Genomic DNA, 112,132 nt, shown 5'->3' with positions numbered 1-112,132 from the left:
CCGCCGCGGTGACGGGCACCGGCTGGGCAGCCGCTGCCGCAGCCGAGCCGGCAAGCATGGCCATGGCGCTGGCCGTCAGCAGAAGTCGGGATGCGCGCATCACGCGATCGTCCTTGCAGGGTAGAGGAACAGGTCGCCCCGCGCATGGCGGCCGTGCATTCGTTTGCCGAGGTCGCGGTGGGTCGGGACCCGATGGCCCCGCCGCGCGATTCTATGATGCTTTGCCCGCGCCGGCACGCGTTGTTACCGGCGTCCGATGCGGCCGCGCGAAGGGCATGGCGGCCTGATGACCGCAAGCCGGACCGGTCGTCAGCGCGACGACCGATCCGCGCTCAAGCGTCGCACGCTTCCCACGCGTCATCCGTCATGGCTCGCTCCGCGAGCGCGACGTAATCGCCGGCCGCCGTCCGTTCGACCCGGGCGTCGACGCGATACGCGCGCCGCAGGTGCGGCGGTGTCAGGACGTCGGCGGGTGTGCCGTCGGCGACGAGGCCGTCGGTGCCGAGCAGCACGAGCCGGTCGCAGAATCGCGACGCGAGATTCAGGTCGTGCATCGCGACCAGTACGACCGCACCGTGTCGGCGTGCCGCATCTCCGACCGCCTCCAGCGCGAGCAACTGCCAGCGCAGGTCGAGCGCGCTCGTCGGTTCGTCGAGCAGCAGCAGCGGCGTGTCGCGCACGAGTACCTGCGCGAGTCCGACCATCTGCCGCTGCCCGCCGGACAGCCGGTCGAGCGGAGACATCGCAAGCGCTTGCAACCGCAATCGCTCGAACACGTTCTGCAGGCGCAGGTCGCGCGCCGCGTCGGACAAACCAGGGCAGGTCGCGCGCAATGCGCTGCGTACGGCTTCGTACACGAGCAGCGACGACGGTTGCGGCAGCGTCTGCGGCAGGTAGCCAACCTGTCGCGTGTGTTCCCGGCGCGCGCCGCGCAGCAGGTCGAATCCGCCGAACGCCGCGTTGCCGCGTGCAGCCGCGAGCCGGGCGAGTGCGCGCAGCAGCGTCGATTTGCCGACGCCGTTCGGTCCGAGTAGTCCGATCATCGTGCCCGGCGCCACGGGCGCGAGCGACAACCGGTCGAGCACGACCTTCGCGCCATAACGCACGACGAGGTCGTCGACGCACAGCGTGCGCTTATCCATCGAGCCTCCTGCGCCGGCTGACGAGGATCATGAACAGCGGCACGCCGACCAGCGCGGTGATGATGCCGATCGGCAGCGTCACGCCGGGGATCAGCGCCTTGCTGAGCACGGACGCGCCGGCCAACATGATCGCACCGGCAAGGGCGGCGCCGGGCAGGTAGTAGCGATGCTCGTCGCCGACGAGCAGTCGTGCGACGTGCGGCCCGACGAGACCGACGAACCCGATCGTGCCGACGAACGATAGCGCGGTGGCCGACAGCAGGCTGATGCGGATCAGCGCGACGAGTCGCAGCCGCTCGACCGCGATGCCCATGCTGCGTGCCTGTTCGTCGCCGGCGCGCAGCGCCGTCAGCGACGCGACGTCGAAGCTCGCCCACAACGCGCACCCGGCGAGCATGCACGACAGCAGCGCGATCTTGCCCCACGTCGCGCGCGAGAGGCTGCCCATGCTCCAGAAGACGATCTGCTGAAGTGCGTTCGCGTCCGCGAGAAACTGCAGCAGCCACAGCAGCGCCTCGAAACTGAACATCAGGCCGATGCCGAACAGCACCACGGTTTCGATCGTCGCGCCGTGGCGCCACGCGAGCCAGACGATCAGCAGCGTCGCGAGGCTCGCGCAGCAGAACGCGCCGAGCGACAGCGCGATGTTCTCGTTCCAGAGCACGACGTGCCAGCCGGAGATCACGACGAGCGACGCACCGACGCTCGCGGCGGCCGACATGCCGAGCGTGAACGGGCTCGCGAGCGGATTGTTCAGCACGGTCTGCATTTCCGCGCCGGCAAGGCCGAGCGACGCACCGACGAGCACGGCCATCAGCGCATAAGGCAGGCGCACGTCCCAGAGGATCACGCGCTGCTCGAGCGGCAGCGCGTCCGGCCGGAACAGCCCCGCGACCAGATCCGCGATCGGGAACGGCGACGGGCCGGTGCCGATGTCGACGACGAGCAGGGTGCCGAGCACGCAGGCGAGGAACATCAGCGCGCCGACCCGCCGCGCGGCGACTGCGCGGTAACGCAGCTTCAGCGAAGCGGACGAGCGGGACGAAGGCGACGATGCGGGCGACGCGGCGCTCATGCGGCCGCTCCCGCGACGGCTTCGGCCGCGATGCGCGCCGCCAGCATCGCGCTGGGCACCACGACGCCGCCATGATCCTCTCCGTCGATCAGGCGGAACGTCGCGTCGAGGCCCGGGCGGGCGCCGACGCGACTGACGAAGTCGCGCGCGGAGCTGACCTGCTTGCGCGCCTGCTGCCGGCGCATGCGTTCGGCGTCCGGATTCGGCGTGCCTTCTTCGAGACTGCCCGCGGTCACGAGCAGCCGCAGCGCGGGTGCGAGCGGCGCCGATTGCTCGGCGAAACGATCCGCATAGGGCAGCAGCGCGCGATCGCCCCACCAGATCGACGGGCTGGCCGCGACATACCGCGCGAACAGGTGCGGGCGCGTCAGCATCGCGTACAGCGTCAGCAGGCCGCCGTACGAATGACCGAACAGCGTCTGGCGTGCCGGGTCGACGGCCACCTGTTGCGCGAGCCAGGGCTGCACGTCGTGCTCGATGAAATCGAGCAGGCGGTCGGCGACGACACCGCGGCCGTCCGGCAGCGGCGCGAGCGTGTAGTCGTCCGCGCGGGCCGTCATGTCGTAGGCGGCGTCAGTCGGATAACCGATGCCGATCACGACGGGTTCCGGATCGGCCGGGGCGTCAGGGCGTGCGCGCCGGTTGCGCACGAGTTGCGCGGCGAGCGGGAAGAGCGCGTTGCCGTCGAGGACGGTCAGTACCGGATGGGATCCCGTCACGGCCCGCTCGGCGGGCAGCGCGACGAACAGGCGGCGGGGCTTGCCGCCGACCGTGACGTCGAACTGGCGGCTGTTCGGCACCTGCACGGCGGGCGCGGCGTCGAGCGCGGGCCAGTCCGGTGCGCGCGCGGCGAGCGCGGGGGTGAGGTGGGCGCCGAGCGGGCCCGCGAGGCCCGCGACGAGCAGCGAGCGACGCATCGTGGAAGCGGGGCGCGGCATGTCAGGACCCTTCCTGCACCCAGTATTCGCCCTGCAGCGGAACCGGCTGGAAGCGTTGCACCATCGTGTCGAGCGTGCGGCGCGGATCGATGTCGGCGAACAACGCCGGATGCAGCCATTTGGCCATGGCCTGCACCGCGACGACGTTGAACGGCGAGTTGTAGAAGTGATGCCAGATCGCATAGGCCCGGCGCTCGCGCACCGCGCGCAGCGGCGCAATCTGCGGGCGCTGCAGCGCCCGGTCGAACGAACGGGTAGCGGTGTCGCGCGACACGCCGGCGCCGAGCGCGATGCGCAGCGGCGCACTTTGCAGTGTCTGCGTCGAGCCGATCCCCGTGCCGATGTAGAAATCGGGCTGGCGGCTGAGCAGGTATTCCGGATTCAGCGTGCCGTGCTCGCCGGGCACGCGGTCTTTCGCGATGTTGTTGCCGCCGGCGGCATCGAGCAGGCGCCCCATCATGCCCGTCATCGTGTCGCAGCAGTCGCTCGACAGGCCGACGCGGCTTTCGAGGAACACGCTCGGCGCGACCGCGTGCGCGTTCGCGAGCCGCGTACGGACGAGATCGAACTGCGCCTGCCAGTACGCGTTGAAATCCGCCGCGCGCTGCGGCGCGCCGAAGACCTGGCCGAGCAGCGCGATGCTGCGCGTCGTATTGACGAGCGGATCGTGCCGGAAATCGACGAAGACGATCGCAACGCCGGCGGCTTCGAGCCGCGCCAGCGTCTCGCGGTCGCGCTCGCCGGGGCCGTGGCCGCCGCCGAGGCCGAAGATCGCGACCTGCGGGCGCAGCGCGAGCGCGCGTTCGTCGCTGAAGCTGCCGGCCTGCGAGCGGCCGATGCGCGGTACGTCCTTCAGGCGCGGAAACCGCTCGAGCCATTGCCCGTAGCTGGCCGGATCGAGCTGTTCGAAATCGCCCATCATGCCGACGAGGCGACGGGTGGGATCGGCGTCGACGACCGCCAGCGCGGGCAGCAGGCGCCCTTCGCCGAGCAGCACGCGTTCGACGCGCGCAGGAATCCGGACCTGCCGACCGGCGAGGTCGGTCACGGTGGTGTCCGCGCATGCCGCCTGCGCGACGAACCCGCTGCACAGCCATGCGACCAGCATGGCCCACATTCCACTTGTCTTTCTCACGCGACTCCCGATACGATGTAAATGAGAACAATTCGCATTTAATTGTAACCGAGCAGTCGGACATCGCGGGATGTCGGCTGTTTGTTCCAACGACGAAATAGTTTGTGCGGGCCCATGGCGCCCGACACACGCAACGGGGTATCAAGACATGACAGCGCAGACGGCAGCTGCTTTCCAATCCGACGGCCACCGCCACGACGCGCACGTCGCGCGAATCCGCGAGGTGCGACCGGGCCTGCGCATCCACGCGGACGACGCGACCGACGAATTCGATGCGGTGATGTCGGGGCAGTGCACGCCGGGCCTGCATCTCGTGCTGCTGCTCGAAGGTGCGCTCGACGTGTCGTACGGCGACCGGCGCGTGGTGCTGACGACGGATGCGCACCGCGCGAGCCGGGCCCCGGTGCCGCGGCCCGCGGTGCGGATGCAGTCGTTCCTGCTCAACGCGGTGCAGCCGGATACGTTCCGCCGACGGCTCAGCAAGGGCGGCTATGCACGGCGCCTCAGTCTCGCGATGTCGGGCGAGTGGCTCGGGCATCTGCAGGCTGCGAGCCGCGGCATGCTGCCGGAGCGGCTGGACGCGATGCTGTCCGCACACCTGGCGATCCGCTTCTGGCAGCCGACGCCGCGTGCGACGGCACTGGCCGAGCAGATCGTGAGGCCGCCGACCTACCAGCCGATGCTGCAGGCAATCTATCTCGAAAGTCGCGTGCTGGAATTGCTGGCCGAGGCGTTTGCGCCGCTCGAGGCGGAGGCGGTGGATGCCGCACCGGCGCAGGATGCGGCGCTCGGATCGCGCGACTACCGCCGGATGGCGGAATTGCGCGCGTTTCTGGCGAGCGATGCGGCGCAGGACTTGTCGCTCGACGATATCGCGCGCCATGCCGGCATGAGCACGAATGCGATGCAGCGCCAGTTCCGGGCCGCCTACGGCACGACGGTATTCGACTTCATCCGCGAACATCACCTGCAGCGCGCGCGGCTTGCGCTCGAGCGTGACGCGGTGAGCGTCAAGCAGGCTGCGGCGCTGGCCGGCTATACGAGCGCCGCGAATTTCGCGACCGCCTACAAGCGCCGCTTCGGCGTCACGCCGACGCTCGCGCGCCGCAGCGACCATCGCTGACGAGGCCGCCGCCGCGGCTCAAACGAGTTTGTAGCTTACGCAAAGATTTCGGCACATTACATGTTTCATAATGCAAATGAGAATCAATCACATCATGAAACATCGAAAGCGCCACCATGTCGAGTCAAGCTGCACACTTTGCATTGAAGCCGGTCGTCGTTGCCGGCCTGTACCTGATGGGCGTGTCGAGCGCGTGGGCGCAGACGCCTGATCAATCGGCCGAGCCGACTGCCGCGTCCGCTGTCGCGGCATCGCCGGCTGCCGGCGATCCGCCGGATCCGACCACGTTGAAGGCGGTCGTCGTGACGGCCAGCCGTCGCGAGCAGGCGATCCGCGAAGCGCCCGCGAGCATCTCCGTGATCACCCGCGACGACATCGAGGCGAAGCCTTACACGTCGGTTACCGAGATCGTCAACAACGTCGAGGGCGTGAGCGTCGTCGGCGCCTCGCCGAACGACCAGGACATTTCGATCCGCGGGATGCCCGGCGAATACACGCTGCTGCTGGTCGACGGCCGTCGCCAGAACACACGTGAAACGATGAACCGCGGCAGCTCGGGCGTGCAGTCGAACCTGATGCCGCCACTGTCCGCGATCGAGCGGATCGAGGTCGTGCGCGGGCCGATGTCGTCGCTGTACGGTGCCGATGCGATGGGCGGCGTGATCAACGTGATCACGCGCAAGGTGCCGAAGCGCTGGGGCGGCACGATCACGGCCGGCAGCGTGTGGCAGCTCGAATCGAACCAGGGCGATACGCAGAGCGTCGACTTCTGGCTCGGCGGCCCGCTGAAATCCGACGTGCTCGGGCTGCAGGCGTCCGGCCGGCTCCTGCATCGCGGCGAGGACGACATCTTCTACGCAAAAAGCGGCACGGGCGGCGCGAACGGGCAGCGGATCGGCAGCTTCGACGTGAAGCTGGCGGCGAAGCCCACGCGCAACCAGGACGTGAGCGTGAACATCGGGCGCGAGCAGCTCACCTACCTGAGCACGCCGGGCAAGAGCGCGGCGCCGCTCACGCCACGCACCGCCGCGACGGCGCTGACCGAGACGCGTCACGTGCGCGACTACTGGGGCATCACGCACGACGGTCGCTGGGGTTTCGGCAACACGACGCTGTCGCTCTATGGTGAGCGCGGCGTGCAGGACCAGTGGACGCCCACCGGCCGCGAGGCGATCCGGCCCGCGCTGACCGACACGATCCTCGAAGGCAAGGCCGAGGTGCCGTGGTGGGGCGAGCGCAACATCCTGACGGTCGGCGGCCAGCATATCTGGTCGACGCTGTCGGGCGTGGCGCGTCAGGATGCGGTGCCGCAGGGCCATGCGGCGAACTCTGACCGGATCCGGCGCAATGCGTGGGCGCTGTTCGGCGAGAACGACTACTTCTTCAACGACCGGTTCACGCTGACGACCGGCGTGCGGCTCGATCACGACGATCGCTACGGCAGCCACGTGAGCCCGCGTATCTACGGCGTCTACCAGCTCAGCCAGGCGTGGACGGTGCGTGGCGGCGTGTCGACGGGCTTCCGGCCGCCGTCGTTGCGCCAGAGCACGGGCGGCTACTGCATGACGTCGGGCGGCGCGGCGGGGGCGATGCCCGGCACGCTGTGCGGCAATCCGGATCTCAAGCCCGAGACGAGCCTGACCGAGGAGCTCGGCGTGCGCTACGACCTTGGCGACACGTATGCGGGGCTGACGCTCTTCAACAACCTGTTCAAGAACAAGGTAGCAAGCTACGACACGGGCAAGGCCGATCCGCGCTCGCCGGGCCGCAACATTTACGTGTACGACAACATCGACCGGGTCAAGCTGTACGGCCTCGAACTTGGCGCGGGCACACGCGTGATGCGCACGCTGAAGGTGTCGGGCACCTACACGCTGACGCAGTCGCGTCGCGAAGGCAGCGGCGAGAAGGCGTTCAACGGCAGCTCGCTCGACGGCTATCCGCTCGACAAGACGCCCAAGCACAAATTCAACGTGCAGGTCGACTGGACGCCGACCGCCAAGCTCGACCTGTACGCGACGGCGAACTACATCGGCAGCGAGTCCTGGGCGGCGTTCCGCAACGGCGCGCAGGGTGTCCGCGAACGGCCGTCGACGACGACCTTCGATCTCGGCGGCCGCTACCGGATCGACAAGCGTTTCTCCGTCAACTTCGCGGTGCTGAACCTGACCAACAAGATGGTTCCGATCGACGATCGCACGCGCACGACCGGCCTGAACGGCAACTGGCTGGTCGATCAGGGGCGCCGCGTCGCGGTGAGCCTCACCGCCGAAATGTGACGACACGGCCGGTGCGACGCCGCGCCGGCCCTTCAATCTGGAGATGAATGCGATGAATGCAATATCCCGTCCTGCCGATCTATTAGCACCCCAAAACATGTGGGATCTGTATCGTGCCGATGCGCCGCTGTTCCTCGCCACGCCGGTCCATACGCTGCTCGCGGCCGATCCGGCGGAAGCGATTCCGCATGCGGATACGCCGCTGGCCGCGCGCGTGACGGAGGCGCTGAGCCGTGCGCAGGCGCAAGGGCATGCGGGCGCAGCGGTGGTCGGCGCCGTGCCGTTCGACGCCGATGCGCCGGCCGCGCTGCGGGTGGCGCTCACGATGCTGCGTGCGGCACCGCGCGGCGTGCCGCGGGCGCCGGAACCGTCCGGACTGCGCTATGCGACGCGCGAGGTGCCGGCGGCCGATGCCTATGCCGACGCGGTGGCACACGCGGTCGCGCGCATTCGCGCGGGCGAGCTCGACAAGGTCGTGCTGGCGCGCACGCTGGAAGTCGACGGCGAGCAGCCGGTCGAGGTCGCGCCGCTCGTCGCGCGTCTCGCGGCCCGCAACCCGCACGGCTATACGTTTTCGGTCGATCTCGGCGAGGGGCACACGCTGCTCGGCGCGAGCCCGGAACTGCTCGTGAACCGCTTCGGCGGCATCGTGCGCGCGAATCCGCTGGCCGGCTCCGCGCCGCGCAGCCGCGACCCCGTCGAGGACCGCCGTCGCGCGGAGGCGCTGCTGGATTCGGCCAAGGATCTCGACGAGCACCGGGTCGTCGTCGAGGCGGTGCGCGACAGCCTCGCGCCGTACTGCCGGCATCTCGACGTGCCGGCGCGCCCGTCGCTGATGCACACCGAAACGATGTGGCACCTGTCCACCGAAGTGCGTGGCGAAACGGAAGCCGACGCGTTGACGCTCGCGCTTGCGCTGCATCCGACGCCGGCGGTCTGCGGTGCGCCGCGTGATGCGGCCCGCGCGTGCATTCGCGCGGCCGAGCCGTTCGACCGCGGGTTCTACGCGGGGATGCTCGGCTGGGTCGATGCGCGCGGCGATGGCGAATGGATCGTGACGATCCGTTGCGCACAGGCGTTCGATCGCACGCTGCGGCTCTATGCCGGAGCGGGTGTCGTCGCCGAGTCGACGCCCGACGGCGAGCGGGCCGAAACGGCGGCCAAGTTCAGGACGATGCTGGATGCGCTGGGGATTCGCCACGACGCCGCATCGGGCGGCACCCGGGAGGCGGCATGACGATCGCGCATGGCACGCCGTGGCCGGCCGCGCTGGCCGACACGTACCGGAAAAAGGGCTATTGGCGCGGCGAGTCGTTCGCCCGGTGGTTCGATGCGCGCGTCGCGCAATTCGGCGACCGGACGGCGCTCGTGCAGGGCGACCTGCGCTGGTCGTACCGGACCCTTGCGCGAGAGGCGCAACGCATTGCGCGCGCACTGAGCGCGGCGGGCATCGCGCCAGGCGATCGCGTGGTATTGCAATTGCCGAACTGCACGGCCTTCTTCGCGACGACGTTCGCGCTGTTCCGCATCGGTGCGTTGCCGGTCTTTGCATTGCCCGCGCACCGGCGTCGCGAGATCGGTTTCTTCTGCCAGCACACGGGCGCGGTCGCGTACATCGCGGCGCAATCTCACGATGGTTTCGACTACCGGTCGCTCGCGCGCGACGTGCAGGCCGACGCGCCGACGCTGAAGCACGTGTTGTTCACGACACCGGGCAACGCCGGACTCGATCTGCCCGATGCGCCGGACGTCGCATTGCCGCCCGGGCCGCTCGCGCACGAGGTGGCGTTCCTGCAGTTGTCGGGCGGCAGCACGGGCACGCCGAAGCTGATCCCGCGCACGCACGACGATTATCTGTACAGCGTGCGGGAGAGCGCGCGCATCTGCGGGCTGAGCGAACGCACCGTCTATCTCGCCGCGCTGCCGGCCGCGCACAACTACGCGCTCAGTTCGCCGGGCTCATTCGGCGTCTTCGACGCGGGCGGCACGGTCGTGCTGTGCGACAGCGCCAGCCCCGACGTTGCATTCGACGTGATCGAACGTGAACGCGTGACTGTGGTCGCGCTCGTGCCGCCGCTCGTGCTCGTGTGGCTGACGGCCGCTGCGCGGCGCGGCGGCGCGCCGGCGAGTCTCGAACTCGTGCAGGTCGGCGGGGCGCGCTTCGATCCGGCACTGGCCGCGCGCGCGGCGGACGGCTTCGGCACGCAGCTCCAGCAGGTGTTCGGGATGGCGGAAGGGCTCGTCAACTACACGCGGCTGGGCGATCCGCGCGACGTCGTGATCGCCACCCAGGGGCGGCCGATCTCGCCGGACGACGAGATTCTCGTGGTCGACGACGACGATCGTCCGGTCGTACCGGGCGAGGTCGGTCACCTGCTGGCGCGTGGCCCGTACACGATCCGTGGCTACTACGACGCGCCGGCGCACAACGCGCGTGCGTTCACCGCGGACGGCTTCTATCGCACCGGCGATCGCGTGCGGATCACCGACGGCGGCTATCTCGTCGTCGAGGGGCGCGCGAAGGACCAGATCAATCGGGGCGGCGAAAAGATTCCCGCGGAGGAGATCGAGCACCTGCTGCTGGCGCATCCGGGGGTTGCCGACGCGGCACTCGTGCCGATGCCGGATCCGTATCTCGGCGAGCGCAGTTGCGCGTACGTGATTCGCGGTGCGACGGCACCGAGCGCGGCGGATCTCGTGCGGTTCGTGCGCGAGCAGGGCGTCGCGACCTACAAGGTGCCGGACCGGATCGAGTTCGTCGACGCGTTCCCGAAGACCCCGGTGGGCAAGATCGACAAGCGGGCGCTGCGGCAACGCATCGCCGATTGCCTGGCCGACCTGCCTGCCTGACGTCCGGTACCGAGGCAATTCCCGATCCATTCATTGTTACGACGCTTCACGACGCATTCCAACATGGCCATTCCGAAAATCGCTTCCTATCCGATGCCGGCAGACCTGCCGGCCAACCGCGTGACCTGGCAATTCGAGCCGCGCCGCGCGGCGCTGCTCGTGCACGACATGCAGGACTATTTCCTCGACTTCTACGATCGCGGCGCGGCGCCGGTGCCGTCGTTGCTGACCGGCGTGCGGCGCCTGATCGATTTCGCGCATGCGACGGGGATGCCCGTTTATTACACCGCGCAGCCGGCGACCCAGGCGCCGGCGGATCGCGCGCTCCTGACCGACATGTGGGGCCCGGGACTGACCGCGCAGCCGGCACGCGCGGCGATCAGCGAGATCGTCGCACCGGTGCCCGGCGACACGGTGCTCGACAAATGGCGCTACAGCGCATTCCGGCGCTCGGATCTCGATACCCGGCTGCGCGCACAGGGGCGCGACCAGCTTGCGATCTGCGGGATCTACGCGCACATCGGCTGCCTGATGACTGCGTGCGACGCCTTCATGCGCGACATCAAGCCGTTTTTCGTCGGCGATGCGCTCGCGGATTTCTCGGAGCGCGAGCACTGGATGGCGCTCGAGTATGTCGCGGGACGCTGCGGCAGCGTCGTGTCGGTCGACACGCTCGTCAGTGCTACCCGCGACGATCTCGCGACGCCGACCCTCGACGACGTCGCGCGGCGGGTTGCCGAAAGCCTGCGCATTCCGGCCGCGACGCTGAGCGCGGACGCCAACCTCGTCGATTGCGGCGTCGATTCGATTCGCATGATGACGTTCGTCGAGCAGTGGCGGGCCGACGGGCACGACGTCACGTTCGTGCAACTCGCCGAACAGCCGACGCTGGAAGCGTGGACGCGCCTGCTGCAACGCACCGCGCAGGTGCCCGCATGACCGGGCACGACATGCCCGGCATCCGTCCGGCGCCGTTCGCCAGCACGGCGGAAGTCACGCTGGCGCAGGCCGACCGCGTGCTGTTCAAGCTGTGCAAGCACTACGCGATCAAGGTGCCCGTCGTGTTCGACGCGCACCGTGCGACCGTTGACTTCCCGTACGGCACCTGCCGGATGCAGCGGACCGACGATCGGTTGCGGATGCGCTGCGAAGCCGATACGGCCGACAAGCTCGCGCAGATCCAGTACGTGATGGACGAGCACCTGGTGCTGATGTCCCGCAATCGCGAACTCGTGATTGCGTGGCAGCAGGCCGACTGACGACGTGCATTTCCGGTTCAACGCTTATTCGCGATATCTCCATTCATGCAACTCGAAGAACGACCGATGGAACGGCCGATACGCGCGACATCCGCGCAATACGGAATCTGGGTCGCGCAACAGGTCGATCCCGACGATCCGGGCTACCTGACAGCCGAAACCATCGAACTTGACGGCGCGCTCGACGTCGATGCGCTTACCGGAAGCGTCGAGGCGGTGCTCGATCATGCCGATGCGCTGCACATGCGTTTCGCGTGGGCCGACGATACGCTCTGGCAGTATCGCCGCGCGCCGGCCACGCGGCTGCCGCTCGTGGACCTGTCGATGCAGGCGGATCCCGGGCAGGCGGCGCGGGACTGGATGAGGGCCTCGCTGTCGGTGTGCTGCGATGTCACGTCCGATCCGCTGTATCGCACGGCGCTGTTGCGGCTCTCGCCGACGCGGCACTGGTGGTACCTGCAGGTTCATCACATCGTGCTGGACGGCTTCGGCTACGGGCTCCTGCAGCAAGCCGTCGCGGCACGCTACAACGCGCGTGTCGGCAAGGCGCCCGTGCCGACGTTGCCCGACTGGCGTGTGGATCGCGTGGTCGAAGCCGAAGCGAGTTATCGCGCGAACGGCGGCTTCGAAGCCGATCGCGTGTTCTGGCGCGGATACCTGCGCGACCTGCCCGCGCCGCTCGAGCTCACGCCGAAGCAGGACGTGGCGCCTGATGCGTCGCGGGCTACGCGCGTGGTCGACGGCGCCCGGCTGGCGCGGCTCAGGGATGCCGCGGCGCACGCGGGCGTCGACTGGAACGCGTGGTTGCTGTGCGCGACCGGGATCTGGCTGGCAAGACAGGGCGGGCAGCGCGACCTGACGCTCGGGTTGCCGGTGATGAACCGGCTCGGCACGCCGGCGCTCGGCGTGCCATGCATGGCGATGAATATCGTGCCGTTTCGCGTGCATGTCGACGCAGGCCATTCGCCGCGCGATCTCGCGCGTGCCTGTTCGGATCAGCTGCGCGCGATCCGGCCGCACCTGTATTACCGGTACGGCTGGATTCGCGGCGATCTGGGCCTGCTCGAGCGCAACGTGTTCCTGTTCAACCAGGCCGTCAACGTGATGCCGTTCGAGCGGCAGGTCGCGTTTCGCGGGCTGGCGAGCGATACGCGCGCGGTAAGCGGTGGGCCGGTGAAGGACCTGAACGTGACGCTCGCCGTGCGCGGCGGCGCGTGGCATCTGACGCTCGAGGCCAATCCGAATGCGTACGACGCCGACACGCTGGCGGCGTACGTGCAAAGCTTCGTGGACTGGCTCGACACGTTCGCCGCGTGCGCGGCCGACGAACCGGTCGCGCGCCTGCTCGACGACATGCCGCCGCCGTCGATCGTGCGTGGCGCGCCGCTCCCCGGGCCGCACGACGACGTGATCGCGCTGATCGAACGCGTGGCACGCGACGCGCCTGCGCACACGGCGATCGAAGCCGGGGAGCGTCGTGTCGACTATCGCACGTTGCTCGCCGACACCGCGGCGCTGGCGGACGCGCTCGCCCGGCGTGGCGTGACGCAGCAGACGCGCGTCGCGATCGCGGCGCCGCGTGCGCCGGACGTGATCGCTGCAATGCTGGCCGTGCTGAAGCTGGGCGCCGTCATCGTGCCGCTCGACCCGGACGGGCCGCCGCAACGCACGGCTGCGATGCTCGCGGACGCGTCGCCGGCGATCGTCATCACGCGCGGCGCACACCGTGCATGTGCGGGCGCGTGCCCGGTGTTCGATCTCGACGCGGCGTGCGCGCCGGCGACGCGGCATGCGCCGGCCGGCGACGCACCGGTGCCGGATTCGCTGCCCGCGTATCTGCTGTACACGTCGGGATCGACCGGCCGCCCGAACGGCGTGCTGACCGGACGCGGCGCGCTCGGCCAGTTCGTCGCGAGCACGCGCGACCTGTATTGCATCGGGCCGGGCGATCGCGTGCTGCAGTTCGCACCGCTGCATTTCGACGCGAGCTTCGAGGAAGTCTTCGCCACGCTGTGCCATGGCGCGACGCTCGTGCTGCGGGACGATGCGATGCTCGATTCGGTCGACACGTTCACGGCGGAAGTCGAGCGGCGCGGCATCACCGTGCTCGACCTGCCGACCGCCTACTGGCACGTGCTCGCGCATGCGCTCGACGCACGCCATGCGCAGCGCCTCGACCGTGTGCGCCTGACGATCATCGGCGGCGAGGCCGCGTTGCCGGAGCGGATCCGGCGCTGGCGCGCGCACCTGCCGGACCGGGTGCTGCTCAATACCTACGGACCGACCGAGGCGACGATCATCGCGACCGCGGCATGCGTCGGCGGCCCGCAGGCAGTCTGGCAGGAGGGCGAACCGGTGCCGATCGGCACGCCGCGCGCGGGCGTCGACGCGTGCATCGTCGACGCCCGCGCGTACCCGGTCGCCGCGGGGTGCACTGGCGAACTGGTGCTGTGCGGCGACGGGCTGGCGCTCGCGTATGCGGGCAATCCCGCGCTGACAGCGGAACGCTTCGTCACGTTGCCGCGCGGCGGGCAGCGCGCGTACCGCACCGGCGATCTCGCGACGCTGCGCGACGGCCGGCTGTATTTCGACGGCCGGATCGACTACGAAGTGAAGATCAGCGGCGTGCGCATCGACCCGCGCGAGATCGAGGACGCGCTGCTGCGCGAACCGGACGTGCGCGAGGCGGCGGTCGTCGCCTCCCGCAGCGGTGCCGGCACGGTGACGCTCGCGGCGTTCGTCGCCGGGTCGGCCGAGCCTGCCGCGTTGCGCATGCAACTGGCGCGGCGGTTGCCGGCGGCCGCGATTCCGGACCGCTGGCACGTGCTCGAACGGCTGCCGCGCAACGCGAACGGCAAGATCGATCGCAACGCGCTGCAGCGTGCCGATGCGCGGCGTGACGAGGCGGCCGACGATCCGCGCGCCGGTGCGCTCGAGCGGCAGGTGATGGCCGTGTGGCGGAACGTGCTCGGCGATGTCGCGCTGACGCCGGGCAGCAATTTCTTCGACATCGGCGGCAAGTCGCTGCAGGCGATGCAGGCGAGCGCGAGGCTCGCGGCGGAACTCGGGCGCGACGTGCCCGTCTCGATGCTGTTCCGGCATCCGACGATCGCGATGCTGACAGCCGCATTGCGCACGCCGCTGGCGTACCGGCCGCGCACCGAGCGCAACGCATTTGCGCCGCACCTGGCGATCCAGTCGGGCTCGGGTGCCGCGCCGCGGCTCATCTGCATCCATCCGGCCGATGGCCTCGCGTGGAGTTACCTGCGGCTGGCCGCCTATCTGCCCGACGCGACGATCGACGGGTTGCAGCTTTCGGTCGACGACACGCGCGATGCAGCCGATTTCGACGCACTGGTGCAAACCTATGTGCGGCGCGTACGGGCATTGCAGCCCGACGGGCCGTATCACTTGCTGGGCTGGTCGCTCGGCGGCGCGCTGGCGTATGGCGTCGCGGCGGCGCTGGCGTGCGACGGCGACGCGGTCGGTACGCTCGCGCTGATGGACAGCTATCCGTCGTCGGCATGGACGGCGCAGCCGATGCCGGCCTGCGGCGACGCGCTGCGGATCCTGCTGACCGTCAATGGCGACTTCGATACGGCCGACCTGTCCGACACCGTGCTGCGACAACGCCTGCTGCGCGCGAACAGCCCGTTTGCGGCGCTCGGCGGTGCCGGCCTCGATGCGTTCGTCGCGGCGACGCTGGGGCAGATGCGCCTGTTTCGCGCGGCATCGACGCCGCGCTACGACGGCGAACTGCTGCTCTTCAACGCGACCCGCAAGCGGCAGGGCATGCCGACGCCCGAGCGCTGGCATGCGCATCGGCCTTCGGGGACGCTGACCTGCCATGCGCTCGACTGCTCGCACGACGGCATGTCGGACCCCGAATCGATGGCGGCGATCGGCGCCATCCTCACCGAACGGCTCGCCGCAACGGCGGGCCCGGATCTTCAATCACGGAATTCGAATCGATGAACAGCAATCCGAACCTGACTTTCCCGGCAGGTATCGCCGTCGTGACCGGTGCGGCGCGCGGCATCGGCGCCGCGGTCGTGCGCGCGCTTGCCACACACGGCGTGGACGTGGCCGCCTTCGACATGGATGGCGACGCGCTGGCGCGCACGATCGCCGACCGCCCGTCGGCGCCAGGGCGCGTGCACGCGTTTTCGGTCGACGTCGCCGACGCGCGTGCGGTGCAGGTCGCCGTCGAACGGGTGGAATCATCTGTCGGCCCGATCGGCATGCTCGCCAACGTTGCCGGCGTGCTGCGGCTCTCGAGCGCGGCGTCGCTGACGGACGACGACTGGGCGCATTGCTTCGCGGTCAATGCCGACGGCGTGTTTCATCTGTCGCGCGCGGTCGCGCCGCTGATGGTCGCGCGCCGGGCGGGCGCCATCGTGACCGTCGGATCGAATGCGGCGCTCGTGCCGCGCACGCAGATGGCGGCGTACGCGGCATCGAAGGCGGCAGCCCATCAGTTCACCCGTTGCCTCGGCCTCGAACTGGCCGGACACGGCATTCGCTGCAACATCGTCGCGCCGGGATCGACCGACACGCCGATGCAGCGTCAGCTCTGGCATGGCCCGGAAGGCCCGGCGGGCGTCATCGCGGGGGCGCTCGACACCTACCGGAACGGTATTCCGCTCGGTCGCATCGCGATTCCCGACGATATCGCCGAAGCCGTGCTGTTCCTGCTGTCCGACGCGTCGCGTCACGTGACGCTGCACACGCTGTGCGTGGACGGCGGCGCGACGCTCGGCGCATGACGCGCGAACGGTTTCCGGAGCCCTCGTCATGAAACACTTCACTGCCACTACCGAACAGGGCGCGGCGGGCGCATTCGTGCAGCCGCGTCATGACGAGCGGCTGCGCGTCGGCGTGCCGCTGCCGTCACCCGACGCACTGCGCCGCGACGTGCCGGCCTCGTTCGCCGCGCGGGCGACCGTCGACGCGGGGCGCGCGCAGTTGCGGGCGATCCTCGAGCGGCGCGATGCGCGCCGGATCGTCGTCGTCGGCCCGTGCTCGATCCACGATCCCGACGCCGCGCTCGACTACGCACGCCGGCTTGCCGCGCTCGCGCATGCGGTGCGGGACACGTTCTGCGTCGTCATGCGCGTCTACTTCGAGAAGCCGCGCACGACGGTCGGATGGAAAGGGCTGATCAACGATCCGGGGCTCGACGGCAGCCATCGCATCGAGGACGGCCTGCGCACCGCGCGGCAGCTGCTCGCCGACATCAATGCGATCGGATTGCCGGCTGCGACCGAAGCGCTCGACGTGATGACGCCGCATTATCTGGGCGATCTGGTGAGCTGGGTGGCCGTCGGCGCCCGCACGACCGAGTCGCAGATCCATCGCGAGATGGCTTCGGGTTTGCCGATGCCGGTCGGTTTCAAGAACGGGACGGACGGCCAGATCGACGTCGCGGCTCACGCGATGCTGGCCAGCATGCGGCCGCACACGTTCATCGGGATCGACGGGGCTGGCCGTCCCGCGCTGCTGCACAGCGCCGGTAATCCGCATGCGCATCTCGTGCTGCGCGGCGGCCGCCACGGACCCAACTACGACACGGCGTCGGTCGCGGCCGCGGCAGACGCGTTGCGGGCCAGCCGCTTGCCGGCGAACGTGCTGATCGATTGTTCGCATGCGAACTGCGGCAAGCAGGCGATGCGGCAACTCGCCGTGCTCGACGACGTCGTCGAGCAGATGCGCGCGGGCGACGACGCGATTCGCGGCGTGATGCTCGAAAGCTTCATCGAGACGGGCGCGCAGCCGCTCGGCGGCGCGCTGCGCTACGGCTGCTCGGTGACCGATCCGTGCATCGGCTGGGACGCGACCGCGGATGCGTTGCTGCATGCACGCAACCGCCTGCTCGCGCGAGCGGGCTGACCGTGGCCGGCACCGGCCGGCCTCCTTCATTTCTCCAACACGACTCCAACACGAACGAATCATGTCGACCCCTTCCGCTGACACCCTGAACCCGCCGGCCGAAGCCGGCGCGTCTTTTTTGCCGCTGCTGCTCGCGAACTTCGCGATGGTGGCGGGAACCTATGCGTTCGTCACGATCGCAGGCCCGATGGCGCGGCGCATGCATCTCGAACCGCTGCACGTCGGTGCGATCATCGGCATCGTCGGGCTCGTGTGGATGCTGGTCGCGCCGCGCTGGGCGCGGGTCGCGGATCTGCGCGGACGGCTGCCGGCCATGCGCGCGGCGATCGGCGGCTTCATCGCGAGCTCGCTGCTGTTGACGGGGTACGTCGGCTGGGCGCTGCGCGACGGCGGCACGGCCGTGCCGGCCGTCTGGGTCGGCTTCGTCGCGCTGCTCGTCACGCGTGCGGCAATGGGCGGTTGCTACGCGGGCTTGCCGGTCGCCGCGACCGCGTGGATCGCGGACCGCACGGCCGTGGCGGGGCGCGCGGCGGCGATCGCCCGGTTCGGTGCCGCGGGCGCCGTCGGGATGGTGATCGCGCCGCCGCTCGCGGGCTGGATCGCCGGGTACGACATGACGCTTGCGCTGGCCGTGTTCGCGGTGTTGCCGCTCGCCGGGCTGGCCGGGTTGCGCGGCCGGCGCGACGGCCACGACGGCGCGGTGCGGCAGGCACCGCCTCGCCTGAAACCGACCGAGCCGCGCCTGCGGCTGCCCTGGTTCAGCGCGCTGGCGCTTTACAGCGCCGTCATGATCGCGAACAGCGCACTCGGGTTCTACGTGATCGACCGCCTGGGCGTGAGCGCGCAGGCCGCGCCGCTCACGACCGGGTATGCGCTCGGCAGCGCGGGCCTCGGGCTGATCGTGACGCAGGCGCTGGTCGGGCGCTTCCGGTCGGTTGCGCCCGTACAGTGGCTGCGCTGGGGCGCGCTCGCGGGCGGCGCCGGATTCGCGTCGGTGCTGATGGCCGAGGCCACGCAGCCGCTCGCGCTGTGTGCGAGCTATCTCGTCGCGGCGTGCGGGATGGGCGCGGCGTTTCCGGCCGTGGCGGCACTGGCGAGCGCGCGGGTGGCGCCGCACGAGCAGGCTGCGTGCGCGGGCGCGATGTCGATGGCCCAGGGGCTCAGCATGGTGATCGGGCCGCTGGCCGGCGCGATGCTGTACGAGCTGCATCCGGCCATGCCGTTCGCGTGGATCGGCGTGATGCTGGCACTCGTTTCCGTTGCCGCTTCATGGCCGGGATCGCGTGCGGCGGATGCATAGCGGCGCATATGCGCGCGCCGGGCGACTCGCCGCGATACGTGCGGCGCGAACGAGGGGCCGGCGAGCCGACGCGTGACGTCAAGCTTTGTCAAATTGTGGCGATATCACGATGCCTGACGTTTCAGGCCGCGTCCGACGGCTGTCATGCACCGGTTGATTGAGTATCCTTGAATTCGATTCGCGGTACTCATGCAATCACAACCGGGAGGCTTCACATGAATGCACGTCTATACCGCGCGACCCTTGCCGGCGCGCTGATCGGATTGCTCGCACCGTTTTCGGTGGCGCATGCACAGCTTGGCGACGTCCTGAAGCAGGTCGGCGGCGGCGGCGATTCAGGCAGCAGCGCAGGCGGTGCGCTCGGCAACCTCGGCGGCCTCGGCGGCGCATTGACGGGCGGTGGCGGTTCGTCGCTGCTGCCGGGCAGCACCGGCAACGTCGCGGGCCTGCTGCAGTTCTGCATCCAGAACAACTATCTCGGCGGGGCGTCCGGCGGCGCGTCGTCGGTGAAGGACGCGCTGATGGGCAAGCTCGGCGGCAACGCGTCGTCCGACAGCGGCTATACCAGCGGCGCGAGCGGCGTCCTCGACGCCGGCAACGGCAGCAAGCTCGACCTGAGCGGCGGCGGCCTGAAGCAGCAGGTGACCAAGCAGATCTGCGACAAGGTACTGACGCAGGCGAAGTCGCTGCTGTAAGTTTTCCGGCGCGTGGCGGTGCGGGGTGCGCGACGTACCTGCTCGGGTCGTGCCGGCAGCCACGCGTACATCATCGACGCAAAGACGGGCGGCCGCGCGACGCCGCGGCCCGCGCGCATGGACTCAATCGGCCAGCCGCTTGTCGGCGAGCGCCTTGCAGCAGTCTTCGTAGACCCATTGCACGAGTTTCGCCCGATAGTCGAGATCGTCGGTATCGACGATTTCCTCGACCGCGTCGCGCGCCCACGACGCATCGACGAACCCGGCATGCCGCTTCGCGATGTCCTGCGCGAGCGCGGCGAGCCTGGCGATCACGAGCCAGTCGGCCTGACGGTGATGGCGGTCGAGCCAGCGGTGCGCGGCCTGGACCTGGAACGTGGCGTCCGGCCACGATTCGTTGAGGTAAAACGCGCCGAGGTTGCCGCAGGTGAGCCAGCAAAGCAGCTCGAGGCGGTCTTGCGAGCCGAGGATATGGGGTGCGTCGGACATGGCAGCGCTCACGAAATACGTCGATTCCGGGCGGCGCCGGTTGCAATGAGCCGGTGCCGATAATAAAAACATAGCACGATGCGGGCCCGGCCGCGCACCCGGGCGGATGCTGACATGGCGGTGGCGAAACGGACGCTGCGCGGGCGTGGATGGCCGACGGCGAAGCGAAGGGGCAGCGGGAACGGAAAGTGCGGGAGCGCGTGACGAACCACGCGCCAGGATGCGGCCGGGGAACGGCCGCTTGCGCCGCGAAGCGGGCCCGTTGCCGGGCTCGCCGCAGCCCGGCACGCGGGCTGCGGATGAGGAGGTTCAGGTCGTCGTGTGCGTGGCGCGCGCGATCGAGCGGATGCTGCGCTCGACGCGGATCAGGATGATCAGCACCGCGAGCGACACGAACGAGTACAGCGCGACGAGTGCGGCGACGCCGGCGTAGCGCGCGGTCTGGCCGTTCTCGGCCGCCGTTTCTTCCGCGGCCTTCTTCTCGTTGTCGATCGCGGTGCGGCGTGCGTCGTAGCGCTCGGAGAAGTCGCGCATGACCGCCGACACGACGTCGGTGTACGCCTGCTCGCGCGCATATTCGTCGCCGTGCCCGGTGACCTTCTTCTTGACGCTGGCCGCGACGTCCGCGCGCGACAGCACCTTGTCGAGATACGCGATCTGCTGCTCGTAGTACGCGACGTCAGGATGGTCGTCGTCGCCGAGCACGCGCTGGAACGACGGCTCGTACGCGTCGCGATCGACCGCGTAGTCCGACGACAGGGCCGCGCGGCCGTGCTTCTGCACGATGCCGGACAGTTGCGTCGACAGGCGCAGCGCGGGCGACGCGTTGCCGTCCTTGGCTGCCGCGCCGTCGGCGGCCGGCGTGGCCTTGGCGGGTGCGTCGTTCTCCCACGCGAACGATGCTGGATCGACCTGGATGGCCGAATCGACCTTCGGCGGTTTCGACAGGCGCGCATCGAGTGCGACCGCGCCGAATATGACCCCGCCGATCAGGACCGCGGTCGCGAACAACAGCACGATCACGCGCAGTACCTGAAGATAGCCGCCCTCGATTTTGGTCAGGATGCTCAAGGCATTCTCCTTTCTTATGATGAATGAGGCGCCGAGGCTAAAGACCTTTCGAATGGCTGTCAATCGTCACACCGGCCGGCCGAAACGCTCGCTAGAATGTCGGCTTTCCTGGAGGCGGAAAACGATGAAAATCTACGACCAGTTCTATATCGACGGCGCGTGGCGCAAACCGGCCGGCACCGGCACGATCGACGTGATCGACTCGGGCACCGAAGCCGTGATCGGCCGGATTCCGGAAGGCGTCGCATCCGACGCACAGGATGCGATCCGCGCGGCGCGCGCAGCCTTCGACGCATGGGCGGCCACGCCGCCCGCGACGCGCGCGGGCTACCTGCGCAAGATCGTCGAGCATCTGCAGGCGCGCAGCGAGGAACTCGCGCAGTCGATCACCGGCGAAGTCGGGATGCCGATCAAGCTGTCGCGCGCGATCCAGGTCGGCGGCCCGATCTACAACTGGAAGGCGTACGCGAAGCTCGCCGAGTCGTTCGAATTCGAGGCACAGGTCGGCAACTCGCTCGTCGTGCGCGAGCCGGTCGGCGTCGTCGCGGCGATCACGCCGTGGAACTACCCGCTCAACCAGGTGACGCTGAAGGTCGCGCCGGCGCTCGCGGCCGGCTGCACGGTCGTCCTGAAGCCGTCCGAGGTCGCGCCGCTCAACGCGTTCATGCTCGCCGAGGCGATTCACGAAGCCGGACTGCCGGCCGGCGTGTTCAACCTCGTGTGCGGCTACGGCCCGGTGGTCGGCGAGGTGCTGGCCACCGATCCGGACGTCGACATGGTGTCGTTCACGGGTTCGACGCGCGCCGGCAAGCGCGTGGCCGAACTGGCGGCCGCGGGCGTCAAGCGCGTCGCGCTCGAGCTGGGCGGCAAGTCGGCCTCGGTGATCCTCGACGATGCCGATTTCGCGACGGCGGTGAAGGGCACGGTCAACGCGTGCTACCTGAACGCGGGGCAGACCTGCTCGGCGCACACGCGCATGCTGGTGCCGGAAGCACGCTACGACGAGGCGCGCGCGATCGCGAAGGCGGCGGCCGAAACCTACGTCGCCGGCGATCCGCGGCAGGACGCGACGCGTCTCGGCGCGCTGGCATCGGCCGTGCAGCAGCAGCGTGTGCAGGACTACATCCAGCGCGGGATCGACGAAGGCGCGGAGCTCGTGACGGGCGGCACCGGTTTGCCGGAAGGGCTCGCGAAGGGCTTCTTCGTGAAGCCGACGGTGTTCGGCCGCGTCGATCCGAAATCGACGATCGCGCAGGAAGAGATCTTCGGGCCGGTGCTGTCGATCATCACGTATCGCGATGAAGACGAGGCCGTGCGAATCGCGAACGATTCGCCGTACGGACTCGGCGGCGCGGTGTGGGCCGGCAGCGACGAACGCGCGATGGGTATCGCGCGCCGCATCCGCACCGGGCAGGTCGACATCAACGGCGGCACGTGGAACATGGCCGCGCCGTTCGGCGGCTACAAGCAGTCGGGTCACGGCCGCGAAAACGGCGTGTACGGGCTCGAAGAATATCTCGAGTACAAGTCGATGCAGCTCAAGCCCGCGAAGCCGGCCTGAGCGTTTTTCACGGCCTTGATCACGGCCTGAACCGGAAACGGCACGCTCGCGTGCCGTTTTTTTATTGACGGCCGTCAAGGTGCGCGTCGGTGGATCGTCGATCATCGCGGTTCCGATGTTCCGATGAGGTAACCGATGACCGTACGCACTTCCTTTCCGCCGCTGACGATTCGCGGCCGCACCTTGCTGCCTGTCGTGCAGGGCGGCATGGGCGTCGGCATTTCCGCGCACCGGCTCGCGGGCAGCGTCGCGCGCGAAGGCGCGGTCGGCACGATCGCGAGCATCGACCTGCGCCACCATCATGCGGACCTGCTCGCGCGTTGCCGCGCACAACCCGATCGCGCGACGCTCGAGGCAGCGAACCTCGAGGCGCTCGCCCGCGAGATCCGCCTCGCGAAGACCTACGGCGAAGGGCGCGGGATGATCGCGGTCAACGTGATGAAGGCGGTGAGCGCGCATGCGGATTACGTGCGGGTCGCGTGCGACGAGGGGGCGGACGCGATCGTGATGGGCGCGGGCCTGCCGCTCGACCTGCCCGATCTCACGCAAGGACATGACATCGCGCTGATTCCGATCCTGTCGGACAGCCGCGGGATCGCGCTCGTGCTGAAGAAGTGGATGAAGAAGGGGCGCCTGCCCGACGCGATCGTGATCGAGCATCCGGCACATGCAGGCGGCCATCTCGGCGTCACGCAGATCGACGACATGCACGACGGCCGGTTCGATTTCGCGCGCGTGCTCGACGAGACCGCGCAGGTGATGGCGTCGCTCGGGCTCGCGCGCGAAACGATCCCGCTGATCGTTGCGGGCGGGATCAACAGTCATGACACGGTGCGCGCGGCGTTCGAGGCCGGCGCGAACGGCGTGCAGGTGGGGACACCGTTCGCGGTGACGGAAGAGGGCGATGCGCATCCGCACTTCAAGCGCGTGCTGGCCGACGCGACACCCGACGACATCGTCGAATTCGTCAGCGTGACGGGGCTGCCTGCACGCGCGGTGAAAACGCCGTGGCTCGATCGTTACCTGCGCAACGAGACGCGCATCCGCACCAAGCTCGGCGCGCTGAAGCAACGCTGCCCGACCGCGCTCGAATGCCTGAGCGTATGCGGCTTGCGCGACGGCATCGAGAAGTTTGGCCATTTCTGCATCGACACGCGGCTGGCGGCCGCGCTGCGCGGCGACGTCGCGAACGGGCTGTTCTTCCGCGGCCGCGAAGCGTTGCCGTTCGGCCGTGCGATCCGCAGCGTGCGCGATCTGCTCGACCTGCTGCTGACGGGCGGTGCGGCCGAGCCTGCGGCAAACCGTCCCACGTTTACGCTGGCTTGACGGATATCAACATGCCGAAAAGACCCTACAGGGAGAATGGAAACCATTCTTTGGGGGTCCGTACCATGCATAAAACGATTCGAACTTGTGTCACCGCTGCGGCCGTCGCAGCCGCTTTCGCCGCGATGCCTTCGTTGTCGCACGCGGCCTCGCCGGGCGACGGCATCAATCAGGGCGATGTCCTGGTTCGACTGCGCGCGATCAGCATCCAGCCGAACGAACGCGCAAGCGACACGCTGGGTGCGCTCAACGTCGGCGTGAACAACGCGATCGTGCCCGAGCTCGATTTCACGTACATGATCCGCGACTACCTCGGTGTCGAGCTGATCCTCGGCACGTCGCGGCACCAGATGACGTCGAGCGTCGGCAATCTCGGCGGCGTGGGCGTACTGCCGCCGACGCTGCTGCTGCAGTACCACTTCAATCATGCCGGCAAGGTGCGTCCGTACGTCGGCGCGGGCGTGAACTACACGTACTTCTACAACAACGGGCTCAACGTCGGCGGGCAGGGCGTGTCGATCAACAAGAGCAGCTTCGGCCCCGCGCTGCAGTTCGGCGTGGACGTGCAGGTGACGAAGAAGGTCTTCGTGAACGTCGACGTGAAGAAGATCTGGATGAGCACCGATGCGACGCTCGGCGACAAGGGCATCGGCACGCTGCACATCGATCCGCTGATCGTCGGCGTGGGCGTCGGGATGAAGTTCTAGACGCGGCGGGAAAAGAACAGAGTTGGGGTTGGCGGCATGGCGGTCGGCATGCCGCTCTTTTTTTGCGCGGCGGATTTACAGCTTGTCGTACTGGAAGCGCATCGCGGTGCCTTCGCGCGAGATGCGCTCCCAGATCGCGCGCTTTTCGTCGTCGCTCAGGAACACCCAGTTCGACACTTCGGCGGCCGTGCGGCCGCAGCCCTTGCAGACTTCGTCGAAGAGGGTCGAGCACACGCCGATGCAGGGGCTGTCGGGCAGGTCGTGGAGATTGGAGGCCATCGGAAGGGTTCACGCAGTTGAATCGTCAGCCGCCATTTTAATGCATCGCGGCCGGTCGGTCGGGCGGGTGCGGCCGGCATGCCGTACTGGTGCAGCGGCGTGACAGTACGGTCGGGTGCCGGGCGCAGCCGCCGGGCGGCTCGCGCGTCCGGCCGGCGAACGCGCGAGCCGCCGCCTGTTTTTCCCGGTGGACAGCCGCCGATTACCCGATAGAATTCCCCGGGAACGCCCCGTCGCACGGGCGGCCTGCCTGGCCGGCGGCGGGAATCTGTTCCGTTTGCGCGACACCGCCATGATTTTTTTGTGACGGGGCGCGAATGATGGTAGTTTTCGGGGTTTTCGAGGGGCGGTGCGCCAGAATGCGCCGTCATGACGAGGCAGACGGCAGCCGGGCAACGTGTCCGGTCGGAGGGAGAACGGGATGAAAGCAAAGGTAGTGGGCCGGTTCGCAGCGCTCGCGCTGTGCGTGGGCGCATCGGCGGCAGCGGCGAAGGATACGCAGCTCAATGTCTATAACTGGTCGGACTACATTGCGAAGGACACGATCCCGAACTTCGAGAAGCAGACGGGCGTCAAGGTCCGCTACGACAACTACGACAGCGACGACACGCTGCAGGCGAAGCTGCTGACGGGCAGCTCGGGCTACGACATCGTCGTGCCGACCAGCAACTACGCGGGCAAGCAGATCGCCGCCGGCATCTTCGCGCCGCTCGACAAGTCGAAGCTGCCGAACCTCAAGTACCTCGATCCGCAACTGATGGCGCTCGTCGCCGGCGCGGATCCGGGCAACAAGTTCTCGGTGCCCTGGGCGTACGGCACGACCGGTCTCGCGTACAACCTGACGAAGGCGCAGCAGGCGCTCGGCAAGGTGCCGCTCGACAACTGGGACATCCTGTTCAAGCCGGAAAACATCTCGAAGCTGAAGACCTGCGGCGTGTCGGTGCTCGACGCGCCCGACCAGATGTTCGCGGCCGCACTGCACTACATCGGCAAGGATCCGATGAGCACGAATCCGGCCGACTACAAGGCGGCGATGGAAGTGCTGAAGAAGATCCGCCCGTACATCACGCAATTCAACTCGTCGGGCTACATCAACGACCTGGTCGGCGGCGACATCTGCTTCGCGTTCGGCTGGTCGGGCGACGTCGTGATCGCGAAGCATCGCGCGATGGAAGCGAAGAAGCCGTACAAGGTCGAGTACTACATTCCGAAGGGCGGCGCGCCGGTATGGTTCGACGTGATGGCGATCCCGAAGGATGCGAAGGACAAGGATGCCGCGCTGCAGTGGATCAACTACATCGAGGATCCGAAGGTGCACGCGGCGATCACGAACGCGGTGTACTACCCGAGCGCCAACGCCGAGGCCCGCAAGTACGTGCGGCCCGACGTCGCGAACGACCCGGCCGTCTATCCGCCGGCCGACGTCGTGAAGACGCTGTTCCTGCTCAAGCCGCTGCCGCCTGAAATCCAGCGTCTGCAGACGCGTCTGTGGACCGAGCTGAAGTCGGGCCGCTGACACGCACCGATGTTCCCAGCAGTCATGAAGCCCCTGGTACCCCCGGGGGCTTTGTTCGTTCAACGCAGGAGAGAAGCAGCACATCATGAATAGCCAGTCGGGTGCGCCGGTCGCGGGCGCGCCGTCCTCCGTTTCCTCCTCCGGCGCCGATGCGCGCGCCGAGACCTTTGTCCAGATCGTCGACGTCGTCAAGAAATTCGGCGACACCGAAGCCGTGCGCAGCGTCAACCTGACCGTGCGCCAGGGCGAGCTGTTCGCGCTGCTCGGCAGCTCGGGCTGCGGCAAGTCGACGTTGCTGCGGATGCTCGCGGGCCTCGAGACGGTCACGTCGGGCAAGATCCTGATCGACGGCGAGGATCTCGCGCAGATGCCGCCTTACAAGCGGCCCGTGAACATGATGTTCCAGTCGTATGCGCTTTTTCCGCACATGTCGGTCGAGTCGAACGTCGCGTTCGGTCTCAAGCAGGAAGGCACGCCGAAGGCCGAGCTGAAGGAGCGCGTCGCATCGGCGCTCGAACTCGTGCAGATGAGCAAGTACGCGAAGCGCAAGCCGCATCAGCTGTCGGGCGGCCAGCAGCAGCGCGTCGCGCTCGCGCGCTCGCTGGTCAAGCGTCCGAAGCTGCTGCTGCTCGACGAGCCGATGTCCGCGCTCGACAAGCAGATCCGCCAGCGCACGCAGATCGAGCTCGTCAACATCCTGAACAAGGTCGGCGTCACCTGCATCATGGTCACGCACGACCAGGAAGAGGCGATGACGATGGCGAATCGCCTCGCGGTGATGAGCGAAGGGCAGATCGTGCAGATCGGCTCGCCGAACGAAGTGTACGAATATCCGAACAGCCGCTTCTCGGCGGAATTCATCGGCTCGACGAACCTGTTCGAAGGCGTGACCGTCGAGGACGAGCCCGACCACGTGTACATCGAATCGCCGGAGCTGCCGAGCCGGCTGTACGTGAGCCACGGGATCTCGGGCCCGCTCGGGATGCCGGTCACGGTGTCGGTGCGCCCCGAACGGATCGCGCTCACGCGCAAGCCGCCCGAAGGCGCGTTCAACTGGGCGCGCGGCCGGATCAGCAACGTCGCGTACATGGGCGGCTACTCGCTGTATCACGTGAGGCTCGACGCGGGCAAGACGGTGATCGCGAACGTGTCGAGCCTCGCGATTTCCGAGCTCGACACGCCGTCGCTCGGCGACGAGATCTACGTGCGCTGGAGCGCGACGGCCGGCGTGGTGCTGACGTCATGACCACCTTCAAGTCCATGCTCTCGTGGCCGGTGCGGCGCTTCCACCTGACGGGCGCCACGGCGGTCGTCGCGGGGCCGTTCACGTGGCTCGTGCTGTTCTTCCTCGTGCCGTTCGTGCTGGTCGTCAAGATCAGCTTCGCGGAGCTGCAGCTCGGCATCCCGCCGTACACGGAGCTTGCGTCATATACCGACGGCGTCGTGCACGTCGCGCTGAACCTGTCGCACTATGCGTTCCTGTTCACGGACAGCCTGTATTTCGCGACCTACGTGAACTCGGTGTGGGTGGCCGCGATCACGACGCTGCTGTGTTTGCTGATCGGCTATCCGATGGCGTACTACATCGCGCGCTCGAACCCGGCGACCCGCAACCTGCTGATGATGGGCGTGATGCTGCCGTTCTGGACGTCGTTCCTGATCCGCGTGTACGCGTGGATCGGCATCCTGAAGAACAACGGGCTGCTGAACAACTTCCTGATGTGGATCGGCCTGACCCATACGCCGATCGAGCTGTATCGCACCAACTACGCGGTGTACATCGGGATGGTGTATTCGTACCTGCCGTTTCTCGTGATGCCGCTGTACGCGCACCTGGTGAAGATGGACCTGCGCATGCTCGAAGCCGCTTACGACCTCGGCGCGAAGCCGTGGAAGGCGTTCGTGCAGATCACGCTGCCGTTGTCGAAGAACGGGATCATCGCGGGCTGCCTGCTCGTGTTCATCCCGGCGGTGGGCGAGTACGTGATTCCCGAGCTGCTCGGTGGCGCGAACACGCTGATGATCGGCCGCGTGATGTGGAATGAGTTCTTCAACAACGCAGACTGGCCGATGGCGTCGGCCGTGACCTGCGCGATGGTGCTGCTGCTGCTCGTGCCGATGGCGATGTTCCAGCACTTCCAGGCGAAGGAGCAGGGAGGCCGCCGATGAAGCCGAATCGTTACCTGCAGTTCGCGGCGCTGTTTGCCGGCTTCGCGTTCCTGTATATCCCGATCGTCAGCCTGATCGTCTATTCGTTCAACGAGTCGAAGCTCGTCACCGTGTGGTCGGGCTTCTCGTTCCGCTGGTACGCGGCGCTGGTCGAGGACGACGAGCTGCTGACGGCCGCGTGGCTGTCGCTGAAGATCGGCGTGCTGACCGCGTTCGCGTCGGTGATCATCGGCACCTGGGCCGGTTTCGTGCTCGCCCGGATGGGGCGCTTTCGCGGCTTCGCGCTGTTCAGCGGGATGATCAACGCGCCGCTCGTGATTCCCGAGGTGATTCAGGGGATCTCGCTGCTGCTGCTGTTCATCGAACTGGCGAAGTGGATCGGCTGGCCGGCCGAGCGTGGCGTGTTCACGATCTGGCTCGGTCACGTGATGCTGTGTATCTCGTACGTGGCCATCATCGTGCAGTCGCGCGTGCGCGAGCTGAACCCGTCGCTGGAGGAAGCCGCGCTCGATCTCGGCGCGACGCCGCTGAAGGTGTTCTTCACGATCACGCTGCCGCTGATCTCGCAGGCGCTGATCGCGGGCTGGCTGCTGTCGTTCACGCTGTCGATCGACGACCTCGTGCTGTCGGCGTTCCTGTCGGGTCCCGGCTCGACGACGCTGCCGCTCGTGGTGTTCTCGCGCGTGCGCCTCGGGTTGAATCCGGAGATGAATGCGCTCGCGACGCTGTTCATCGTCGCGGTGACGGCCGGCGTCGTGATCGCGAACTTCGTGATGCTGCGGCAGGAACGCAAGCGGATGGCAGGGTTCGCGACCTGACGTTCAGGTTGTGATCGCGATGGACAACGCCCGGTGCCGACGACGAGTCGGGCCGGGCGTTTTGTTTGACGAGACGGGCTTGCAGATATGCCTCGCAAAAGTGCCGAAGCCGCTTCGAATGGCCGGCGGGCGCCACGGGAGAAAAAATTGAAGATTTCTGAATGGCTTGGCGCAAGTCTGACTGCCGCGATCGTGGCCGGCTTGCTCATCGGCATTTTGTCCGTCAGGGATTTCGGCGGTGTGTCGATCGTTTTTTCCGTGGTTGCTTTCGCGGTTGCATTTCCGGTGGCCATGCTGCTTTCGTATCCGGTCTATTGGGTTGGCACACGTCTTCCGCGGAAGGCGGTCTTGCCGATGCTGGTCATCGTGGGCGGCGTTGCAGGATCGATCGTTCTTGCGGTTTTGACCAACGCGGGATGGCCGGACGTCGCAAGGAACGGAGAAATGGTGTTGCTGTATGCGGCAATCGGAGCGATGTGCGCGGTTTCCGCGCTGGGGTATGTCGAGCGATCCAGCATTGCCGGCAGGCTGCGTGAATGGCTCAAATGACGGTTACGCCGCAGCTGTTTTGTTGACGATGGGCTATCGTTCCGTTGGCCGGTGGTGCCCGTTGCAGTAAAAAACGCCCGGTGCCGACGACGAGTCGGGCCGGGCGTTTTGTTCGGTGGTGCTGCGCGTGGGGCGGCGCCGCTCAGTACGTGAAGCTCTTGCCGGGCGTCGTCCAGACTGCCGTGGCGGCCGTGCACGGCTGGAGCGTCAACGTGCCGCTGGCGGCAGGCGCCAGGCAGCTGCCTGTCGACTGCGACACGAGTTGCGCCGAACCGGGTGCCGTGCCGGTTTTCACCCGCCATTGCTGATCCGACGCACCGGCCGCGCACGTGCGCAGCAGCGCGCCGTTGGTTTGTGCGGTGAGGCAGTAGCTGTACTTGGTCTGCAGCGTACCGTCACCCGCAACGACCCACAGTTGCGGATTGAAGTGCGTGCCGCCGGACGTGCGCACCGATGCGCGTGTCGGACACGCGCCGAGCACGGCCGGATGGCCGTCGGCCAGGCCGCCGGACGCGGTCAGGCAGGTACCGTCCGCTTTCACGAGGCCGGCTGCCGATTGCTGCGGGCCGCCGATCAGCGTCGCGACGCCGTTCGACACGGACGCATTCGCATCGCTGGCCGGGCAGGTCTTGTTGACCGTGACCGACGGCGCCGGCACCGTCACCGCGTTGCCGATCGCGTCGTACGCGTGAATGCCGAACTGCGCGTCCGTGTACGCGATCGACGTGCAACTCGTGCGGCTCGAGTTCCAGTCGAAATATTCGACCCACTGGCTGATCGACGAGACGGGCACCTGCGTCTGCGTCGTGCCGACATAGATGCTGCCGATGTCGAAGCTGTCGCCGGTCGAGCCGGGCGTCACGTCGGTGACGTTGCTCTTGAACCAGCCGGGGCCCTGGTTCGCGTCGGGCGTGATGCGGAACCGGTAGGTGTGGCCGGCCTGCCAGTCGTAGCGATAACGGCACTGCGCGCCCGCGCTGCCGTCGGTCGCCGAGCCGCTGACCGTGCAATAGCTGCCCGCGCCGATGCCGGCGCTCGCGGGCGTGCCGGGCTTCGCGGCGGTCGCGCCCCACAGGCTGAACAGGAATTGCTTGCCGACGCCTTCGCTGGCCGACACCAGCTCGGTCGACTGCAGGCCGGTATAGCCGTGCAGCGAATTGACCTGGTTCGACCAGAACACGTTCGAGTTCGGGCCCGGGTCCGTCTGCGGCGTGATGAACAGGTCGAGGGTGCCGACGCTGCGCACCGTCGACGGAAACCACGTGTTGCTGTAAAGGCCCGGCGTCGAACCGAGGAAGCCGGAGAGTGTGGGTGCCGTGGTGGCGGACAGCGTCGCGAGCCCCGCGGCCGTGTCGGCCGCGATCGTGAAGCTGCGCGCACCCGCCGGCGACAGCGCCGCGACGGGCGGCACGTCGAGCGTGAAGCCGAGCGTGCAGGTGCCGCCGGCCGGCACAGTCATGCCCGACAGTGTCGCGCGCGACGCACCGTCGTCGGTGAGCGTGCCGCCGCAGGTGCTGGTGAGACCGTTCGCGCTGAAGCCGGCCGGCATCCCGATGAACAGCCCGGCGGCTGCGGGCGCGGTGCCGGTGTTGGTGAGCTTGAGCGTGGCCTTGTCGGTTCCACCGACCGATGGCGACAGCGTGGCGAGCGTCAATGCGGCGGTGTAGGCCGGGGTGGCGAAAGCGGTGAGCGGTGCGAACAGCAGCGTGGCAATCGCCGCGCATCCTCGTGTGCTGATGGCCATTACAGGAATCCTTACTAGTTGTTAGATTCGATACCCGTCGCGATGGCGACGCGCCACGAATCTAGCACGGGACTCCCGGCGAATTGTGAAGATTTCGGCATGGCGGCCTCAGCGCGATCCGGGCGCCGGCTCGTTGCCCGCGCCCGATCGTATGCGGCCTTACGCGCCGAACGCCGCCTTCGCCAGCAGCCCGAGCGCGACACACACGAGCACGGCCGCGAACCCGGCCTGCACGTGCCGCGCCGCGAGGTGGTGCGACGCGCCGCGGCCGGCGGCCATGCCGAGCGCGGTCGCGACCGTGAACCACAGCGTCACGTCGAGCGGTGCGCGCGTGCCCGACACGAGCGTCGCGAACACGCCGCCGGTGCCGACGAGCGCGATCACCATCAGCGACGTCGCGACGACGCCATGCATCGACACGTTCGTGAACTTGCGCAGCATCGGCACGATCACGAAGCCGCCGCCGACGCCGAGCAGCCCCGTCATCAGGCCCGTCATCGCACCGGTCGACGCCAGCGCGACGCCGACTGGCCAGGACCACACGAGCCGGCCCGTATCGGGATTCACGCGGCCGACGCACAGCGGGGACGCGTCGGCGTCGACCGGCGCGCGCCGCAGCGCCTGCCGCAACAGGCGACCGGCGACGATCAGCATCGTCAGTGCGAACAGCGCGAGCAGCAGGCGTTGCGGCAGCACGTGCGCGAGCCGCACGCCGAGCGTGGTCAGCGGCACGCCGGCCACGGCCATCAGCAGCGCCGCGCGATAGCGCACGAGCCCGCGGCGGAAACCTTCGAGCGCGCCGAGCGCGGCGCTGCCAGCCACCGCGACGAGCGCGACGGGCGTGGCCTGCTGCATCGGCCAGCCCATGCCGACGACGAGCGCGGGCACCGCGAGGATGCCGCCGCCGGCGCCGGTCAGGCCGAGCACGGCACCGACAAAACCGCCCAGTACGAGGGAGATCAGCATGACGTCAGCGGGCTCCGGTCAACGTGCGATCGCGGGCTTCGCGAGCCATTCGCGGCCCTTGAGCATCGCCTTCCAGTAGAGCGGCGGCAGCACGCGTTCCTTGAGCAGCCACGCGAGCCGCGACGGGCGCTTGCCGTCGATCAGCCACGCGGGGAAGGTCGGCGCGACCTTGCCGCCGTACAGGAATTCGGCGAGCACGATCTTGCCGCGCTCGACGGTGAGCGGGCACGAGCCGTAGCCGTCATACGCGGCATCGCCGTGCGCGCGGCCGAGCGACGCGAGCAGGTTGTGCGCAACGACGGGCGCCTGCTTGCGGGCGGCCGCGGCCGTTTTCGCATTGGTCGTGTTGGTCGCGTCGCCGAGCGCGTAGATGTCCGGAAACTGCCGGTGCCGCAGCGTCGCCGGATCGACGTCGATCCAGCCGGCCGCGTCGGCGAGCGGGCTCGAACGCACGAAGTCGGGCGCCTTCTGCGGCGGCACCACATGGATCATGTCGAACGAGCGCACGACGGTTTCCTTGCCGCCGTCCGGCAGCGCGCGTGCGAACGTCGCGCGGCGTGCGGGCCCGTCGATCGAGACGAGGTTGTGGCCGAACGACAGCGCGATGTCGTAGCTTTTCACGTACTCCATCAGCGCGGGCACGTAGTCGGCGACGCCGAACAGCGCGCCGCCCGCATTCAGGAACTCGACGTTCGCGGCCTCGAGGCGGCCCGCGCGCCGCCAGTGGTCGCACGACAGGTACATCGCCTTCTGCGGCGCACCGGCGCACTTGATCGGCATCGGCGGCTGCGTGAAGAGGGCGTTGCCGCCGCGGAACGCGCGCACGAGCTCCCACGTGTACGGCGCGAGATCGTAGCGGTAGTTCGACGTGACGCCGTTGCGGCCGAGCGTGTCGGCGAGGCCGTCGATCGCGTGCCAGTCGAGCTTGAGCCCCGGGCACACGACGAGCTTGCGATACCCGATGCGGCGGCAGCCGTCGAGCACGACCGTCTGCGCGTCGGGCTCGAAGCCCGCGACGGCGGCCTGGATCCGGTGCACGCCGCGCGGCAGCACGTCGGTCATCCGGCGCGCGGTGGTCTCGGGCCGGAACACGCCCGCGCCAACCATCGTCCAGCCCGGCTGGTAGTAGTGGACGTCGGCCGGATCGATCACCGCGATGTCGAGCGATGCGTCGCGCGCGAGCAGGCTCGATGCGACCGCGATGCCGGCCGCGCCCGCGCCGACGATCACGATGTCGTGCCGCGCGTCGACGGCCGGTACCGCCTGCCTGCCGCCTTGCACGACCCGCGAGGCGAGCGCGCGCAGGTCGTAGCCGGCCGCAGCGGCCGTCGCGACGATGTCGTTCAGCGGGCGCAGGCCGGCTTGCGACAGCGCCCACAGCGTGGCCGAACGCGTGCCGCTGCGGCAGTACGCGAGCACCGGGCCTTCAAGCGACGCGACGAGCGCGCCGAACTGCGTGGCCTGGTCGTCGGTCACCTTGCCCGTATCGACCGGCAGGTAATGCACGTCGATGCCGAGCGGCGCTGCGGCGGCGCGGATTTCGGTGACGGTCGGCTGGTCGGGGCCTTCGCCGTCGGGGCGGTTGCAGATGATCGCGCGGATGCCGGCCGCGTGAAGCGCGGGCAGGTCGGCCGCCGCGATCTGCGGCGAGACCGACAGCGCGTCGGTCAGCTTGCGGATGGTCATGTCGGGGTTCTCCGGGTGGGGCGCGCGGCTCAGATCGCGTCGAGCGGGATCTTCAGGTAGCGCACGCCGTTGTTTTCGGGCTCGGGCAGGTGGCCGGCGCGCATGTTGACCTGCACGGACGGCAGCATCAGCACCGGCATCGCGAGCGTGGCGTCGCGCGCGGTGCGCATCGCGACGAAATCGTCCTCGGTCACGCCGTCCTTCACGTGCACGTTCGCGTGGCGCTGCTCGGCCACGGTCGTCTCGAACTGCACGTCGCGGCCGCCTGGCTGGTAGTCGTGGCACAGGTACAGGCGCGTGTCGGGCGGCAGGCCGAGCACGCGCGCGATCGAGCGGTACAGCGTGCGCGCGTCGCCGCCCGGGAAGTCGCAGCGCGCCGTGCCGTAGTCGGGCATGAACAGCGTGTCGCCGACGAAGGCCGCGCGCTGCGTCGCGTCGTCGACGCAGTAGGTCATGCACGCGGGCGTGTGGCCCGGCGTATGCAGCGCGCGGATCGTCAGCGCGCCGAGCGCGAGCGTGTCGCCGTCGTCGAGCAGCCGGTCGAACTGGCGGCCGTCCTGCGCGAAGCCGGGGCCCGCGTTGAACAGCGTGCCGAACACGTGCTGCACGCGGCGCACGTGCGAACCGATCGCGATCCGGCCGCCGACGTGTTCCTTCAGGTACGGCGCGGCCGACAGGTGGTCGGCGTGCACATGGGTTTCCAGCAGCCAGTGCACGTCCGCGCCGAGTTCGGCGACGCGGGCGATCAGCCGGTCGGCGCTGGCCGTGTGGGTGCGGCCGGATTTCGGGTCGTAGTCGAGCACGCTGTCGATCAGCGCGCACGCGCGGCTCGCGGTATCGAGCAGCAGATAGCTGACGGTGTGGGTCGCCGGGTCGAAAAAGCCTTCGACCGACAGGGTGGTGGCATCGCTCACGGGGTGTCCTCGATCGGGTTCTGCATCTTTCATCGGGATCGGTAACTCAAGAAGCGTGCCAGCCTGCATCGCAGTGCCGGCCGATCTGCCAGGGACTTGATTTAGTTCGGGTTTTGGGCGCGGCCGCAGCGATGCACAGGCGTCGGCGGCATCCGTCCGACACGGTGGACTGCCACAACTGGCAGTGTCATGGCAGAATTGGCAGTCCGCCTGGCAGTTCGTCAGGCAGCCCCTTCACCGAGCGTCCGCATGAATCCGCACGACACCATCCCGATCGTCCCCGCGCCGCGCCACGACGTCATGCCCGACGTGCGCGCGCTCGTCGCGTATCTCGAGCAGGATCCGCAACCGACGATCGTCGTCGATCCCGACTACCGCATCCTCGCGGCGAACGATGCGTACCGGCGCCAGTTCGGCGTCGCCGGCGTCGAGCACGTGGGCCGGCACTGCTTCGAGGTCTCGCATCACTACGAGGTGCCGTGCGACCAGGCCGGCGAGCATTGCCCGATGAAGCAGGCGCTCGAATCGCGCGGGCTGAATCGCGTACTGCACATCCACCACACACCGCGCGGCCCCGAGCATGTCGACGTCGAATTGCGGCCGATCTTCGATGCGCACGGCAACGTAATCGCGTACGTCGAGCGGCTGACGACGGTGCGCAGCGCATCCGCGCAGCCGAGTGCGGAAGGGCTCGTCGGCGGTGCCGATGCGTTCAATGCGGCGCTCGGCGCATTGCAGCGCGTGGCGCCCTCGATGCTGCCGGTGCTGCTGCTCGGCGAATCGGGCACCGGCAAGGAACTGTTCGCCCGTGCGCTGCACGAGGCGAGCGATCGCGCGATGGGGCCGTTCGTCGTCGTCGATTGCTCGGGGATCGCCGAGACGCTGTTCGAGAGCGAACTGTTCGGCTACGAGAAGGGCGCGTTCACGGGGGCGAACCAGCGCAAGCCGGGCCTCGTCGAGACCGCGCAGGGCGGCACGCTGTTTCTCGACGAGATCGGCGACGTGCCGCTGCCGATGCAGGTGAAGCTGCTGCGGCTGATCGAGTCGGGCACGTTCCGCCGTGTCGGCGGCGTCGAGGCGCTGCGCGCGGATTTCCGGCTGGTCGCGGCGACGCACAAGCCGCTGCGCGAGATGATCGACGACGGCCGGTTCCGGCAGGATCTCTACTACCGGATCAATGCGTTTCCGATTCCGTTGCCGGCATTGCGCGACCGGCGCGGGGACGTCGCGCTGCTGGCCGAGTCGATCCTGCGGCGGATCGCGAACACGCGCGCCAGTGCGGGCGACGCGGGCGCGCGGCCGTTCGCGGCCCGGCCGTTCGTGCTGACCGAGCGCGCGCGGGCGTGTCTCGATGCGTATGCGTGGCCGGGCAACATCCGCGAGCTGCGCAACGTGCTCGAGCGCGCGTGCCTGTTCGCGGACGACGGGGCGATCCGCGTCGAGCATCTGCCGGCCGAGCTGGTTGTCGCGTCGGCGGTGCCGCAGGAGGGGGCGGCTGGTGTGCTGACGGATGCCGAACTCGTGCGGATCGCGAGCGGGTTCGCCGGCACGCGCAAGGCACTGGCCGAACGGACGGGAATGAGCGAGCGGACGCTGTACCGCCGCCTGAAGGCGCTCGGGCTCGGGTCGCGCGGTGGGTGAGCGGGGCGCATCGAAGGGGTGGCAGCGCGATGTGGCCATGCGGATAATGGCGCGTTCAATCCGGGGTCGTCTTCATTCATGAAACAGGTCCTTGCCGCGAGCCGCTGGCTCGCCGTTGCCGCCGTCGCGTCGTGGCTCAACCCGGTGCAGGCTGCCGAATACAAGTGGACCGACGCGGCCGGCGCACATGCCGTCACGTTCGCGACCACCGAACAGGGCGACGACGTGCATCTCCGGGTGGTCGGCACGCTGAACGGGCAGACCGACTGGTCGGTGCGTGACGACGTGACCGAATGCGGCGAGGACAAGGTGCTCGACGTCGTGCCCGCGTCGGTCGAGATGCCCGACCTGCTCGGCAACGGCCGCAGGCAGTTCCTGTTTGCGTACAAGATCGGCTGCCGCGGCGACGTCAGCCCCGATGCAGTCAAGTACTTCCTGATCGACCAGGGGAAAAAGTACGTACTGCGCGGCGAGGAAGTGCTGACGCACCGGGGCAAGCGTTTCGACGGCGGCGCGGCGCCCGTGCCGAATGCGGACCTGAAAGCCCAACCCGCGTTCCTGCGCTACATGACGAAGCATTGGCACGGGATCAGCGTGCGCGACTATCAATAGGCACGCGCTCGGCGGTCGCGACGGTGCGTGCGACACGCGCCTGTCGACGCGAGGCTAACATGCCGCGCGATAATAAATCATGTCTGAACGACGATTAATTATCGTTTTACGATAATTATCGGTGTACACTCGACGCACGTTCATTCCCCGTCGAGGACTTCGCATGCATTCCGATCGCATTGCCCGTATCAGCCAGCAGATGGCCACCGTCACGCTGTGGTTCATCGTCGGCATGCTGGTGCTCAACGCCGCGTGCTGGGCGTTTCCGTCGCTGAACACGGCCTCCGGGCCCGGCCTCGTATTCGGCCTCACCGATTCGGTGATCTCGAACCTGAGCGTGGACGTCGCCGCCTTCCCGTGGTGGCAGAAGGCGGTCGGCATCCTGCTGTCGAGCGTGCCGCTGATCGCGCTCGCGAACGGCCTGCGTCATCTGCGCGCGCTGTTCCGTACCTACGCGCGCCGCGACTATTTCTCCGCGCAAGCTGCCGGCCATCTCGGCAAGACGGGCCGGGCGATCGGCCTGTGGGTGTTGCTGAGCCTGCTGTGCGAACCGCTTCTGAGCGTGTGGGCGACGTTGCGCGAACCGGTCGGCCATCGCGTGGTCAGCATCGGCTTCAGCCTGCCGTACGTGGTCGCGCTGTTCACCGCGGCCTGCATTGCGGTCATCGCGCACATTCTCCGGCAGGCGAGCGAGCTCGATGCCGAACATCGCCAGTTCGTCTGAGGCGCGCCATGTCGATCGTGGTCAAGCTCGATGTGATGCTCGCGACGCGCAAGGTCCGCTCGAAGGATCTCGCGGCGGCCGTTGGCATCACCGAACAGAATCTGTCGCTGCTCAAGCAAGGGAAGGTCAAGGGCATCCGTTTCGCGACGCTCGAGGCGATCTGCCGCTATCTCGACTGCCAGCCCGGCGACCTGCTCGCGTTCAGCGATGACGGCGTCGGCGAGGCGGACTGACACATCGCAACCGCCAGGTGGCGGGGCGGCGCCGGTCGCGCGTCGTCGCGCCGGCCGTGCGCCGCGCGCGGGTTGCAAAGGGTGAAGCGGACGGCGCGCGGGCAATCCGCCCGCCGCCCGCACCGTCATGCGCTCAATGCGCTCAACGTGTTCATTGCGCGGGCGCAAGCTGCGCCATCGCGTCCCGCACGAAACCGATCAACGTGTCGTCGATCCACGAATCCTGCGTCAGTGACGGCTCGTTCATCATCGCGTGGCGGAATTTCGCATGCGTGGCCGGATCGGTGCCGGCATAGCTGCAGAACAGCGCGAGCCAGCGCTGCGCGAGCGCGCGGCCTTCCGGTGAATCCGGCTTGGCGCCCGCATCGATCGCATCGCGCACGTCGCCCATCAGTTGAGGCCATGCCATCGCGCTTTCGCCGTAGTGTGCCCGCATGAAGCGGATCTCGTCCGGCGCGAGATACTTCTCGAAGATCCGCATCTTGGTTTCCGACGACGCGCGCAGCACATAGTCGCGCAACGCAGTCGAAATGCCGATCTTCGACTGCATCGCCGGTTCGTGTTCGTGCATCAGGTTCAGCTTCGCCAGCAGCCGCGGGTCGTTGTTCGTGTCGCGCACGAGCAGCGCCATCCAGCGGCTGGCGAGCACACGGGTGCGGTCGTCCTCGGCGGGCACGCCCGCGTCGTGCAGCGCGCGGACTGAGCCGACAAGCGCGATCCATTCGGCGTCGCCCGCCTGGCTCTTCTGGTACATCGGCAGGCGCGCGAGTTCTTCCTCGGAAAAATATTTGTCGTACACGGTCATCAACTCCAGTGTGGTGAGCCAATCAGCCAGCTCCGGCTCCGTACCCGCGGCAAGCTGCGCATGCAGGCTGACGAGCCGCTCGCGCAGCTGCGAGGTCTGCGCAAGCTGACGGTCGAGCAGCGCGATCTGCTTCGCGACGAGCTCGACGAGCGGGGTGTCGGGCTGGTTCAGGTGGTCGCCGATTTCGGTGAGCGACAGGCCGAAGCGACGCAGCGCCTGGATCTGGTGGAGCCGGGCGATGTCGTGGCGGTCGTACAGCCGGTAGCCGTTGTCGGCGCGCGCCGAAGGCGTCAGCAGACCGATCGCGTGATAGTGATGAAGCGTGCGGACGGTCAGCCCGCTGCGTTTCGCCAGTTCTCCCACTTTCAGTCGCATTCGTTCCTCCGTTCGGTACGCACACTGGAGTCTCGAACGTTACGCTACGTGAGGGTCAAGCGGAAGATCGGGAATCGGGTACGCGGGGGGATTTCGCGCGCACCCGACGGCAGGGCTGGTTTATTGCGGCGCAGGCGGAGTGTCGGCGGTGGCGGCGCGTGCTTGCTGGCCGGTTGGGTTGTCGGCCGCCTTGTCGATCTTGCCGGACGGGCCGGACTTGTCGGCCTTGTCGACCGGCGGCGTGCCCATCGCCTGGTAAAGCCGTGCGGTATCCGCGAACCGCGCGCCGGTCGCACGGATCTCGTCGAGCCGCGCGTTGCGATACTGCAGCTCGCTGGCACGCGCGGCCGACGGCGGCAGTGCGCCGAGCCGCACGCGGGCCGCCGCGTCGTCGTACGCGCCGCGCGCGGACAGTGCGGCGCGGGACGACGCGTCGAGCGCCTCGGCATCGTGTTCGAGCGCCGCGAGCGCATCGGCGACGTTCTGGAATGCGCCGAGCACGGCCTGCTTGTACTGGTCGACCGCGGCCTCGTAGGTCGCCTTCGCCGCGCGGCGCTGTGCGAGCAGGGCACCGCCGTGGAAGATCGGCTGGCTCAGCGATGCGCCGATGTTCCAGATCGAACCGGCGCCCGACAGCATCGTCGGCCAGCTGAAGCCGCCTTTACCCATCGCAGCCGACAGCGACAGCTGCGGGAACATCTGCGCGGTCGCGAGGCCCACTTCGGCCGCGGCCGCCTTCAGCCCCGCGTCGGCCGCCTGGATGTCCGGGCGGCTTTGCAGCAGGTCCGACGGCACGACGACGGGCACCTGTTCGGGCAGGTGCAGATCGGCGAGCGTGAGGTCGGCCGGCGGCCGGTCGGGCGTGCGGCCGACCAGCACCGCGAGCGCATGGCGTGCCGAGTCGCGTTGCTGGCGCAGCGCGGGCAGGCTCGCCGCGAACGTGTCGGCGCTTTGCCGCGCGTTCAGTGCGTCGCTGCGCGAGGCGGAACCGAGCGCGTAGCGGCGTTCGGCGTCGTGCGCCTGGTCGTTGGCGAGCGCGACGAGCCGCTCGGTCGTGTGGATCTGCGCGTTCAGCACCGACACCGTGATCGACGCGGTGACGATGTTCGCGGCCAGCGCGCGCCGCGCGGATTCGAGCTGGAACGCGCTGACGTCGACACGTCGTGCCAGCGCGCGGTTCGCGAAACGCGACGCGCCGAACAGGTCGATCGTGTAGCTCGCCTGCAGCTGCCCGACGAACGTGTCGTACAGCAGTGTCGGCGCGCCGAGCGCGGGAATCGGCACGCCGAGCGCACGCTGGCGCGTGGCCTGGCCGCCCGCTTCGATCGACGGCAGCATCGAGCTGCCGATCTGCCCGCGCAACTGTTCGCGCGCGGCATCGAGCGAGTGCGATGCCGCGCTCAAGGTCGGGCTGTTGCGCAGCCCTTCGTCGACGAGCGCATTCAGCGCATCGGAGCGGTACTGTTTCCACCAGTCGGGCACCGGCTGCGCGCCGACCTCGAACTGCTGCGCGACGCCTTGCGCGGACACCGTCTGCTGGACTTGCAGCGTGGTGCCGTAATGCGCGGGAGACGGCATCGCGGGCGGCTCGCCGCTCGGCGCGAACCAGGAACAGCCCGCGAGCGGGCCGGCGAGGCTCGCCACGGCGAGTGCCCGCACGGCTTGTGTTTTCAGGTTCATCGATCGATCCATGGTCAGGCTCCCGACGGCGCGGCCGGCGTGCTGCCGCCAGGCGGCGGGCCGTCCTGCGGGTCGCGTTCGTCGTGCTTCACGCGGAACCACGTCGCATACAGCGCGGGCAGGTAGAACAGCGTCAGCACGGTCGCGCTCGTGATGCCGCCCATCAGCGCGGTCGCCATCGGCCCGAAGAAGTTCGAGCGCAGCAGCGGGATCAGCGCGAGCACGGCGGCCGCGGCCGTCAGCGTGATCGGGCGGAAGCGCCGCACGGTCGCGCCGATGATCGCGTCGATGCGACGGTGGCCGACCGCGATGTCCTGCTCGATCTGGTCGACGAGGATCACCGAGTTGCGCATGATGATCCCGAACATCGCGATCACGCCGAGCATCGCGACGAAGCCGAACGGCTGCCCGAACAGCAGCAGCGTGGCGACCACGCCGATCAGCCCGAGCGGCGCGGTCAGCACGACCATCAGCACGCGCGAGAAGCTCTGCAGCTGGATCATCAGCAGCGTGAACACGGCGATCGCCATCAGCGGCATCTGCGCGTTGATCGACGTCTGCGCCTTCGCGCTTTCCTCGACCGAGCCGCCGATGTTGATCTGATAGCCGACCGGCAACTGCGCGCGCAGCGCGTTCAGCTGCGCGTCGACCGCGTGCGTGACGTCGATGCCCTGCGCGCCGGCGCGCACGTCCGACTGCACGGTGATGGTCGGCTGGCGGTCGCGCTCCCATACGACGCCGTATTCGAGCGTCGGCTTGAAGCGGCCGAGCGAGCCGAGCGGCACCGGGCCGTTCGGGGTCGGCAACGCGAGGCCCGCCAGCTTCGCCGGGTCGACACGGTCGGCCCGCGGCGCGCGCAGATCGACCGCGATCAGCTTGTCGCGCTCGCGGTACTGCGTGACGGTCGTGCCGGACAGCGTCATCGCGAGGAAGCTCGATACATCCTGCGACGTGACGTTCAGCTCGCGTGCCTTCTTCTGGTCGATCTCGAAGCGCACCGAGCGCTCGGCCGGCTCGTCCCAGTCGAACTGCACGTTGACCGTGCGCGCGTCGCCGCGCATCGTCGCCGCGACTTTCTCGGCGATCGAGCGGACCGTCGCGATGCTGTCGCCGCTCACGCGGAACTGCACCGGGTAGCCGACCGGCGGGCCGTTCTCGAGCCGCGACAGCCGCCAGCGCACGGCCGGGAACTGCTCGCGCAACGTGGTTTCGAGCCAGGTCGCGAGCTTCTCGCGGTCCTTCACCGATTTCGCGGTGATCACGAACTGCGCGAAGTTCGGCAACTGAAGCTGCTGGTCGAGCGGCAGGTAGAAGCGCGGCGCGCCGCTGCCGACGAAGTTCACCGAATGATCGATCTCGGGACGCTTGTCGATCACTTTCTCGAGGCGTTCGGTCTCGCGCAGCGTCGCCGCGAACGACCCGCCTTCGGGCAGCCGCAGGTCGACGAGCAGCTCGGGGCGGTCGGAACTCGGGAAGAACTGCTGCGGCACCAGCGAGAAGCCCATCAGCGCGACGACGAAGAGTGCACCGGTGATCAGCAGCACGACGAAGCGCCGCTCGATGCACCAGTCGATCCAGCCGCGCAGCCGCCGGTAGAAACGCGTGTCGTAGATGTCGTGCTCGTGGTCTTCCGGCAGGTGCGCCTCGTGCGCGTGCCGCTTGCGTTCGGGCAGCAGGTGGAAGCCGAGCAGCGGGATCAGCACGACCGCCGCGAACCACGACGCGATCAGCGCGATCGCCGACACCTCGAAGATCGAGCGCGTGTATTCGCCGGTGCTCGATTTCGCGAGCGCGATCGGCAGGAAGCCCGACACGGTGACGAGCGTGCCGGTCAGCATCGGGAACGCGGTGCTCGTATAGGCGAACGCGGCGGCGCGTGCGCGCGTGTAGCCCTGTTCGAGCTTCACGGCCATCATCTCGACGGCGATGATCGCGTCGTCGACGAGCAGCCCGAGCGCGAGCACGAGCGTGCCGAGCGACACCTTGTGCAGGCCGATGTCGAACAGGTACATGAAGAGGGCGGTGACCGCGAGCACGACCGGAATCGAGATCACGACCACCATCCCGGTGCGCAGGCCGAGCGACACGAGGCTCACGACCAGCACGATCGCGACGGCTTCGGCGACGGCCTCGAGGAAGTCGTCGACCGAATGCTCGACCGCATGCGGCATGCTCGACACCAGCGTCAGCTTGAGACCGGCCGGCAGTTGCGCCTGCAGGTCCTTCGATTCGGCGTCGAGTGCCTTGCCGAGCCGGATCACGTCGCCGCCCGGCTGCATCGTGACGCCGATGCCGAGCACAGCCTTGCCGCCCGCACGCATCTGCGTGACGACCGGATCGTCGTAGCCGCGCTTCACCGTCGCGAGATCGCCGAGCCGGAAGGTGCGGCCGTTGATGCGGATCAGCGTGTCGGCGATCGCGTCGACGTTGTCGAACTGGCCGCTCGGCCGCACGAACACGCGATCGTCGGCGGTCGTCAGCGTGCCCGCCGACGAGATGTCGTTCTGCGCGTTGATCGCCTGCCCGAGCTGCTGCGGCGAGATGCCGAGGCGCGTGAGCTGCGCGTTGTTCACCTCGATGAAGATCCGCTGGTCGGGGTCGCCAAAGTAGTCGACCTTGCCGACACCCGGCACGCGCAGCAGCACGGTGCGTAGCTGGTCCGCGTAGTCGTGGAGCTGCGCGGGGGTGAAGCCGTCGCCTTCGAGCGTCCAGATGTTGGTGTAGACGTCGCCGAATTCGTCGTTGAAGAACGGTCCCTGCACGCCGGGCGGCAGCGTATAGCCGATGTCGCCGACTTTCTTGCGGATCTGGTACCAGGTCTCGGGCACGTCCTTCACGGGCGCCGAATCCTTCATCGTGAAGAAGATCAGCGATTCGCCGGGGCGCGAATAGCTGCGCAGGAAGTCGATGGCCGGCGTTTCCTGCAGCTTGCGGCCGATCCGGTCGGTCACCTGTTCCTGCACCTGCCGCGCGGTCGCGCCGGGCCAGAACGTGCGGATCACCATCACGCGGAACGTGAACGGCGGGTCTTCGGACTGCGCGAGGCGGGTGTACGCGAGGATGCCCGCGAGCGTTGCGAGCGCGATCAGGTAGACGACCAGCGCCTGGTGGCGCAGCGCCCACGCCGACAGGTTGAAGCGGCCTTCTTCGTAGGAAACGCTCACGATGCGAAGTCCTCCGGATGCAGCGGCGCGATCGCGCGGACCTTCTCGCCCGCGCTGACGGTGTGCACGCCCTGCAGCACGACGCGTTCGCCGGGCTGCAGCCCGTGCGACACCGTCACCGTGCGCTCGTTGAAGCGCGCGACGTCGACGCGGCGCAGTTCGAGCGTGTCGTCCTTCGCGCGCACGACCCACACGGCCGGTTGCTGGCCGTCGTGGAACAGCGCGGTCGCGGGCAGCGTGATCGACGGCGCGTCGCCGGCGGCCGGGGCGCCGTCGAACGCGACGCTGGCCGTCATCCCGAGGCGGATTGCCGGATCGGGTGCGGCGAGCGTGAGCTTCACGCGATAGGTGCGGCTCTGCGGATCGGCGGCGGGTGCCACTTCGCGCACCTTCGCGGCGAACTGGCGGCCCGGCAGCGACGGCAGCGTGACGGTGGCCGTGTGGCCGGGCGTGAGCGACGCGAGCGCGGCTTCAGGCACGTCGCTGACGACGTCGACGTCGCCCGACCACGCGAGCTGGTAGACGGCTTGGCCGGCCGACACGTTCTGGCCGGTGTCGGCCTGTTCGGCGGTGATGTAACCCGCGTGATCGGCGACGAGCGTCGCGTAGCGGAGCTGGTTCTTCGCGAGCGCGAGCTGCTGCTGCGCCTGGTCGCGCTGCGCGAGCGCCGACGTGTAGCTGTTTTCCGTCTGCTCGAACTGCGCGGTCGCGATCAGGTTTTCACGTGCCTGCGCGCGATCGCGGTCGAGCTGCTGCTTTGCGAACGCGAGGCTGTGCGTCGCGGCATCGAGTTGCGCCTGCGCGCTCGCGGCGTTCTTCTCGACGTCGGACGGATCGAGCAGCGCGACGACCTGGCCGACCTTGACCGTATCGCCGAGGCGCACCTTGCGCTCGATGATCTTGCCGGCGATGCGGAACGACAGCGGGGTGGCGTAGCGCGGCTGGATTTCGCCGGGGAGCGTGCGGGCGACTGCGGCGTCGTCGGCATGGGCGGGCAGCGCGACGACGGGGCGCGGGGCGGGCGGCGCGGATTCTTTCGGATGACAGGCGGAAAGGACGAGCGCGGCGCCGATCAGCAGCGCGGCGCGGGAACCGGAGCGATTCACGAAACCCCCAGATGAGGTGAGAGCGAGAGCGGAACGAAGCCGGCAAGCGCGACGGGCGCTTGCCCCGAGCGGCGCCGGCACGGGCGCGCGGACAAGATCTTTCGGAAACTGTGGCGAATTCTAATACACACCTGTATCCGAATGCAAAGATGAATCCGAAAGGTAAACAGTGCTAGACTGCGCGCCATGAAACCACAGCGCTTAACTCGCGAGCAGAGCAGGGACCAGACGCGCGAACGTCTGCTGATTGCCGCGCACCGTATTTTTCTGAAGAAAGGCTATGTGGCCGCGAGCGTCGAGGACATCGCGGCAGCGGCCGGCTATACGCGCGGCGCGTTCTACTCGAATTTCAGCAGCAAGTCCGACCTGTTGCTGGAGTTGCTGGAGCGCGACCACGCGGAAGTGCAGGCCGACTTCCAGGCGATCTTCGACGGGGGCGGATCGCGCGAGCAGATGGAGTCGATGGCGCTCGCGTATTACCGGACGCTGTTTCAGGACGACGAATATTCGCTGCTGTGGGGTGAAGCGAAGCTGCAGGCGGCGCGCGATGCGAAGTTCCGCGTGCGCTTCAACCAGTTCCTGCACGGCAAGCGCCTGCAGATGGCCGAGTTCATCAAGCGTTTCGCCGAGCGCGCGGGCACGCCGCTGCTGTTGCCGGCAGAGACGCTCGCATTCGGGCTGATGTGCCTGTGTGACGGCGTGCAGTCGTACTACACGGCCGATCCGCAGCACGTGTCGGCCGAGGTGGCCGAATCGGTGCTCGCGGGGTTCTTCGCGCGCGTGGTGCTCGGGCGCGGGCCGGACTGAGCCAGCCTCGGCGTCGAGCCGCGCTCGCGCTGCCGGGGGCGAATCGCCCGGTCAGCGCTCGCCGGTCATCCGCCGGTACGCATCGAGCAGCGACGTCTTGTAGACGACCCCCGCGAGCGTCGGCTCGGCTTCGCTTTCGATTACCGGCAGGCGTTCGCCCTGGAACGCCATGAAGCGTTCGAGCGCGGTGGCGAGCGGCATGTCGGGCGTGAGCAGCGGAAACGGCGTGTGCGCGTAATGCGCGGCCGTCTTGTCGGTCGTATCGCGCTTGTCGAGCAGGTCGGACGTGATGTCCTTCAGCGCGACCGCACCGCGAAAACGCCCGGTGTCGTCGGTCACGTACAGATACTTCACCGGATATTCGAGAAACACGCGGGTCATGTCGGCGACGCTCGCCGTGAGCGGCACGACCGTCTGCGCGGGCTGGATCAGCTCGCGCATCTGCGTGGTGCGGATCCGGCTGCGTTCCTCGGCATCCTGGTGGTGATGCAGCGTGATCTCGTACATCGACGTCGTACCGGTCGCGCGCGCGACGAAGTACGCGAATACGCAGGACGCCAGCAGCGGCAGCACGACCTGGTAGCTGAGCGTCATCTCGAAGATCATCAGGATCGCCATCAGCGGCGCCTGCGTGGCGCCCGTCAGGAACGCGCCCATCCCGACGATCGCGTACGCGAAGTACGCCGACGTATGGCCGGGCCACACGGCTTGCATCGCGAGCCCGAACAGCGAGCCGAACACCGCGCCGACGAACAGCGTCGGCGTGAACACCCCGCCGATCGCGCCGGAGCCGACGGTGGCGGAGGTCGCGATCACCTTGAACACGAGCACCGCGACGAGTGCCTGCCAGGTCCACGGCGAATGGAGGATGTGGTTCACCACGCTGTAGCCGTTGCCCCACACGTCCGGCACCCATACCGAGATCACGCCGACGACGAGGCCGCCGAGCGCGAGCCGCACGGGCAGCGGCACGGGCAGCCGCTTGAACCGGTTCTTCGATGCATCGAGCAGGTGCAGGAACTGCGGCGCGAGCACGCCGCACAGCGCGCCGAGCACGACGAACAGCAGCACTTCGGGGCCGGTGACGGCCGGAAACACCGGCATCTCGTACGGCGGCCGGTAGCCGGCAAATTCGCGCATCACGATGTTCGCGACGACCGACGCGACGATCATCGGCCCGAGACTTTCCATGGCGATGCCGCCGAGCACGATCTCCGATACGAAGAAGGCGCCGGCGATCGGCGCGTTGTACGCGGACGTAATGCCGGCCGCCGCCCCGCACGCGACCAGCAGGCGCAGGCGCGGCGGGTCGAAGTGCGCGAAGCGGCCGACGAGCGACGCGGCGAGCGCCGCGAGCTGCACCATCGGGCCTTCTCGGCCGATCGAGCCGCCGCTGCCGATCGTCAGCAGCGACGAGACGCTGCGCCACAGACTCTGGCGGACCGGCACGACGCCGTTGCCGAGCGCGACCGATTCCATGTAGTCGGTCTTGCCGGCTTTCTTGTCGCCGCGGGTCGCGAGCAGCAGCACGCAGCCGGCGAGGAAGCCGCCGGCGGCCGGCATCCAGAACCGCACGTACCACGGCAGGCGCTTGGCCATCTGCACGAAGCTGCCGCTTTGCCCTGAGATCAGGTGCTGCATCAGGTCGATGCCTTCGCGGAACGCCATCGTGGCAAAGGCGCCGCCGACGCCGACGATGGCCGACCAGATCAGCATCGTATGGGCGTCCGACAGGCGGAACAGCGTTTGGGCGCGAGTGCGCAGCTTCAGCAGGAAAGAGAGCACGGCTGAACGAGGGCGATGGAAAACGACGCGAAGCATAGCACTGCGCCGCGCCCGCGGGACCATCCCGTCGGGCGCGGCGCGCGAAGTGTCACGGGCGGGCAGCTCAGCCAAGCCAGTGCTGCACAGCCCAGGTGATCCCGTAGCCGCCGGCGATCAGCCACACGTACAGGATCAGGCCGGTCATCAGCGCGCGGGGGCCGGCTGCGCGGATCTGCGCCACGCGGGTTTCGATGCCGAGCGCGGTCATCGCCATCGTCAGCGCGAAGGTGTCGAGCACGTTCAGCGTGTGGGTGACGTCGGTGGGCAGCACGTTCAGCGAATTGACGATCACGAAGCCGAGGAAACCGAGCGCGAACCAGGGTACGGCCACCTTGCGCTTGCCTTGCGCGCCGCCGGCGGTGGCGCGTGCCGAGCGGGCGAGCCACCAGCCGAGCACCAGCAGCACCGGAACCAGCAGCATCACGCGGGTCATCTTGACGATCGTCGCGATGTGCGCGACCTGCGGGCTGATGTCGCTCGCCGCGCCGACCACCTGCGCGACCTCGTGGATCGTGCCGCCGAAGAACAGGCCAAGGCCGGCCGGATCGAGATTCAACAGCCCGGCGTGATAGGCGATCGGGTACAGGAACATCGACAGCGTGCCGAACAGCACGACGCTGCCCACGGCCATCGCGCTCTGATGCGGCTTCGACTGCAGCGTCGACTCGAACGCGAGCACCGCGGCCGCGCCGCAGATCGCGCTACCGGCGGCGGTCAGCAGAGCCGAATCGCGGTCGAGCTTCATGATCTTCATGCCGGCCCAGGTGCCGATCACGAGCGTGCTGACGACGACCAGCACCGACACCGTGAGGCCCGGCAGGCCGACCTGCGCGATTTCCTGCAGGCTCACGCGCAGCCCGAAGAACGCGACCGCGATGCGCAGCAGCTTGCGCGCGGAGAAGTTGACGCCGGCCGCCCAGCTGGCCGGCATGCCGTCGCGCAGCGCGTTGCCGTACAGCGCACCGGCGACGATGCCGACGATCAGCGGCGACAGGCCGAGCCCCGCGATCGTGGGAAGCTGGGACAGGCTCGTGACGGCGGCGGCGAACAGCGCGACGAACAGCACGCCGTTCAACTGGCCGCGCATCGACGGCGCGGCGGGGCTGAGATGGGGAGTCGGGGCAGTGGACATGGAAGCACCGTGATGGAGCGTGTTGCGATGCTGTAATCCTAATTTCGTTATATCGATATGAAAAATTGTGATTTGTGACGTAAACTATCCGGAAAGCCGATAATTTATCCCCATGACCCCGGATCAACTGATAACGTTCGCCGCCGTCGCCGAACACCTGAACATCAGCCACGCCGCCGTGGCGCTGCATCTGTCTCAGCCGGCCGTGTCGGGCCAGTTGCGGCTGCTGCAGGACGAATTCGGCGAGCCGCTGTACCAGCGCGAAGGTCGCGGTATCCGCCTGACCCCGGTCGGCGAACAGCTCGCGCAGTACGCGAAGGCGCAGCGCGACACGTTTGCACAGGCGCGCGCGTTTCGCGACGCGGTGCGCGGCCTCGAGGCCGGCACGCTGCGCATCGGCGCGAGCACGACGCCCGCGAGCTACCTGCTGCCGTACCTGATCGCCGCGTTCCAGCCGCGCGCGCCGCGCGTGGCGATCCACACGATGAGCGGCAACACGGCCGACGTGGTCGCGGCGCTGCCGACGCTCGATATCGCGATGATCGAAGGGCCGCCCGGCGAGGCGCTGCCGCCGGGCACCGCGGTGCATGCGTGGCGCGAGGACGAGATCGTGGCGATCGTGCCGACTGGGCATCCGCTGGCCGCGCCCGAATACGCGTCGGGGGTCACGCTTGAAGCGCTGGCCGCCCATCCGCTGGTGTTGCGCGAGGCGGGCTCCGCCGTGCGGCAACTCGTCGAGCGCGCGTTCGCGCATGGCGCGGCGCCGATGCGCGTCGCGTTCGAGATCGCGGGCGTCGAGGCCGTGAAGGAAGCCGTGCGCGCCGGAATGGGAGTCGGTTTCGTGTCCGCGATGTCGCTGCGTCACGACGATGCCGCGCTCGTGCTGCGCTCGCTCGCGCCCGCGCCGCTCACACGTCACTTCTCCATCCTCGTGCCGCACGGCGGCGCGCCGTCGCGGGTCGCCGCGCAATTCCTCGAGATGAGCCTCGCGCACGACCTCGCCTGAGTGGCCGAACCCGGCCCGGGCACGCGCGATGCGGGCCATCGGGTGCGCGTTCGCGTCGGGTTCCGTCTTAGGGATTTCCTCTATGGTGTGGGTCCGACGCGAAGCGCACCATCCGTCTCAAGCAAATGGAACCGGTTCCAATCCGGTGAAAAGGGCAACATGACAGACATCGTGATCGTGGCGAGCGCATTCGGGATGGACCGCGTGCGTCAGGAGGGCCACAGCGCATTCGTCGCGACCGCGGCGGCATCCGGTGCGACCGGTTTCGAGGTGCGGCGCGAACTGTTCGCGTCGGAAGACGACGCGGCACCCGGCGCGCTGGCCGCGCTCGGCGCGCAACTGACCAGCCACGGGCTCTGGTCGGTCTATTCGACGCCGGCCAACCTCTATACGGAAACGGGCGAGCTCGATGCGGACGCATTGCGCAGCACACTCGTGGAAGCCGACGCGCTCGGCGCACGCTTCGTGAAATTCCAGCTCGGCGGTTTCGCCGGCGACGCGCACGCGGCCGACATCGTCGCGCTGTCGCGCGGCACGCGGGCCCGCGTGGTGGTCGAGAACGGCCAGCTTCCGGTCGGCGGCGCGCTCGCGCAGTTCCGCGGGCTGTTCGACGCGCTGGCCGCGGCCGGCATGCCCGATGCGCTCGGGATGACCTTCGACATCGGCAACTGGCAGTGGCCGGGTGAAGCGCCGCTCGATTGCGCACAAGTGCTCGCGCCGCATGTGGAATACATTCATTGCAAGGCAGTCGAGGGTGAGGGCGCGCGTCGTTTCGCCGCCGCACCGGCGCCGAACGACCCACTCGTGACCGGTGTGCTCGCGGCGCTGCCGCAGCAGGCGCCGCGCGGCATCGAGTTTCCGTTCGACGCGGCCGACCTGGCGGGCGATGCGTGCCGGCGCGTCGCGTGGCTCGCCACCGCGTGACGGCGGCAGGATCCTGGAGAGTTCATTCATGAAAGCAGCACTCGATGTCGTGACCTACGGCGAAGCGATGGCAATGTTCGTCGCGAACGAGCCCGGCCATCTCGCGCATGCGACGCAATTCGCGAAGCGGATCGCGGGCGCCGACCTGAACGTCGCGATCGGCCTGTCGCGGCTCGGTTTCCGGGTCGGCTGGATGAGCCGCGTCGGCCGCGATTCGTTCGGCGGCTACGTGCTCGACACGCTGGCACGCGAAGGCATCGACGCGTCGTGCGTGACCGTCGACCCGCGTTACCCGACCGGCTTCCAGCTCAAGTCGCGCAACGACGACGGCTGCGACCCGACCGTCGAATATTTCCGCAAGGGCTCGGCCGCGAGCCACCTGTCGTGCGACGACTATGTGGCCGACTACGTGCTCGGCGCACGCCACCTGCACCTGACGGGCGTTGCCCCGGCGATTTCCGCGACGTCGTGCGAGCTCGCGTTCAGGCTGGCGCGTGAAATGCGCGCGGCCGGCAAGTCGATCTCGTTCGACCCGAACCTGCGCCCGACGCTGTGGCCGTCCGCCGACGTGATGACGAAGACGCTGAACGCGCTCGCATCGTTGGCCGACTGGGTGCTGCCGGGCATCGCCGAAGGGCGGCAACTGACCGGGCACGACACGCCGGCCGACATCGCGGGCTTCTATCTGGCGCAGGGCGCACGCGGCGTCGTGATCAAGCTCGGTGCCGAAGGCGCGTACTACCGGACGGCCGACGGCCGTGACGGAACCGTGACCGGCGAGCGCGTGCAGAACGTCGTCGACACGGTCGGTGCCGGCGACGGCTTCGCGGTCGGCGTGGTCAGCGCGCTGCTGGAAGGCAAGACGATCGAGCAGGCCGTGGCGCGCGGCAACCGGATCGGCGCACTCGCGATCCAGGTGATCGGCGACTCGGAAGGGCTGCCGACCCGCGCCGCGCTCGATCGAATCGAAAACGTCAGCAATCGCGCCGATCGCTTAGAGGAAACCTTCACCGCGTAATGAGAGGCCGGACACGGCACAATCCGCGGACTCATTTCGTCGTGCTAGCGCACGGCAACATCCGGGACCGGGACGCGCGCCGAAGCGTGCGTTCCGACATAGGAGACATTCTGATGGCCAATACGCTTGCTGCCCGCCGCTGGTGGACGATCATGCCGATCGTCTTCATCACGTACAGCCTCGCCTACCTCGACCGCGCGAACTATGGGTTCGCGGCCGCGGCCGGCATCAACCAGGACCTCGGGATCAGCAAGGGCCTGTCGTCGCTGATCGGTGCGCTGTTCTTCCTCGGCTACTTCTTCTTCCAGATTCCCGGCGCGATCTACGCGGAACGCCGCAGCGTGAAGAAGCTCGTGTTCGTCAGCCTCATCCTGTGGGGCGCCTGCGCGGCGCTCACGGGCGTGGTCAGCAACATCCCGTCGCTGATGGCGATCCGCTTCGTGCTCGGTGTGGTCGAGGCGGCCGTGATGCCGGCGATGCTGATCTACATCAGCAACTGGTTCACGAAGAACGAGCGCTCGCGCGCGAACACGTTCCTGATCCTCGGCAACCCGGTCACCGTGCTGTGGATGTCGATCGTGTCGGGCTATCTCGTGCACGAATTCGGCTGGCGCCACATGTTCATCGCCGAAGGCGTGCCGGCCGTGCTCTGGGCCGTGTGCTGGTGGTTCCTCGTGCAGGACAAGCCGGCCGATTCGCCGTGGCTCAACGCGCAGGAAAAGCGCGACCTCGACGCCGCGCTCGCGGCCGAGCAGGCCACGATCAAGCCCATGCGCAACTATGGCGAAGCGTTCCGGTCGCCGGCCGTGATCAAGCTGTGCGCACAGTATTTCTGCTGGAGCATCGGCGTGTACGGCTTCGTGCTGTGGCTGCCGTCGATCGTCAAGAACGGCTCCGACCTCGGGATGGTCGCGACCGGCTGGCTGTCCGCGCTGCCGTATCTCGCTGCGACGATCGCGATGCTCGCCGCGTCGTGGGCGTCCGACAAGGTCGGTTCGCGGCGCGGTTTCGTGTGGCCGTTCCTGCTGATCGGCGCGGCCGCGTTCGCCGCATCGTATGCACTCGGCTCGTCGCATTTCTGGATCTCGTATGCGCTGCTGGTCGTGGCAGGCGCCGCGATGTACGCGCCGTACGGCCCGTTCTTCGCGATCGTGCCGGAACTGCTGCCGAAGAACGTCGCCGGTGGCGCAATGGCGCTGATCAACAGCATGGGTGCGCTCGGCTCGTTCGTCGGCTCGTACTTCGTCGGCTACCTGAACGGGGCGACCGGCTCGCCCATCGCGTCGTACGCATTCATGAGCGCCGCGCTCGTCGCCGCGGTGATCCTCACGCTGTCCGTCAAACCCCAGGCGCGCGATCCGCATCCGCTCGCGACGCCGCTGCAAGGAAAATGAATCCGATGAAGCCCCGTATCGTCGCGTACAAGCCGCTGCCCGATGACGTCCTCGCGTACCTGCGCGAGCATGCGGACGTCGTGCAGGCCGACGGCGCCGCAGCCCTCGCCGATGCGCTCGGCGACGTGGACGGCGCGATCGGCGCGAGCCTGAAGGTCACGCCGCAGATGCTCGACCGTGCGCCGCGGCTGAAGGCGTGGTCGACGATCTCGGTCGGCTACGACAACTTCGATGTCGCGGATCTCACGCGGCGCGGGATCGTGCTCGCGCATACGCCGGACGTGCTGACCGAGTCGACCGCCGATACGGTGTTCTCGCTGATCCTCGCGTCGGCGCGACGCGTGGTCGAGCTGGCCGAGTGGGTGAAGGCCGGCAACTGGCATCACAGCATCGGCCCCGACCTGTACGGCACCGACGTGCAGGGCAAGACGCTCGGCATCGTCGGGCTCGGGCGGATCGGCGGCGCGGTCGCGCGCCGCGCAGCGCTCGGTTTCCGGATGCAGGTGCTGTACGCGAACCGGTCCGCGCATGCGGAAGCCGAGGCGCAGTACGGTGCGCGGCGCGTCACGCTCGACGAGCTGCTCGCGCAATCGGATTTCGTGTGCCTGCAAGTGCCACTGTCGCCGGAAACGCGTCACCTGATCGGTGCGCCCGAATTCGCGAAGATGAAGCGCGGTGCAATCCTGATCAACGCGTCGCGCGGGCCGGTGGTCGACGAAGCCGCGCTGGTCGATGCGCTGCGCGCGGGCACGATCCGCGGCGCGGGGCTCGACGTGTTCGAGAAGGAGCCGCTGCCGGCGGATTCGCCGTTGCTGCAGATGAACAATGTCGTCGCATTGCCGCATATCGGCTCGGCGACGCACGAGACGCGCCACGCGATGGCGCGCTGCGCCGCGGAAAACCTGGTCGGCGCGCTGGCCGGCACGCTGCGCACGAATCTCGTCAATCCGGATGCGCTCGCGCGCGCCTGAGCGGCGGCGGGTAGCGGGCCAACCATGGGCCAACCACGGGCCGACGCCCGGCCGGCAGGGCGCCGGCTTCGTTAGAGTCGATGGTCTTGGTGCCGGAGGGCTGGCTGCGTTATGATCGCCCGCGCGTCGCATCGACGGGCCGGCATCGCTGCCGGCCGCGTCCCGCGACGGGTATCCGCGCCAGGTCCGGTGCGGCCGACTGCTTTTGCACGTGACCGGGGCGGGTGCCGACGCGCCGGCGCCGATCGTCGCGAAGCAGGGGGCGGCGTAAGCGCTGAAGGGCTACGCTGGTTAACTGCGAAGCATGGGACCCGCGTAAGCGCTAAAGCGCCAACGCGGGTCGACCGCGAAGCATGGGACCCGCGTAAGCGCTAAAGCGCCAACGCGGGTCGACAGGAGATTCCACCGGGTGGCTTACGTTTCCAACAACAAAGGTCCGTCTGCTCACGAAGCGGCGCGGATCGTACGTCGCGAGGCACGACAGTGACCGAATCGCAACCAACCACGACGCGTCCGGCGACGATCAGCGACGTCGCGCGCGAGGCCGGCACCGGCAAAACCAGCGTGTCGCGCTACCTGAATGGCGAGACGCACGTGCTGTCCACCGATCTGCGCCAGCGGATCGAAGCGGCCATCGCGCGGCTCAACTACCGGCCGAACCAGATGGCGCGCGGACTCAAGCGTGGCCGCAACCGGCTGCTCGGCATGCTCGCCGCCGACCTGACCAATCCGTACACCATCGAAGTGCTGCAGGGCGTCGAGGCCGCGTGCCACGCGCTCGGCTACATGCCGCTGATCTGTCACGCGGCAAACGAAGTCGAGATGGAGCGCCGCTTCCTGCAGCTGCTCACGACCTACCGCGTCGAAGGGCTGATCGTCAACGCGCTCGGCGCCGACGAGGACGTGCTGCGCCCGCTGCGTGGCGCCGGCATCCCGGCCGTGCTCGTCGACCGGACGGTCGAAGGTTTCGAGGCCGACCTGATCGGCCTCGACAACGCGGATGCGATCGAGACCGCGCTCGCGCACCTGGTCGAACACGGCTTCGACGCGATCCATTTCGTCGTGCAGCCGTTCGAGCGCGTCAGCTCGCGGCGCTTGCGCGAGGCCGCGTTCCGCGCGGCACTGGCGGCGCGCGGGCTGACGGTGCCGTCGACGGTCGTGCTCGACCTGAACGAGTCCGACGCGACCGCGGCAGCGCTTGCCGACATCGATGTCCGCATCGACGACGCGGCACGGCGCGGCGTGCGCGCGGCGCTGTTCGCCGCGAACGCGCCGGTCGCGCTCGCGATCGCGCGCCACCTGCGTGCGCGTTTCGGCACCGCATGGCAGCAGAAGGCGGCGCTGCTGTCGATCGACGATCCGGAATGGGCGGAGCTGATCGGCATCACGACGATCCGGCAGCCGACCTACGATATCGGCTACAAGGCCGTCGAATTCGTGCACGAGCGGATCGACGGCGCGGCGGGCGATGTACGCGTCTCGCTGTTGCCGGGCGAGCTGGTTGCGCGCGCGTCGACCGCAAGCTGAGTATCATTCGGGGCAGCGCGTCAGGTGCGCTGCCCCGAACAAGGAAATACATGACTGTCGCTCCCGTCACGCTGGCGGTGCTGATCGCCGCCACGCTGATCATCGCGCTCCTGCCGCTCGTCCTCTACCGACTCCTGCGCAAGCCGCTGGCGCTGAACCGCCGCGATACGATCGTCGGCGTGACCGTCTTCACGCTGTTCGCGATGATCCTCGAGCGCGCGTTCCACGGGCTCGTGCTGAGCCAGACGCCGCCGGATGGCTGGCTCACGCAGCCGCTCGCGTTCGTCGCGTACAGCGCGCTCGCGACCGCCGTGTTCGAGGAAGTCGGCCGCTATCTCGGGATGCGTTTCCTGAGCCGCCGCTACGGCCCGTCGGCCGGTGACAGCCGCGGAATCGGCTACGGGATCGGTCACGGTGGTGCCGAAGCGTGGTTCGTCGGCGTGCTCGTGTGGGGCCAGTGGTCGTATCTCGCGTGGCTCGCGAGCCGCGGCCAGCTCGAGACGCAGCTCGCCGATCTGCCGGGCGATACCGTCGTGCGGCTGCACGTGATGCTCGCGACGTTGTCCGCGCAGTCGATCCTGCTGTTGCTGCTTGAACGCTGCGCGGCATTCGTGCTGCAGCTTGCGCTGTCGGTGCTGGTCTGGCGCGGTGTGCGCGCCGGCCGTGCGGGCGTACTGCCGCTCGCGATCGTGCTGCATGCGCTCGCGGCTGCGCCGGCGCTGCTGTACCAGGTGCGCGTGCTGCCGGCCGGCTGGGTCGAGGCCGCGTATTTCGTGCTGGCCGCGATCCTGGTCGCCGTGCTGGTGAAGACGTGCCGGCCGTCGCAAGCGGCAGCCTGACGGGAGAGACGGAATGGACGACTATCTGATCGAATGCCAGAGCGCGGAATTCGACGCGCTCGCACGCGTGATCTGCGATCTCTTTCCGGAGCAGACGCGTTTCGCCGAAAGCAGCGACGCGCGCGGGCGGTTCCTGTCCGTGCAGTGGCTCGCGATGCGTTTCGGCTCGGCGCCGAAGCGGATGACGCTCGATATCCGTATCGTGCCGGCCGCGCTCGCGCGCTATCTGGCGCTCAAGCCGATGCAGCGGGCACGCAGTCATGCGGTGCTGCATGCGTATACGGAGGCGATGCTCGGGTCGCTCGAGGAGCGGCACGCGGCCGGCGAGGCCGTCGAGCGCGATGCCGAACTCGAACTCGACGAAGACTTCGCGTGATGGTTTGCGCCGGCGCGATGCCGGCGCGCTGCATCATGCGTCGCGGTAGACCTGCGCGAAGCGCTGAGCCTGTACGACGCCGTAGTCGCCGGGCGCGTACTGCATCACCCAGTCGCCGGCGACGCCGCGCAGCGTGTCGCCGTTTTCCGAGCGGGCGATCGTGAACGGCTCGTCCATCCGGCGCGCGAGCACGACGGCCGGCCGGTTCCGGTAAGTCCCCGGTGCGCCGTGTGCGAGTGCCGGATCGGCGGGCAGGTATTTGGCGTCGAAGCGTGCGCGCGACACGACCCAGCGGTCGCCGGTCGAGCCGGTGATCAGCGCGTCGCCCGCCACATAGCGGTTCGGGCCTTCGAGGCTCATCAGTTCGCCGTCGGCATCCGCGAAGGAAACAGCGACGGTTTCGTCCTTGACGACGCGACGGGCCTGCGGGTCGGTACGCAGGTCGATGTGCTTGAGTTCGAGCATGGCGGGGAAGTGCGGGAAAGCTGGAAAAGCCGGCAGCTTATCCCGAATCCGGCGCGCCGTGTGACGCGCCGGTCGCCGTTAGGGCGCGGCGCCGTTCGGCCCGGACGGGCGGCACGGCGCCGGCGGGGCGGGTGTTACTGCTGCGCGGGGGCGCTGGCGGCCGGCGCGGCTGCCGCCTTGCCGTCCTTGCCCTTCGTCTTGCCCTTGCCGCGGTGCTCGCCGCCGTGGTGCAGCCAGCTACGGAACGTCGTGTCGGCCAGCGCCTTCTGGTCGGCCGGGAAGCTCTCGTACAGCGGTGCGAAGGCGTCGGCGAGCTTCTTCGCGCCGTCGGCGTTCGCCTGCGACAGTTCCGCATACTGCTTCATGTCGTCGAGCGCGGAAACGTCGTGCTTCGCCATCCGTTCGCGATAGAGGCGGCCCATCGTGTCGCCGTTGTCGCGCATCGTGTCGGCGAACGTTTTCCACTGGGGTTCCTGCGCCGACGTGATCTTCAGCTGGTCGTGCAGGTACTTGATGCGTTGCTCGACGCGCGCTTCGTGACGTTCCGCGCGCTGCTCGGCGCTCGGCGCCGAAGCCGCGGCCGTCGTGGCCTGGGCCGGCGCTTGCGGCTGCGCCGGGGTTTGCGCGAACGCGCTGGCTGCAACGACGAGCGTAGCGAGGGTGAGCGAGATTTTCTTCATGGTTGGCTCTCCGGGGTGGTGTCTTGCGAGCGGGCGCGGCGGCAACTGCCGCAAGCGCGCTTCTCGCGTCGCCCGTTATTAGTAGCACGTTGCGTGCGGCGCAGCAGTGAATGCGACACTTGCTTACATCCGATACGAATCGAAATTGAAAGGTTCGTATCGGATCCGGGCGAGGTCGTTTGGGCGCGCCGGCGTTCGGCGCTATCATCGCGTCACCTTCCACTCAGCCGGCGCGTCGTGCCCCGGCCCAGCCTCATGCGTCCACCCCGCCTCGACCAACTCGACGATCTCGACCGGCAACTCGTCGCGCTGCTGCAAGCCGATGCGCGTGCCAGCGTCGCGGATCTCGCGCGCCAGCTCGACGTGGCGCGCACGACGGTCGTCGCGCGCATCGCGCGGCTCGAACGCACCAACGTGATCGCCGGCTATAGCGTCCGGCTCGGGCAGGACGTGCTCGACGCGAGCATCTACGCGTATGTCGGCATCATCCTCACGCCGAAGTTCGGCAAGGACGTGTTGCGCAAGCTCGACCGGATGCCCGAAGTGCAGTTGCTGTGCGCGGTGAGCGGCGAGTACGACTACGTCGCGTGGCTGCGCGCCGATTCCCCTGAGCGGCTCAACGACCTGCTCGACCAGATCGGCACGCTCGAAGGCGTCGAACGCACGACGACGTCGATCATCCTGTCGCGCAAGATCGATCGCGGGACGATCGGCGGCTGACGCGCGTCAAGCGCGGTGTCCGTCGCGCCGTGCGTGCTGCATCGGCGTATCGGTACGGCTGTCGGGCTGCGTCGCCCCAGGCGGACGCGCAAGCGGAATCCGCACCGAGATGCGCAAGCCGCGCGATTCCGCTTCGTCCGCATACGCGAGCGTGATGTCGGCGCCCATCCGGTCCGCGACGATCTTCACGATCGACAGGCCGAGCCCGGAGCCGATCTGCGCGTTGCCGGGCACCCGGTAGAACGGATCGAACACGCGCTCGCGTTCGTGCGGCGCGATGCCCGGCCCGGTGTCGGTGATCGTCACGTACGCGTGCGTGTCCGTGCGTTGTGTCGACAGGTCAACACGTCCGCCCGGCGGCGTGTAGCGGATCGCGTTGTCGACCAGGTTCATCACGAGCGACACGAGTTCGAGTTCGTCGACGGGCACCGAGGTATCCGGGCCGTCTTCGATGCCGATGTCGAGGGTTTTCGCGTCGGCGAGCGGCATCAGGTCTTCCAGCACGCGGCGATAGACCGCATGAACCGACACGTCGCCAGGCGGCGCCGCTGGCGCGCTTTGCGCCCGTGCGAGTGCGAGCAGCTGCCCGATCAGGTGGCGGCTGCGGTCGAGCCCGCCGCGCAGCGCGGCGAGCCGCGCGCGCGCATCGTCCGGCAGGTCGGCATCGGCGAGGCGCTCGGCCTGCAGCGACATCGCCGTGAGTGGCGAACGCAGTTCGTGCGCGGCATCGGCGACGAAGCGGCGCTGCGCGGCGACCGACTGCGCGACGCGCTCGAGCATCCGGTTGATCGCGACGACGAACGGCCGCACCTCGACCGGCACGTGATCGGCCGGCACCGGGCGCAGGTCGTGCTCGTCGCGTGCATCGATGCCGGCGGACAGCGCGGCCACCGGGCGGAACAGCTTGCGCACGAGATCGGCGACGAGCAGCAGCAGAATCGGGACGAGGATCAGCAGCGGCAACGCGGTGCGCCACGCGCTTTCGCGTGCGACGTCGTCGCGCATGCCGGCTTCCTGCGCGACCGCGATGCGCTCGCCGTTCGCGAAGGTCCGGACCATCACGCGATACGTGCTGCCGCCGGCATCGACCGTATGCAGCCCGTCGGCGAGCGTCGGCGCCAGCGCGAGCCGCGGCGCGCCGTCGCCGCCGGGTTGCGGTGCGCCGCCGAGCGGCTGCACGAATACGCGCGACAACTCGTCGCTTTCGCGCGCGGGCCCGCCGGCGGCGGCATGGAGCGACGGCGCACGCTGGCGGTCGAGCAGCGTCGCGACCTCGCGCAGCACGTCGTCCTGCAGCTCGTGCGCTTCGTCGAATGCCGATGAAAACGCGAACGCGGCCGCGGCCGTCGCGACGACCAGGATCGCGGCCGACAGCGCGACCGACAGGCGGAACCCGATCGACTCGCTCAGGCGTTTCTTGAAACCATCCATCCCGCCCCCCTGACGTTCTTGATCACGGTGCTGCCGAGCTTGCGGCGCAGCGAATGGATCAGGAATTCGACCGCGTTGCTTTCGACTTCCTCGCCCCAGCCGTACAGGCGATCCTCGAGCTCGCGCCGCGACAGGATCGCACCCGGGCGCACCAGCAGCGCGCGCAGCAGCGAGAATTCGCGATTCGACAGCGGCACCGGCGCGTGCCCGTCGACGGTGGCCTCGCGCGTCGACGGATCGAGCGACACGATCCCGTTGCTCAGCAGCGGCGCGGCCGAGCCGGCCCGGCGCCGGATCGCGACGCGGATCCGCGCGAGCAGCTCGGCCATCTCGAACGGCTTCACGATGTAGTCGTCGGCGCCGCCGTCGAGGCCGCGCAGGCGATCGTCGAGCCCGTCGCGGGCCGTGACGATCAGCAGCGGTGCGCTGGCGTCCTTCGCGCGGATGGCGGCCAGCACGTCGAGCCCGTCGCGGCCGGGCAGGCCGAGGTCGAGCAGGATCAGGTCGTAGGGCTGCGCGGCGAACGCGGTCAACGCGCGCGCGCCGTCGGTGACCCAGTCGGTGGCGTACGACGCATCCTTCAGCGCCGCATGGACGGCCTCGCCGATCATCGGGTCGTCTTCGACGAGCAGTATTCGCATGCGTGTTCTCCGTGCCGCGCAAACGCCGCCAGCGTATGCGATTCCCGCGCGGGCGTCACGTGTCGCGTGCCGCGCGCGCGGCAATCCTCATTTGCCGCTGAACCGGTCGAGGGCCGCGAGCAGGCTCTTCATCGCGGCGGCCGAATCGGCCTGGGTCGGATGGTCGGCGCGCAGCGCGGAAAGCGCGCGGTCGATTTCCTGGTCGACCATGTGCCAGTCGGCGGCGGCGCGCGGCTTGAGACCGGCTTCGGCCGAGTCCCACGCGATCTCGAGATCCTTGATGCGCGTTTTCGCGCCGGGCAGGTCGCCCTTGGCGACGAGCGCGTTCACGTCGACGGCGATCGTGCGGAATTGCGACAGGTCGCCGAGCTTCGATGCGTGGGCCGCTGCCGGCGACGCTGCGGCCGAGGCGGGCAGCGAGCTCGATGCGTTCGCATCCTGCTGCTTCGAACAGCCGGCGGCGGCGCCCAACAGGGCAATCGTGGCCGCGGCTACGGCGAGACGGGAAACGGGATGGGGGATGCGCATGGCGTGTCCTCGATTCGATGAACGGAAAGTACGGAAAGAACGGAAAGGAAAGAGCGTCATTCGGCGGTACCGGCACGCGTGCGCGGGCCGCTGCCGAACTGCGCGACGGCGACGAGCAACACGATCACGGTCAGGAACAGCAGGCTCGTCCATGCGGCGCCGAAGCCGAGCCCGCCATAGGTGCGGGCCTGCGTGAGCAGGTCGCCGAGCGATGCGCCGAACGGGCGCGTCAGGATGTACGCGATCCAGAACGTCAGCACGGCGTTGACGCCGAGCCGCCACATCACGAACACGGCCGCGATCAACGCGCCGAAGCACAGCGCGCCGAGCGTGAAGCCGAGCCCGAGCGCCTCGGTCGCGAGATCGCCCGCGGCGGTGCCGAGCGCGAACGTGCAGAGGATCGCGGCCCAATAGAACAGCTCGCGCCGCGGCGTGACGATCGTCTCGATCGACAGCGTGCCTTCGACGCGATGCCACACGAAGAAGATCGCGGCGAGCGCGACGGCAAATGCGGCGGTGCTCGCATAGAGGCTGACGTTCAGGCCGTCGGTGAGCAGGTCGGTGATCTGCGTGCCGACGATGCTGACCAGCACCACCGTGAGCCAGTAGATCCACGGCACGTAGCGGCGCGTGCGCAACTGCAGCCACAGCGCGACTGCGAGCAGCGACGCCATCGCGATGCGCGTGACGGTCTGGCCGAGCCCCGCGTTGACCGCGAGAAAGTCCGCGCCGGTTTCGCCGACCGTGGTCGACATGATCTTGATGATCCAGAACGAGAGCGCGACGTCGGGCACCTTGTTCAGCCAGTGCGACGTGCGGTTGACGGGCAGGGATTGCATGCGATGCCTCCTTGGCGATCGGGTGGTCGGCATGCAGTCTGAAACGGAAGACTTAGGCCAGCCATAGCGAGGCCGGCGGCGGGAAAAAAGCGCCGTTTCGACGTTTCGACGAAATGTGTCGTCGAAGCGTCGAAATTATCGGTCGTTTCGCATCATTCTTCGTCTTGGAACTGATTTTGAGCGTCCCTAAACTGTGTTCATGGCTCAACGCCGTTCACAACACCAACCCATCATCAGGAGATAAGCGCATGAAAATCGCCATCGTCGGCGCAGGTCTGATCGGCCACACCATTGCTCACATGCTGCGTGAAACGGGCGACTACGAAGTCGTCGCGTTCGACCGCGATGCGGATGCGCTTGCGAAGCTGTCGCGCGAAGGCATCGCGACGCAACGGGTCGATTCGGCTGACGCGAACGCGATTCGCGAAGCAGTGAAGGGCTTCGATGCGCTCGTCAACGCGCTGCCTTACTACCTCGCGGTCAACGTTGCCGCCGCTGCGAAGGCTGCCGGCGTCCACTACTTCGACCTGACCGAAGACGTCCGCGCGACCCACGCGATCCGCGAACTGGCCGAAGGCTCCGACCGTGCGTTCATGCCGCAGTGCGGCCTGGCACCGGGCTTCATCGGTCTCGCCGCACACGAGCTCGTGAACGGCTTCAGCGAAGTGCGTGACGTGAAGATGCGCGTCGGCGCGCTGCCCGAGTATCCGACCAACGCGCTGAAGTACAACCTGACGTGGAGCGTCGACGGCCTGATCAACGAATACTGCCAGCCGTGCGAAGCGATCCGCGACGGCCGCAAGCAGTGGGTGCAGCCGCTCGAAGGCCTCGAGCACTTCTCGCTCGACGGCACCGAATACGAAGCGTTCAACACGTCGGGCGGCCTCGGCACGTTGTGCGAAACGCTGTCGGGCAAGGTCGAGACGCTCGACTACAAGTCGGTGCGCTATCCGGGCCACCGCGATCTCGTGCAGTTCCTGCTCGAGGACCTGCGTCTGTCGACCGACCGCGACACGCTGAAGTCGATCATGCGCCGTGCCGTGCCGTCGACGAAGCAGGACGTCGTGCTGGTGTTCATCACGGTGACGGGCGTGAAGGACGGCCAACTGGTGCAGGACGTGTTCACGCGCAAGATCTTCGCGAAGGACGTGTGCGGGATGCACATGAGCGCGATCCAGATCACGACGGCCGGCGCGATGTGCGCGGTGCTGGATCTGTTCCGCGAGAAGAAGCTGCCGCAGAGCGGTTTCATCCCGCAGGAAAAGGTGTCGCTGAAGGCGTTCCTGTCGAACCGCTTCGGCAAGCTGTACGAGGGCGGCACGATGGAGCGTGCGCACGCGGTGGCCTGACCACCTGCCATCCTCTGGCATGAGGGCCTTACGACGCCGGGAGCGCAGCAGCGCTTCCGGCGTTGTTTTTTGCGGGTAACGAAAACGAAGGGTCGGTCAGGCCGGCAGCGGCGGGACGATCGTTGCCGCCGGCGGAGGCGGCGCGATGCGGTACAGCAGCGCATCGACGTCCTTGTCGGAGGGGGCGGTGTTGTCGAACATCACGATGCCGTCGCATTCGTGGCCGGTCGGCACGAAGCGGCGCTGCCGGTATTCGTCCCAGTGCGCGAGCTTGTAGGCATCGTTCGGGTTGCCGCGCGCGACGATCCGCTGGTGCGCGACGTCTTCCGACGTGTGAACCCAGACGACCGTCAGCGTGACGTCGGGCGCGATGCCGAGCCACGCGCGGTCGAGAATGCGGCGATCGCGCACTTCGCGCGACAGCGGGCCGACGACGAGTGCGCCGATGCCGAGCGCGAGATTTTCACGGGCCGTGTCGAGCAGGCCCTGGTATTCGGGATCGCGCAGGTGCTTCAGGTAGAGCGGGCTGTCGCGGTCGTTCGGATCCTCGGTGAGCGCGCCCATCGCGGCCGAGCTGTAGCGGCCGTACAGCGTGTCCTTGTCGAGCAGGCAGAAGGCCTCGCCGGTCGCGCGCATCAGCGGCCCGATGAGCCGCTTCGCGAGCGTGGTCTTGCCGGTGCCGGCGTGACCGCAGAAGAACACCAGATGCGTCACGAAGCCTTGCCTCCCGACCGCGGGCTCGACGCGCCGTTGCGCTTGTCGCCGCGCGAGAAGACTTCCGCTTCCAGCCACATCGCGTTGATGATGCCGAAGCCGAGCGCCACGCCGATGCCGAGTATCCACGAGAAATACCACATGGGTCTGTCTCCTTGACGGTTGGGCCGCACGGCCGTGCGGCGTGTGGTTCGAAGTGTCCCGATACGCATGCTGCGGTGCATGCAGCCCGATCATGACCAATATCGCCGTGCCGCGCAAGCCGGGCCGCCCGCGCAGCAAACCGGTAAACTGATGCGCAAACCGCAATATCACGGACAACATGCTGATCAACTGTGCTGCATACCAGGACGGCCGCAAGCTGGCCGACATCGATATCGACGCCATCAGCGACTACGTGTCGAAGCCCGAATGCTTCGTGTGGGTCGCGCTGAAGGATCCGACGCCTGCCGAACTCGACCTGATGGGCGAGGAGTTTGGGCTGCACGAACTGGCGCTCGAGGATGCCCGCAAGGGGCATCAGCGACCGAAGATCGAGGAGTACGGCGATTCGCTGTTCGCGGTGCTGCATATGGTCGAACTGGACGACGACGATGAATTGAATGTCGGCGAGCTGAACGTGTTCGTCGGACCGAACTACGTGCTGTCGATCCGCAACCATACCGAGCAGGATTTTCGCGACGTGCGCAAGCGTTGCGAGCGCGAGCCGCATCTGCTCCAGGAAGGCTCGGCATTCGTGTTCTACGCGCTGATGGACCAGGTCGTCGACCGCTATTTCCCGATCCTCGAAACGCTCGGCACCGAACTCGAGGCACTCGAGGACCGCATCTTCGCGAAGGCCACGCCCGCGTCGTCGCGCGCGATCATCGAGGATCTCTATTCGCTGAAGCGCCGGCTCGTGATGCTGTACCAGCACACGGCGCCGTTGATCGAGCCGCTCGCGAAGCTCACCGGCGGGCGCATTCCGCAGGTCTGCAGCGGCATGGAGCCGTACTTTCGCGACGTGTACGACCATTTGCAGCGGATCGTGAAGACGATCGAAGGGCGGCGCGAGATGGTGGTCACGGCGATCCAGGTCAACCTCGGGATGATCTCGCTGGCCGAAAGCGAAGTGACGAAGCGGCTCGGCTCGTTCGCCGCGCTGTTCGCGATCCCGACGATGATCGCCGGCATCTACGGGATGAACTTCGCGAACATGCCCGAACTGCACCTGAAATACGGTTTCTACGGCTGTATCGCCGTGATGGTCGTCGCCGATTTCGCGCTGTGGTGGCGATTCAAGCGGGCAGGGTGGCTGTAGTCCCGCGTCGCGCCTAGCGCGGCGCGTGCTTGCCGATCACGACTTGCCACGGACGCACGCGCCACGATTTCACGACGCCGTTCTGCACGTACGGATCGGCGCGTGCAAACGACTCGGCCGCCTCAGGCGAATCCCCTTCGAACACGAGCACGGCCTGGTCGGCCGGGTCCGACAGCGCGCCGGCGAGCACGAGCTCGCCGCGCTCGGTCGCGGCCTGTGCCAGCGCGAGGTGCTGGGCGCGGAACGGTTCGCGACGGGACAGGTAATCGTCGACGAGTTCGTAGATCAACTGGTAATGCATGGTGGCTCCGGTAGGAATCGCGGCGGCCGGTGGGGGTGTCAGCGCACCGTCAGTCAGTCTGCTGCGGGCAGTATAGGGCAGGTGGACGGTAGCGGCACGACAGGAGCGGCGGCGCGCATTCGTGCCAATAAACGCAACTAACGGTCTGAGCGTCATCTGTCCTGAAGTCCCGGCCGCAACGCGCCTTCGATGCAGCCAGGTCTGCAGGCCGGCGCCGGCGGTCTGTCCCTACGCCTTGTAGCCGATCGTGCGCAGCAGCTCCTTGCGCCAGCGGACGTCGTCGTCATTTTCGACACCGAGCGGCCCAAAGCCGTCGACGACGCCGACGATCCCGCGTCCTTGCGCGGTTTCCGCGACGATCACGTCGGTCGGGTTCGCGGTCGCGCAATAGATCCGGCAGACCTCCGGCACGGCCTTGATCGCATTGAGGACGTTGACCGGATAGAACCCGTCGCCGAGGAACACGATGAACGCGTGACCGGCGCCGATCGCGCTGGCGTTGCGGCATGCCAGTTCGACGAGCGCCGCATCGGTGCCGGAGTGGCGCACCAGCCGCTTGCCCGACGCCTCGCAGAAGGCGAGCCCGAAGCGGATGCCGGGCACGGTGCCGACCAGCGCCTCGTGGATGTCCTCGACGGACTTGATGAAATGCGACTGGCCGAGGATGAAATTCACGGTCTCGGGCTTGTCGATGGCAACGGTTTGCAGTTGCAGCATGGCGGACCTCGTCTCGCGATGCGGCGCGTGCGCCGCAATGGGCTCTTCAAGCTTAATACGCGGCGGCCGGCGACGAAAGCCGCGCGGGCGGCCTATCCTTCGTTGTGTGTGGCGCGCGCTGCGCGAAGGCAACGGAGGCAGACATGGACGTGCGACAAGGCTTCGTCGACTGCGTGGGGCGCACGCCGCTGATTCGCCTGACGAAGCTCAGCGCCGAGACGGGCTGCGAGATTCTGGGCAAGGCGGAATTCATGAATCCGGGCGGGTCGGTGAAGGACCGCGCGGCACTGTACATCATCCGCGACGCCGAGCGGCGTGGCGTGCTGAAGCCGGGCGGCGCCGTCGTCGAGGGCACGGCGGGCAACACCGGCATCGGTCTCGCGCACATCTGCGCGGCGCGCGGCTATCGCTGCGTGATCGTGATTCCCGACACGCAATCGCCGGACAAGATGGCGATCCTGCGCACGCTCGGCGCCGAGGTGCGCCCGGTACCGGCGGCACCCTACCGTGACCCGAACAACTATCAGAAGATTGCCGGGCGGCTCGCGGACGAACTCGACAACGCCGTGTGGGCCAATCAGTTCGACAACGTCGTCAATCGTCAGGCGCACTACGAGACGACCGGGCCCGAAATCTGGCGCGATACGGCGGGCACGATCGATGCGTTCGTCTGCGCGACCGGGACGGGCGGCACGCTGGCCGGCGTGAGCCGTTATCTGAAAGAGCAGAATCCCGACGTCCGGATCGTGCTGGCCGACCCGCACGGCAGCGGGCTCTATGGTTACGTGAAAACGGGCGACCTCGGCGCGGAAGGCAGCTCGATCACCGAAGGCATCGGGTCGACGCGTGTCACCGAGAACCTGGCGGGCACGCCGATCGACGACGCCGTGCGGATCGACGATCAGCAGTGCGTGACGATGGTCTACCGGCTGCTGCGCGAGGAAGGGCTGTACGTCGGCGGATCGAGCGGCATCAACGTCGCGGCGGCGGTCTGGCTGGCCGGCTGGATGGGCCCGGGGCACACGATCGTGACCTTGCTGTGCGATCGTGGCGACATCTATCGCGCGCGGCTTTTCAATCGGGAATGGCTGCGCGAAAAGGGGCTGGACCCGGGGACTGAACCCTGGAGTTGAGCCCGTGTGCGGCGCGGGAGAGGCGAGGATTTCCATCCGCCCGAATGCGACCTATGCTGAACGAATCCGGAGCGAACTCCGTTCGCCCGATCGTTCAGACGAGGTGTGCCATGCCTGTGTCAGCCACCCTGCAGGATTGCCTGCGTCAGAAGTCATCGCGGTACGAAGTGGTGTACCACCCCTATAGCCATACGAGCATGGAGACGGCCGCTGCCGCGCATATTCCCGGCGATCGCCTCGCGAAAACCGTGCTCCTTGAAGACGACGAAGGCTACGTCGCCGCCGTATTGCCGACCACACATGCCGTGCGCCTGTCGGATCTCTGGGTGAAGACGGGACGCCATCTCGTGCTCGCCCGGGAGGTCGAGCTGCGCGAGCTGTTCAAGGATTGCGACATGGGTGCGCTACCGCCGGTTTGTATGGCGTACGGAATGAAGACGTTTCTCGAGGAACGTCTCGCGCAGCAGCCGGAAGTCTATTTCGAGGCCGGCGACCACGAAGCGCTGATCCATATGATGCAGGATGAATTCCTGATGCTGATGGAGACGGCCGAGCGCGCGCATTTCTCGCACAAGATGCAGGGCATGCAGTCCTGACGCGCGCGGCGCGTGGGTACGGGGCGATGCGAGTGTGACAACGCTGCGTGTCGGGGGATGGGGTGTGTCGCGAGATAGTTAATTCGATGTGCGAAATTATCTTGATTGCTTGGCGAGGATGAGTTAAGGCTATAACTTGTATCGCATTGCAGATTAACTGTCTGGATATCGATGCTGCTTCAGACGTTTTTAGGAAGCGGTGTAGACCAGCTCGATGCGGTCGACAAGCGTATCGGGCGACCGATGCGGACGTCGACGAGGCGAGGGCGCACTTTGCCGCTCCCTTCCCGGCCGGCTCATTTTGGTGCAGCGCGGGAAATATGCCGATATTTATGTTGAAGCGGCTTAATATCCGATTTTTCATATATCCATACAATTCAATTACCGTTTTAATAATAAAAGTTTGATTTGTGCTTACTGGAATATTATTTGAATAAACCCTCCAAACTTTGTATTCGGGTATCAAATAAAGTTTGACGTCAAAATTTTTTCCTTGCTATCTTCTGCTCCCAAGTGAACGGCACAAATGACATCACCGTGTAACGAACGGCGAACCGTCATGCGAAACACAAGGTGCCGCCCGCTCAGCTGACAATTGCCTGAACGTGCAGGCGCGTGGTTTTCCGGCTCAATGCCGGGCCGCGCCGGCCGGAACGATTCCTTGAAAAAGAATGAATTGGAATTCGAATGCAATTCTTTCAATTCGGATTGCTAATTGAATTTGAAATGAAATGTTCGCGTTGATGCGGTGGCGATGCCGACCTGGCTTCGCCGCCGGCAGCAATCCGAAACTGGGCGAATCGCTTGGGGGATGGGATGGTGGGCATGAAAGTCGAAGAACGTCTGGTTACGTCGAACAGCGGACTGGCTACGCTGGGCCGTCCGCGAGAGTTCGGCAAGAAGCAACAGAATCCGGTGCGCCGGTTCGGTGGCATCGGAATCGTCCTGGTGCTGCATGCAGTGCTGATCTACGCGCTGCTCAACGGCCTCGCGACGAAAGTCGTGCAGGTGATCCAGCATCCGATCGAAACCCGCATCATCGAGCCGGTCAAGCCGCCGCCGCCACCGCCGATGCCCGTGGTCAAACTCCCGCCGCCGAAATTCGCGCCGCCGCCGCCGCCGTTCGTCCCGCCGCCGGAAGTGCCGGTGCAGGCGCCGCCGCAGGCGACGATCACGCACCAGTCGGCCCCGGTACCATCCGCGCCGGCCGTGCAGGCGCCGGTCGTGGCGCCGCCGGCCCCGGCCAAGCCCGTCAGCCATGACGTAGGCGTGGTCTGCCCGAATTCGGACACGCTTCGCGCGTCGATCCAGTATCCGAAGGAAGCGCAGGAAAACAACATCACGGGCGACGTGACGATCGAGTTCGTCGTGGATGCGGAAGGGAACATTACGAACGAGCGCGTGGCGCAGTCGGCGGATCCGATTCTCGATCGCGCGGCCTACAACACCGTGAAACGATTCAAGTGTGTCGCGCAGGGCCAGTCGGTGCGGGTCCAGGTACCGTTCTCGTTCAATCTGAATTGATGCAGTGGGCGGCCCGGCGCGAACCGGGCCGGGGAAAACCATCTCGAACTGACGTGTTAAGTTCACCGAAATAATTGGAGTGGGGTATGACGAAGCGTTCACTGGCCGCGCTGGCGGCAAGCATCCTGATGTCCGTCGCCGCAATCGACGGGTTCGTTGCGCCGCAGCTTGCCCATGCGCAGGCAAGCGGCGCGGCCGGCACATCGGCGCAGGCCGCGGCGCCGTCGGCCGCACCGGCCCCGGCTCCGGCCGCTGCCGAGCCGGCTCCGCCGCCTGCGCCGGCCACGACGGAAGCAGTCGAGAATCCGTACGGGCTCGGCGCGCTATGGAAGAACGGCGACTTCGTCGCCCGTTTCGTGCTGATCCTGCTGGTGATCATGTCGATGGGAAGCTGGTACATCATGATCACGAAGTTCGTGGAACAGTTGCGCGCGAATCGCCGCGCGAAGCTGGCGGACGCGCAGCTCTGGTCCGCGCCGTCGCTGGCCGAGGGCGCCAAGCTGCTCGACGAGGCGTCGCCGTTCCGGTTCATCGCCGAAACGGCGATCGAGGCCGGCGAGCACCATGAAGACGCGCTGCTGGAAGCGGTGGACCGCAATACGTGGATCGACGTCTCGGTCGAGCGCTCGATCACGAACGTGTCGAACCGGATGCAGGACGGGCTGGCCTTCCTGGCCACGGTGGGCTCCACCGCGCCGTTCGTCGGGCTGTTCGGCACGGTCTGGGGGATCTATCACGCACTGACGGCCATCGGCATTGCCGGCCAGGCGTCGATCGACAAGGTCGCGGGCCCGGTGGGCGAGGCGCTCATCATGACCGCGATCGGCCTCGCCGTCGCGGTGCCGGCGGTGCTCGGTTACAACTTCCTGGTCCGGCGCAACAAGTCGGTGATGGAGCGGGTCCGCAACTTCGGCGCGCAACTGCACACGGTGCTGCTGGCCGGCAATCGGCGCCCGGGGCGCGCGGCGGCGTCGCCGGCAGCCGCGTCGCTTGCGAACTGATCGGCTGACGGAGACGCGCGATGGCCATGAACGTCGGGCAGGACGATAGCGACGAGGTGATCGCCAACATCAACACGACGCCGCTTGTCGACGTGATGCTGGTGTTGCTGATCATCTTCCTGATCACGATTCCGGTCGTGACGCACACGATCCAGCTTCAGCTGCCGAAGGAGACGGTGCAGCCGCTGCAGACGACACCGAAGAGCATCGAGATCGCGGTGAACCGCGACGGCGATTTCTTCTGGGGCGAGCAACTGGTGGATGCGCAGACGCTGCTTGCGAAGCTGAAGGGCGTGTCGCAGCAGCAGCCGCAGCCGAGCGTCCACGTGCGCGGCGATCAGAACACGCGCTACGAGTTCATCGGCCGGGTGGTCACGATGTGCGAGCGCGCGGGGATTGCGAAACTGTCGTTCATTACGGAGCCGCCTGCGCGCGGGGGATAGTCGCGCACGGGAATGGGGGTGAAACAGGGGGCCGGCGGCAGGTTTGAGGCACTGACGCTGGTCGACGGTGACCCACTGGGCCGGTGTAAGGGCAAAAGCGCTGGCGCGGGTCGACCGTGAAGTATGGGAGCTGCGTAGGTGCTAAGGCGCTAACGTGGATCGACCGCGAAGCATGGGATCGGCGTAAGCGCTAAGGCGCTAACGTGGATCGACAGGAGTCGACGATGGGAATGAATGTGCCTTCGGGCGGAAGCAACGCCGAACCGGAAGTGATGGTCGATATCAACACCACGCCGTTGATCGACGTGATGCTGGTGTTGCTGATCATGCTGATCATCACGATCCCGATTCAGATGCATTCGGTGAAGATGGACCTGCCGGTCGGTAATCCGCCGCCGCCGGCCACGCCGCCGGAAATCGTGCAGATCGACATCGACTTCGACGGCACGACGACATGGAACGGTGCGCCAGTACCGGACCGCACAGCGCTCGAGGCAAAACTGACCCAGGTGGCGGCGGAGCCGGTACAGGCGGAGATCCATCTGCGTCCCAACAAGCTGGTGCCGTACAAGGATGTGGCCGCCGTGCTCGCGTCCGCGCAACGCGTGGGCGCGACCAAGATCGGCCTGATCGGTAACGAACAGTTCATGCAATGACGACACGGACGAGCCGATGAACCAGCGACGATGGAAACGGATGATGGCGGTGACGGCGCTCGGCGCGGCAGGCATGCTCGGACGCCCGGCGTTGCCGGCGGACGCGCTGCGGCCTGATGTGGCGAAACCGTTGGCGGCCGCACAGGAGCTGTACCGGGCGCACAAGTATCGCGACGCGCTGGGCAAGATCGCCCAGGCGGCCGCCGTGCCGAACCGGACGCCGTACGAAACCTATATGGTCGAAGAGATGCGCGGCGCGGCAGCGATGGCGGCCGGCGACTCGGGCACGGCTGCGCAGGCGTACGAAACCGTGCTGAATTCGGGGCGGCTGTCGGGCGAGGATGAGCAGCGGACAACGGCGGCGCTGGCCGGCATCTACTTCCAGCAGAAGAACTATCCGCTCGCGATCCGGATTGCCCAGCGCTACCTGAAGGCAGGTGGATCGGATCCGGAAATGCGCACGCTGCTCACGCAGTCGTACTACCTGTCAAACGATTGCGCGCCGCTCGTGAGTCAGTTGAAAGCGAGCACGGACGCGCAGGCGAATGGCGGACACGCACCGGATGAAGGGCAGTTGCAGATGCTGGCGACCTGCGCACAGAAAGTGAAGGACGGCAACGCGTATCGCAGCGCGCTCGGGCTGCTGGTGGCCTACCACCCGAGCCCCGCGTACTGGGACGAAATGGTCACGGCCATTCGCGGCACCCCCGGCTATCTGCCGTCGCTCGATCTCGACATCTACCGGTTGCGGCGGGCAACGGGCTCGCTCGCGTCAGCGAACGCGTACATGGAGATGACGCAGCTCGCGCTGGTTGCGGGGTCGCCCGCCGAAGGCAAGCAGGTGATCGACCAGGGGTTCGCGTCCGGCGTACTCGGCAAGGATGCGCAGGCCGACCGCGAGAAGCGGCTGCAGGCATTGGCCGCGAAGCGCGCGCAATCGGGCGGCGACGCCACGACGCCTGCGACGCCGATCGATGCGGGCATGAACCTCGTCTTCGAGGGCCATCCCCAGCAGGGGCTGCCGATGATGGAGCAGGCGATCGCGAAGGGCGGAATCGAGCATCCCGATGCGGCGCGACTGCGGCTCGGCGAGGCGTACTACGTCGCCGGCCAGAAGGCGCGCGCGGTCCAGGTACTGCGCACGGTGAAGGGAACCGACGGTTCCGGTGACCTGGCGCGCCTCTGGACGGTGGTGGCATCCCGGTAACGCTACGGAAGGGTACGACGGCGCGCAACACGGGCGCGGTCGGCAAGCGGTGTGCCGCCGCGACAGCACCGATGCACGACGGGCAGGTCAGCCGATGGAAAGGGGCAGCCTTGTTGATTAGTAAACCGAACGAAATGTGCGAGGGATGCGTGGCCGCGCGACGCGGGTGCCATGCCGCGCCGCGCGTGGCTCTCAGGCCACGGAAGCGTGCAGCCGGGTATCGCGCCGGGCCGGTCGCGTCACGGCATGGGGCGCGTCTTGACGACATCAAACCGATTTCGACTGCGAGGGTCCGTCTTTCCATGGTTTTGCCCCCTGATGAGTCGGTGCTCGTCGCCGTGTCGCTAGGCAACAAGATCCGGGCGCTGCGCCAGCGCCTGAAACTCACGCTCGACGAAACGTCGACGATCGCCGGCATTTCGAAACCGTTCCTGTCTCAAGTCGAGCGCGGGCGGGCGACGCCGTCGATCACGTCGCTGGTCCGGATCGCGAAGGCGCTGGGCGTGACGATGCAGTACTTCATCGACACGCCGACGGAAGCGCGCTCGGTATGCCGGGGCAACGCGCTGCAGTATTTCCAGTTCACGAACTCGGCCAGCCTGTTTGCCAGGCTGACGAACCTGGTGGACGGCCGCAAGCTCGACGCGATTCTCGTCAGGATGCCGGCGGGGCAGTTGTCGTCCGAGATGACGACGCATGCGGGCGAGGAGTTCGTCTACGTGTTGCGCGGGCAGGTGGCGCTGACGCTCGAGGATTGCACGTTCACGCTGAACGAGGGCGACACCGCGCATTACGAATCGACGATGCCGCATGCGTGGCGCAACACGGCCGACGAAGAGGCGGTGATCGTCTGGGTCGGCACGCCCAGGTTGTTCTAGCGACGGCGGCCGCAGCGGCAAGCCGCCACGAAGGAGAAGTACCCGATCGGCAGTGGAGGGTGTGCATCAAGGCGCGCGCACCGGCTCGCCTTGTACGGAACCTGTTGTCCGTCGAATCGGGAGGAAGCAGGCAATGCGCTCAATGTAGGTGTTTAGTATGACGAATCGAAATAGAAAACGACGGTGATGCTGGATGGTGCGGGTGACCCGAGGCCGATCCGTTCGAGTCGTGGCAGCGAAAGCGTGGCAATCGCGGGTTCCGGTACACGGGCACCCAGGACGCGCAAGGAATTCACAAGGTTCCGGCGCACAGCAGGTGGGGTCTTACTACGAGCGAGAGGGAACGAGATGAAGCAGAGAGTTTTGGCGTTGGCCATCAAGAGGATAGTCTGGGCGGAGCTGGCGCTGACGGCCGCACTGGCGCCGCCGGCGTTCGCCCAGAGCCAGCCGGCGCCGGGCGCCGTCGCGATCGCGGATGCGGTCGCGAACGGCGCGCCCGTGACCGTTGCACAGGCGGGCGGTACGCCGGGTGCCGCCGCTGCCACGGGCACCGCGGCGCCCGATGCGACAGCAGGCGCGGCAGGCGCGGCCGCCGAGGCGACGCCCGCCGCACCCGGTGCGAACGGGCAGGGCAAGGTCGCGCAGATCAAGCGATTCGAAGTGACGGGTTCGCTGATCCGGCAGGCCGACAAGACCGGTTTCCAGCAGGTGCAGACGATCACGCCGAAGGAAATCCAGGCCAGCGGCGCGGTGACCGTCACCGACTTCCTGCGCGACGCGGCGGCCAACTCGGCGAACAGCTGGGGCGAAGGGCAATCGGGCAACTTCGCGGCCGGCGCGGCGGGCATCGCGCTACGTGGCCTGTCCGAGAAGTACACGCTCGTGATGGTCGACGGCCAGCGCGTCGCACCGTACGCATTCTTTTCGAACAGCGTCGACTCGTTCTTCGACCTCAACACGATTCCGCTCAACGATATCGAGCGAATCGAAATCGTGAAGACAGGCGCCGTGTCGCAGTACGGGTCGGACGCGATCGGCGGTGTCGTCAACATCATCACGAAACACAATTTCCGCGGCCTGCAGCTCGACGGCAGCCTCGGCAGTGCGATCAACGCCGGTAACGGCGACGGCACGGTGAAGTTCGGCGTGCTCGGCGGCTTCGGCGACCTGAACGCCGACCGCTTCAACGTGACGGCGGCAGTCAGCTACTACAAGTCGAACGGCTTCACGCTTGCCGACCGCGATTCGACGCGCAACCAGGACTTCACGGGCAAGCCGGGCGGCTTCTCGCTGCTCGCGCCGTCGTACTGGAACATGCCCGGCGGCGTCGCGCAGGCGCTGAGCGGAGGCTGCCCGTTCGGCGGCTCGGTGCGTCCGGCCGTGTCGAATTCGTTGTCGGCCGGGTCGCCGGGCACGGTCTGCGCGTACAACACGGCCGAAAGCACGTCGATCCTGCCGATGACCGAGCGCCTGAACGCGAAGCTCCACGGGGACTTCAAGATCGACGACAAGACGACCGCGTTCGCGGATTTCCTCGAGAGCTACAACACGACCACGACCAACGACGGCCTGTGGAACAACGTGATCGGCAATTCGCAGAACCCGGCGCTCGTCTGGAATCCGCAGACGAAGCTGCTGTCGCCGTTCAACTTCACGGTGCCGGTCAGCAACCCGTACAACACGACAGGCGCGGCCACGCCGCTCACCTATGCGTTTCCGAACACGGTCGCGCAGAAGACCTGGGCCAACTACTGGCGTGCGGCAGTGGGTATCAAGGGGTCGTTTACGCTGCCGTACGGCGACTGGGACTGGGCGACGTCGGTCAGTCACTCGCAGAGCACGGTGTCGAACGTGTTCACGAACCAGCTGAACGTCAATGCGCTGAACAACATCTACCAGAACGGGACGTTGAACTTCGCGAATCCGGCGGCAACGCCGAACGCGTTCAACGGGCTCTATCAGGATGCGAACAACCTCGGCATCTCGAAGCTCGACACGATCGACGCGACGGTATCGACGCCGAACCTGTTCCATCTGCCGACGGGCGACGTCGGCATCGGCTTCGGTGCGCAGTTCACGCACCAGAGCGAAATGCTGACGCCGGGCGCCGAATACATGAGCGGGGCCGTCATCACGCCGGATCTCGAGACGGTGGATGGCCAGCGCAACGTCGCAGCCGTCTATTACCAGATCAACGTGCCGATCCTCGAGAACCTGACGTTCAGCCAGGCGGGCCGCTACGACCACTACACGGACGTGGGCGGTGCCTTCTCGCCGCGCTTCGCGTTGCGCTACCAGCCGATCAAGGCGCTCACGCTGTATACGTCGTACAACCGCGGCTTCCGCGCGCCGACCTTCGTCGAGGACAGCAAGTCGCAGACGCTCGGCATCCAGGTCGATCCGGCCACCGGCCAGAACTACACGTCGATCACTGTCGGCAACCCGAACCTCGCGCCGGAACGCACGCGCAACTTCAACATCGGTTTCCAGGTGTCGCCGAGCCGCTACACGGATCTCGGCTTCGACTGGTACAAGATCCGCATCGACAACGTGATCGGCCAGGGCGCACCGTCGCAGATCGCGACCGACCCGACGACGGGCCAGCTGCTGTACAAGGTGATCCCGTACCAGAACCTCGGCTACCTCGACACGAACGGCTTCGAAGGCACGTTCCGCCAGGGCCTGCCGCTCAAGGGCTGGGGCACGCTCACGCTGTCGGGCGACTGGGCGTACATCAACAGTTACAAGATCGGCTTCCCGGGCGGTACGCCGGTCAACGGCGCGGGCAACAACTTCACGATCACGCAGCCGTTCGGCGGCAGCTTCCCGCGCTGGCGCGGCAACACGACGCTGGACTGGAACTACCGGAAGTTCGATGCGGCGCTGACGTGGCAGTTCACCGGCCCGTACGCGCAGAACCTCACGCCGGCGCCCGCGCCGTCGAAGGTCGGTTCGTACAGCCAGTTCAACCTGATGATGTCGTACACGGGCTTCAAGAATTGGACGATCTACGGCGGCATCAACAACCTCTTCAACCGCACGCCGCCGTACGACCCGATCTTCGCGAACGGCACGCTGGACCAGAGCGGGTACGACACGTCGGTGTATTCGTACATCGGCCGGTTCGCGCAGATCGGCGCGACGTACAAGTTCTGATGGCGATCGCGATGCACTGACAGGCTTTAGACCGGCCGCTCCACGTCCACTACCCCCTTTTCGGAGCGGCCTTTTTTCGCCTGGCGCCACGACGGCCCGCAAGCGGGACGCGCGGCGGCGCAGCTCATCCGATCGTGACCAACACGAACCATCCGCGGGACGCAGCCGGCATGCGGCGTCCGGCACAGGCATCGACCGCGCGCAGGCATCACGCCCGCACGCTTCCGGACAGACTGACCATGAGACAGTTGAAATGGCGACGGGCACGCGTACCGCGCCACGCGCACCTGAAGCGCACGCTTACGCGGATGCGCGCCGCCACGCGCGCCGCGCTGCTCGTGTGCGCCGCGTGGCTCGTGTCGGGCGGCGTCATGCCGCAGGCTGCGCTCGCGGTGCAGGCGATCTCGCAATACGATCATCCGAAGTATCCGCCGGGCTTCACGCATTTCGACTACGCGAATGCCGATGCGCCCGACAGCGGCACGCTCCAGTTCGAAAACTACGACGAAGCGCAAAGCTACGACTCGCTGAACCCGTTCCTCGTGCGCGGCGCGCCCGCGCCGGACATCAAGAACCTGATGTTCGACACGCTGATGCAGCGCAGCTGGGACGAGCTCGCTTCCGAATACGCGCTGATCGCCGACGACGTCGACGTCGCGCCGGACGGGCTGTCGGCGACGTTCCACCTCAACCCGGCCGCACGCTTCTCGAACGGCGACCCGATCACCGCGACCGACGTCAGGTATTCGTTCGATACGCTGACGAGCCCGCAGGCCTCGCCGCTGTACAACGCACAGTTTTCGATCATCAAGCGCGCGGTGGTCGTCGACGGTCACACGGTGCGCTTCGAGTTCAAGCACGCGGAGCGCGACGCTGCGCTGATCGCGGGCGACCTGCCGGTGTTCTCGCCGAAATGGGGGCAGCGCGCGGACGGCACGCGTCCGCCGTTCGACCAGATCGCGAACGTGCCGCCGATCGCGAGCGGCCCGTACCTGATCGACCAGCGCAAGAACGACAAGCAGATCAGTTACGTGCGCGACCCGCACTACTGGGCGGCGAACCTGCCGTCGCGACGCGGCATGTTCCGCTTCGCGCATGTGTCGTTCAAGCTGTACCTGGATCAGTACACGGCGCTCGAAGCGTTCAAGGCCGGCGACATCGACGCGCGCATGGAATACAGCGCGACGCAGTGGGCGCGCAAGTACGTCGGCAAGAATTTCCGCAACGGCATGCTGAAGCGCGGCGAGTTTCCCGACGGCCCCGCGCAGATGCAGGGTTTCCTGATCAACATGCGCAAGCCGATGTTCCAGGACGTGCGGGTGCGGCATGCGTTCGCGCTGGCGTTCGACTTCGACTGGATGAGCCGGATGATGTTCTACGGGCAATACCGCCGGACCAACAGTTTCTGGGAGGCGAGCCCGTTCGCGGCATCCGGCATGCCGAGCGAGAAGGAGCTTGCGCTGCTCGAACCGTTCCGTTCGACGTTGCCGCCGGAGGTGTTCGGCCCGATGGTCCAGCAGCCGTCGACGCTGCCGCCCAACTCGTTGCGCGCGAACCTGAAGGAAGCGCGCGACCTGCTCGCGCAGGCCGGCTGGCATTACCGCGACGGCGCGCTGCGCGACGCGAACGGCACGCCGATGACGATCGAGATCATCGACGACCAGCCCGGCATGGACCGCCTGATCCTGCCGTACACACAGGCGCTCGCGATGCTCGGCATCCACGCGTATCTGCGCGAGATCGACAGCGCGGTCTACCTGAAGCGTCTCGACAATTTCGAGTACGACATGACGACGTACATCTACCTGCCCGTGACGATCCCGGGGGCGGAGCTGACGCGCCGCTTCGGCAGCGCGGCCGCATCGCAGCCGGGCTCCGAGAACTATCCGGGCGTGAAGTCGAAGGCCGTCGATGCGCTGATCCGCGCGGCGCTCGCGGCCGACACGCTCGACGATCTCGAGACGGCGACGCACGCGCTCGACCGCGTGCTGATCAACCTGTACGCGCTGATCCCGCAGTACTACCTGCCGAATGCGCGGATCGCATACAAGGCGACGCTCGGCCACCCGGCGATCGTGCCGGATTCCTATCAGTACGAGGACTGGATCATCGACTACTGGTACGTGAAGCAGCCGGCGGCGACACCCGCGCCGGCGGCCTGACGGGAGAACGACGATGCTGGCATACATACTCAGGCGTTTGCTGCTGATGATCCCGACGCTGATCGGGGTGGTGACGATCACGTTCGCGGTCACGCAGTTCGTGCCGGGCGGCCCGGTCGAACAGGTGCTCGCGCAGTTGCGCCACGGCAGCGCACGCGGCGGGGAGGCGGGCGGCGGAGGCGGCGGCTACCACGGCAGCCAGGGCGTGGACCCGCAGCAGATCGAGCAGATCCGCAAGCAGTTCGGCTTCGACAAGCCGCCGCTCGAACGCTACGTGCTGATGCTGAAGCACTACGCGACGTTCGACCTCGGCCAGTCCTATTTCGCGCACCGCAGCGTGTGGGCGGTGATCCGCTCGAAGCTGCCGGTGTCGATCACGCTCGGGATGTGGACGGTGATCCTCACCTACCTGGTGTCGGTGCCGCTCGGCATCGCGAAGGCGGTGCGCAACGGGTCGCGGTTCGACACCGTGACGAGCGTGCTGGTGCTGGCCGGCTACGCGGTGCCGGGCTTCGTGCTCGGCGTGCTGCTGCTGATGCTGTTCGGCGGCGGCACGTTCTGGCAGGTGTTCCCGATGCGCGGGCTCACGTCCGACAACTTCGACGACCTGACGCTGATCGGCAAGGCGCTCGACTATCTGTGGCACATCGTGATGCCGGTGACGGCGTCGGTCATCGGCAACTTCGCGATCGTCACGATCCTGACCAAGAACACGTTCCTCGATGAAATCGGCCGGCAGTACGTGCTGACCGCACGTGCGAAGGGCGCGCCGGAGCGCGACGTGCTGTGGAAGCACGTGCTGCGCAACGCGGCGATCCCGTTGCTCACCGGGCTGCCGGCCGCGTTCGTCGGCGCGTTCCTGAACGGCAACCTGCTGATCGAGACGCTGTTCTCGCTCGACGGCATGGGGCAACTGTCGTACGACTCGGTGATCCGCCGCGACTATCCGGTCGTGCTCGGTTCGCTGTTCCTGTTCACGCTGATTGGCCTGCTGACCAAACTCATCGCGGATATCTGCTATGTCCTCGTCGACCCCCGTATCCAGTTCAACCGCCTGGACCACTGACCAGGTGTGCGCCGCGTGCGCGGCCTCGCCGTCGCCGTGGCGACGCACGTGGCTGCGCTTTCGCGCGCAGCCGCTCGGCTACTGGAGCCTCGTGATCTTCACGGTGCTGTTCGCGCTCAGCCTGGGTGCGGACCTGCTGTCGAACGACCGGCCGCTGATCGTGCGCTACGACGGGCACTATTACTTTCCGATCGTGAAGGACTATCCGGAGACGGCGTTCGGCGGCGACTTTCCCGCGATGACGAACTATCTCGATCCGTATATCCGCACGAAGCTCGAATCGCATGGCAATTTCGCGATCTATCCGCCGAACCGCTATCGCTACGACACGATCGACTATTTCGCGTCGCGGCCGTATCCGGCGCCGCCGTCGTCGAGCAACTGGCTCGGCACCGACCAGTTCGGCCGCGACGTGCTCGCGCGGCTGCTGTACGGATTCCGGCTGTCGGTGCTGATGGCGTTCGCACTGACCGTGTCGGGCGTGCTGGTCGGCGTGCTGACTGGCGCGCTGCAAGGCTTCTACGGCGGCCGCACCGATCTGGTCGGGCAGCGCCTGATCGAGATCTGGAGCGCGCTGCCCGACCTGTACCTGCTGATCATCTTCGCGTCGATCTTCACGCCGTCGCTGTGGCTGCTGTTCATCCTGCTGTCGATGTTCGGCTGGCTCGTGCTGTCCGATTACGTGCGCGCCGAATTCCTGCGCAACCGCGGGCTCGACTATGTGAAGGCAGCACGCACGATGGGGCTGACGAACGCACAGATCATGTGGCGCCACGTGCTGCCGAACAGCCTCACGCCGGTGATCACGTTCCTGCCGTTCCGGATGAGCGCGGCGATCCTGTCGCTGACGAGCCTCGATTTCCTGGGCCTCGGCGTGCCGCCGCCGACACCGAGCCTCGGCGAATTGCTGCAGGAGGGCAAGAACAACCTGGATGCGTGGTGGATCTCGATCGCGGCGTTCGCGGCGCTGGTGGTGACACTGCTGCTGCTTACCTTCATGGGCGATGCGCTGCGCAACGCGCTCGACACGCGTACGCGCGGTTCGGCATTCGGTGGAGGGCGGTGATGACGAGACCGTTGCTGCAGATCGACGGGTTTTCCGCGCATTTCGGCGCGAATGCGGCCGTACAGGACCTGAGCCTGTCGATCGGCCGCGGCGAGCGGGTGGCGCTCGTCGGCGAATCGGGGTCGGGCAAGAGCGTGACCGCACTGTCGATCCTGCGGCTCGCGCAGCAGGCGACGCTGTCGGGGCGGATGCTGTTCGACGGCGAGGATCTGCTCGCGAAGACCGAGCAGCAGATGCGCGGGATCCGCGGCGCCGACATCGCGATGGTGTTCCAGGAGCCGATGACGGCGCTCAATCCGCTGTACACGATCGGCAAGCAGATCGCCGAGAGCCTGCGGCTGCACGAGGGGCTGCGCCCGGGCGACGCGCGCGAGCGCGGGATCGCGCTGCTGCGGCGCACCGGGATTCCGGAGCCGGAGCGGCGCATCGACAGTTTTCCGCATCAGCTGTCGGGCGGGCAGCGGCAACGCGCGATGATCGCGATGGCGCTGGCGTGCCGGCCGCGGCTGCTGCTCGCGGACGAGCCGACGACGGCGCTCGACGTGACGGTGCGCCAGCAGATCGTCGACCTGCTGATCGAGCTGCAGGAGCAGGAGGCCGCCGCGCGCGGGATGGCCGTGCTGCTGATCACGCACGACCTGAACCTCGTGCGGCGCTTCGCGCAGCGCGTGGCCGTGATGGAGAAGGGCGTGCTGGTGGAGACCAACACGACGGCTGCGCTGTTCGCGGCGCCGCAGCATCCGTATACGCGCCGGCTGCTCGACAGTGCGCCGCAACGGGCGATCGAGCCGGTCGCTGCCGGCGCGCAGACGATCCTCGACGTCCAGCAGCTCGCCGTCGACTACCGCATCGCGGCAAAGGGCTGGCGCTCGGTGCTCGGCAAGACGACGTTCCGCGCCGTGCACGACGTGCAGCTGAGCCTCAAGCGCGGCGAAACGCTCGGGATCGTCGGCGAGTCGGGTTCTGGGAAATCGACGCTTGCGTCGGCGGTGCTCGGCTTGCAGCGGCCGGCGTCGGGCGGGATCGAGATCGACGGCATGCCGCTCGCGTCGCTGCGCACGACCCAGGGCCGCCGCACGCTGTACGGGCGCATGCAGGTAGTGTTCCAGGATCCGTTCGGCTCGCTGTCGCCGCGCATGACGGTCGAGCAGATCGTCGGCGAGGGGCTGGGCGTACACCGGCCGCAGGTGACCGGCGATGCAAGGCGGGCGCGGATCGCCGCGCTGCTGCAGGAGGTCGGCCTGCCGCCCGAGGCGATGCTGCGCTATCCGCACGAATTTTCCGGCGGGCAGCGTCAGCGGATCGCGATCGCGCGGGCGCTGGCGGTGGAGCCGGAACTGCTGGTGCTCGACGAGCCGACGAGCGCGCTCGACGTGTCGATCCAGAAGCAGGTGCTGAATCTGCTGACGAATCTGCAAAAGAAGTACAAACTCAGCTACCTGTTCATCACGCACGATCTGGCGGTGATGCGCGCGATGGCCCACCGGGTCATCGTGATGAAGGCGGGGCGCGTGGTCGAGGCGGGCGAGACGCTCGACGTGCTGCATGCGCCATCCCATCCGTATACGCGGGCGCTGCTCGCGTCGTCCATGCTGGCGCCGGAGCGCGGCCCGCAGGAGAGGCAAGAGAGAACCGATGATTGACGAGAACCGGGCGCCGGGCGCCCGAGCCGCGCAGGCGGCGCAGGCGTTGCGCAGCGACGCCGATTTCTGGTCGCTGCGCATCGTCGACGAGACGATCGACGAACATGCGGTGCGCAACGACGTCGCGCAACCGTTCTCTCGCACGCGCGAGCGCGGTGCGATGCTGACGGCCTGGGCCGGCGCGGGTGCGGGCTATGCGGCGACGCCCGACCTGTCCCCGGCCGGGCTGCAGGCGGCGCTCGACATCGCGACCGCGCGGGCGCGGGCCAGTGCGCCGTGGGCGCTGGTCGATCATCGTCACGCCGCGCGCCCGCAGGCGAGCGGCACGTATGCGTCGCCCGATGTCGATGCGGCACTGCCTTCGCGCGCGGAATGGATCGAGCGTCTCGCGCACGAATGCGCGGCGGCGAACCTCGGCGCGCGCATCGTCGAACGCGCGGCGAGCGTGATGATCGTGCACACCGAGCAGTGTTACGTGACGAGCGACGGCGTGCGGATCGACCAGCGCTTCCGCTTCCTGATGCCCGAGCTGCAAGCCGTTGCCCACGGCGACGGCGACACGCAGACGCGGTCGCTCGGTCAGTCGGGCACGCTCGCGCAGGGCGGCATCGACGTGCTGGCACGCTACGGCTTCGACGGCGCGGGCGTTCGGGTTGCCGACGAGGCGCTGCAGTTGCTCGCCGCGCCGAATTGCCCGACCGGCCGGCGCGATCTGCTGCTGATGCCGGACCAGATGATGCTGCAGATCCACGAGTCGATCGGCCATCCGCTCGAACTCGACCGGATTCTCGGCGACGAGCGCAACTTCGCCGGATCGAGTTTCGTCCGGCCGGAGATGGTCGGCCACTATCAATATGGCTCGCCGCTGCTGAACGTCACGTTCGATCCGGAGCCAACGGCCGAAGCCGCGTCCTATGCGTTCGACGACGACGGCACGCCGGCGCGCAAGCAGTACCTGATTCGCAATGGCGTGCTCGAACGGCTGCTCGGCGGGGCGCTGTCGCAGCAGCGTGCGGGCCTGCCGGGCGTGGCCAACTCGCGCGCGTCGGGCTGGAACCGCGCGCCGATCGACCGGATGGCGAACCTGAACGTCGAACCCGGCGACCAATCGCTCGATGCGCTGATCGCGGGCACCGAGCACGGGATCCTGATGCGCACCAACACGTCCTGGTCGATCGACGATCACCGCAACAAATTCCAGTTCGGCTGCGAATTCGGGCAACTGATCGAGAACGGCCGGCTCACGCAGGTCGTCAAGCGCCCGAACTACCGCGGCATCTCCGCCCAGTTCTGGCGCAGCCTGCGCGCGGTCGGCGATGCGAGCACGTTCGGCATCTACGGCACGCCTTATTGCGGGAAGGGCGAACCCGCGCAGATCATCCGTGTCGGCCACGCCGCGCCGGCCTGCGTGTTCGCCGGCGTCGACGTATTCGGAGGGGCGTGATGACGGGATTCGATCCGATGGCACGCCAGGCCGGAATCGACTGGCATGCGTATTTCTCCCGGCTCGCCGACGACGCACAACGGCTGACGACGCCGGCCGAAACCGTGCTGCTCGGCTTCTCCAGCGAAACCTCCGACTTCGTCCGCTTCAATGGCGGCAGGATCCGCCAGACCGGGCGCGTCACGCAGGGGCGGTTGTCCGTGCGGCTCGTCGACGGGGCGCGGCAGGCGCACTCGGCGCTGACCGTGTGCGGCGATCCGGCGGCCGACCTGCGCGAACTGGCGGATGCAATTGCCGTGCTGCGCGACGGCCTGCGCGATGCGCAGGACGACCCGCACTTGCTGTTCGATACGTCGTCGTGGGTGCAGGAAACGCGCCGCACCGGGCGCCTGCCGGATGCGGACGGGCTCGCGCGAATCGTGGCCGAATGCGCGCGCGGGCTCGACTTCGTCGGCTTTTACGCGGGCGGCACGCTGGCGCGCGGCTTCGCGTCGTCGACCGGCAGCCGTGGCTGGTACGAGGTCGAGAATTTCAACTTCAGCTGGTCGCTGTACGACCCGAGCGGCCGCGCGATCAAGACTGTTTATGCGGGCGACGACTGGCGCGATGCGGCGTTCGCGGCCAAGGTCGACGCGGCCGCCGCGCGGCTGCCTGTGCTCGGCCGCACGCCGAAGGCGCTGGCGCCCGGGCGCTACCGCACCTATTTCGCGCCGGACGCCGTCCACGAAATGACGAGCCTGCTCGGCTGGAGCGGCTTCTCGGCGCGCGCGCTGGCGAGCGCCCGCAGCCCGCTGCATCGTCTGTACGCCGGTGAGGTCGCGCTCGATCCGCGCGTATCGATCACCGAGGATTTCTCGCTGGGCATCGCACCGCCGTTCAACGCGGACGGCTACCGGCGCGACAGCGTGCCGCTCGTCGTCGAAGGGCGGGGCGCCGGGCAGCTCGTATGCGCACGTACCGCGCGCGAGCAAGGGTGCGCGCCGAACGGCGCGGACAACGGCGAATCGCCGCAGTCGCTGACGATCGCGGGCGGCACGCTCGCCGATGCCGACGTGCTGGCCGCGCTCGACACGGGGCTCTACGTCGGCAACCTCTGGTACCTGAACTTCTCGGATCCGATCGCGTGCCGGATGACGGGGATGACGCGGTTCGCGACGTTCTGGGTCGAAGGCGGTCGCATCGTCGCGCCGGTCGAAGCGATGCGGTTCGACGACAGTTTCTACCGGCTGTTCGGGTCGGAGCTCGAGCAGCTCGGCGCGGCACCGGCGCTGCTGGCGAACGACGACACGTACGGCGAGCGCGCCACCGGAGGCGCGCAGCTGCCGGGGCTGCTCGCGCGTTCGTTCGAGCTCACGCTGTAGCGCGTTCGCCGACACTTGCCGATGCCGTCATTCTTCATCGACCGCCCGGTATTTGCGTGGATCGTCGCGCTCGCGATCGTCGTCGCGGGCGTGCTGGCCATTCCGCAACTGCCGATCGCGCAGTATCCGCGCCTGGCGCCGCCGCGGGTGGTGATCACCGCGTCCTATCCGGGCGCGTCGACCGAGACGGTCGATGCCGACGTCGGCAGCATCATCGAGGAAAGCCTCGACGGCGCGGACGGGCTGCTGTACTACGAGACGAGCAGCGACGGCCACGGCAACCTCGAGATCGACGTGACGTTTTCGCCCGGTACCGATCCGGACATCGCGCTCGTCGACGTCAACAACCGGTTGAAGCAGGTCGAGCCGCGGTTGCCGCAGCAGGTCGTCCAGCAGGGAATCGGCGTGTTCAAGGCGGCGAACACGTTCCTGATGCTCGTCACGCTGACGTCGACCGACGGCATGCGCGATTCCGCGCAACTCGGCGATTACCTGAACCGCTACGTGCTGCGCGAGCTGAAGCGCGCGCCGGGTGTCGGCGCGGCCGAGCTGTGGGATGCCGACGAGGCGCTGCGGGTCTGGCTCGATCCGGTCAAGTTGCGCGAATACGATCTCGGCGCCGACGACGTGATCGCGGCGATCAGCGCGCAGAACGCGACGGTCACGGCCGGCGCGATCGGCGACGCGCCGTTCGTGCGCGGCCAGCAGCTCACCGCGACGATCGTCGTCAAGGGGCAGCTCGCGTCGCCGGAGGAGTTCGGCCGGATCGTGCTGAAGTCGAAGCAGGACGGCTCGGCGGTGCGCGTCGCTGACGTCGCGCGCGTCGAAATCGGCCGCGACGACTATTCGTTCTATTCGCGGCTGAACGGCCGGCCGGCGGCGACCGTCGGCATCCAGCTCGGCCCGCGCGGCAACGCGCTCGAAACGTCGAATGCGATCCGCGCGCGGCTCGCCGAGTTGTCGCGGACGCTGCCGCCGGGCGTCGCGGTCGAGATTCCGTTCGACGGCGCGCACTTCGTCAAGATCGCGATCCACGAAGTCGTGCTGACGCTCGTCGAGGCCGTCGTGCTGGTGTTCGGCGTGATGTGGCTGTTCCTGCGCGACCTGCGCTACACGCTGGTGCCGACCGTCGTGATTCCGGTCACGCTGATGGGCGCGTTCGTCGCGATGTGGGCGTTCGGGCTGTCGATCAACGTGTTCACGATGTTCGGCCTCGTGCTGGCGATCGGCATCCTGGTCGACGATGCGATCGTCGTCGTCGAGAGCGTGCACCGCGTGATGGAGGAGGGCGTGTCGCCGCGCGATGCCACGCGCCGGGCCATGAAGCGGATCGGCGGGGCGATCGTCGGCGTGACCGCGGTGCTGACCGCCGTATTCGTGCCGATGGCGTTTTTCCCGGGCAGCGTCGGCGGCATCTACCGGCAATTCGCGGTGGCGATGATCGCGTCGATGCTGGTGTCGTCGTTCATGGCGCTGTCGCTCACGCCTGCGCTGTGCGCGAACCTGCTGAAGCCGGTCGCGCGACACGACGGCGGCACCGGCCGTGCGCGGCGACGTGGCATCGGCGCGCGTCTGGCCGACCGGTTCGGCGCGGCCTTCGCGCGCGCCGAATCCGGCTATCGCCGCGTCGCCGTGTTTGCCGTGCGCCGCACCGGCATGGTCGTGGCGGTCTATGCGGTGCTCGTGATCGGATGCGGGCTGCTGTACTGGATGATGCCGGGCGGCTTTCTGCCCACCGAGGACCAGGGGCAATTGCAAGTGATGATCCAGTTGCCGGCAGGCGCCACGCAGGCGCGCACGCTCGCTGTCGTCGAGCGTGTGGAGGCCATCCTGCACGGGGAGCCGGCAATTGCGAACGTGACGAGCGTGATCGGCTGGAGTTTCGTGGGCAGCGGGCAGAACGTCGGGATGGCGTTCGTGGAGCTGAAGGACTGGGCACAGCGCGACGTCGACGCGATGGCGTTGCGCGACCGGCTCAACGCGCGCTTCGGCGCGATCCTCGACGGCGACGTCGAGGCCGCGCTGCCGCCGTCGGTGCGCGGCATCGGGCATTCTGACGGATTCACGTTCCGGCTCGAGGATCGTGGCGGAGTCGGGCTCGACGCGTTGAAGGCGGCTCGCGAGCAGCTTGCCGAACGCGCGAAGGCGGATCCGTTGCTGTCTGCCGTGCATTTCGAAGACCTGCCGGATGCGCCGCGTATCGAGCTCGATGTCGATCGCGCGAAGGCCTATGCGCTGGGCGTACCGTTCGAGCGGATCGCGGGGCTGCTGGGCGGCACGTTCGGCTCGAACTACATCAACGACTTTCCGGCGTCGGGCCGGATGCGGCGGGTGATCATCGAGGCCGATCCGGTCGCCCGCGCGACCGATACGCAACTGATGGCGCTCACCGTACCGAACCGCACCGGCGACATGGTGCCGCTGTCTGCCATTGCCGCGCCGCACTGGACGATCGGACCGGTGATGCTGAACCGGTACAACGGCTATCCGTCGCTCGACATCAGCGGCCGAGCAGCGACCGGCACGAGTTCGGGCGCGGCGATGGCGGAGATGGAGCGGCTTGCTGCCGTGCTGCCGGCCGGGATCGGCTTCGACTGGGTCGATGCGGCGCGCGAGGAGCAGGTCGCCGCGCGGCAGACGCCGCTGCTCGTCGGGCTGTCGGTGCTCGCGGTCTTCATGGCGCTGGCCGCGCTGTACGAAAGCTGGACGATTCCGCTGTCGGTGCTGACGATCGTGCCGCTCGGCATGATCGGCGCGATCGCGGCGGCGCTCGCGCGCGGCATGCCGAACGACGTGTACTTCAAGGTCGGGATGATCACCGTGGTCGGGCTGGCGGCGAAGAACGCGATCCTGATCGTGCAGTACGCGCGCGACCTGGCCGGTCGCGGCGTGCCGTTGCGGCAGGCGGTGGTCGACGCGGCCGCCGCGCGATTCCGGCCGATCGTGATGACGTCGATGGCGTTCCTGCTCGGGGTCGTGCCGCTCGTGCTGGCGACGGGCGCGGGCGCGGAAAGCCGGCGCTCGATCGGCACTGGCGCGTTCGGAGGCGTGCTGGCGGCGACGGTGTTCGGGCTCGTGTTTGCGCCGGTGGCGTTTCGGGTCGTGGCATCGGCTGGCCGGCGCGGCCGGCGGGTGGCGGTGACGAGGCGCGACGATCGACAGGCAGAGACAGTAGGGGAGTGACGCACCGCCGCCAGCGGATGGCCGGGCAAGCTTGCCACCTTGATCCAGATCGCGCTGTTTGCCGCCCAGCACGGCATGCACTGGGTCAACCTTGCGCTGCCGCCGGCGAACAACTCCACCACGGGCTCGGATCGGGACTTGAATCGCCTGGGATTCTGGCTCGGTGCGGGAGCGCAATCCAATGTCGATCAGGCGGCCGACGTCGTGCCGCCGGAATCGGATCTGGCCACGGCGCGCCATCTGGGTCAACGCGTGGCCGAGGTTGCGATGCAACTCGTGCGCGGGCGGGCTTGTTAAGGACGGTCGATGGTGAGGCATCGACCGCATGCGGTCCATTCAGGAGATTTCGATGACGTGCGAAAAGTGTCGCAGCTTTGGTGGAACGCGCTCCAACTATGAATATCTGGGTATCAATATTTCCAGGCACGCGGAGTTGTACCAGTGCAAGCATTGTGGGCAGTTTCTGGAGATTGTCGCGGAAGCGCGAGCGCCGTATTTTCTTACGCTTGAGCAGGCCAAGGAACATTTCCCGGATGCTCGCAAAGCGATCGACGAAATCCGCTGATGGCCAGGAAGTCGGTACTGGTTTGGTATCGTGATTGGACGAACATGACTTTGGAAATGGGAGCGAAATTGCTTGGAGGACGGGTCAGTGGGCCGTCTGCGACGCCAAAAACATGATTTGACATAATCATCATTATCGCTTTTTCGCACTGTGGTGGCTAGATTGAAATGTCGCATTTGGCCCTCGGTAAGCTTGCCGGTTCCCCGTCAGATCATGGAGCCGACGATGCACCGAACAGCTCTGGTGACATTGAACATGCGAGAACTCGACCGTCTGAAGGTAATCCAGGCCGTAGTGGATTTGGGCCTGAAGCCTGGCCGCGCGGCCAAATGCCTGGGCCTGGACGGTCCGGCAGATCGAGCGGCTGGTGATTCGATACCGGGAGTCTGGCGCGGTGGGCCTGACCTCGCGCAAGCGTGGCGGTCCTGGCAACCGGCGGCTGGATGCGGAGTTGGCCCAGCGGGCCCTGACGATCATCCGGGATCGCTACGCTGATTTCGGGCCGACACTGGCGTGCGAGAAGCTCCGGGAATGCCACGGCATCCAGCTCGCCAAGGAAACGGTACAGCGGCTGATGACGGAAGCTGGTTTGTGGGTTCCACGCGGGCAACGACCGCCGAAGGTCTATCAGCCACGAGCACGGCGTGCGTGCCTGGGCGAACTGATCCAGATCGACGGCAGCGATCATCGGTGGTTCGAAGAACGGGCGCCGGCCTGCACGCTGCTGGTGTATGTGGACGACGCGACGAGCCGGCTGATGATGCTGCACTTCACGCAGACCGAATCGACCTTCAGCTACTTCGAGGCGACGCGAACGTACATCGAACGGCACGGCAAACCTAGTTCTACAGCGACAAGGCCAGCGTGTTCCGCAACGTGAAGCCAGGCAAGACCGGTAACCGTGTGACGCCATTCGGCCGCGCGATGTACGAACTGAACATCGACATGTTCTGCGCAAACAGCAGTTCAGCCAAGGGGCGTGTGGAGCGCGCACATCTGACGTTGCAGGACCGATTGGTCAAGGAGATGCGATTGCGCGGGATCAGCACGGTGGCCGACGCGAACGCTTACGCGCCCTCCTTCATGGCCGCCTACAACGCGCGTTTCGCGAAGCCGCCGAAGAGTGACTTCAACGCACATCAGGCAAGAAGAAGCAACGCGAGATCACGCAGGCCGACGTCGAGCATGTGATCGTGGATCTGGCGCAACGTAGGCAAACCGCAAAGTCAGCGGACAAACCTGGCCGTCGGTCTGCAAAAGCCGGGGAAACAAACGTAAGCGCCCTGCCCGTTCAGGCGCCGACCTTCGACACTGCGTCGACGATATCGTCCTTGCCTCAAGGTGGAGGCGCAGCGGGCCATCACTGCGGAGGCTGATACAGCCCGCACTGGTGCAGAGTTGCTACGGCGAGTGCTTACCGACCGGTGCTCACCCTTTGTTATCAGGTTCAGTTGAATTTCCGCTGAAAGTCAGCCGATTGAATTTCGAGAATATCTATCTAAGGACAGGCAGCGCCTGCACAATTCGAAAATCAGCCCAGGATGTTCGGGTTCGTTCGCATGATGCGACTACACAAGAGTTCCAGAAAGTGGTCGCACAGTCCGTAGTGTTTTAACGCGCCAGCAGTTTGGATGACATACTCAGAATTCGTTCCAAATAAACCTTTCGCGGACGTGACGATGCGCTCCAAATCATCGATGTTATTTATACTGCAATATCTGTCGCTGTCGAGATTGCTCTGATAACACAGTGCCGACACAACTTCACCAGTGACAAGTTGGATCGGCATATTTTTTCAATGTATACGTCTTTATTTAGCTCGCGTTTCCGAAGCTTTGCGAATTCATCCATCTCCATTTCGGGAACGAAATATGCTACTCCGGCACAAGAGCCTCCTTCGCACAGTCCAAACACCAGTCCGGGGAACTGTTCAGAGCCTCGATAGCTGCGCGATTCGATACAAAGACGCCTGTGATATTCAGTCTGCACTCCAACTCGATTGATTTCGGCAGTAATGTAGTCCAGGTCACCATATCCCCCGCCGATAACGCCTAGCCCTCGGGCTTTCGTAACTGCAGCAGCCAGTGCTCCTCCCGATACTCCACCCATCGGAGCCAATATGATTGGATTCTCGATTTGAAAAAATCTGTAAGCCTGGTTTTGAGTCGCCTTATAATATCAAGGGCGGATGTAAGAAAAATCGTCAATCGGCCGACGTCTGATTTATTTCAGCAGATTTCTGTAGACCGGTGTCTGGATGACCAGCGCTTCAGAAACAAAATCAACAAATGCTCGCACCTTGGGACTCACTGCACGGCGACGAGGGAAAATTGCGTAAACCGACATCGGATCAGCCCGCAATTCCGGCAAAACGTGAATGAGCGGATTGTCGTGAGGCGTTTGCTCCGCGAAGAGGGATGGTAGCCAGCCAATCCCTGCGCCCTCGCGCACAGCATGCAGAATCGCAATCATGTCATTGACGATCAATCTCGGTTTGATTGCGGCCGGCTGCGTTCCTGTGAAATTAACCCACGGCGACGTGCCGTTCGCCCAATGCTTGTCGACGACGTCGTGCCTGATCAGGTCGGTAAACGTCTGGGGAGCTCCGTTTCGAGCGATGTACGCGGAGCTCGCATAGAGATGCAAATTGATTTCGGCCACTCGTCTTGCGGCAAAACTCGAATCAGCGAGCGTTCCCGCAGTGATCTGAACATCCCAGTCTTGAGTGGAGAGATTCGCAAAATCCTTCAACTCTAGAACCACATCTATCTTCGGGAAATGCGCGAGAAATGAAGGAAGAAGCGGGATGAGCAGCGAATGGCCCAGCCAGTACGTCGCTTGCACGGTAAGCACCCCACGCACGGTCTCCGTGGTCGTGGCCACGACGTCGGTTGCCTCGTCGATCTCGACCAGTATTCGCAATGCCCGGTCGGCAAATAGTACGCCGGCTTCGGTTAGCACCACCCGTCTGCCATTGCGCGCAAGCAACGGCGTGCCCAGGCTGCTCTCCAGCCGGGCTACATCGCGACTGACCGTTGACTTTGGTTTGCCAAGTCTTTGTGCCGCAACCGTGATGCTGGCCACTCTCGCGACTTCCGCGAACACCCGCAACTGGTTGAGATCGTCAATAAATGATTGTTCGCCCATGTGAACTATATGTTCCATTTGCCGGGGTTGTCTACGGGAGTAGACTAGCATAAAACTATATCCGCTTTACTTTTATAGATATGACGTTTTGTCATATAGCCGGATATATCTCTGGCGGCGATGGACCTTACAGCGGAGAAAACATGAGGGAAGCGGGAATATCAGTAGAAGACGAGGCTTCTAGCGAGGGAATAAAATCCGGGGGCGGCGTCAACTGGCCTTTAATGGCCCTGGCTCTCGCAACCTTCGGTATCGGAACGACCGAATTCGGACCGATGGGTTTTCTGCCGTCTATCGCGGAAGATCTGAGGATATCGATCCCGAAAGCGGGGCAGATCGTCAGTATGTACGCCATTGGGGTCATGGTGACCGGCCCGATAATGACACTGGCACTGACGCGCCTGAGAATGCGCACGGCCTTGATGATTGCGATGGCTATTTTTACCGTCGGCAATCTACTTTCGGCATTGGCACCAAATTATACGACGCTGCTGATCGCCCGGTTGCTGACAAGTTTCAATCACGGTGCCTTCATCGGCCTTGCTTCAATCATGGCGGCAAGCCTGGTACCCCGGGAGCGCAAAGCTCGTGCCATTGCCACGATGTTCATGGGCATCACGATTGCGAATATCGGTGGCGTACCTGCCGCAACTTGGATTGGCCAATACATCAATTGGCGCTGGGCGTTTGCCGGAACAAGTGGCTTGGGGATTCTCGCCATTGCCGCGTTGTGGCTGGTGCTGCCCATGGGTTCCCCCGGGAAAACGCCCAACGTAAAACAGGAGTTACGCGTACTGGCTCGACCGTCGGTACTGATTGCGATCGCAACATCCGCGACCGGCTCTGCTGCGATGTTTACGCTCTATACCTATATCGCCCCGATACTGATCAATATAACGGGTGCGTCAAAATACTTCATCACCATCGCTCTCGTTCTGACCGGCGTGGGATTTACCATCGGAAACGGAGTCGGGGGCTGGCTGGCCGACTGGTCCATCGATAAAGCGACTCGCATCATACTCGGAGCACTGATTATCATCATGCTCGCAATGCCGATCGCACTTCCCAGCCACATTTTCACTGCACTCGCCTTGCTGGCATGGGGAGTCGCGAGCTTCGCCATTGTCCCGCCCATGCAAACCCGGGTCATGCAGTCGGCGGCTGAGGCGCCTGGGTTGGCGGCGTCGATCAATGCGGGCGCATTTAACTTCGGGAATGCAATGGGGGCAGTGATCGGTGGTTGCGTCATTAGCCTGAATCTCGGTTATAGCGCAGTGCCCATCGCCGGTGGACTCATTGCCCTGAGCAGCTTAATGCTCGCCATGTTTGGCCGCGAGCACGCAAGTTAGTAAAAATCGGCCTGCCGGGTGCCATCAAACCCGGCAGCCCCGGCAGCCCGCCGAGTTACACGTGACATGTATTCCAAATCAGTCGTTCCATAACCCGCATCGACCGGAACCTGACGAACAGGTTTCTGACTGTCGAGTGATACGATACCCACCGAATGACCCCGTTCGGTTACCTGTTTGACTGCCTCGATCTTGAACTCATCCGTGTACCGCTTGCCGCTCATACTGACCTCCTCGGTTGCCATAAATTATGGCTCGAAGATGTCTACGAAAGGCTGGCCGGTCCAGCGCAAGGGCAAGCCTGAGACATTTCTCGGACCTCGAGTCCGTTAGTTAGATTAGGACCCTTGCGGCGAAATCCATCGGGGCCGGCAGGCACGACCTGCAATCGAGTCCGGATATAAGTCCGCAACCACCCTCCTCGCCACGATCAAAAATCACCTTGCAAATGGGAGGCGACCAAATAAGAAATGTCCGCTTTCGGGCCGCGTAAACTGACCGGCCGCCGGCTTCCCGGCGCCGGAGGCTGCGATGGCTGCAACGGAACGGATCACGATCACGCAACGCCAGCTTGACCGCTTCGTCGCGAAGCTCCTTCGTATAGGCTGCTCTTGGAATTCGATTCATCTATGCCTCCGTTTCTCGATTTTACGAAACGTTGGCTTCCATTTTTTTCGGCCGGCCTCATTCGGCAAAGCGAACCGGAGCGTGGACGACGATGCGGCGGCAGGCACCGGCGCGGTCGCGCCGGCGACCAGCAGCGTCATGTTCGCCGCCGCTTCAAGTGCGGCCAGAGCTTTGCGAGGATGCCTTGCAACGCATCGCGGTCATGCTCGTCGAGACATTCGACCAGCGACGCGCACATCGTCCAGAACGCCGGCAGCACCCGGGCCAGCATGTCGCGTCCCTCGTCGGTCAGCGTCAGCGAAATGCTTCGTCGATCGTCCTGATTGCGGTCGATTCCCCTCCCCCAGCCTTCGCTCAGACACGTTTTGGAATCGGCCAGTTTTGAAATTAAATAAGACTATTGTGATAAGAAAAGTTATCCAAATGGTGTCGCCATGATCGAAACCAGACCATTCGAAAACGCCGGTCCGGCAACTCCACCGGACCGGAAAAAGCGTGAAATGACCGCGGCATGGCGCGCGTGGTCGCAACCCGGGTGAATGTCAGCGCCGCGTGGCGAAGACGTTGATGCCGGTCAGTTCGGCGGACAGCGCCCAAAGGCGTTCGGCCTCTCCGGGATCGATCGCGTGCGGTCGCACCCCAGCTTCCTCGTCGCTCGTGGTCACGATCGCGATGTCGCAATCCTCGCAGTAGACCCCGCCGAGATGCGCCAGGCGTGACGACGTCGCCGCCCACACCTGGGTCGCGGCACCTTGTGCGGTTGTCTTGAAGGTCGGATCGATGGGCGCCCCGTGCTCGTCCACCCAGCCTTGCGCCATCATTTCCGCGTGGGTCAGATGCCGCTGCAGCGGCGTGGCGATCTTGCCCGGATGCAACGAATAGGCCCTGACGCCGCTGCGCGCGCCGAGCGCATCGAGCTGCACCGCAAACAGCGCGTTTGCGGTCTTGGACTGTCCGTATGCCAGCCATTTGTCGTAGCCGTGCGCAAACTGGACGTCGTCCCAGCGGATCGGCGACAGCCGATGCCCCAGCGACGACACCGCGACGATGCGTGCGCCGTGGCCATGCGCGAGCACGGGCCACAGTCGGTTGACGAGCGCGTAATGGCCGAGGTGGTTGACCGCGAACTGCGCTTCCCAGCCATCGCCGACGCGCGTCTCGGGGCACGCCATGATGCCCGCGCTGTTGATCACGATGTGCACGTCGCGTCGTGCGTCGACGAAGCGCGCGGCGAATGCGGCTACGCTGCCCAGATCGGCGAGGTCGAGCGCGGTAATCTCGACGCCGCTCAGGCCGTGTGTCGCGGCGCGCGCGGCCTCGGGATCCCGTGCGCCGACGACGACGTTCGCACCCGCCAGTGCGAGTGCGCGCGACGTTTCGAGGCCCAGGCCCGAATGGCCGCCCGTCACGATCACGGTCTTGCCGCCCAGATCGAGGCCGGCCAGCACGTCGCTGGCAGTCGATGCGGAACTGAAACCGGAATGCACGGGTATCTGATGACTCGTCATGGAAGACTCCTGAAGTGATGCATGACGCTCGCGGCCGTGCGTCGGCCGCGTCGATGCATGGCATTCATTGTCGGGTGACGTTCCTGGACTGTGAATGCAATAAAATCCGGTTTTTCGTCGAGATCGTCCGAGGGATGCATGGATCCGCTATCGGAGGTGCTGTCGCTGCTGGAAACGCGCGACTCCTATTTCACGGGCCTGCGCGCCGGTGGAGACTGGGCGATCGCCCTTCCCCCGCCCGACGGGATCAAGTTCAATGCGATCGTCGAAGGTTCGTGCTGGCTGACGGTCGATGGTGCCGGTCCGCCCGTCCGGCTGCGCGCGGGCGATTGCTTTCTGCTCACCGCGCCTCGCGCGTTTTGGCTGGCGAGCGATCCGGCCGTCGCGCCGGTCGCCGCGGCGGAGGTGTACGTGAATACCGAGAGCGGCATCGCGCACTACGGCGAGCCGACGAATTGTTTCCTGATCGGCGGCCGCTTCTCGTACGAGGACGGTGCGCAGCTGTTGCTCGGCGGCCTGCCTCCGGTGGTTGTCGTGAACGGAGAGTCGGAGCAGGCGGCGGTGATGCGCTGGGCGTTGCAGCAGCTCGCACACGAATTCGGCGCGTCGTCGCCGGGGGCGTCGCTCATGGTCAGGCAGCTCGGGCACATGATGCTGGTGCATATCCTTCGGCTCTACGTGACCGAGGGCGCGCCCGACAACACCGGATGGCTCGCCGCATTCGGGGATGCGCGGGTCACGGCGGCGCTCAGCGCGATTCACGCGGCCCCGGCACGACGCTGGACCGTCGAGGATCTTGCCGCGTGCTGTCATGTATCGCGTTCGACGTTCGCGCTGCATTTCAAGCGGCGGATGGGATTCGGGCCGCTCGAGTACGTGCTGCGCTGGCGGGTGCAGCTCGCGATGCGCGAACTGCGGCGCTCGAACGTGTCCGTGTCGGCGATTGCGCAGCAGCTCGGTTACGACTCGGATAGCGCGTTCGGACACGCGTTCAAGCGCATCGTGGGTTGCTCGCCGCGCACCTATCGCGGTCTCGGCAGCGCCCCGGCCGGCTGAAGCCCGCCTCCAACCCGGGGCAGGCGACGACAGCCGGCTCGCGAATCTATCGCCGTTCGCGCTGCACCCCGATCACCACGCTATTTCCGTCGGACACCGTTACTGCCCGCGCTCCCGGCCGGTGACGCGGTTCACGCATGTGCCGCGCGCCGGCAGCCTCCCTCCTCCCCATTTGTTCCCCCGACGCAAGACTGTTGCTCCACGGTGGGTGTTCGAAATCGTGACCGGCGCGCCTACAGTTGGCCCATCGGATTCAACGATCCGGTCGGCACTGAAGCCGAGAACCATTCACCTATCGAGGCATATCATGAGCGCATCCAAAGTCATCATCGTCACCGGCGCATCGCAAGGCATCGGCGCGGAAACGGTCAACGCATTCCGGGCCCGCGGCCATCGCGTCGTCGCAACGTCACGTTCGATCGGGCCGTCGAACGATCCCGATCTCGTCACCGTCGCGGGCGACATCGGCGATCCGGCCGTCGTACGGCGCGTGGTCGACGCCGCCATCGAACGTTTCGGCCGCGTCGACACGCTCGTCAACAACGCCGGCGTGTTCATCGCGAAGCCGTTCACGCAATACACCGCGGACGACTATGCGCAGATCACGAGCGTCAACCTCAGCGGTTTCTTCCACGTCACGCAGCATGCGATCGCCGCGATGCAGAAGCACGGCAGCGGCCACGTGGTCAGCATCACGACGAGCCTGATCGATCACGCGAACAGCAACGTGCCGTCGGTGCTCGCGTCGCTGACGAAAGGTGGATTGAATGCGGCGACGAAGTCGCTCGCGATCGAGTATGCGAAGGCCGGCATTCGCGTGAATGCGGTGTCGCCCGGCATCATCAAGTCGCCGATGCATGCGCCCGAATCGCATGCGACGCTCGCGTCGCTGCATCCGGTCGGCCGCATGGGCGAAATGAGCGACATCGTCGACGCGATCTTCTATCTCGACTCGGCGCCGTTCGTCACGGGCGAGATCCTGCATGTCGACGGCGGCCAGAGCGCCGGGCATTGACGCGTGGCGTCGAAATCGCGAGCCGGCGCGCCTATCGCGATGCGCCGGCCCGTTTGGCGCGTGTCGCGGCCACCGGCCTGGCGGGCGCGTGCGCCAGATGCTCGACGAGAAAATCGACGAATACACGCACGCGCGACGACAGAAAGCGCGCATGCGGATACAGCAGCATGAACGGCCGCGACCGGCCGCCTAGGCCGGGCAGCACTTCCACAAGCGTGCCGGCGCGCAGATCCTGCTCGACGATGAAGCGATAGGTCTGGAACAAGCCCGCACCGTTGCGCGCGAGCGTCACACCGGCAATGTAGTCCCCCGACGTACTGTAGCTGCCGGTCGTGGCGACATCGATTCCCTCCGATCCATCGTTGAACAGCCACGGAATCGGCCGCCCGCTGCTCGGCAGCTCGAACTGGATGCATTCGTGCGCATGCAGGTCGTCGATGGCGGTCGGCATGCCTGCGCGCTTCAGGTAGCCGGGCGTCGCGACGACCACGAGCTCGGCGTCCTCCAGCTTGCGTGCGACCAGGTTCGAATCGGCGGGCGCGCTGCCGCGGATCGCGAGATCGTAGCCTTCCTCGGCGAAGTCGATGTTGCGGTTGCTCAGGTGGGTTTCGACGCGCACGTCCGGGTACCGCTCGCGAAACGCCGGCAGCAGCGGCAGCACGCGATAGTGTCCGTACGGCGTCGGCATGCTGATCCGCAGCAAGCCGGCGGGCGTGGCCTGCTGGCCGGTCGCCTCGCGTTCCGCGTCGACGAGTTGCGACAGCGCGTCGCGGCATTGCTCGAAATAGCGGCGGCCGGAATCGGTCAGGCGGATCTGGCGTGTCGTACGCACGAACAGCCGCACGCCGAGACGCTCCTCGAGCCGCGCGACCGACCGGCTGACCGCGGCCGGCGTGACGCTCGCCGCGTTGGCCGCCAGCGTGAAGCTGCCGAGTTCGGCGGCGAGACAGAACAGCTCGATGCTGCCGAGCAGCAGATCGTCGAATTGTCGTTGCATGGGGCGATTCCTGTCGTCTCCGGCGTGTGGCGCGCGATGACGCCGAGTGTGCATGAATCTCGCGCGGGAAACCAGCAGGCGCGCATCGCGCGATTCGTTACACCGCGTCGTGAATCAATTGCGCCGCCGACATTTACCGGTTTCGGCCGCATGACTACAGTGGTTCACAGGCAGCACCGATCGCCCGAACCCTTATCCCGCAAGGAGCACGACATGACCGTCGAACAGAAGCTGGCCGACCTCGGCCTCGCGTTACCCGAACCGCCGAACCCGCTCGGCAGCTATACGGCCGTCAGCGAAGCCGGCAACCTGCTGTTCATCTCGGGACAACTACCGCTCGTCAACGGCAGGATCGCCTATACCGGCCGCGTCGGCGAGCAGTTGAGCGCCGACGAAGGCAAGCATGCCGCCCGGCTCGCGGCGCTGAACGTGCTCGCGCAGATCCGCCGGCACCTGGGCGGGTTCGAACGCCTGCGCAAGATCGTGCGCGTCGAGGGGCACGTGAGTTCGGCCGACGGTTTTTTCGGGCAGCCGGCCGTGATCGACGGCGCGTCGGACCTGTTCGCCGCCGTGCTGGGCGGCAAGGCGGGCCATGCGCGCTCGGCGTTCTCCCAGCGTCAGTTGCCGGCCGATGCGGCCGTGATCCTCGTCGTGATCGCCGAGATCGACCCGGCCTGACGCTTCGGCCGCCCTGCGGGGCGGCCAGTCATTTCCGGAGGGTGTTTTCGCCCGCCCTGCCCGGATGCGTTGCTTGTGCCGATCCTTCGAATATCAGGGATCGATCGCCGGAATCCTTGTCTGGCAAAGCTGCACACGTTCCAGATACATTGAAATACAAAATATCGTATGCGATCTAATCGAACGCGCTTGACATGAGTGATCGCCGCGACGAAACTCCATCGCATGCGATCTAATCGCATCGGAAACAAGCCAGTCAACTGACGGAGCAAATGATGAGCAAGATCGAAACAGTGCTGTACACGGGCAAGACGCATACGACTTCGGGCGGCCGCGACGGCGCGGCGCGCAGTTCCGACGGCCGCCTCGACATCCAGTTGTCGTCGCCGGGCAGCGCCGGCACCGGCACCAATCCGGAGCAACTGTTCGCGGCCGGCTGGTCGGCCTGCTTCATCGGCGCGATGCAGCTTGCGGCGCGTGCCGCGAAGGTGACGCTGCCGGCCGATCTCGCGGTCGACGCGGAAGTGGATCTCGGCACCGCCGGCAACGCGTACTTCCTGCAGGCCCGGCTGAACGTGAGCGTGCCGGGGCTCGATCGCGACGTCGCGCAGCACATCGTCGATGCCGCGCATCAGACCTGCCCGTATTCGAAGGCGACGCGCGGCAACATCGACGTCGACATCCGTATCGCTTGAACGATGCATCGGGCGGCCGAGCGCCGCCTGCCGAATGCCCGATTTCCTTTCTTTCTTTTCGAGGTGAATGATGAATACCCGACTGATCGCCGCCCTGCTCGTCGCTGCTTCGGCCTCTGTTGCCGCACCGGCGTTCTCCAGCGAAGCCACCGTGACGCGTGCGCAGGTGCGCGCCGAGCTTACGCAACTGCAACAGGCCGGCTACCCGTTGAATCGCGCGACCGACGCAACCTATCCGGACGATCTTCAGGCTGCACTCACGCAGATCCATGCGGCCGATGCGGTCGCCCGCACCGAGCAGGCTTCCGGCTACGGCAGCAACGGCGATGCGGCGACGCAATCGGGCCGCCGGCATGCGGTCAGCGTAGCCGATCGCTCGGTGTATTTCGGTCATTGAGCGCGGCGCATCGTCGATACGCGAACCCTGATTCCTTTCTATCCCCGTCCTGTCGAGGTAAATGATGAAAACCCAATTGATCGCCGCCCTTTTCGTGGCCGTTTCCGCATCCGCTGCCGCACCGGCGTTCGCCGATGTAGCCGTCGTATCCCGCGCGCAGGTGCGTGCCGAGCTCGTCCAGCTCGAACAGGCCGGCTATCGGCCGGGTCGCGCGAACGATCCGCACTATCCGGACGACCTGCAGGCCGCCCTGACGCGCATTCATACGAACGACACCGCAGTGGCCGATGCAGCGACGTCCAGCTATGGCAGCGATGCGGTCGCCGCGACGCAGTCGGGCAGCCGGCCCGCCACGCGGATCGTCGAGCGCTCGATCTACTTCGGCCATTGAGCATGGCGTGGCGGAATCGTCGAGCCCATCCGGGCAGCTCGGTACGACGTGCGAGAAACGGGGCGCGCGAGCACGACGCGCGCCTCGTCGGTCTTCCGCAAGAAACAGCGTTGCAGGTCGACCTGCGCCCCGCGCGTGCGTCGGCTCGGGATTCGATGGCGCGCGGCGCCGATGTGGTTGCCGACTCCAGCAACCAGCCAGTGTGGAAGAAGCGACCGCAGCGGTGGCAGGCCGAACAGCCCCCCTGCCCGAGCGCGTTCACGATGATGGACGTCCCTCCGTCGATGGCCCGGCGCCGCTCGAGTCGAGTGATGGCGCATGGGGAAATTGGGCGATGTCGAGGCCGTGCAAAGTGGTTGCTTGCGCAACCGCATCCAGCTGCGGCCGAGCACCTGGCCACGGATGCCGGACCTTGTCGATCCGGCGTTCGAAGCGATACACGATGGCGGGCGGAAAGTTCATCCACGCGACGCCGATCCTGACGGCGCGAATGCGCATGGCCTCCAGGTAGCGCGCCGGGATCGGGCAGCGCGGCACATACGTGAACTGGTAGAACGCGCCATCGGCGGCCAGGTGACGCGCGAACGCGCAGTGAACGATCGCCACGGCCTGTTCGACCGGCATCGCGACGAGCGGCAACCCGCTCACGATCGCATCCGCGCGCGCCCCGCCGAAAAAGTCGCCCGTCATGCCGAGTTGCGCGGCATCCATCTGCATGATCCGCAACGCGGGAAACTGCTGTCGCAGCGCGTTCGCGAAAGCGGGATCGGCTTCCACCAGCACCAGCCTGTCGCTCGCGACACCACGTGCGAGCAGCGCGCGCGTGAACACGCCGGTGCCCGCACCGAGTTCGATCACGGTGGCGCCGTCGCGCGGGATATCGGCGGTGATCAGCGCGGCGAGCGCCGGGCCGGACGGCGCGAGCGCGCCGACCCGGCGCGGATTGCGCAACCAGGTACGCAGGAACAGCATCCATTCAGGGATTCGCATCGACAGGCTCCAGGCGGGTTCGATCGGGTAACGACATGTCCGGCTAGGCGGCCGCTTGCGCGGCCAGGTAGCCCGCCGTGATGAACAGCGTGTTCCATAGCGCGATGCCGGCTGCGGCGCCCGACGCGAATCGCGCGAAGCTCGTTTCCAGCAAGCCGGCGAGCGCCGGGGCGACGAGCCGGACGAACGGCACCAGTTGCGACCAGAGTGCGAGCCGCGTGGGCCGCGTGCGGATTCCGTCGATCAGCGCGTCCATTCTTGCGGGCTGCAGCCTGCCCAGCGGTGCGACGCGGCGCAGCAACGTCAGCACGCTGTCTTCCGGCCACAGGTTGCCGAGCGCGTAATGCAACAGGCAGCCCGCGAAGCTGCCGAGCGCCGTGACGACGATCGCTTCCGGCAGGGTCCATGCGCCTTGCGCGCTGGCGACGCCGATCATCGTCAGGAGCATGTGGGACGGCAGCACGGGGATCAGCCGTTCGATCAGCGACAGGCCGACGAGGCAGGCGATGCCGTTGGCGCTGGCCAGGCTGAGTGCGAGGCCGAACGGGACGAGCGTGGCGAGCTGGTTCATCGCGCGGCTCCCGCGCGGCGGGCGCACAACGTGCACAACGTGCACAACGTGCACAACGTGCACAACGCGCGCGACCTTCCATGCCAGAATGGCCCGCACCGGAGCGGTGCGAAGCTGGTGCTTCGGGCCGCATTGCATTGCAGCAACGAAATTGAAGGGCGTGACACGGTCATCGCGAGCCTCTCGAAAAAACGCCAGATGCATTGCACCGGCAATGCGGCGAATGGCACGCATCGTGGCCCCCAGGCTTTAAGAAGTTTTTAATCGCGGTCGGTCAGGCTGGCGACCTCGACATTCGAGGAGCGAAACCGATGCATATCCTGCTGGTGGAAGACGATGTCATGCTGGCCGACGCCGTTTGCGCGGGCCTTCGGCAGAACGGCTGGCGCGCGGACTGGTCGGCCGACGTGCCGGCCGCGCGGCTCGCGCTCGTCGGCCATGACTACGACGCGGTGCTGCTCGACCTGCAGCTGCCGGGCGCGTCCGGATTCACGCTGCTTGCTGCGATGCGCGCGAACTACGACCCGACGCCGGTATTGATCGTGACCGCGCGCGATCAGTTGAGCGATCGGATCCGCGGCCTCGACGCCGGTGCCGACGACTATCTCGTGAAGCCGTTCCAGCTCGACGAGCTCTATGCGCGGCTGCGCGCGCTGACGCGCCGCAGCCAGGGCCGCGTATCGGAGCGTCTGATCTACCGCGACGTACACGTCGATCCGGCGCGCCAGGCAGTCACGCGGGCCGGCGAACCCGTTGCGCTCAGCATTCACGAATACCGCACGCTGCTCGCGCTGATGGAGCGGCAAGGCCGCGTCGTCACGCGAGCGCAGCTCGAAGAGCGCGTGTACGGCAACGACAGCGAGATCGAAAGCAACACGATCGCGGTGTACATCCATCAACTTCGGCGCAAGCTCGGCGACGAACTGATCGTGACGGTGCACGGCTTCGGCTATCGCGTCGGGGAGAGCCCCGCATGAAGTCGCTACGCGTGCGCCTGCTCGCGACCGTGATGGCGGCGGTCGTCGTGTTCTGGGCGAGCTGGGGGGCGTTTCTCGGCATCGGCCTGTGGCGTGAACAGCGCGGCTGGCGCGACAGCATGCTCGAGAGCGCCGCGCAACTATTGCTCCTGTCGTTGCCGGATGCGATCGATCGCCTGCCTGCGGCGAACGCCCAGGCGGTCGTACCGAACACCGCGTATGGCAAATACGACGTCGCGTTCCAGGTCTGGGTCGACGGTCGCAACGTGATGCACAGCGCGGATGCGCCGGGGCCGGCACTCAAGGCCGACCTGCGGGACGGATACGGGGTGAGCGCCGGGCGTGGCGCCGCGCACGACGAGACCTGGCGGGTCTACTCGCTGTCGGATCCGGCGGGCCGGATTCACGTTCAGACGGGCGGCCCGGCCACGACCTGGCAGGAGAAGGCGAACAACGCGCTGCAACTCGGCCTGTTCAATACGGCGGTGATGCTCGGGATGCTGGGCGTCGTGATCTGGTGGGTGATTCGCTGGTCGTTCGGGCCGGTGCGCGAGGTCCAGCAGGCGATCCAGCGGAAGGCCGCGTTCGATTTCTCGCCGTTGCCGCTGGTGACGCTGCCGCGCGAACTGCGGCCGCTCGTCGAGTCGTTCAATCGCCTGCTCGCGCGGCTGAGTCAGGCCGTCGATACCGAGCGCCGTTTCATCGGCGATGCGGCGCACGAGTTGCGCACGCCGCTCGCGGCGTTGTCGGCCCAGGCGGAAGTGGCGTTGCAGGCGAACAGTCTGGCGGACAAGAACGAAGCACTGCGTCGGCTGGCAACAGGCGTCGAGCGCAGCGCGCGGCTATCCGGGCAACTGCTGGAACTGGCGCGGCTGGATGCCGGTTCGCGCGCCGAACAGCATGGGCCGGTGGAACTGTCGCGGCTCGTTGCGCTGATCGCGAGCGACTTCGACGCGGCCGCGCATGCGCGCGGACAGACGGTGCGGATCGCGGTCGACCCGGTGCGCGTCTGGGGCGATCTTGACGAGATCGCGATTGCGGTGCGCAACCTGCTCGACAACGCGCTGCGTTACGGCCGTGACGGCGGGCGGGTCGAGATCACGTGCGCCATCCCTGCCGATGCGGATGGCGCGCGGGTCAAGCTGCGTATCGCGGACGACGGGCCCGGCGTGCCGGTCGGCGAGCGCACACGGATCTTCGAACGCTTTTACCGCGTACCGGGTACGGTGCAGCCGGGCAGCGGTATCGGCCTGTCGCTCGTCGCGCGCATCGCCGAGTCGCACGGCGGGTCGGTCGAGGTGACGGCCGGTATCGGCGGGAACGGGCTGGCGGTGATCCTGTCGTTCCCGATCTGGCTGGATCCGGAACGTTGGCAGCGCTAGTGCGGCGTGCCGTGCCGGCGACGCGGTCGATAACGTTACGCCGCGCCCTGCCCTGCCCGGCCCGGCCGATCACGGTCTATGCTGTGCCACCGACACCTTCAATCGAGGAGCAGCCGATGTCCGATGCAACGACCGGAAACGCGACAGGCCGTGCGCACCCGCTCGACCAAGTGGTGTGGAATGCGCTGACGGGCCGGCAGCGCCGCTTGGCGCTCGGCAACGACCGGGCAAGGCGGTTTCCGGCGGCCATCGCGCCGTTTGCGGCGATCGAGGACACGAGCGCCGCCTCGTTCGACGCGTTGCGCGCCCTGATTGCCGCACACGGGCCGGCGGCGCTGGTCACGCCGGACGAGATCGAGCTGCCGGCGGGATTGTCGGCGATCCGGCGCGCGAACCTGCTGCAGATGGTCTGGCAAGGGGCGCTCGACCCGGCGCCCGAATCCGGACATGTCACGCTCGCCGAAGCCGACGTGCCGGACATGCTCGCGCTGACCACGGCCGCGCAGCCTGGCCCGTTCGGCCCGCGCACGTTCGAGCTCGGCCACTACATCGGCATCCGCAGCGAAGGCCGGCTGGCCGCGATGGCCGGCGAGCGGATGCGGATCGACGGGTATACCGAGATCAGCGCCGTGTGCGTGGATGCCGCGTTCCGGCGGCAAGGGCTCGCGGCACGTCTGATGCGGGCGTTGATTGCGGAGATCGATGCGCGCGCGGATACGCCTTTCCTGCACGTCCTCACGTCGAACCAGGTCGCGATCGAGCGCTATCTCGCCCTTGGTTTCGCCATCCGCCGCGAGATGCACCTGCTGGTGCTGGGCGACGCGCACGCATGACGACGCGGCCGGCACGATACACGTGCCGGCCGCCGCTTGTCCGGGCGGTTATTCTTCGGTCGACCGGATCAGGTTGCCGCGCAGCGTGACGATCGCCTTTTGCATCTTCGCGAATTCGTCCGGCTTCAACCCGGTGGCTTCGACCAGATTCATGTCGAGCCCCTTCTCTCGCAAGCGGCGGCCGCTCTTCGTCAGGCTGACGAGCACCTGACGTTCGTCCGACGGATCGCGGTGCCGCTCCAGGTAGCCCATTGCCTCGAGCTTCTTCAGGATCGGCGTCAGCGTATTGGATTCGAGGAACAGCTTCTCGCCGAGCTGGCCGACCGTCTGGTTGTCCTGCTCCCACAGCGCAATGATCGCGATGTATTGCGTATACGTGAGGCCGAGCGCTTCGAGGATCGGTTTGTAGGCCTTGCCGAACGCGAGGTTCGCCGAGTAGATCGCAAAGCACAGGAACTCGGACAGCTTCGGCGCGGCGGCGGATGGGGCTTCGGTCGGTTTCATGAACGTCCTCCAGCGACGCGAACGGTCGCAGATGGACGCATTATATATCGCGTGCGATCTTATCGGAAGCATGATAATCGGCCTCGATGAACCGGCGGAGTGGCGCGATGCTGCCGGCGCGCCGTCAGTCCGCCCTGCGGCGCTTGCCGGTCTGTGTGCGGTTAACAGACAGCAGCGTGCATTGCACCGGATGCGCGATTTCGGTCGCGAGCCCGCCTGCTGCGAACAGCAGGATCATCAGCCAGCGTTTCATGCGCCCTCCACGACCGAGAGGCTCGCGCCGTCGGCGACCGTCGCGTCGAGCGCATACGGGTCGATGCCGTCGAGACAGCCGAGATTGACGCGCCAGCAGGCGGGATCCCTGCGCGTCTGATGGAACGGGTAGACGCCGCAATGGCTGCAGAAATAGTGACGGGCCGTGCGCGTGTTGAAGCGGTAGCACGTCAGCGCGCCCTCGCCTTCGAGGATCTTCAGTTCGCTGGCGGCGAACATCGGGCTCATCAACGCGCCGCGCCGGCGGCACAGGCTGCAGTTGCAGCGCGCTGCCGGTGTAATGGCGGTTCGGACTTCGAATTTGACGGCCCCGCAATGGCAGGATCCTTTGAACCAGGTTGCAGACATGATGCACTCCAGAAGAGGTCATGCCTGCTTTATAGCGGACGCCCGAACGTGCGTTGTATCGCGATGTATCCACGGTCCGTACAGATACAGAACATTGCAAATCGGCGGCGATTGGCGTGCGTTTGCCGATCGCCGGCATGTGGCTGCGGCCCGTTGCCTGCGAATCGCGCGATCAATCCAGCACGTGCTGCATCCGCTCGATCGCCGCCCGCGTTTCGCGTTCGAGTGCGGCGAACAGCTCGGCCGCCGGCAGCGACCGCACGAGCGGCGCCGCCTGCCCGGCCCATTGCGCGCCGTAGCCGAATTCACCCTTCGCCTTCGCGGCCGCATGCAGCGCCTTGCCGGCGTCGTACGCGATCGGATACGCGGGCGTGGCCGGCGCGTGCGGGTCGTCGCCGAGTGCGGTCAGCCGGTTGGCGATGCCGCGCGCGATCCGGCCTGAGATCGCGGCCGTGAACGTCGTGCGGCGCGCCGCGTCGCCGAGCAGCGCGCGACGATAACCGTCGTCGATCGACGTCTCCGGGCACGCGACGAACGCGGTGCCGAGCTGGGCGGCCTGCGCGCCGAGCGCGAGCGCGGCTGCGATGCCCTCGCCGTCCATGATGCCGCCGGCGGCGATCACCGGCAGCGCGCATTCGCGCACGATCAGGCGCGTGAGCGCGAACGTGCCGAGCCGATCGTCGTGCGCGGTCGAATCGAACACGCCGCGGTGTCCGCCCGCTTCGATCCCCTGCGCGACGATCGCGTCGATGCCGGCGGCGGCGATCTGCTGCGCCTCGTCGAGATTCGTCGCGGCCGCGAACAGCGTGATGCCCGCGCGCTTGAGCGCGGCGATCACGTCCGCGGACGGCAGGCCGAAATGGAAGCTGACGACGGCCGGCTTCTCTTCGACGAGCATCGCCTGCATCGCTTCGTCCACGACGAAACTCGTATAGATCTCCGACAGCGATGCGGGCGGCGTCGCGCCGTACTCGCGGAACGCCGGCGCGAGCCACGCGAGCCACGCGCGTTCGACGGCCGCGTCGGCGTGCGCCGGCTGGTGGCAGAACACGTTGATGTTGAACGGCCGGTCGGTGAGCGCGCGCGCGTCGCGGATCATCTTGCGGGCGCCGTCGGCGTTCGTCGCACCCACGCCGAGCGAGCCGAGCCCGCCCGCATTCGACACGGCGGCCGCCAGCGCCGGCGTGCTGACGCCGGCCATCGGCGCCTGGACGATCGGTGCGCGGATGCCAAGCGCGCGCAACAGCGTCCGGTTGTCGGTCGATTGATTCATGTTGCTTGCCTCCTGCAAGATCCGTCATCGAAATGCTTCGGCCGGATGCGGGCCGAAACGCGTGGGTCGGGTTCGGATCGGTGCGCGTTCGTCGTGCTTGGTGCGCAACCGGTCACGTGAAAGCGATGTCGACAACGATGCGCCGTCGTGCGATGCAGTGTCCGCGACTGCGGCGTCCGCGATGCGCGGTGAACGCGTACGTCGTCGCCGCTTCCCGGCGCGCGCCTCCGCAACTGCGCCCATCCTACGCCAGCCCGCGATCCGCCGGCCAGCCGCTATCGGCTGCGCGCCCAATGTGCGAGCCCCGCGCAGACTGCCAGCAGCGCGCCCGTCACGAAGAACACCGAATGCAGCCCCAGCGCGACGCCGATCTGCCCGCCGATCACCGGGCCGATCACCTGTCCGCTGAACTGCGCGGACTGCAGGTAGCCGAGCATCTGCCCGGTCGCACGCTCGTCGACCGATTGCCGCACGAGCTTGCCGATCGACGGCAGCAAGCCCGCGAGCGTCATGCCCATCAGCACGCGCAGCGCGCCAAGCTGCCACCAGTGCGTGACGAACGCCTGCGGCACCATCGCGAGCGCGGTCAGCAGCAGGCAGCCGATGATCACGTTCCAGCTGCCGATCCGGTCGGCCAGCGCGCCGAGGCGTGCGGCGGTCAGCATGCTGCCGAGCGCCGAACACGCCATCACGACGCCGGCGATGCGCGCGAGGTGATTGCCACCGACCCCGAGGCCGCCGATATACACGGTGATGATCGGCTCGATCGACATGTTCGCGAGCAGCACCATCATCGCCGTCACCAGCAGCGCGGCGACCGCCGCGCGATTCGTGCGGTGCGGCGTGCCGGCCGCGGCGCTCGTGGTGCGCGTTCTTGGATCGGTGCCCGCGTGGAAGTCTTCCTTCACGACGAAGATCGTCAGCAGCGCGGCGACGGCGATCATCGCGCCACCGGCGAAGAACGTGCCGCGAATGCCGAGCCAGCCCGGCAGCAGTCCGCCGACGAGCGGCCCGACGAGGTTGCCCGCGAGCGCCCCGGTCGACAGGATGCCGAGCGCCCAGCCGGCGCGCTCGCGCGGCGCCTGGGTGCCGACCATCACGGTCGACGCCGACGCGTAGCCGCCGACGAGCCCCGCGAGCAGCCGCAGCGCGACGAGTTCGGCCACGTTGTGCGCGACGCCGATCAGCGACATCACGATCGCCATGCCGATCGCCGCGCGCACGAGCATCGGCTTGCGGCCGAAGCGATCCGCGAGGCGGCCCCACAGCGGCGCGGTGATGGCCGTGCCGAGAAACGTCGCGCCGAACGCGATGCCCGACCACTGGATCACGGCCGACTGCGCATCGACGCCGAGTTGCCGCACGTACAGCGGCAGGAACGGCAGCAGCATGCTCAGGCTGACGAGCGTCGTGAACGAGCCGAACACGCAGACGGCGAGATTGCGCCGCCAGTAGCGCGCGTTGCGCTCGGCATAGCTGGCGGCGGGCCGTTCGGCCCGGGCCGCGGCGGGCGCATGCGAGATCGTGCTCATGGCAGCCTCCCCGTCACGGTCATCGGTGCGGGAAAGCCCTGCGCGGCGAAGCTCGCCGGCAGCGGCACGCATGCGAACCGGGCAATGCCGATAGCGGACACCACGCGGTGCGTCAGTCCGGCCGCACGGGCGCGACGCGGGTCGGGAAGCGCTTGATGCATGTTGACCTCCATTCGCTGAACGGACGCCATGCGCGTCCATCGGTTGAAGGAAGTCTAGATTGAGTCGAATCCCGGGAGAATCCCCGTCACGCGAAAGCCATTCTTCCGCGTCCCGGTTCAATCGCCGTCGGTGATGGCCGCCAGCCGCGCGAAGTGCTCGCGCAGGCGCGGCGCCGCGAAATCGACGAATGCGCGCACCTTCGGCACCGATAGGCGTCCGTAAGGCGTGACGAGATGGATCGGCAACGGCGCGTGCTCGCTGTCGCGCAGCACGATCCGCAGCGTGCCGTCCCGTACCGGTTCGGCGACGTGATACGAAAAGAGCCGCGTGACGCCGTGCCCGGCGACGGCCGACGCAACCGCGCCGCGGATCGTGTTGATGATGAAGCGCGGCGTGAACGGGACGACCTGTGGCAGCGCCGCTGGCGTGGACGGCGGAAAGCTCCACGAATCGAGGCCGAAATGCGTCATCGAGATGATCCGGTGCTGCGCGAGATCGGCCGGCGTCTCGATCGCCGGATGCTGCGCCAGGTAATCGGGCGAAGCCACGACGACACGGCGCACCGCGCCGACCGGAATCGCGACCAGCGTCGAATCGGTCAGGTGCGCGATTCGCAGCGCGACGTCCATCCCTTCGTCGATCAGGCTGACGGGACGGTCGAGCAACTGCAGGCGGATCGACACGGCCGGATGGCGTTCGATGAATTCGTCGAGCAGCGCACGCAGCACGTCTTCGCCCGCGGCGACGGGCACGGTGACCGTCAACAGGCCGCGCGGCGCCGAGCGTTCGTCGGCGACCAGCATGTCGGCTTCCTCGAGATCGGACAGGATGCGGCGGCACGCGGCCGCATAGCGTTCGCCAGCCTCGCTCAGCCGGATCGTCCGGGTCGTGCGGTACAGCAGCGCGGTGCCCGTATGTTCTTCAAGGAATGCAATCGCGCGGCTGACCGCCGCCGGCGACCGGCCGAGCTTCCGGCCCGCGCCCGCGAGGCTGCCCTCGTCCAGCGTGGCGACGAACACC

Annotated in this window: 107 protein-coding genes and 3 pseudogenes (2 of these 110 running past the window's edge); 64 read left to right on the top strand and 46 right to left on the bottom strand. The window is 67.2% G+C overall.

What is annotated here, in order from left to right:
* The 5 genes from QZM67_RS16155 to QZM67_RS16135 all read right to left on the bottom strand — a co-directional run.
* On the bottom strand, window positions 1–103 hold the beginning of the coding sequence (locus QZM67_RS16155) for a hypothetical protein (RefSeq protein ID WP_301804785.1). It extends 458 nt beyond the left edge of the window; the window shows 103 of its 561 coding nt (coding positions 1–103); its start codon is at window positions 101–103; its stop codon lies off the left edge, out of view.
* Between the two features lie 229 nt (window positions 104–332).
* On the bottom strand, window positions 333–1,142 hold the full coding sequence (locus QZM67_RS16150; RefSeq protein WP_301804783.1) for an ABC transporter ATP-binding protein: 810 nt from the start codon (window positions 1,140–1,142) through the stop codon (window positions 333–335).
* Complete coding sequence (locus QZM67_RS16145) at window positions 1,135–2,217, bottom strand: iron ABC transporter permease (RefSeq protein WP_301804780.1); 1,083 nt, start codon at window positions 2,215–2,217, stop codon at window positions 1,135–1,137. Before QZM67_RS16145 ends, QZM67_RS16150 begins: the two co-directional genes overlap by 8 nt.
* Window positions 2,214–3,155: an alpha/beta hydrolase gene (locus tag QZM67_RS16140; RefSeq protein WP_301804777.1), complete on the bottom strand. Its 942-nt coding sequence runs from the start codon at window positions 3,153–3,155 to the stop codon at window positions 2,214–2,216. Before QZM67_RS16140 ends, QZM67_RS16145 begins: the two co-directional genes overlap by 4 nt.
* 1 nt (window position 3,156) lies before the next feature.
* Window positions 3,157–4,272 (bottom strand): ABC transporter substrate-binding protein, encoded by a 1,116-nt coding sequence (locus QZM67_RS16135; protein WP_301804774.1) that lies wholly within the window; start codon window positions 4,270–4,272, stop codon window positions 3,157–3,159.
* A 166-nt stretch (window positions 4,273–4,438) separates the two neighbouring features.
* On the opposite strand from QZM67_RS16135, the gene QZM67_RS16130 reads away from it, so the two are divergent.
* From QZM67_RS16130 to QZM67_RS16080, 11 genes are all read left to right on the top strand, one after another.
* On the top strand, window positions 4,439–5,413 hold the full coding sequence (locus QZM67_RS16130) for a helix-turn-helix transcriptional regulator (protein ID WP_175021102.1): 975 nt from the start codon (window positions 4,439–4,441) through the stop codon (window positions 5,411–5,413).
* A 116-nt stretch (window positions 5,414–5,529) separates the two neighbouring features.
* Window positions 5,530–7,692 carry a TonB-dependent receptor gene (locus QZM67_RS16125; RefSeq protein WP_301804769.1) on the top strand — a complete coding sequence of 721 codons (2,163 nt, stop codon included), beginning with the start codon at window positions 5,530–5,532 and terminating at the stop codon, window positions 7,690–7,692.
* A 97-nt stretch (window positions 7,693–7,789) separates the two neighbouring features.
* Window positions 7,790–8,929, top strand: coding sequence for an isochorismate synthase (locus tag QZM67_RS16120; protein WP_301804766.1), 1,140 nt, complete (start codon window positions 7,790–7,792; stop codon window positions 8,927–8,929).
* A complete protein-coding gene (locus QZM67_RS16115; RefSeq protein WP_301804763.1) occupies window positions 8,926–10,542 on the top strand; it encodes a (2,3-dihydroxybenzoyl)adenylate synthase in 1,617 nt (538 codons plus the stop codon). The genes QZM67_RS16120 and QZM67_RS16115 overlap by 4 nt, the downstream gene beginning before the upstream one ends.
* Window positions 10,543–10,605: 63 nt before the next feature.
* Window positions 10,606–11,481, top strand: coding sequence for an isochorismatase family protein (locus QZM67_RS16110; RefSeq protein ID WP_301804760.1), 876 nt, complete (start codon window positions 10,606–10,608; stop codon window positions 11,479–11,481).
* Window positions 11,478–11,801, top strand: coding sequence for a DUF2218 domain-containing protein (locus tag QZM67_RS16105; protein ID WP_235995760.1), 324 nt, complete (start codon window positions 11,478–11,480; stop codon window positions 11,799–11,801). Before QZM67_RS16110 ends, QZM67_RS16105 begins: the two co-directional genes overlap by 4 nt.
* A gap of 66 nt (window positions 11,802–11,867) precedes the next feature.
* Complete coding sequence (locus tag QZM67_RS16100; RefSeq protein WP_301804756.1) at window positions 11,868–15,776, top strand: amino acid adenylation domain-containing protein; 3,909 nt, start codon at window positions 11,868–11,870, stop codon at window positions 15,774–15,776.
* Window positions 15,773–16,567 (top strand): 2,3-dihydro-2,3-dihydroxybenzoate dehydrogenase, encoded by a 795-nt coding sequence (locus QZM67_RS16095; protein WP_301804753.1) that lies wholly within the window; start codon window positions 15,773–15,775, stop codon window positions 16,565–16,567. Before QZM67_RS16100 ends, QZM67_RS16095 begins: the two co-directional genes overlap by 4 nt.
* 28 nt (window positions 16,568–16,595) lie before the next feature.
* On the top strand, window positions 16,596–17,690 hold the full coding sequence (locus tag QZM67_RS16090; RefSeq protein WP_301804750.1) for a 3-deoxy-7-phosphoheptulonate synthase: 1,095 nt from the start codon (window positions 16,596–16,598) through the stop codon (window positions 17,688–17,690).
* 61 nt (window positions 17,691–17,751) lie between these two features.
* The gene (locus tag QZM67_RS16085) at window positions 17,752–18,990 is read left to right on the top strand and encodes an MFS transporter (protein WP_301804746.1); all 1,239 of its coding nucleotides are present in this window, start codon (window positions 17,752–17,754) and stop codon (window positions 18,988–18,990) included.
* Window positions 18,991–19,205: 215 nt separating this feature from the next.
* Window positions 19,206–19,685 (top strand): DUF2501 domain-containing protein, encoded by a 480-nt coding sequence (locus QZM67_RS16080; RefSeq protein WP_301804744.1) that lies wholly within the window; start codon window positions 19,206–19,208, stop codon window positions 19,683–19,685.
* Between the two features lie 123 nt (window positions 19,686–19,808).
* Here the strand turns inward: QZM67_RS16080 and QZM67_RS16075 are convergent, their stop codons facing one another.
* Together QZM67_RS16075 and QZM67_RS16070 are read right to left on the bottom strand one after the other, a co-directional pair.
* Window positions 19,809–20,174, bottom strand: a complete 366-nt coding sequence (locus tag QZM67_RS16075; RefSeq protein ID WP_011352206.1) for a hypothetical protein — start codon at window positions 20,172–20,174, stop codon at window positions 19,809–19,811.
* A gap of 309 nt (window positions 20,175–20,483) precedes the next feature.
* Entirely contained in the window at window positions 20,484–21,245 is a 762-nt protein-coding gene (locus QZM67_RS16070; protein ID WP_301804741.1) for a hypothetical protein, read from the bottom strand.
* Window positions 21,246–21,369: 124 nt separating this feature from the next.
* On the opposite strand from QZM67_RS16070, the gene QZM67_RS16065 reads away from it, so the two are divergent.
* The 3 genes from QZM67_RS16065 to QZM67_RS16055 all read left to right on the top strand — a co-directional run bounded on the left by QZM67_RS16065 (window position 21,370) and on the right by QZM67_RS16055 (window position 24,839).
* The gene (locus QZM67_RS16065; protein WP_043183038.1) at window positions 21,370–22,806 is read left to right on the top strand and encodes an aldehyde dehydrogenase family protein; all 1,437 of its coding nucleotides are present in this window, start codon (window positions 21,370–21,372) and stop codon (window positions 22,804–22,806) included.
* Window positions 22,807–22,941: 135 nt separating this feature from the next.
* Window positions 22,942–24,132: a nitronate monooxygenase family protein gene (locus QZM67_RS16060; protein WP_043183036.1), complete on the top strand. Its 1,191-nt coding sequence runs from the start codon at window positions 22,942–22,944 to the stop codon at window positions 24,130–24,132.
* 65 nt (window positions 24,133–24,197) lie between these two features.
* On the top strand, window positions 24,198–24,839 hold the full coding sequence (locus QZM67_RS16055; RefSeq protein ID WP_043183035.1) for an OmpW family protein: 642 nt from the start codon (window positions 24,198–24,200) through the stop codon (window positions 24,837–24,839).
* Between the two features lie 75 nt (window positions 24,840–24,914).
* Here the strand turns inward: QZM67_RS16055 and QZM67_RS16050 are convergent, their stop codons facing one another.
* Window positions 24,915–25,118, bottom strand: a complete 204-nt coding sequence (locus QZM67_RS16050) for a DUF1289 domain-containing protein (protein WP_043183034.1) — start codon at window positions 25,116–25,118, stop codon at window positions 24,915–24,917.
* A 421-nt stretch (window positions 25,119–25,539) separates the two neighbouring features.
* Between QZM67_RS16050 and QZM67_RS16045 the strand changes: the two genes are divergently transcribed.
* From QZM67_RS16045 to QZM67_RS16025, 5 genes are all read left to right on the top strand, one after another.
* Entirely contained in the window at window positions 25,540–26,634 is a 1,095-nt protein-coding gene (locus QZM67_RS16045) for a polyamine ABC transporter substrate-binding protein (protein WP_175021090.1), read from the top strand.
* An 85-nt stretch (window positions 26,635–26,719) separates the two neighbouring features.
* A complete protein-coding gene (locus QZM67_RS16040; RefSeq protein WP_175021089.1) occupies window positions 26,720–27,880 on the top strand; it encodes an ABC transporter ATP-binding protein in 1,161 nt (386 codons plus the stop codon).
* Window positions 27,877–28,803: an ABC transporter permease subunit gene (locus tag QZM67_RS16035; protein ID WP_301804734.1), complete on the top strand. Its 927-nt coding sequence runs from the start codon at window positions 27,877–27,879 to the stop codon at window positions 28,801–28,803. The genes QZM67_RS16040 and QZM67_RS16035 overlap by 4 nt, the downstream gene beginning before the upstream one ends.
* Complete coding sequence (locus tag QZM67_RS16030; protein ID WP_043183029.1) at window positions 28,800–29,621, top strand: ABC transporter permease subunit; 822 nt, start codon at window positions 28,800–28,802, stop codon at window positions 29,619–29,621. Before QZM67_RS16035 ends, QZM67_RS16030 begins: the two co-directional genes overlap by 4 nt.
* 147 nt (window positions 29,622–29,768) lie before the next feature.
* Window positions 29,769–30,170, top strand: a complete 402-nt coding sequence (locus tag QZM67_RS16025; RefSeq protein WP_175021087.1) for a hypothetical protein — start codon at window positions 29,769–29,771, stop codon at window positions 30,168–30,170.
* Between the two features lie 142 nt (window positions 30,171–30,312).
* On the opposite strand, the gene QZM67_RS16020 is transcribed toward QZM67_RS16025, so the two are convergent.
* From QZM67_RS16020 to QZM67_RS16005, 4 genes are all read right to left on the bottom strand, one after another.
* On the bottom strand, window positions 30,313–31,914 hold the full coding sequence (locus QZM67_RS16020) for a DUF3472 domain-containing protein (protein WP_301804731.1): 1,602 nt from the start codon (window positions 31,912–31,914) through the stop codon (window positions 30,313–30,315).
* 159 nt (window positions 31,915–32,073) lie between these two features.
* Entirely contained in the window at window positions 32,074–32,880 is an 807-nt protein-coding gene (locus tag QZM67_RS16015; RefSeq protein WP_175021085.1) for a sulfite exporter TauE/SafE family protein, read from the bottom strand.
* A gap of 18 nt (window positions 32,881–32,898) precedes the next feature.
* Window positions 32,899–34,566, bottom strand: a complete 1,668-nt coding sequence (locus QZM67_RS16010; RefSeq protein WP_301804728.1) for a bifunctional protein tyrosine phosphatase family protein/NAD(P)/FAD-dependent oxidoreductase — start codon at window positions 34,564–34,566, stop codon at window positions 32,899–32,901.
* Between the two features lie 29 nt (window positions 34,567–34,595).
* Entirely contained in the window at window positions 34,596–35,480 is an 885-nt protein-coding gene (locus QZM67_RS16005; protein ID WP_043183021.1) for an MBL fold metallo-hydrolase, read from the bottom strand.
* Window positions 35,481–35,729: 249 nt separating this feature from the next.
* On the opposite strand from QZM67_RS16005, the gene QZM67_RS16000 reads away from it, so the two are divergent.
* From QZM67_RS16000 to QZM67_RS15985, 4 genes are all read left to right on the top strand, one after another.
* Complete coding sequence (locus QZM67_RS16000; RefSeq protein WP_301804726.1) at window positions 35,730–37,121, top strand: sigma-54-dependent Fis family transcriptional regulator; 1,392 nt, start codon at window positions 35,730–35,732, stop codon at window positions 37,119–37,121.
* Window positions 37,122–37,199: 78 nt separating this feature from the next.
* Window positions 37,200–37,733 carry a M949_RS01915 family surface polysaccharide biosynthesis protein gene (locus QZM67_RS15995; protein WP_301804723.1) on the top strand — a complete coding sequence of 178 codons (534 nt, stop codon included), beginning with the start codon at window positions 37,200–37,202 and terminating at the stop codon, window positions 37,731–37,733.
* A gap of 163 nt (window positions 37,734–37,896) precedes the next feature.
* Window positions 37,897–38,457, top strand: coding sequence for a DUF2975 domain-containing protein (locus QZM67_RS15990; protein WP_301804721.1), 561 nt, complete (start codon window positions 37,897–37,899; stop codon window positions 38,455–38,457).
* An 8-nt stretch (window positions 38,458–38,465) separates the two neighbouring features.
* Window positions 38,466–38,690, top strand: a complete 225-nt coding sequence (locus tag QZM67_RS15985; RefSeq protein WP_174916917.1) for a helix-turn-helix transcriptional regulator — start codon at window positions 38,466–38,468, stop codon at window positions 38,688–38,690.
* 151 nt (window positions 38,691–38,841) lie between these two features.
* Here QZM67_RS15985 and QZM67_RS15980 read toward each other — a convergent pair whose 3' ends face one another.
* The 4 genes from QZM67_RS15980 to QZM67_RS15965 all read right to left on the bottom strand — a co-directional run bounded on the left by QZM67_RS15980 (window position 38,842) and on the right by QZM67_RS15965 (window position 45,820).
* Window positions 38,842–39,870, bottom strand: a complete 1,029-nt coding sequence (locus QZM67_RS15980) for a MerR family transcriptional regulator (RefSeq protein WP_301804714.1) — start codon at window positions 39,868–39,870, stop codon at window positions 38,842–38,844.
* A 120-nt stretch (window positions 39,871–39,990) separates the two neighbouring features.
* Window positions 39,991–41,562, bottom strand: coding sequence for an efflux transporter outer membrane subunit (locus QZM67_RS15975; RefSeq protein ID WP_301804712.1), 1,572 nt, complete (start codon window positions 41,560–41,562; stop codon window positions 39,991–39,993).
* Window positions 41,563–41,564: 2 nt separating this feature from the next.
* Entirely contained in the window at window positions 41,565–44,714 is a 3,150-nt protein-coding gene (locus tag QZM67_RS15970; protein WP_301804710.1) for an efflux RND transporter permease subunit, read from the bottom strand.
* Window positions 44,711–45,820 (bottom strand): efflux RND transporter periplasmic adaptor subunit, encoded by a 1,110-nt coding sequence (locus QZM67_RS15965; protein WP_301804707.1) that lies wholly within the window; start codon window positions 45,818–45,820, stop codon window positions 44,711–44,713. Before QZM67_RS15965 ends, QZM67_RS15970 begins: the two co-directional genes overlap by 4 nt.
* 186 nt (window positions 45,821–46,006) lie before the next feature.
* On the opposite strand from QZM67_RS15965, the gene QZM67_RS15960 reads away from it, so the two are divergent.
* The gene (locus QZM67_RS15960) at window positions 46,007–46,627 is read left to right on the top strand and encodes a TetR/AcrR family transcriptional regulator (protein WP_301804705.1); all 621 of its coding nucleotides are present in this window, start codon (window positions 46,007–46,009) and stop codon (window positions 46,625–46,627) included.
* 51 nt (window positions 46,628–46,678) lie between these two features.
* Here the strand turns inward: QZM67_RS15960 and QZM67_RS15955 are convergent, their stop codons facing one another.
* The gene (locus tag QZM67_RS15955) at window positions 46,679–48,412 is read right to left on the bottom strand and encodes a ClcB-like voltage-gated chloride channel protein (RefSeq protein ID WP_205187831.1); all 1,734 of its coding nucleotides are present in this window, start codon (window positions 48,410–48,412) and stop codon (window positions 46,679–46,681) included.
* Window positions 48,413–48,515: 103 nt separating this feature from the next.
* A complete protein-coding gene (locus tag QZM67_RS15950; protein WP_301804698.1) occupies window positions 48,516–49,583 on the bottom strand; it encodes a YeiH family protein in 1,068 nt (355 codons plus the stop codon).
* 112 nt (window positions 49,584–49,695) lie between these two features.
* On the opposite strand from QZM67_RS15950, the gene QZM67_RS15945 reads away from it, so the two are divergent.
* From QZM67_RS15945 to QZM67_RS15910, 8 genes are all read left to right on the top strand, one after another.
* Window positions 49,696–50,589: a LysR family transcriptional regulator gene (locus QZM67_RS15945; protein WP_089450564.1), complete on the top strand. Its 894-nt coding sequence runs from the start codon at window positions 49,696–49,698 to the stop codon at window positions 50,587–50,589.
* Window positions 50,590–50,748: 159 nt separating this feature from the next.
* Complete coding sequence (locus tag QZM67_RS15940) at window positions 50,749–51,513, top strand: sugar phosphate isomerase/epimerase (RefSeq protein WP_301804694.1); 765 nt, start codon at window positions 50,749–50,751, stop codon at window positions 51,511–51,513.
* A 28-nt stretch (window positions 51,514–51,541) separates the two neighbouring features.
* Window positions 51,542–52,531, top strand: coding sequence for a sugar kinase (locus QZM67_RS15935; RefSeq protein WP_301804692.1), 990 nt, complete (start codon window positions 51,542–51,544; stop codon window positions 52,529–52,531).
* A gap of 113 nt (window positions 52,532–52,644) precedes the next feature.
* A complete protein-coding gene (locus QZM67_RS15930; RefSeq protein WP_301804688.1) occupies window positions 52,645–53,925 on the top strand; it encodes an MFS transporter in 1,281 nt (426 codons plus the stop codon).
* Window positions 53,926–53,930: 5 nt separating this feature from the next.
* Window positions 53,931–54,896 carry a D-glycerate dehydrogenase gene (locus tag QZM67_RS15925; protein WP_043183193.1) on the top strand — a complete coding sequence of 322 codons (966 nt, stop codon included), beginning with the start codon at window positions 53,931–53,933 and terminating at the stop codon, window positions 54,894–54,896.
* Between the two features lie 483 nt (window positions 54,897–55,379).
* Window positions 55,380–56,423: a LacI family DNA-binding transcriptional regulator gene (locus tag QZM67_RS15920; RefSeq protein WP_175021069.1), complete on the top strand. Its 1,044-nt coding sequence runs from the start codon at window positions 55,380–55,382 to the stop codon at window positions 56,421–56,423.
* A 50-nt stretch (window positions 56,424–56,473) separates the two neighbouring features.
* Complete coding sequence (locus QZM67_RS15915) at window positions 56,474–57,262, top strand: YhfC family intramembrane metalloprotease (RefSeq protein ID WP_175021068.1); 789 nt, start codon at window positions 56,474–56,476, stop codon at window positions 57,260–57,262.
* 13 nt (window positions 57,263–57,275) lie between these two features.
* Entirely contained in the window at window positions 57,276–57,638 is a 363-nt protein-coding gene (locus tag QZM67_RS15910) for a DUF3022 domain-containing protein (protein ID WP_043182999.1), read from the top strand.
* Between the two features lie 33 nt (window positions 57,639–57,671).
* On the opposite strand, the gene QZM67_RS15905 is transcribed toward QZM67_RS15910, so the two are convergent.
* Both QZM67_RS15905 and QZM67_RS15900 read right to left on the bottom strand, forming a co-directional pair.
* Complete coding sequence (locus QZM67_RS15905; protein ID WP_301804683.1) at window positions 57,672–58,103, bottom strand: PGDYG domain-containing protein; 432 nt, start codon at window positions 58,101–58,103, stop codon at window positions 57,672–57,674.
* Between the two features lie 134 nt (window positions 58,104–58,237).
* A complete protein-coding gene (locus QZM67_RS15900) occupies window positions 58,238–58,783 on the bottom strand; it encodes a Spy/CpxP family protein refolding chaperone (protein ID WP_089450559.1) in 546 nt (181 codons plus the stop codon).
* Between the two features lie 255 nt (window positions 58,784–59,038).
* Here QZM67_RS15900 and QZM67_RS15895 point away from each other — a divergent pair, with 255 nt between their 5' ends.
* Window positions 59,039–59,503: an Lrp/AsnC family transcriptional regulator gene (locus QZM67_RS15895; RefSeq protein ID WP_006481526.1), complete on the top strand. Its 465-nt coding sequence runs from the start codon at window positions 59,039–59,041 to the stop codon at window positions 59,501–59,503.
* A 6-nt stretch (window positions 59,504–59,509) separates the two neighbouring features.
* Here the strand turns inward: QZM67_RS15895 and QZM67_RS15890 are convergent, their stop codons facing one another.
* From QZM67_RS15890 to QZM67_RS15875, 4 genes are all read right to left on the bottom strand, one after another.
* On the bottom strand, window positions 59,510–60,934 hold the full coding sequence (locus tag QZM67_RS15890) for a HAMP domain-containing sensor histidine kinase (RefSeq protein ID WP_301804680.1): 1,425 nt from the start codon (window positions 60,932–60,934) through the stop codon (window positions 59,510–59,512).
* A complete protein-coding gene (locus tag QZM67_RS15885; protein WP_175021063.1) occupies window positions 60,910–61,575 on the bottom strand; it encodes a response regulator transcription factor in 666 nt (221 codons plus the stop codon). Before QZM67_RS15885 ends, QZM67_RS15890 begins: the two co-directional genes overlap by 25 nt.
* Window positions 61,576–61,662: 87 nt before the next feature.
* The gene (locus QZM67_RS15880; RefSeq protein ID WP_175021062.1) at window positions 61,663–62,103 is read right to left on the bottom strand and encodes a hypothetical protein; all 441 of its coding nucleotides are present in this window, start codon (window positions 62,101–62,103) and stop codon (window positions 61,663–61,665) included.
* Window positions 62,104–62,159: 56 nt separating this feature from the next.
* On the bottom strand, window positions 62,160–62,942 hold the full coding sequence (locus tag QZM67_RS15875) for a hypothetical protein (RefSeq protein ID WP_301804674.1): 783 nt from the start codon (window positions 62,940–62,942) through the stop codon (window positions 62,160–62,162).
* A gap of 248 nt (window positions 62,943–63,190) precedes the next feature.
* On the opposite strand from QZM67_RS15875, the gene QZM67_RS15870 reads away from it, so the two are divergent.
* Window positions 63,191–64,291, top strand: a complete 1,101-nt coding sequence (locus QZM67_RS15870; RefSeq protein WP_043182990.1) for a saccharopine dehydrogenase family protein — start codon at window positions 63,191–63,193, stop codon at window positions 64,289–64,291.
* A 96-nt stretch (window positions 64,292–64,387) separates the two neighbouring features.
* On the opposite strand, the gene QZM67_RS15865 is transcribed toward QZM67_RS15870, so the two are convergent.
* Together QZM67_RS15865 and cydX are read right to left on the bottom strand one after the other, a co-directional pair.
* On the bottom strand, window positions 64,388–65,005 hold the full coding sequence (locus QZM67_RS15865; protein WP_043182988.1) for an ATP-binding protein: 618 nt from the start codon (window positions 65,003–65,005) through the stop codon (window positions 64,388–64,390).
* The gene (gene cydX / locus QZM67_RS15860; RefSeq protein ID WP_043182986.1) at window positions 65,002–65,148 is read right to left on the bottom strand and encodes a cytochrome bd-I oxidase subunit CydX; all 147 of its coding nucleotides are present in this window, start codon (window positions 65,146–65,148) and stop codon (window positions 65,002–65,004) included. The genes QZM67_RS15865 and cydX overlap by 4 nt, the downstream gene beginning before the upstream one ends.
* Window positions 65,149–65,327: 179 nt before the next feature.
* Between cydX and corA the strand changes: the two genes are divergently transcribed.
* A complete protein-coding gene (gene corA, locus QZM67_RS15855; RefSeq protein ID WP_089450554.1) occupies window positions 65,328–66,305 on the top strand; it encodes a magnesium/cobalt transporter CorA in 978 nt (325 codons plus the stop codon).
* A 13-nt stretch (window positions 66,306–66,318) separates the two neighbouring features.
* Here the strand turns inward: corA and QZM67_RS15850 are convergent, their stop codons facing one another.
* Window positions 66,319–66,606, bottom strand: coding sequence for a YciI-like protein (locus tag QZM67_RS15850; protein WP_043182983.1), 288 nt, complete (start codon window positions 66,604–66,606; stop codon window positions 66,319–66,321).
* Window positions 66,607–66,834: 228 nt separating this feature from the next.
* Entirely contained in the window at window positions 66,835–67,323 is a 489-nt protein-coding gene (locus tag QZM67_RS15845) for an adenosine-specific kinase (RefSeq protein WP_175021060.1), read from the bottom strand.
* Window positions 67,324–67,466: 143 nt separating this feature from the next.
* Between QZM67_RS15845 and QZM67_RS15840 the strand changes: the two genes are divergently transcribed.
* Window positions 67,467–68,456, top strand: a complete 990-nt coding sequence (locus QZM67_RS15840) for a cysteine synthase A (RefSeq protein ID WP_301804670.1) — start codon at window positions 67,467–67,469, stop codon at window positions 68,454–68,456.
* A gap of 110 nt (window positions 68,457–68,566) precedes the next feature.
* The gene (locus QZM67_RS15835; protein ID WP_122945468.1) at window positions 68,567–69,052 is read left to right on the top strand and encodes an aminoacyl-tRNA deacylase; all 486 of its coding nucleotides are present in this window, start codon (window positions 68,567–68,569) and stop codon (window positions 69,050–69,052) included.
* 462 nt (window positions 69,053–69,514) lie between these two features.
* On the opposite strand, the gene QZM67_RS15830 is transcribed toward QZM67_RS15835, so the two are convergent.
* Window positions 69,515–69,754: a hypothetical protein gene (locus tag QZM67_RS15830; RefSeq protein ID WP_301804668.1), complete on the bottom strand. Its 240-nt coding sequence runs from the start codon at window positions 69,752–69,754 to the stop codon at window positions 69,515–69,517.
* Window positions 69,755–69,877: 123 nt separating this feature from the next.
* Here QZM67_RS15830 and QZM67_RS15825 point away from each other — a divergent pair, with 123 nt between their 5' ends.
* The 17 genes and pseudogenes from QZM67_RS15825 to QZM67_RS15745 form a co-directional block, all read left to right on the top strand.
* A complete protein-coding gene (locus QZM67_RS15825; RefSeq protein WP_043183188.1) occupies window positions 69,878–70,576 on the top strand; it encodes an energy transducer TonB in 699 nt (232 codons plus the stop codon).
* 86 nt (window positions 70,577–70,662) lie between these two features.
* Window positions 70,663–71,577 (top strand): MotA/TolQ/ExbB proton channel family protein, encoded by a 915-nt coding sequence (locus tag QZM67_RS15820; protein ID WP_175021058.1) that lies wholly within the window; start codon window positions 70,663–70,665, stop codon window positions 71,575–71,577.
* A gap of 20 nt (window positions 71,578–71,597) precedes the next feature.
* Entirely contained in the window at window positions 71,598–72,020 is a 423-nt protein-coding gene (locus QZM67_RS15815) for a biopolymer transporter ExbD (protein ID WP_011352158.1), read from the top strand.
* A 224-nt stretch (window positions 72,021–72,244) separates the two neighbouring features.
* Complete coding sequence (locus QZM67_RS15810; RefSeq protein WP_048022780.1) at window positions 72,245–72,676, top strand: biopolymer transporter ExbD; 432 nt, start codon at window positions 72,245–72,247, stop codon at window positions 72,674–72,676.
* 16 nt (window positions 72,677–72,692) lie between these two features.
* Window positions 72,693–73,883 (top strand): tetratricopeptide repeat protein, encoded by a 1,191-nt coding sequence (locus QZM67_RS15805; protein WP_205823511.1) that lies wholly within the window; start codon window positions 72,693–72,695, stop codon window positions 73,881–73,883.
* Window positions 73,884–74,185: 302 nt separating this feature from the next.
* A complete protein-coding gene (locus QZM67_RS15800) occupies window positions 74,186–74,761 on the top strand; it encodes a helix-turn-helix domain-containing protein (RefSeq protein WP_043182976.1) in 576 nt (191 codons plus the stop codon).
* Between the two features lie 348 nt (window positions 74,762–75,109).
* Window positions 75,110–77,917, top strand: a complete 2,808-nt coding sequence (locus QZM67_RS15795) for a TonB-dependent receptor (RefSeq protein ID WP_301804658.1) — start codon at window positions 75,110–75,112, stop codon at window positions 77,915–77,917.
* A 239-nt stretch (window positions 77,918–78,156) separates the two neighbouring features.
* On the top strand, window positions 78,157–80,079 hold the full coding sequence (locus QZM67_RS15790) for an extracellular solute-binding protein (RefSeq protein ID WP_301804657.1): 1,923 nt from the start codon (window positions 78,157–78,159) through the stop codon (window positions 80,077–80,079).
* Between the two features lie 13 nt (window positions 80,080–80,092).
* Window positions 80,093–81,145 (top strand): microcin C ABC transporter permease YejB, encoded by a 1,053-nt coding sequence (locus tag QZM67_RS15785; protein ID WP_301804655.1) that lies wholly within the window; start codon window positions 80,093–80,095, stop codon window positions 81,143–81,145.
* Window positions 81,099–82,211 (top strand): ABC transporter permease, encoded by a 1,113-nt coding sequence (locus tag QZM67_RS15780; RefSeq protein WP_301804654.1) that lies wholly within the window; start codon window positions 81,099–81,101, stop codon window positions 82,209–82,211. Before QZM67_RS15785 ends, QZM67_RS15780 begins: the two co-directional genes overlap by 47 nt.
* Window positions 82,211–83,854 (top strand): ABC transporter ATP-binding protein, encoded by a 1,644-nt coding sequence (locus tag QZM67_RS15775; RefSeq protein WP_301804653.1) that lies wholly within the window; start codon window positions 82,211–82,213, stop codon window positions 83,852–83,854. Before QZM67_RS15780 ends, QZM67_RS15775 begins: the two co-directional genes overlap by 1 nt.
* On the top strand, window positions 83,847–85,298 hold the full coding sequence (locus QZM67_RS15770) for a TldD/PmbA family protein (protein WP_301804651.1): 1,452 nt from the start codon (window positions 83,847–83,849) through the stop codon (window positions 85,296–85,298). The genes QZM67_RS15775 and QZM67_RS15770 overlap by 8 nt, the downstream gene beginning before the upstream one ends.
* Window positions 85,298–86,659 carry a TldD/PmbA family protein gene (locus QZM67_RS15765; RefSeq protein ID WP_301804649.1) on the top strand — a complete coding sequence of 454 codons (1,362 nt, stop codon included), beginning with the start codon at window positions 85,298–85,300 and terminating at the stop codon, window positions 86,657–86,659. Before QZM67_RS15770 ends, QZM67_RS15765 begins: the two co-directional genes overlap by 1 nt.
* A gap of 21 nt (window positions 86,660–86,680) precedes the next feature.
* Window positions 86,681–89,842: a multidrug efflux RND transporter permease subunit gene (locus QZM67_RS15760; RefSeq protein WP_301804647.1), complete on the top strand. Its 3,162-nt coding sequence runs from the start codon at window positions 86,681–86,683 to the stop codon at window positions 89,840–89,842.
* 24 nt (window positions 89,843–89,866) lie between these two features.
* Window positions 89,867–90,139 (top strand): annotated as a pseudogene (locus QZM67_RS15755) (NADPH-dependent FMN reductase); the annotation flags it as partial.
* 52 nt (window positions 90,140–90,191) lie between these two features.
* Window positions 90,192–90,407, top strand: a complete 216-nt coding sequence (locus QZM67_RS15750) for a hypothetical protein (RefSeq protein ID WP_301804645.1) — start codon at window positions 90,192–90,194, stop codon at window positions 90,405–90,407.
* A 225-nt stretch (window positions 90,408–90,632) separates the two neighbouring features.
* Window positions 90,633–91,553, top strand: a pseudogene (locus tag QZM67_RS15745) (ISNCY family transposase); the annotation flags it as partial.
* Window positions 91,554–91,938: 385 nt separating this feature from the next.
* Here the strand turns inward: QZM67_RS15745 and QZM67_RS15740 are convergent.
* From QZM67_RS15740 to QZM67_RS15730, 3 genes are all read right to left on the bottom strand, one after another.
* Complete coding sequence (locus tag QZM67_RS15740) at window positions 91,939–92,196, bottom strand: gamma-glutamylcyclotransferase (RefSeq protein WP_301804643.1); 258 nt, start codon at window positions 92,194–92,196, stop codon at window positions 91,939–91,941.
* Window positions 92,112–92,543, bottom strand: a complete 432-nt coding sequence (locus tag QZM67_RS15735) for a gamma-glutamylcyclotransferase (RefSeq protein WP_301804835.1) — start codon at window positions 92,541–92,543, stop codon at window positions 92,112–92,114. The genes QZM67_RS15740 and QZM67_RS15735 overlap by 85 nt, the downstream gene beginning before the upstream one ends.
* A gap of 87 nt (window positions 92,544–92,630) precedes the next feature.
* Complete coding sequence (locus QZM67_RS15730) at window positions 92,631–93,554, bottom strand: LysR family transcriptional regulator (protein WP_301804640.1); 924 nt, start codon at window positions 93,552–93,554, stop codon at window positions 92,631–92,633.
* Between the two features lie 224 nt (window positions 93,555–93,778).
* Between QZM67_RS15730 and QZM67_RS15725 the strand changes: the two genes are divergently transcribed.
* Window positions 93,779–94,903 (top strand): MFS transporter, encoded by a 1,125-nt coding sequence (locus QZM67_RS15725; RefSeq protein ID WP_301804833.1) that lies wholly within the window; start codon window positions 93,779–93,781, stop codon window positions 94,901–94,903.
* A 149-nt stretch (window positions 94,904–95,052) separates the two neighbouring features.
* Here the strand turns inward: QZM67_RS15725 and QZM67_RS15720 are convergent.
* The 4 genes and pseudogenes from QZM67_RS15720 to QZM67_RS15705 all read right to left on the bottom strand — a co-directional run.
* Window positions 95,053–95,127: pseudogene (locus QZM67_RS15720) on the bottom strand (transposase); the annotation flags it as partial.
* A 399-nt stretch (window positions 95,128–95,526) separates the two neighbouring features.
* Window positions 95,527–95,670 carry a hypothetical protein gene (locus tag QZM67_RS15715; RefSeq protein WP_301804634.1) on the bottom strand — a complete coding sequence of 48 codons (144 nt, stop codon included), beginning with the start codon at window positions 95,668–95,670 and terminating at the stop codon, window positions 95,527–95,529.
* Window positions 95,667–95,801, bottom strand: coding sequence for a hypothetical protein (locus QZM67_RS15710; RefSeq protein ID WP_301804631.1), 135 nt, complete (start codon window positions 95,799–95,801; stop codon window positions 95,667–95,669). The genes QZM67_RS15715 and QZM67_RS15710 overlap by 4 nt, the downstream gene beginning before the upstream one ends.
* 271 nt (window positions 95,802–96,072) lie before the next feature.
* The gene (locus QZM67_RS15705) at window positions 96,073–97,038 is read right to left on the bottom strand and encodes an SDR family NAD(P)-dependent oxidoreductase (protein ID WP_301804628.1); all 966 of its coding nucleotides are present in this window, start codon (window positions 97,036–97,038) and stop codon (window positions 96,073–96,075) included.
* Between the two features lie 138 nt (window positions 97,039–97,176).
* Between QZM67_RS15705 and QZM67_RS15700 the strand changes: the two genes are divergently transcribed.
* Together QZM67_RS15700 and QZM67_RS15695 are read left to right on the top strand one after the other, a co-directional pair.
* Window positions 97,177–98,094, top strand: a complete 918-nt coding sequence (locus QZM67_RS15700; protein WP_301804626.1) for an AraC family transcriptional regulator — start codon at window positions 97,177–97,179, stop codon at window positions 98,092–98,094.
* Window positions 98,095–98,401: 307 nt separating this feature from the next.
* Entirely contained in the window at window positions 98,402–99,109 is a 708-nt protein-coding gene (locus QZM67_RS15695) for an SDR family NAD(P)-dependent oxidoreductase (protein WP_301804623.1), read from the top strand.
* 31 nt (window positions 99,110–99,140) lie between these two features.
* Here QZM67_RS15695 and QZM67_RS15690 read toward each other — a convergent pair whose 3' ends face one another.
* Window positions 99,141–100,106: a LysR family transcriptional regulator gene (locus QZM67_RS15690; protein ID WP_301804620.1), complete on the bottom strand. Its 966-nt coding sequence runs from the start codon at window positions 100,104–100,106 to the stop codon at window positions 99,141–99,143.
* Between the two features lie 213 nt (window positions 100,107–100,319).
* Here QZM67_RS15690 and QZM67_RS15685 point away from each other — a divergent pair, with 213 nt between their 5' ends.
* The 4 genes from QZM67_RS15685 to QZM67_RS15670 all read left to right on the top strand — a co-directional run bounded on the left by QZM67_RS15685 (window position 100,320) and on the right by QZM67_RS15670 (window position 102,267).
* Complete coding sequence (locus tag QZM67_RS15685) at window positions 100,320–100,784, top strand: RidA family protein (protein ID WP_301804617.1); 465 nt, start codon at window positions 100,320–100,322, stop codon at window positions 100,782–100,784.
* Window positions 100,785–101,059: 275 nt separating this feature from the next.
* Window positions 101,060–101,479 carry an organic hydroperoxide resistance protein gene (locus QZM67_RS15680; RefSeq protein WP_175021009.1) on the top strand — a complete coding sequence of 140 codons (420 nt, stop codon included), beginning with the start codon at window positions 101,060–101,062 and terminating at the stop codon, window positions 101,477–101,479.
* Between the two features lie 70 nt (window positions 101,480–101,549).
* On the top strand, window positions 101,550–101,876 hold the full coding sequence (locus QZM67_RS15675) for a DUF4148 domain-containing protein (RefSeq protein ID WP_301804612.1): 327 nt from the start codon (window positions 101,550–101,552) through the stop codon (window positions 101,874–101,876).
* 61 nt (window positions 101,877–101,937) lie between these two features.
* Window positions 101,938–102,267 carry a DUF4148 domain-containing protein gene (locus QZM67_RS15670; protein WP_301804609.1) on the top strand — a complete coding sequence of 110 codons (330 nt, stop codon included), beginning with the start codon at window positions 101,938–101,940 and terminating at the stop codon, window positions 102,265–102,267.
* Window positions 102,268–102,525: 258 nt separating this feature from the next.
* Here the strand turns inward: QZM67_RS15670 and QZM67_RS15665 are convergent, their stop codons facing one another.
* Both QZM67_RS15665 and QZM67_RS15660 read right to left on the bottom strand, forming a co-directional pair.
* The gene (locus tag QZM67_RS15665; RefSeq protein ID WP_301804606.1) at window positions 102,526–103,257 is read right to left on the bottom strand and encodes a class I SAM-dependent methyltransferase; all 732 of its coding nucleotides are present in this window, start codon (window positions 103,255–103,257) and stop codon (window positions 102,526–102,528) included.
* 43 nt (window positions 103,258–103,300) lie between these two features.
* Complete coding sequence (locus QZM67_RS15660) at window positions 103,301–103,828, bottom strand: DedA family protein (protein WP_175021005.1); 528 nt, start codon at window positions 103,826–103,828, stop codon at window positions 103,301–103,303.
* 311 nt (window positions 103,829–104,139) lie between these two features.
* On the opposite strand from QZM67_RS15660, the gene QZM67_RS15655 reads away from it, so the two are divergent.
* The 3 genes from QZM67_RS15655 to QZM67_RS15645 all read left to right on the top strand — a co-directional run bounded on the left by QZM67_RS15655 (window position 104,140) and on the right by QZM67_RS15645 (window position 107,020).
* The gene (locus QZM67_RS15655) at window positions 104,140–104,805 is read left to right on the top strand and encodes a response regulator transcription factor (RefSeq protein WP_301804603.1); all 666 of its coding nucleotides are present in this window, start codon (window positions 104,140–104,142) and stop codon (window positions 104,803–104,805) included.
* A complete protein-coding gene (locus QZM67_RS15650; RefSeq protein ID WP_301804601.1) occupies window positions 104,802–106,187 on the top strand; it encodes an ATP-binding protein in 1,386 nt (461 codons plus the stop codon). Before QZM67_RS15655 ends, QZM67_RS15650 begins: the two co-directional genes overlap by 4 nt.
* 116 nt (window positions 106,188–106,303) lie before the next feature.
* Complete coding sequence (locus QZM67_RS15645) at window positions 106,304–107,020, top strand: GNAT family N-acetyltransferase (protein ID WP_301804831.1); 717 nt, start codon at window positions 106,304–106,306, stop codon at window positions 107,018–107,020.
* A gap of 48 nt (window positions 107,021–107,068) precedes the next feature.
* On the opposite strand, the gene QZM67_RS15640 is transcribed toward QZM67_RS15645, so the two are convergent.
* From QZM67_RS15640 to QZM67_RS15610, 7 genes are all read right to left on the bottom strand, one after another.
* Complete coding sequence (locus tag QZM67_RS15640) at window positions 107,069–107,524, bottom strand: MarR family winged helix-turn-helix transcriptional regulator (RefSeq protein ID WP_301804599.1); 456 nt, start codon at window positions 107,522–107,524, stop codon at window positions 107,069–107,071.
* A gap of 124 nt (window positions 107,525–107,648) precedes the next feature.
* On the bottom strand, window positions 107,649–107,777 hold the full coding sequence (locus tag QZM67_RS15635) for a hypothetical protein (protein ID WP_260865350.1): 129 nt from the start codon (window positions 107,775–107,777) through the stop codon (window positions 107,649–107,651).
* A complete protein-coding gene (locus tag QZM67_RS15630; RefSeq protein ID WP_301804597.1) occupies window positions 107,774–108,145 on the bottom strand; it encodes a GFA family protein in 372 nt (123 codons plus the stop codon). The genes QZM67_RS15635 and QZM67_RS15630 overlap by 4 nt, the downstream gene beginning before the upstream one ends.
* A gap of 172 nt (window positions 108,146–108,317) precedes the next feature.
* Window positions 108,318–109,418, bottom strand: a complete 1,101-nt coding sequence (locus tag QZM67_RS15625) for a nitronate monooxygenase family protein (RefSeq protein ID WP_301804594.1) — start codon at window positions 109,416–109,418, stop codon at window positions 108,318–108,320.
* A 275-nt stretch (window positions 109,419–109,693) separates the two neighbouring features.
* Complete coding sequence (locus tag QZM67_RS15620) at window positions 109,694–110,950, bottom strand: MFS transporter (protein WP_301804587.1); 1,257 nt, start codon at window positions 110,948–110,950, stop codon at window positions 109,694–109,696.
* Window positions 110,947–111,111 carry a hypothetical protein gene (locus tag QZM67_RS15615; protein WP_301804584.1) on the bottom strand — a complete coding sequence of 55 codons (165 nt, stop codon included), beginning with the start codon at window positions 111,109–111,111 and terminating at the stop codon, window positions 110,947–110,949. The genes QZM67_RS15620 and QZM67_RS15615 overlap by 4 nt, the downstream gene beginning before the upstream one ends.
* A 117-nt stretch (window positions 111,112–111,228) precedes the next feature.
* Window positions 111,229–112,132: the 3' portion of a LysR family transcriptional regulator gene (locus QZM67_RS15610; protein ID WP_301804581.1), read on the bottom strand. 23 nt of this gene lie beyond the right edge of the window; 904 of the gene's 927 nt are visible here — the last part of the coding sequence; its start codon lies off the right edge, out of view; the stop codon is at window positions 111,229–111,231.

It is taken from the genome of Burkholderia sp. AU45251 (genome assembly GCF_030482905.1).
GTDB classification, from domain to species: Bacteria; Pseudomonadota; Gammaproteobacteria; order Burkholderiales; family Burkholderiaceae; genus Burkholderia; species Burkholderia aenigmatica.
The sequence above is the reverse complement of the archived record's forward strand: the minus strand, read 5'-3'. Positions and strand labels throughout refer to the sequence as shown.

What these genes read in the sequence shown, in the direction of transcription:
- QZM67_RS15785 (WP_301804655.1), top strand. Translation starts at nt 80,093, where the DNA reads ATGCTGGCATACATACTCAGGCGTTTGCTGCTGATGATCCCGACGCTG.
- QZM67_RS16075 (WP_011352206.1), bottom strand. Translation starts at nt 20,174, where the DNA reads ATGTCCGACGCACCCCATATCCTCGGCTCGCAAGACCGCCTCGAGCTG.
- QZM67_RS15845 (WP_175021060.1), bottom strand. Translation starts at nt 67,323, where the DNA reads ATGCTGCAACTGCAAACCGTTGCCATCGACAAGCCCGAGACCGTGAAT.
- QZM67_RS16085 (WP_301804746.1), top strand. Translation starts at nt 17,752, where the DNA reads ATGTCGACCCCTTCCGCTGACACCCTGAACCCGCCGGCCGAAGCCGGC.
- QZM67_RS15665 (WP_301804606.1), bottom strand. Translation starts at nt 103,257, where the DNA reads ATGCGAATCCCTGAATGGATGCTGTTCCTGCGTACCTGGTTGCGCAAT.
- QZM67_RS15960 (WP_301804705.1), top strand. Translation starts at nt 46,007, where the DNA reads ATGAAACCACAGCGCTTAACTCGCGAGCAGAGCAGGGACCAGACGCGC.
- QZM67_RS15985 (WP_174916917.1), top strand. Translation starts at nt 38,466, where the DNA reads ATGTCGATCGTGGTCAAGCTCGATGTGATGCTCGCGACGCGCAAGGTC.
- QZM67_RS15885 (WP_175021063.1), bottom strand. Translation starts at nt 61,575, where the DNA reads ATGCGAATACTGCTCGTCGAAGACGACCCGATGATCGGCGAGGCCGTC.
- QZM67_RS15730 (WP_301804640.1), bottom strand. Translation starts at nt 93,554, where the DNA reads ATGGGCGAACAATCATTTATTGACGATCTCAACCAGTTGCGGGTGTTC.
- QZM67_RS15695 (WP_301804623.1), top strand. Translation starts at nt 98,402, where the DNA reads ATGAGCGCATCCAAAGTCATCATCGTCACCGGCGCATCGCAAGGCATC.
- QZM67_RS16065 (WP_043183038.1), top strand. Translation starts at nt 21,370, where the DNA reads ATGAAAATCTACGACCAGTTCTATATCGACGGCGCGTGGCGCAAACCG.
- QZM67_RS15825 (WP_043183188.1), top strand. Translation starts at nt 69,878, where the DNA reads ATGAAAGTCGAAGAACGTCTGGTTACGTCGAACAGCGGACTGGCTACG.
- QZM67_RS16100 (WP_301804756.1), top strand. Translation starts at nt 11,868, where the DNA reads ATGGAACGGCCGATACGCGCGACATCCGCGCAATACGGAATCTGGGTC.
- QZM67_RS15770 (WP_301804651.1), top strand. Translation starts at nt 83,847, where the DNA reads ATGATTGACGAGAACCGGGCGCCGGGCGCCCGAGCCGCGCAGGCGGCG.
- QZM67_RS15655 (WP_301804603.1), top strand. Translation starts at nt 104,140, where the DNA reads ATGCATATCCTGCTGGTGGAAGACGATGTCATGCTGGCCGACGCCGTT.
- QZM67_RS15760 (WP_301804647.1), top strand. Translation starts at nt 86,681, where the DNA reads ATGCCGTCATTCTTCATCGACCGCCCGGTATTTGCGTGGATCGTCGCG.
- QZM67_RS16045 (WP_175021090.1), top strand. Translation starts at nt 25,540, where the DNA reads ATGAAAGCAAAGGTAGTGGGCCGGTTCGCAGCGCTCGCGCTGTGCGTG.
- QZM67_RS15930 (WP_301804688.1), top strand. Translation starts at nt 52,645, where the DNA reads ATGGCCAATACGCTTGCTGCCCGCCGCTGGTGGACGATCATGCCGATC.
- QZM67_RS15940 (WP_301804694.1), top strand. Translation starts at nt 50,749, where the DNA reads ATGACAGACATCGTGATCGTGGCGAGCGCATTCGGGATGGACCGCGTG.
- QZM67_RS15850 (WP_043182983.1), bottom strand. Translation starts at nt 66,606, where the DNA reads ATGCATTACCAGTTGATCTACGAACTCGTCGACGATTACCTGTCCCGT.
- QZM67_RS15645 (WP_301804831.1), top strand. Translation starts at nt 106,304, where the DNA reads ATGTCCGATGCAACGACCGGAAACGCGACAGGCCGTGCGCACCCGCTC.
- QZM67_RS15840 (WP_301804670.1), top strand. Translation starts at nt 67,467, where the DNA reads ATGGACGTGCGACAAGGCTTCGTCGACTGCGTGGGGCGCACGCCGCTG.
- QZM67_RS15715 (WP_301804634.1), bottom strand. Translation starts at nt 95,670, where the DNA reads ATGACGCTGCTGGTCGCCGGCGCGACCGCGCCGGTGCCTGCCGCCGCA.
- QZM67_RS15895 (WP_006481526.1), top strand. Translation starts at nt 59,039, where the DNA reads ATGCGTCCACCCCGCCTCGACCAACTCGACGATCTCGACCGGCAACTC.
- QZM67_RS15635 (WP_260865350.1), bottom strand. Translation starts at nt 107,777, where the DNA reads ATGAAACGCTGGCTGATGATCCTGCTGTTCGCAGCAGGCGGGCTCGCG.
- QZM67_RS16035 (WP_301804734.1), top strand. Translation starts at nt 27,877, where the DNA reads ATGACCACCTTCAAGTCCATGCTCTCGTGGCCGGTGCGGCGCTTCCAC.
- QZM67_RS15880 (WP_175021062.1), bottom strand. Translation starts at nt 62,103, where the DNA reads ATGCGCATCCCCCATCCCGTTTCCCGTCTCGCCGTAGCCGCGGCCACG.
- QZM67_RS15870 (WP_043182990.1), top strand. Translation starts at nt 63,191, where the DNA reads ATGAAAATCGCCATCGTCGGCGCAGGTCTGATCGGCCACACCATTGCT.
- QZM67_RS15615 (WP_301804584.1), bottom strand. Translation starts at nt 111,111, where the DNA reads ATGCATCAAGCGCTTCCCGACCCGCGTCGCGCCCGTGCGGCCGGACTG.
- QZM67_RS15815 (WP_011352158.1), top strand. Translation starts at nt 71,598, where the DNA reads ATGGCCATGAACGTCGGGCAGGACGATAGCGACGAGGTGATCGCCAAC.
- cydX (WP_043182986.1), bottom strand. Translation starts at nt 65,148, where the DNA reads ATGTGGTATTTCTCGTGGATACTCGGCATCGGCGTGGCGCTCGGCTTC.
- QZM67_RS15995 (WP_301804723.1), top strand. Translation starts at nt 37,200, where the DNA reads ATGAAACAGGTCCTTGCCGCGAGCCGCTGGCTCGCCGTTGCCGCCGTC.
- QZM67_RS16140 (WP_301804777.1), bottom strand. Translation starts at nt 3,155, where the DNA reads ATGCCGCGCCCCGCTTCCACGATGCGTCGCTCGCTGCTCGTCGCGGGC.
- QZM67_RS15915 (WP_175021068.1), top strand. Translation starts at nt 56,474, where the DNA reads ATGACTGTCGCTCCCGTCACGCTGGCGGTGCTGATCGCCGCCACGCTG.
- QZM67_RS15905 (WP_301804683.1), bottom strand. Translation starts at nt 58,103, where the DNA reads ATGCTCGAACTCAAGCACATCGACCTGCGTACCGACCCGCAGGCCCGT.
- QZM67_RS15710 (WP_301804631.1), bottom strand. Translation starts at nt 95,801, where the DNA reads ATGCTGGCCCGGGTGCTGCCGGCGTTCTGGACGATGTGCGCGTCGCTG.
- QZM67_RS15630 (WP_301804597.1), bottom strand. Translation starts at nt 108,145, where the DNA reads ATGTCTGCAACCTGGTTCAAAGGATCCTGCCATTGCGGGGCCGTCAAA.
- QZM67_RS15990 (WP_301804721.1), top strand. Translation starts at nt 37,897, where the DNA reads ATGCATTCCGATCGCATTGCCCGTATCAGCCAGCAGATGGCCACCGTC.
- QZM67_RS15700 (WP_301804626.1), top strand. Translation starts at nt 97,177, where the DNA reads ATGGATCCGCTATCGGAGGTGCTGTCGCTGCTGGAAACGCGCGACTCC.
- QZM67_RS15725 (WP_301804833.1), top strand. Translation starts at nt 93,779, where the DNA reads ATGGCCCTGGCTCTCGCAACCTTCGGTATCGGAACGACCGAATTCGGA.
- QZM67_RS16150 (WP_301804783.1), bottom strand. Translation starts at nt 1,142, where the DNA reads ATGGATAAGCGCACGCTGTGCGTCGACGACCTCGTCGTGCGTTATGGC.
- QZM67_RS15950 (WP_301804698.1), bottom strand. Translation starts at nt 49,583, where the DNA reads ATGTCCACTGCCCCGACTCCCCATCTCAGCCCCGCCGCGCCGTCGATG.
- QZM67_RS16055 (WP_043183035.1), top strand. Translation starts at nt 24,198, where the DNA reads ATGCATAAAACGATTCGAACTTGTGTCACCGCTGCGGCCGTCGCAGCC.
- QZM67_RS15790 (WP_301804657.1), top strand. Translation starts at nt 78,157, where the DNA reads ATGAGACAGTTGAAATGGCGACGGGCACGCGTACCGCGCCACGCGCAC.
- QZM67_RS16105 (WP_235995760.1), top strand. Translation starts at nt 11,478, where the DNA reads ATGACCGGGCACGACATGCCCGGCATCCGTCCGGCGCCGTTCGCCAGC.
- QZM67_RS15900 (WP_089450559.1), bottom strand. Translation starts at nt 58,783, where the DNA reads ATGAAGAAAATCTCGCTCACCCTCGCTACGCTCGTCGTTGCAGCCAGC.
- QZM67_RS16010 (WP_301804728.1), bottom strand. Translation starts at nt 34,566, where the DNA reads ATGACCATCCGCAAGCTGACCGACGCGCTGTCGGTCTCGCCGCAGATC.
- QZM67_RS15975 (WP_301804712.1), bottom strand. Translation starts at nt 41,562, where the DNA reads ATGGATCGATCGATGAACCTGAAAACACAAGCCGTGCGGGCACTCGCC.
- QZM67_RS15675 (WP_301804612.1), top strand. Translation starts at nt 101,550, where the DNA reads ATGAATACCCGACTGATCGCCGCCCTGCTCGTCGCTGCTTCGGCCTCT.
- QZM67_RS16080 (WP_301804744.1), top strand. Translation starts at nt 19,206, where the DNA reads ATGAATGCACGTCTATACCGCGCGACCCTTGCCGGCGCGCTGATCGGA.
- QZM67_RS15775 (WP_301804653.1), top strand. Translation starts at nt 82,211, where the DNA reads ATGACGAGACCGTTGCTGCAGATCGACGGGTTTTCCGCGCATTTCGGC.
- QZM67_RS15650 (WP_301804601.1), top strand. Translation starts at nt 104,802, where the DNA reads ATGAAGTCGCTACGCGTGCGCCTGCTCGCGACCGTGATGGCGGCGGTC.
- QZM67_RS15765 (WP_301804649.1), top strand. Translation starts at nt 85,298, where the DNA reads ATGACGGGATTCGATCCGATGGCACGCCAGGCCGGAATCGACTGGCAT.
- QZM67_RS15750 (WP_301804645.1), top strand. Translation starts at nt 90,192, where the DNA reads ATGACGTGCGAAAAGTGTCGCAGCTTTGGTGGAACGCGCTCCAACTAT.
- QZM67_RS16135 (WP_301804774.1), bottom strand. Translation starts at nt 4,272, where the DNA reads ATGTGGGCCATGCTGGTCGCATGGCTGTGCAGCGGGTTCGTCGCGCAG.
- QZM67_RS16030 (WP_043183029.1), top strand. Translation starts at nt 28,800, where the DNA reads ATGAAGCCGAATCGTTACCTGCAGTTCGCGGCGCTGTTTGCCGGCTTC.
- corA (WP_089450554.1), top strand. Translation starts at nt 65,328, where the DNA reads ATGCTGATCAACTGTGCTGCATACCAGGACGGCCGCAAGCTGGCCGAC.
- QZM67_RS16090 (WP_301804750.1), top strand. Translation starts at nt 16,596, where the DNA reads ATGAAACACTTCACTGCCACTACCGAACAGGGCGCGGCGGGCGCATTC.
- QZM67_RS16000 (WP_301804726.1), top strand. Translation starts at nt 35,730, where the DNA reads ATGAATCCGCACGACACCATCCCGATCGTCCCCGCGCCGCGCCACGAC.
- QZM67_RS15690 (WP_301804620.1), bottom strand. Translation starts at nt 100,106, where the DNA reads ATGCAACGACAATTCGACGATCTGCTGCTCGGCAGCATCGAGCTGTTC.
- QZM67_RS15890 (WP_301804680.1), bottom strand. Translation starts at nt 60,934, where the DNA reads ATGGATGGTTTCAAGAAACGCCTGAGCGAGTCGATCGGGTTCCGCCTG.
- QZM67_RS15980 (WP_301804714.1), bottom strand. Translation starts at nt 39,870, where the DNA reads ATGCGACTGAAAGTGGGAGAACTGGCGAAACGCAGCGGGCTGACCGTC.
- QZM67_RS16110 (WP_301804760.1), top strand. Translation starts at nt 10,606, where the DNA reads ATGGCCATTCCGAAAATCGCTTCCTATCCGATGCCGGCAGACCTGCCG.
- QZM67_RS16095 (WP_301804753.1), top strand. Translation starts at nt 15,773, where the DNA reads ATGAACAGCAATCCGAACCTGACTTTCCCGGCAGGTATCGCCGTCGTG.
- QZM67_RS15875 (WP_301804674.1), bottom strand. Translation starts at nt 62,942, where the DNA reads ATGCAATCCCTGCCCGTCAACCGCACGTCGCACTGGCTGAACAAGGTG.
- QZM67_RS16145 (WP_301804780.1), bottom strand. Translation starts at nt 2,217, where the DNA reads ATGAGCGCCGCGTCGCCCGCATCGTCGCCTTCGTCCCGCTCGTCCGCT.
- QZM67_RS15810 (WP_048022780.1), top strand. Translation starts at nt 72,245, where the DNA reads ATGGGAATGAATGTGCCTTCGGGCGGAAGCAACGCCGAACCGGAAGTG.
- QZM67_RS15800 (WP_043182976.1), top strand. Translation starts at nt 74,186, where the DNA reads ATGGTTTTGCCCCCTGATGAGTCGGTGCTCGTCGCCGTGTCGCTAGGC.
- QZM67_RS16050 (WP_043183034.1), bottom strand. Translation starts at nt 25,118, where the DNA reads ATGGCCTCCAATCTCCACGACCTGCCCGACAGCCCCTGCATCGGCGTG.
- QZM67_RS15820 (WP_175021058.1), top strand. Translation starts at nt 70,663, where the DNA reads ATGACGAAGCGTTCACTGGCCGCGCTGGCGGCAAGCATCCTGATGTCC.
- QZM67_RS15780 (WP_301804654.1), top strand. Translation starts at nt 81,099, where the DNA reads ATGTCCTCGTCGACCCCCGTATCCAGTTCAACCGCCTGGACCACTGAC.
- QZM67_RS16020 (WP_301804731.1), bottom strand. Translation starts at nt 31,914, where the DNA reads ATGGCCATCAGCACACGAGGATGCGCGGCGATTGCCACGCTGCTGTTC.
- QZM67_RS16040 (WP_175021089.1), top strand. Translation starts at nt 26,720, where the DNA reads ATGAATAGCCAGTCGGGTGCGCCGGTCGCGGGCGCGCCGTCCTCCGTT.
- QZM67_RS16120 (WP_301804766.1), top strand. Translation starts at nt 7,790, where the DNA reads ATGTGGGATCTGTATCGTGCCGATGCGCCGCTGTTCCTCGCCACGCCG.
- QZM67_RS15945 (WP_089450564.1), top strand. Translation starts at nt 49,696, where the DNA reads ATGACCCCGGATCAACTGATAACGTTCGCCGCCGTCGCCGAACACCTG.
- QZM67_RS16015 (WP_175021085.1), bottom strand. Translation starts at nt 32,880, where the DNA reads ATGCTGATCTCCCTCGTACTGGGCGGTTTTGTCGGTGCCGTGCTCGGC.
- QZM67_RS15935 (WP_301804692.1), top strand. Translation starts at nt 51,542, where the DNA reads ATGAAAGCAGCACTCGATGTCGTGACCTACGGCGAAGCGATGGCAATG.
- QZM67_RS16130 (WP_175021102.1), top strand. Translation starts at nt 4,439, where the DNA reads ATGACAGCGCAGACGGCAGCTGCTTTCCAATCCGACGGCCACCGCCAC.
- QZM67_RS15795 (WP_301804658.1), top strand. Translation starts at nt 75,110, where the DNA reads ATGAAGCAGAGAGTTTTGGCGTTGGCCATCAAGAGGATAGTCTGGGCG.
- QZM67_RS15640 (WP_301804599.1), bottom strand. Translation starts at nt 107,524, where the DNA reads ATGAAACCGACCGAAGCCCCATCCGCCGCCGCGCCGAAGCTGTCCGAG.
- QZM67_RS16060 (WP_043183036.1), top strand. Translation starts at nt 22,942, where the DNA reads ATGACCGTACGCACTTCCTTTCCGCCGCTGACGATTCGCGGCCGCACC.
- QZM67_RS15910 (WP_043182999.1), top strand. Translation starts at nt 57,276, where the DNA reads ATGGACGACTATCTGATCGAATGCCAGAGCGCGGAATTCGACGCGCTC.
- QZM67_RS15685 (WP_301804617.1), top strand. Translation starts at nt 100,320, where the DNA reads ATGACCGTCGAACAGAAGCTGGCCGACCTCGGCCTCGCGTTACCCGAA.
- QZM67_RS16115 (WP_301804763.1), top strand. Translation starts at nt 8,926, where the DNA reads ATGACGATCGCGCATGGCACGCCGTGGCCGGCCGCGCTGGCCGACACG.
- QZM67_RS16125 (WP_301804769.1), top strand. Translation starts at nt 5,530, where the DNA reads ATGTCGAGTCAAGCTGCACACTTTGCATTGAAGCCGGTCGTCGTTGCC.
- QZM67_RS15805 (WP_205823511.1), top strand. Translation starts at nt 72,693, where the DNA reads ATGAACCAGCGACGATGGAAACGGATGATGGCGGTGACGGCGCTCGGC.
- QZM67_RS15925 (WP_043183193.1), top strand. Translation starts at nt 53,931, where the DNA reads ATGAAGCCCCGTATCGTCGCGTACAAGCCGCTGCCCGATGACGTCCTC.
- QZM67_RS15740 (WP_301804643.1), bottom strand. Translation starts at nt 92,196, where the DNA reads ATGCCGATCCAACTTGTCACTGGTGAAGTTGTGTCGGCACTGTGTTAT.
- QZM67_RS15670 (WP_301804609.1), top strand. Translation starts at nt 101,938, where the DNA reads ATGATGAAAACCCAATTGATCGCCGCCCTTTTCGTGGCCGTTTCCGCA.
- QZM67_RS15625 (WP_301804594.1), bottom strand. Translation starts at nt 109,418, where the DNA reads ATGAATCAATCGACCGACAACCGGACGCTGTTGCGCGCGCTTGGCATC.
- QZM67_RS15620 (WP_301804587.1), bottom strand. Translation starts at nt 110,950, where the DNA reads ATGAGCACGATCTCGCATGCGCCCGCCGCGGCCCGGGCCGAACGGCCC.
- QZM67_RS15835 (WP_122945468.1), top strand. Translation starts at nt 68,567, where the DNA reads ATGCCTGTGTCAGCCACCCTGCAGGATTGCCTGCGTCAGAAGTCATCG.
- QZM67_RS15660 (WP_175021005.1), bottom strand. Translation starts at nt 103,828, where the DNA reads ATGAACCAGCTCGCCACGCTCGTCCCGTTCGGCCTCGCACTCAGCCTG.
- QZM67_RS15680 (WP_175021009.1), top strand. Translation starts at nt 101,060, where the DNA reads ATGAGCAAGATCGAAACAGTGCTGTACACGGGCAAGACGCATACGACT.
- QZM67_RS15705 (WP_301804628.1), bottom strand. Translation starts at nt 97,038, where the DNA reads ATGACGAGTCATCAGATACCCGTGCATTCCGGTTTCAGTTCCGCATCG.